This window comes from Brevibacillus porteri, from assembly GCF_003013475.1.
GTDB classification, from domain to species: Bacteria; Bacillota; Bacilli; order Brevibacillales; family Brevibacillaceae; genus Brevibacillus; species Brevibacillus porteri.
The window spans coordinates 288,357-398,338 of record NZ_PXZO01000002.1 but is presented as its reverse complement, the minus strand read 5'-3'; the positions used below and the strand labels follow the sequence as shown (position 1 = coordinate 398,338).

The following is a 109,982-nucleotide window of genomic DNA, read 5'->3' as shown; positions in this document are numbered from 1 at the left end:
TTTAGACGAGGCACAAAGGCGAATTGAGGAGTTCATTCCCTTTTACAACCATGCTCGTCCACAGAGAAAACTAAACAAGCTGACGCCGGTTTAGTACCGACGCCAACTTGCTGCCTAGGGCTTTTTTCAATGTCCGCTAAACGGGGTCTTGACCATTATTGAATACGGGATTTTTATTTCCTGAAGTTTAATAAGCTGGACCGATACTTTACCGAGACATTAAATGAAAAGCCTACATTCAAGCAGTAGAGATTGGCTCTTTGCTCGAAGATTAATCCTTTCGCAGCAGTTGAACTCTTTGTCGTAATTCCTGGTCTGTTAACGGCTCCAATTGCAACAAAGCCTCGTATGGATCATCACCCGGGATATGAAAGTATCGAGCAAATGCAGGCTCTGTCTTGATGTCGCTTTGCTTCAGAGTCCTGATATGTTTATACGCATCCAAGCCTCCTATGTCTAACAATCGTGCTTCGATGTCCATATGACGATAGGCGCTTTGCATTTCGACAACTACCGGTTGAGCAAACAATTCAAACCAAAAGCCAGCTGTGAAAAACGAGATAACGCACGTGGGAGTACTACTTACATCTAAGTGTGTCACTTCAAATCCGGGCAAGCAGCCAAATGCTGTACGAACAGCCTGCTCAAACTGCTCCAGATCATGACTCTCGCAAATAATATCCAGATCGCTTTGCACAACATCAATGTCCAATGGGATGGTTCCGGCAAGCACTGGGTGGTAATCGGATAGTACTTCCATGATGTTCGTCTGTTGAATCGCTTCCCACGCTGCTTTTTGGCGAATCGTCCCTCTGCCCAAGTAGGAGAGATCATGCCAATTTCTCATGAGACTACCTCCATGTCTGCTTTCTTTTAAAATAGTTTAGACAAAAGTGAATAAGTACGCAACGAAATCGATAATCACTCGTATACCTAAATGAAGGGAGTGTAGTAGATGGAAATATTTTTGTGGGTAGTGGTTGTGTTATTGTTCTTGCTAAGCATCGCAGGAATTTTCTTACCTGTTTTACCTGATACGATATTACTGTGGGCGGGCTTTTTGCTCTATCACTTTTTCATTGCAGATCCGGGAGCGGGATTGCCGGCATCCTTTTGGTGGGGAATGGTCGTTCTAAGCATTCTGCTTTACGGTGCTGACTTGCTGACAAATATGTACTTCGTAAAAAGGTACGGAGGGTCCAAATGGTCGTCCATCGCTGCTGCGATCGGTATTATCCTCGGGATTTTCGTTTTCCCACCGTTTGGTATGCTGATCTTGCCGTTCGTATTCGTCGTTCTCGTAGAGTTGATGGTACAGAAGCAGTCGATGGAGAGAGCAGTGAAAGCGGGCATAGGCTCACTGATCGGATTTTTGGGTAGTGCAGTCGTAAAAGTCATCTTGCAAGTTACGATGATCATCTGGTTTTTTATCGCCAGATAATAGACAGAAAACAAAAAGGACAGCCTCGGCTGTCCTTTTTTACGTGGGAACTAGTGAATGAGTCGATAAACACCGATGACTTTACCGAGAATAGTGACATGCTCCAGGATGATCGGTTCCATCGTGGCATTTTCCGGTTGGAGACGGAAGTGATTCTTTTCTTTGAAAAATCTTTTAACGGTCGCTTCGTCTTCTTCTGTCATGGCTACGACGATGTCACCATTGTTGGCTACGTGCTGTTGGCGAACAATGACGTAGTCTCCGTCGAGAATTCCGGCATCAATCATACTGTTCCCGGAGACGCGCAGCATATAGACCTTGTCAGAAGTCACGATATTGTCTGGAAGCGGGAAGTACTCTTCTACATCCTCAATGGCAGTAATCGGTTGTCCAGCGGTTACTTTTCCGATTACTGGCACACGGACGACAGAGTCTTCGAAATTGTCTTGAAAACGATCTTCATCTGATAGCAATTCGATGGCACGAGGTTTGGTAGGATCTCGACGAATGAGGCCTTTTTTCTCTAAGCGTGCCAAATGCCCATGTACAGTTGAACTGGAAGCTAGTCCAACTGCCTCCCCAATTTCACGTACAGATGGCGGATATCCTTTATCACGAACTTCCTTTCGTATGAACTCGATGATGGCTTGTTGTCTACTCGATAATTTTGACATAGAAAGACACCCCTGATTTCTCGAACATATTTTCCTATATTATACCATGGGAGCTTGCGTTCGACAAACATAAGTTCGATTATTTGTTGACATGAACATATGTTCTCATTTATTATGAGGCTACAAGTGATCAGAACGTATGTTTGTGAGGAGGCTATTATTATGAATTCATTGACAGTACGTAATCGTTTCGAGAAAAAAGAAGAACGTCGTGTTCGTTTTGGTATCACGAGAGGACAAGCTCTCTTGTTTCTTATTACATTTACTCTCTTTTTTTACCTGTTAACCGAACTAGTGTTTGCTTCTTCGCCAATGGAGGAGCCACAAGGCATAGAAGTAACCGTACAATCTGGAGATAGCCTGTGGTCGTTAGCTGTTCAATACAATACAGATCAGATGGATGTTCGGGACTATATAATAGAAATTAAGGATGCGAACGGTTTAGAGAGCAACAGGATTTACCCAGGTCAGACTCTCATCCTTCCTGATACTCCGTAAGTGTTCGGCTGTCTTGCGGGATCATTCGAATGTGGTATAATGAAGCGGCACTACTACAGAGTGGGAGGAACCAGCAGTGGTATCTGACGCAGAAATTAAACGCATCAACGAATTGGTCAAAAAATCGCGCGAAGAAGGTTTGACCGAAGAGGAAAAGCTCGAACAAAAAGCATTGCGTCAAAAGTACATTGACGCCGTTAAGCTTTCATTGAGAGCAAATTTGGATTCCATCCGTTATGTGGAAGACCTTGAAGAAAATAAGCCAAAACAGTAAGATAACAATTACTGATACGACAGACATCCTCGCTTGACGCTAGGGTGTCTTTTTCTGTGACATACATAAGCTGTGATAGCCAGGGAGGGAAAGCGATGGCGTGGATAGCTGTGGCGGTTGGAGGAGCAGTTGGCTCTCTTTTGCGCTACCTATTGTCTTTGCTCGCGAATCAGCCGGGATGGCCGTGGGGAACCTGGATCGCCAATGTTTGTGGATCTTTGATCATCGGCATCTTGTTCGTGCTGGGGAAAGAACGTGGCTTTTTATCTCCGACACTCTACCTCTTATTTGCAACGGGGGTCATGGGAGGATTTACGACTTTCTCAAGCTTCTCCTTGGAAGTAGTCTCTTTTTGGGGAGAAGGCCACCTGTTACGTGGCACTTTGTACGCTCTGCTTAGTTTGGGAGTCGGTCTACTTTCTTGTGCGGTTGGAATATGGTTGGCCAGGCAATGGTCCTGAGTCGTTCAATGACACGATACATGTGAGGGGGAATGAATGTGAGTACACAGCATCGTGATTATGAATGGGAACAAAAAAAGCTGGATGAAACAATTTCAGCGATCGACGAAGAAATGGAGCAGCTTCGCAATGATATTCGCGAGGCAACAGATGATTATGTCAAACAGGTTGTTAACTATAAAAAGGCTAAGGAATTGAGCTACCTGGAAGATCAGGGTCGAGAGAAGCCATATTTCGGCAGAGTGGATTTCTTGAAAGATGAAATCTACGAGCTGGATGAGGTCTACATAGGAAAACGGGGAATTGTACGCAGCGATACGTTTGATTCTGTCGTCGTGGATTGGCGCGCGCCTATCGCCAGTCTTTATTATTCCGGTGAGAGCAAAGAAGCGTTTTACCGGATGGGACGCGAGATCGTGCGTGGTGAAGTTCGACTAAAGCGTAATTTTGCGATCGAAGACGGAAAGATCGTCGGCATCTATGATGGAGCGGTAAAAGAAACAATTAACCGCGAGATGGGGCATCCCGACGAATTTTTGCAAGAGGGCTTCATTGATGAATTCTTGGCAGCCAATCTGAATCAGGCAAACGATAGTAGGCTAAAAGACATCGTCGCTACGATTCAATCCGAGCAAAATGATATTATCCGGGCGGAAAAAGAACGGCCCATTGTTGTGCAAGGAGTAGCGGGGAGCGGAAAAACAACGATTGCTCTGCACCGACTCTCCTATTTGATTTATAACTACCAGGATTCCATGATGTCCAAAAAGTTCATGGTTTTTGCACCTAACCGGATGTTTCTTACCTATATATCCGAGGTTTTGCCTGAGCTGGGAGTCGATGATGTTCAACAGTCTACTTTTGTAGATTGGGCAGCGCGTCTTCTGAAGCCTCTGCTGCCAAAAGGATGGAGAATCGTGAGTCCTGATAAGCCTCTTCAATTGTTCTTCGAAGAGGGGCAGGATGAGCGCCAGCAAGAAATGACACGAAACAGGCTTCGCTTCAAAGGATCGCTCGCTTGTCGGGAGGCCCTGGAGCAATACATTCGGCATATCGTCGAAACAAGAATTCCTTTCAAGAAGCTCAGCTTTTTATACAACAAAACGAAGCAAGTATTTTCAATTCCGGGTGATTTTATTCGCCAATGCTTCTTGGAGCAATTCGCCAATATGCCGTATCATCGACGGGTAGAAGCGCTTCGCAAGCATTTGAAACAAGAAATGAACAAGCAATTGTTTGCCCATTTGCGAGAGCGAAAAGTCGATTTGGACAAAGAAGGCTTGTACAAATTCGAGAAAATGCTGGAGCAGATACTAGATACGTACCTGACTTCGTTTCCGAGACTGGAAATCTTCGCAGCTTATCGCGAGTTGATTGCTGACGAGGAATTGCTGCGCAAGCTCGTACCTGCTGACATTTCAGACGAAGTTGTCCGTGATGTGACTCAGTCTAGCGCTGCATTGTTTGCAGAGGAGAGATTGGAGCCGGAAGATATCGCGCCATTGCTATACTTGCAGCATATTGTTGAAGGAATGAATAAGGCAGAGCATTTTGATCATACGGTCGTGGATGAAGCACAAGACTTGAGTGCGTTAGAAATAGCCGTCATTGCATTGGCAACTAAGCGAAACTCGCTAACGATCGTGGGAGATATTGCGCAAGGTATTCATAGCTACCGGGGGATTCATGCCTGGGAAGAGTTGACGAAGGGGATTTTTGCACAGCTATTTCCTTCCTATTATACGTTGTCACAAAGCTATCGTTCGACCATTGAGATCATGCGCTGTGCCAATGAAGTGTTGCGGCAAATTGATTTGCCCGAGACGGTATTGGCAAAACCGGTTTTGCGACATGGTGAAAAACCAATCATGGTCAAGGCTCGCTCACGAGCGCAACTGTGGGAGGACATCTCTTCGCGTGTGGTAGCCTACCAGGCGGAAGGCTTCAAAACGATTGCGATCGTAGCGAAAACCATTCAAGCGAGTAAAAAAGCACATAAAGGCCTGCAAGACAAAATAGCTGATTTAACCCTGTTAGGAACGAAAGATAACCAATTTCCGGGTGGCGTAACCATCATGCCTGCTTTCTTAACAAAAGGCTTGCAGTTTGATGTGGTCATTCTACTGGATGTAGACGCCTATCAAAATAATGAATGGGACGCAAAACTGTTGTATGTCGCGATGACACGTCCTGTCCATCGTCTTGTTATGACGCAGGTTGATGACGTATCTTCACCGTTGCTGAAAGATTTACCGACAGCGCTGTATAGTATGTCTACTGACGAATAAGATTCTCATCATCAAAGAAAACCCTCTGCCTGTAAAAAAGCAGAGGGTTTATCTGTATCATGCTTAGTGGTCGCCTGTGTTACCTTTGGAAGGGTTGGTAATAACAAAACCTTCTTGTGGCAAGAAAAGGTAATCAATGATGATGCCTTCCAGCAATGGCTCATCCTTTTTCACAATCACATCGATCTCTTTGTCGGTCGAGATCACAACATCTTCTTCTGTTGGCTTGTCCAGAGCGAGTCCGTAGTGTGCATGATCACCGTGAGAGTGAGTAATATAAACGCGCAGTTTCAATTCTTTGTCTTCTTCTGCCTCGATGATTGGAGCCAATTGCTTGGCAGCGTTACGAGTGATTTTTAGTTTCACAGGTCAAATCCCCTAACTGTATGTAAGTTACCCCTCCATCTTAGCAAGAGGAAAAACAGGATGCAATGTTGAAAGTGTTACGATATGTCTAGAGAATGACAATACGGTGGAAGGAGAGTCATCTATGAAAATCGATTTGCGCAGCGATACCGTTACGAAACCAACCGAGGAGATGCTTCGAGCAATGGTGGAAGCGGAGGTTGGTGATGATGTTTATAGAGAGGACCCATCGGTCAATCGTTTAGAAGCGATCGCGGCTGAAATACTCGGAAAGGAAGCTGCTCTGTTCGTAACAAGTGGCACGCAAGGCAATCAGGTCGCTGTTTTGACGCATTGTGTTAACGGAGACGAGGTCATTGCGGAAGCGGATTCGCACATTTTTTACTATGAGGGCGGCGCTATGTCGGCATTGGCTGGCGTACAAACAAGGACGCTGGTTGGAGAACGTGGTGCTCTACGTGCAGAAGATGTAGAGAGGGCGATTCGGGGCAACAATATCCATTTTCCTCGCACAAAATTGATCTGTCTCGAAAATACGCATAATCGCGCTGGCGGGGCGGTAATCTCTGTTGCGCAAATGAAGAGTGTCTATGATACAGCACAAAAACACGGTATTCCCGTTCATTTGGACGGTGCTCGTCTCTTCAATGCGGCTGTGGCTCAAGGTGTTGCAGTCAGTGAGCTAAGCGCTTTTGCCGATACCGTTCAGATTTGTTTGTCCAAAGGGCTGAGTGCTCCGGTGGGTTCCATTTTGGCTGGAGATCGTGCGTTTATCGAAGAAGCGAGATGGTGGAGAAAAAAAGTAGGAGGCGGGCTGCGTCAGGCAGGGTATTTGGCAGCACCAGGCATTATCGCTCTGACACAGATGGCCGAACGATTGGCAGAAGACCATGAACGGGCACAGCAATTGGCAAAAGGCTTGCGCCAGCTATCGCTTCAGGTCGAGCAAGTCGAGACGAATATCGTGCTGGTGAATACAGACTCGATTGGACAAACAGCTGTCGCCTTCTTGGAGCGTTTGGAGGAAAAAGGAGTGCTCGCTGTTGATTTTGACGAGTACGTCATTCGCTTTACGACGCATCGACACATTAGCGATCAACATATCGAGACCGTTGTGGAAGCAGTTGAGCAATTATTGGAAACGGTGTAATCGTTTCAACCGCTTGTAGCCAGTCGAAGGGAAGACTGGCTTTTTTATTTGTATCAACAGTTGATTCTAAATAGTTAGACAATTTGTACAAAATAAGAGTCTATATGCGCTCTGTTTTTCGCCATACCGTCTGATTTGTTTCGTCTACACTTGCGTTATCATGGTAGTGTGATAAAGCGATAGCGTTTACTGGTGTATGGAATCGAATGGAATCAAGGGGGATGGTCTCAATGAGAAAGAGGATGAGCTTCGTTTTGAGCTGCTTCTTGCTACTTCAAGTTTTAGCGGGCTGTAGTACAAGTGAAACGGCGGTAACGAACAAACCGAATGATCAGGCATCTCAACCAGCGCAGCCAACAGGAAAAGAGAGGGTACTGAATTGGAATGCAGACGGTGGAGAGCCTCCGACAGCAGATCCTGGACTTGCTTCCGATGGCACTTCCTTTGATGTCATTACTGCCTGTTTTGAAGGATTAACTCGCTATGGACCGGATGGAAAAATAGCCAACGCAATTGCCGACAGTTATACGGTATCCGAGGATTTGACGACGTACACGTTCAAATTGAAGGCGAATGCGTTATGGAGCAACGGAGATTCGGTAACCGCCCATGATTTTGAGTTCGCCTGGAAAAGAAATCTCGATCCGAAGACAGCATCCGAATATGCTTACATGCTTTATTTCATTAAAGGAGCAGAGGAATTCAACACAGGGAAAGGATCGCATGAAGACGTAGGGGTCAAAGCGTTAGACGATTTTACACTAGAGGTCAAGCTCAATTCGCCAGCTCCGTTTTTTTACGAGCTGACGGCTTTCCCGACATTGTTTCCTTTACATAAAAAGACCTTGGAGGCACATCCGAATTGGGCAGCGTCTCCAGACAACTACGTGGGCAACGGCCCATTCAAAATGGAGCTGTGGGAGCATAAAAACAAATTGGTTCTTGTGAAAAACGAGAAGTATCATGACAAAGATACCGTGAAGCTCGACAAAATCGTGTGGAGCATGATTACCGATACCAACACCGCTCAAGCGTTGTTTGATTCTGGTGATTTGGATTGGGGAGGGCATCCAACCTACGTGTTGCCCGTCGATGTGATCCCCGCTTTACAGGATGAAGGAAAAATCGTAATGGCGCCGTATCCGAATACAGTTGCCGTCACCTTTAATACAACCATGCCCCCTTTTACGAATAAAAAGATTCGACAAGCCTTCTCGTATTCCATCCAACGGCAGCCTCTCGTAGACGGAATCGTACAGACAGGGGTGCCTGCCGCTTTTGCATGGGTTCCGCCCTCTATGCAACTCAGCGGAAATGACTATTTTCAAGAGGATGTAGACAAAGCCAAACAGTTATTGGCGGAAGGGTTAAAGGAGCTGGGGCTTTCGACGATGCCAGAAGTGACTTACACATATGGATCAGGTGATGATCGTCAGAAAAAGCTGGCTGAAGCTCTTCAGGATCAATGGAAAAGAAGCCTAGGTGTTGATGTGAAAATCAGTGGCTTGGAGGAAAAAGTTTTTTTACAAAACAAGCGCTCCAAAAACTATCAGTTTGCCTACCGAAATTGGGGTGCTGATTTTAACGACCCCATCAATTTCCTGGAAATTTTCAAGGACAAAACAGTGGGGACGAACGATGCTGCTTGGGAAAATGCTAGATACCGAGAGCTAATCGTACAGAGTTACTTGGAAAAAGACCCGACGAAGCGTAATGCGATCATGCGTGAGGCAGAGACCATCTTAATGGAGGAAATGCCAATTGCCCCTGTGTACTATGGCGCAAGACCCTATATAAAAAATGACAAGGTCAAAGGATTTTTGATCAACCCGTTTGGTGGTAGAGATTTTAAATATACAACCATCGAACAATAAATAAAGACGTAGCAAAGTCTTGCCGTGTCCGGAAAATGGGAGAGCGGCAAGGCTTTTTTTGGTTCCATTCGGTTGACTCGCTTGTGTGTAATTCAGACCCGCCAATGAAATACTATAGCTATCCAACATAGGGGAAAAGAGGGATGGATATGATCTCGGCTAAAGAGCGAGAACGCATTCTCAATCAAATGAAACGGGACGAGAGCAAGATTGTCAACATCGTCCTCAACGACGCCAATCAGGTTGCGGGCGAAATTGAAAAAGCCAACCACCAAGGCATTTTCCTGGTGGATGGCCGCTACTACGGGTACGAGGATATTAAAGAAATCAATGGCTCGTAATGGTTACAGACGGGGAGGGGGGAAGAAGTAACGCAAGGCGTCAGGCAGCTCTTTTTGCCACAAACCCCAGACGTGATTCCCTGGTTTTTCTCGGTAGGACAAGGTAGCTTGTTTGTCCTCAAGAATCTGTTTTGCCTCGCGATTCCATTGCACGAAATCGAAGGTACCCGCACTTGTTTCCACAGCTGTCTCATCGAGGCCAACGACCATCCAGATTCGCAGCCAGGATAAGCTGGACTGATTCAAAAGCGGGTCGAGTGTCGTTTGGAAAAACGCCCCGGATAGCGCGAGTACCTGTGGAAAGAGGTCGGGGTTTTCCAATGCGAGATGCAAAGAAACGGTTCCACCTAAAGAGTCTCCTGCCAGCACACGTGAAGCAGGATCACGGCGTACAGGATAATGCTCCTCTATGTAAGGAATCAGCTCTTCAGTGAAAAAACGCTGATAAGCTGCGTTTCTCGACCCCGATGGAGAATACTCGCTCGTGCGCTTGTTGCGATCGACTGAGACACCGACGACGATGTAGGGTTCGATACCTTCTTCCAGAATCAATTGATTGGAGATGGTCGCGATTCGCCCCATCGTAAAAAAGTCGTTCCCATCCTGGCAATACACAACAGGGTAAGAAAGAAGCTCATTGTACCCCGGTGGTAGGTATACTTTGACCGAACGGGGAGTGTCCACGTGGATGCTGGGCACTTCTTCTTTCATTATGGTTCGCTTTACATAGTCAGACATCGATTCACACTCCCTGTTTGCTCAATTGAAAAACTAAGCCTTGAAAAAAACTGATACAGCTTATATAGTAAATGATAACAGAGAGGAAATAAACCCTGTAATATCAATACTATAACACGTTAAACAGGTATTTTGACTGCAATATAACAGGGTGTTGCAAACGGGCTGTAAGCCCTTTCTTGCACCAGGCAACTTTCTTCTGGTTTTTATCAGGGTCACTTCCGCCGCGAATTGTACTCGTCGCTCATCGAGCAGATGCTCAGATTAAGTCGACAAAGGGCAACTCGGGAAAAGGAAGTCCCTTATTCTAGTGACGAGGTGAATGTGATGAGCGTATCCACTGCTGTTGAACAAACAGAGAACAACGCCCCGCTGCAAATTCTTGCCCCGGATGGTACGGTTGTTCGTCCTGACTTGATGCCTAAGCTCTCCGATGATGAATTACGTGAACTGATGCGTAAAATGGTATTTACCCGTGTATGGGACCAACGCGCAATTAGCTTGAATCGCCAAGGCCGTCTTGGTTTCTATGCACCAGTAGCTGGTCAAGAAGCAAGCATGATCGGTTCCGAGGGTGCTCTTTCGAAAGAAGACTTTGTCCTGCCTAGCTACCGTGATATTCCACAAATGGTATGGCATGGTTACCCTATGCACAAGGCATTCCTGTACTCCCGCGGACACATCGAGGGCGGCAAAATTCCTGAAGGTGTAAACGTATTGATGCCACAAATCATCATCGCGGCTCAATGTACACAAGCAACAGGTGTTGCAATGGGTTACAAGCTGCGCGGTGAAAAGAAAGTTGCGATCAACTACTTTGGTGACGGTGCGACCTCCCAAGGTGACTTCTACGAAGGGATGAACTTTGCAGGTGTATACAAGCTGCCTGTTATCTTCTTCTCCCAAAACAACGGTTATGCGATCTCTCTGCCGTTCGAAAAACAAACGGCTTCTGAAAATATCGCAGTCAAAGCAGTTGCGGCTGGTATTGCTAGCGAACGCGTTGACGGTATGGATATTCTCGCAGTTTACTACGCGGTTCAACAAGCAAAAGAGCGCGGCGTGAATGGCGAAGGTGCGACTCTGATCGAAGCAATGACGTACCGTTATGGTCCTCATACCATGGCTGGTGACGACCCAACTCGTTACCGTACAGGTGAAGAGCAAAGCGAGTGGGAACTGCGCGATCCACTGATCCGCTTCCGCAAGTTCCTCGAAGCAAAAGGCCTCTGGAGCGAAAAAGACGAAGAAGCTGTAATCGAAGAAGCGAAAGCAGCTGTTGCGGACGCAATCAAAAAAGCGGACGAAACACCTAAGATGAAAGTTAGCGAACTGATCGATGTAATGTTTGAGACACTGCCGCCTGCACTCGAAGAGCAAAAGGCAGAATTCCTGGCGAAGGAGTCGAAATAAGCCATGGCACAAATGACAATGGTTCAAGCCATTACGGATGCAATGCGCGTAGAGTTGAAGCGCGATGAAACCGTTCTTGTCTTCGGTGAAGACGTAGGTAACAACGGCGGGGTGTTCCGTGCAACAGAAGGTCTGCAAGCTGAGTTCGGCGAGCAACGCGTTTTCGATACGCCACTCGCTGAGTCCGGAATCGGCGGTTTGGCTGTTGGTCTTTCCGTAAACGGCTTCCGTCCAGTAGCAGAAATTCAGTTCTTTGGTTTCGTATTTGAAACATTCGATGCTATTGCATCTCAAGCTACTCGTATGCGTTATCGTTCCGGCGGTCGCTTCACGAGCCCAGTTACATTCCGCTCCCCATTTGGTGGCGGTGTGAAAACGCCTGAGTTGCATGCTGACTCTTTGGAAGGCTTGATGATGCAAACTCCGGGACTGAAAGTAGTTATCCCTTCCAACCCGTATGATGCAAAAGGACTGTTGATCTCCGCGATTCGCGACAACGATCCAGTTGTATTCCTCGAGCACATGAAGCTGTACCGTTCCTTCCGTCAAGAAGTTCCAGAAGGCGAGTACACGATTCCACTCGGCAAAGCAAACGTAGTAAAAGAAGGTAGCGATGTTACCATCATCACCTATGGTGCGATGGTGCATACCAGCCTGAAAGCAGCAGAAGAAATCGAGAAAGCGCGTGGAGCAAAAGTAGAAGTAATCGACCTGCGCACCATCAGCCCACTCGATATCGATACCATCGTGGATTCTGTGAAGAAAACAAACCGTGCGATCGTCGTTCAAGAAGCACAAAAAACGTCTGGTGTTGCGGCAGAAATCATCACGCAAATCAACGAGCGTGCGATCCTGCACCTCGAAGCACCAGTACTGCGTATTACAGCACCAGATACCGTTTACCCGTTTGCACAAGCAGAAGATGTATGGCTGCCTGACGTAAAACGCGTAGTAGATGGTCTGACTCAAGTCCTCGATTTTTAATTGAGAAACGGACATAATGGCGGAAAAGTTGAAAGCTTTCCGCCTTCTTTCTAGCGATAGTAAGTAAAAATTTATGATAAATGCTTACAAGGAGGAGATACTGTGAGTCGTTTTACATTCAGACTCCCGGAGCTCGGCGAGGGTATCCATGAAGGCGAAATCGTCAAATGGCACGTACAGCCCGGAGATTCCGTAGAAGAAGACCAAGTCATCATGGAAGTACAAAATGACAAGGCGGTTGTAGAAGTACCGTCGCCTGTTAAAGGGAAAGTTATCGATCTGAAAGTAACTGAGGGTACGGTTTCTGTAGTCGGCGATCCACTGATCGAGTTTGACGTAGAAGGCGAAATTCCGAACCTGCCAGACCATGGTCATGGCGATTCCCACGCTGCTGAAGCGGCACCAGCGCCTCAAGCTGCAGACAAAATGGAGCCAGGTTGCGACATCGGTTCCCAAGTGAGTGCAAATGCGAACCAAGCTCTGGAAACGCCAATGGCACAAGCAACTGCAACAGCAGTAGCGGCACCAATTGACCGTAAGCATGTGTTGGCTACACCTTCCGTTCGCAAATACGCTCGCGAAAAAGGCATTCAATTGGCTAATGTACCTGGTACAGGCAAATTGGGTCGCATCACACGCGATGACGTAGATCGCTTCGTATCTGGCGGAGCAGCAGCACCAACTGCACAAGCAGTGGCAGCTCCAGTAGCAACTGAGGCTCCTGCAGCAGCAGCTACAGGTGTAGCACAAGCAGCAGCGGCTCCAACTGTTCACCACACACCTCAAGCAGGCGAACTGGAAGAGCGCGTTCCGCTGAAAGGTATGCGTAAAGCAATCGCAAAAGCAATGGTGAAATCTGCTTACACAGCACCACACGTAACGATCTTTGACGAAGTGGATGTTACAGCGCTTGTCGCTATGCGTAAAGATGCGAAGCCACTTGCTGAAGAGCGTGGTGTGAAGCTGACTTACCTGCCTATGATCGTGAAAGCAGTTGTAGCTGGTCTGAAGAAATTCCCAGAACTCAACGCTTCTATTGACGATGAAAAACAAGAAATCATCTTTAAAAAGTACTACAACATCGGTATCGCTACCTCGACAGAAGACGGCTTGCTCGTTCCAGTTGTGAAATCCGCTGACAGCAAATCCATCTTCCAAATCGCAGGTGAAATCGGCGATCTGGCGAAGAAAGCACGCGACCGCAAAGCGACTGCAGATGAGTTGAAAGGTTCCACTTTCAGCATCACAAACATCGGTTCTGCTGGTGGTATGTTCTTCACGCCTATCATTAACCATCCAGAAGTAGCTATTCTGGGTGTTGGCCGCATCAGCGAAAAACCAGTTGTGAAAAACGGAGAAATCGTGGTTGGTCAAATGTTGCACCTGTCCTTGAGCTTTGACCACCGCTTGGTTGATGGCGAACCTGCACAGCGTTTCGTCAACTACGTGAAGCAGCTCCTCGAAAACCCAACGCTGCTCGTCATGGAGGGATAAGAGACAATGGTAGTAGGTGAATTTACTACAGAAGTTGATGTACTCGTAATTGGTGCCGGTCCAGGTGGATATGTTGCAGCGATTCGTGCTGCTCAAATGGGCAAAACAGTAGCTGTCGTGGAAAAAGGTGAGCTGGGTGGCGTATGTCTGAACGTAGGTTGCATCCCTTCCAAAGCGATGATCCACGCTGCACACACATATGAGCACACACAACATACAGAATCCATGGGTATCACCATGGAAAATGTAAAAGTGGATTTTGCCAAAGTACAAGAGTGGAAAAGCGGCATCGTGAAGCAACTGACTGGTGGCGTAGGCTCCCTCTTCAAAGGCAACAAAATCCAGGTAATCCCTGGTGAAGCACTGTTCGTAAGTGAAAATGAAGTACGTGTATTCCACGGTTATGATGTCAACCGTTATCGCTTCCAGCATTGCATCATTGCAACTGGTTCGCGCCCAATCGAGTTGCCTGCATTCCCGTTTGGCAAACGCGTAATGTCTTCTACTGAAGCGCTGTCCTTGACTGAACTGCCGAAGAGCCTCGTGGTAATCGGTGGCGGATACATCGGTATCGAGCTTGGTACGGTGTTTGCGAAGTTTGGTACAAAAGTTACGATTTTGGAAGGTTCCGATCAAATCTTGCCAGGATTTGAGCCAGACATGCCACGTTTGGTGGAACGCAAGCTGAAAAAGCTCGACGTTACCATCCATACAAAAGCACTGGCACAAGGAATGGAAGAGACAGAAAACGGCGTGATCGTGACTGCAGAAGTAAAAGGCGAGCAACAAAAAATCGAGGCGGAATACGTACTCGTTACTGTTGGACGTCGTCCGAATACAGATGAACTCGGTATTCGCGATATCGGCATGAATGTGACTGACCGTGGTTTGATCGTTGTCGACAAGCAAGGTCGCACGAGCATTCCTAACGTTTACGCGATCGGGGATATCGTAGCAGGTCCTGCGTTGGCTCACAAAGCTTCCTACGAAGGCAAGGTTGCTGCTGAGGCAATTGCTGGCCATCCAGCTGAAGTAGACTACAAGGCGATTCCAGCGGTTGTATTCTGCGATCCAGAAATCGCAAGCGTAGGAATCAATGAGAAAGAAGCAAAAGAAAAAGGCATCGATTACGTTGTAGGTCGTTTCCCATTCGCAGCAAACGGTCGCGCTCTGTCTGTAAATGCAGGCGAAGGCTATGTGAAGCTGATTGCAGAAAAAGAAACGAATCTCGTATTGGGTGCGCAAATCGTTGGTCCAGAAGCATCCAACATCATCGCAGAGATCGGATTGGCGATCGAAATGGGCGCAACACTCGAAGATATCGAGCTGACCATCCACGCACATCCAACACTGGGTGAAGTAACAATGGAAGCTGCTGAATTGGCTCTGGGTCGTCCGATCCACGTCATGAAATAGGAAGTGGGAAAAGCCTTGTGCCGGAAATGGGTACAAGGCTTTTTCTTCCACATCTTACCCTTTCCACCTGTTCTTATATAATGTAAAATAGTGGGAGACAACGTTAGGTGGGGGTCTGCAGCATGGAAATTACGAGTCAGATGATTGATGACTTGCGACTAAAACTAGAGCGCGCAGCAAAAGATGCAGGTTACAATTTTCTTGACCCTGAAATCGTGAGAATCAGCCAACAATTAGATAAATTGATTGTCGCTCATATGCAACATGAAAAACGCCCTTCATGAGGGCGTTTTTGGTTGAGTGGGAACTTCCGAGATGGAATACAGCAAATGGGCATTCCAGCCTTTTTTCGTAAGCGTGGGTTCTTGGGCATAATAATAGCTCGGATAAAGAATGAGATGCTGCGCATCGTAGCTTGGACCATTACTCGGACAGGTTAGCTGATGAGTTTCTGTGTCATAGGTAATTGCGGGAGAAATGGATTGCAGATAGGTGGTAAGGGAATGGATTCCTTGTAAAGAGTAATAAATCCGTTCTGCTTCACGCACAAATTTTGGAGCAATCGCCTCCCAATTCGCCTCAAAAAATAACTGCCAATAAGATGAAACGAACAGGCTGAAACGGCCTTTCACATAGTCGGCATCCTCTTCTAAATCGAAGGCAACCACAGGAGTATCGTGATGCGATATCCACTCCTCCAAGATCGGTTTCATGCTACGCACAAAATGATCAGTGGGAAGTGTTACGAAGTACTCATACTGATCATCGACAGCCATCACACCTTTTGTATGTAGGGGGTCAAATGAGTCTGGGATCCCATATCGAAAGAGGGGGACAAAATAACCCCATTCTTTTAAAAGACGGGCTGACTCAAACTGCTCTACCTTTTCTTCGGTCCAATACGCAAATCGCTTGGGAGGTGTCTCTTGGGCGAGTGTATGCAAACTAGCAGCCATCTCGTATAGCGGGGAAACACTATAGCTGATCAAATTGGAAAGAGGGCTATGGTTGCCCGGAAGTGGAATGGTGATCATCTTCACTTAACCTCCATCAAGGATACTAAATTTATCATAGTGCATCCTTGTGGGACAATTCAATCTTTTTCGATGTAAAAAAAAGGAAGGGCAGTAGCACCCGACTGCAATGGAGCCGGGTGCCATTCTTTATCCTTCGCGTGTTTGAATGGAACGTGAATGATTTTGCTGCTTCACTTTTTTAGAGCCGGGCTGGGGTTCGCCAGTCTGTTCCAGCGGCCGAGCTACATTATTGTAAGTTTGATGCGGATTTTCATCTAGAATATGGTCCTTTTCCATAAAATCAACTCCTTCTTTACCTAGTTTGGCGTAAACACATGATGACGAATCATAGGAAATGCTGGTATTCTATAATGAGGTTGTTCCAAACTCGTATGGTGAGGAAGCATGTCCACATTTAGAAGGAATTGATATGTTGTCAAAACTGCAGAATGGCACGATACTGTTTATAGAACATAATATTTATTATGTAAACAATAAACGAGCTCTGCTGGTCTGGAAGGAGCGAGAACTATGCCGGTCTTAATCGCCCCCGTATTCAATTCAACAACAGCACAGCCCGTTCGGATCGATTTGCCTAATTCGTACACGCTCATATCAGGCGCAAAGAAGCCATATGAAATCGCGTCTCGTTTTTTGCGCAATGAAATGGACGAGAACAAGCGAACCTTTGATTTGCGTGTAGATCCCAACAGTTTATTTTTAGTTGGGGATCACGAAGAGATGAAAATAACGGATGATCGGGTATGGATTGAAGAAATCGAAAGTAAGCTGAATCTAGCGTCTACAACGGGGACTTGCTCGATTCCTTACATCATCACCGTCAATGGCAATATGTATGGCATTACGTATTTGAAGCGATCGCTTGATGGTGACAAGTACACATTTGATGATGAAACTGCGGGCATTTTTCATTCATTAGTCGAACAGAAGCTGCCATCCCTTGCTTTTCGTCGCTATTCGCTTTCACTGGAGAAGAAAAACTATGAGGATCAGCTGTTGGATCTGTGGATTGCATTGGAATCATTGTTTGTTCCCGATGGCAAAAAAGGCGAGATTACCTATAAATTGCGTGTCCGAATGGCGTACTATTTTGGAGAAACCGCCTTACAGCGTGAACGGATTGCACAGTTTGTAAAAAAATCGTACAATCATCGCTCAGAGATTGTGCATAGTGGCAAGTTGTTCGGTGACAAGTTGGCTACAGAAGTCAATATTCTGAGGGTGATGACACGAGCCGCGATTTTAAATATCGCCGGGGAACGTGTCAACCTCCAGGATATGCGTGTACGGCTGGACGAATTGGTATTTACGGGCGAATCTTATGTGGCACGGTACGCTCCTGCATTTTTTGAAAGAATTTTGTTGTAAGCCTCATAGAGGAAACAGATCAGGAGGAAGAATAGAGCATGAGTGTTTTGATTGTAGAGAATTTGTCCCATGGTTTTGGAGACCGAGTGTTGTTTCGCGATGTGTCTTTCCGTTTGCAACCGAATGACCGTGTCGGACTCGTAGGCGCAAATGGTACAGGAAAATCAACGATGATGGGGATTTTGACAGGCCAAAACTTGCCTGATAATGGTCGTATTGAATGGATGCCCAAAATCGAATACGGATATTTGGATCAGCATACCAAGCTGCAAGCTGGTAAAACGATTCGTGACGTACTGAAGGACGCCTTCCTGCCACTGTTGGAGCAAGAGGCTGAACTGATGACGATTGGTGAAAAAATGGCCGAGGCAACTCCTGAGGAACTGGAAGAATTGCTGGAGCGCATGGGCGAAATTCAAGACAAGCTGGAAACAAGCGGCTTTTATTTGATCGATGCGAAAGTAGATGAAATCGCCAACGCTTTGGGTTTGAGTGCAATCGGTTTGGAGCGCGATGTAGCATCGCTCTCTGGTGGTCAGCGTACCAAGGTTCTTTTGGCAAAATTGTTGCTGGAAAAACCAACTGTTCTTTTGCTGGATGAGCCGACGAACTACTTGGATGAAGAGCATATCGTGTGGCTGAAAAACTACTTGAAGGAATATCCTTATGCCTTCATGCTGATTTCCCATGACACGACCTTCATGAACGAAGTCGTGAATGTGATTTATCACTTGGAATTTACCAAGCTGAATCGTTACACAGGGAACTACGAATCCTTCCTGGCTCAGTCCGAGACGAAACGCAGCCAGCATTTTGATGCGTTCGAGAAGCAGCAGGAAGAAATCGCGAAAATGGAAGACTTTATTGCGCGCAATAAAGCTCGTGCTTCTACTACCGGTCGCGCGAAGAGCCGTCAAAAGCAACTTGATAAAATGGACAGAATCGACAAGCCGGAAACAGCTGCCAAACCTTCGTTTATCTTTAAGGAATCCAGAGCAAGTAGCCGTTTTGTCATCGAAGCTGAAAACTTGGAAATCGGGTATTCTCATCCTTTGCTGCCGAAGCTGAGTGTGAAGCTGGAGCGCGGTGAAAAAGTAGCAATTGTCGGCATGAACGGTGTCGGTAAGTCTACCCTGTTGAAAACGTTGCTGGGTGTGATTCCTCCGTTGGATGGAAAGCTGGAGAAAGGCGATTTCCTCCATCCTGCTTACTTCGAGCAAGAGGTAAAGGCGAAGCCAATTACCGCACTCGATGATGTATGGAATGATTTCCCTTCCATGAATAACCATGAGGTTCGCGGAGCGCTTGCACGTTGTGGCTTGAAAAACGAGCATATCAACCGGAATATGAATGCTTTGTCCGGGGGAGAGCAAGCAAAAGTTCGTCTCTGTAAATTACTGCAGCGCGAAAGCAACTGGCTGGTATTTGACGAGCCGACGAACCACTTGGATGTCGTCGCCAAGGAAGAACTCAAACGCTCCTTGAAGGAGTTCAAAGGGACCGTTCTTCTCGTATGTCACGAACCTGAATTTTATGAGGATTGGGTTACGCAGACGTGGGATGTTGAGAAATGGAGCTTGGAGCAGGCAAAAACACCGATTAAATTGTAAACGCAAAAACAGGCAGCCACCATTGGGTGAGACTGCCTGTTTTTTATGTGAGCGACGCATTTCGCATACGAATCATGGAAAAGTGCAGACTGCTTTGTAGCAATGAATCTCGAAGCGGCAACAGCGAAGGAGTGATTCTCAATTCAATATCCGCTTGGCTAAGGCAGTGCACGAGGTCTCCTAATGGTCTTACGTCTAGTGGCGTAACGGTTTCCTTTGACAAATAGTAGCCGGCGCCTTCGTCCCAGCAATCAAAAGATTCTGGTGAGAAGGTATATTCATATAGCTTTGTTTGTGTAAGCACGGAGTACCATTTACTTTCGATAGCCATAACCATGTTGGCGCTCGTCAAGCCAAGAAAGCGCTCAACGTCTACTGACTCGGAATCTGCTTTTTTGTAAAAGCAAATCCTCGGGCAATCTCGCGGTAAAAAATACATCGGCGCTCGTGCTTCATCAATCGCCCATACAGCGGGAGCAAGTGTGGGGTGGGAGGGATGGGCGCGAGGCTGAAATATCGTAATAGTCGGATCTTCACTATAATGAAAAAGTCTTTGCATAAATCAGTGACCTCCTCTATCCCCTCAACACTTCCTTAAAAAACAGCCCATGCATTTGGCAAATAGCGGCCTCGATGATAAGGAGAAGATGTCTTCGTGATGGCTTCACCGTTGTGCAGCATCATGGAGCTGGAACCGCCGTCCATGGCCATTGCCGTTACCACACCGCGCTCTGCCAATACTTCCGCCATGTCGTTCATGCTTGCGCCGATGGAATGGCCGGGCTGGCGTCCGTCAATGACAGCAAATACGATCGTTCCGTCTTCTTTTTGTCCAATCGCGGTACGCGGTTGAATGCCCCAGCTCTTGGCAGGCTTTCCTTCAAACATATTTTTTCCGTTTACGATCAACTGCGGACGGAAGCTCACAGCGTCACGTACGCCCATCTTTACGAGTTGTTCAGCCGAGTAGCTGCCTGTAATGAGTTTACCGTCATAGGTAAGCCCTAACGCGGTTTCTCCGCTTTTCGGATTGTAACCCTGCAAAATCTTCCCGTCGTGGATGACAACGCCGTAGGCACGCGCACCTTTGCCGTAGCCGTCTGGATCAGCGAATCCGCTCGCATTGACGATCCCGATGGCGCCTGTTTTCTTTACAAACTCATCGAGCAAATCTCCACGGTCCTTGCGATTCGTGACGACAAGCCGTACTCTGCTTGGGTCGCTAATGTACATGATTTTTCCTTTAAAGTAATAACTGCCTTTTGAGACGTCTATTTCCTCAATCTCGATTAGTTCCTTTGGTTTCTCCGGAAGTGTGACGGTTACCAGATTCGATTTCGGCGGAACAGGAGGTCCTGCCGTGCCTGTGCCTTCGGAATTGATAACGGTCGGATGTGTAATTTGCTGTTTTAGTTCTTTTAGTTTTTCATCAGGTAAAAACGTATAGGGGGCCCAGTAATCATGCTGTGTTGTCAGCAAAGTGCCTGCCGCCCACTCACGTAATTCTTCTCCGTTTTTCGTTCCAAATAAAAAAATAATTCCTAGTAGAGCTAAGGTTGTACAGGTTAAGGCCGTGCCGAGCATCCATTTCTTAACCCAACGCCATGGTCTCTTGCGCTTGGCTCGCTTGTGTGTGCGAGTGCGAGTGCGCGATAACGTCTCCATTCCATATTCACATCCATTTGACAAATTGTACGAGGGTTATCATTCCTATATGAAGAGACGTATGATCGGGAAAAAGGTTTCAGGAAAATAATATGTGATCACCCTGGTCAAAATAAAGGACAGGAGGTGATAGGTGTGCGTGACTATGATGAGGCGTTTCAAAAGGAAGTAGAGGAGTACATGGAAAGTCCAAAAGGGACACGTAACCAAACCACCAGCCGGGACCGTCAAGACCAGGGTGAGAAGCAGGAAACCCGTATCGATTCCAATAACGGGTAGATGGAAGGTCAGGCGAAGTCCATTTCGGATTTCGCCTGTTTTTCTCTATCTCTGACGGACCTTGCCTCACGAGGACTGGCTTACCTCTGTTTTCTACCTGCAAAGTGTGGTAAGCTTACCCAATGCACGAATTTATGCCAGGAGGGTTTTTGTGAGCACCACGTTTGCAGATTTACAAATTAGCGCACCGCTGTTGACTATATTGCGAGAGCGAAAAATGGAAACACCGACACCTGTTCAGAGTGAAGCCATCCCGTTGATTATGGCTGGTCGAGATGCTTTGATTGAATCACCGACTGGGACAGGCAAGACGTTTGCTTATCTATTGCCGATTTTATCGAAAATCAATATGGAGCAAAAAGATGTACAGGCCATTGTACTCGCACCGACGCATGAGCTCGTTGTTCAGATTGCGCGGGAAGCAGAAAGTCTACTGCCAGGGAAGGACACGGCCGTGATGTCCATTATTGGCGGAGTCGATGTGAAACGCCAAATCGAGAGACTGAAAAAGAAGCCTGTATTGATCGTAGCAACACCAGGTAGACTGCTGGAGCTGATTGATCAGCGTAAGCTAAAGGTCCATGAAGTGAAGACAGTTGTGGTCGACGAGGCTGACCGGATGCTGGATGCGGGCTTTGGCAAGCCAGTTCAAGAGGTCATGAAAAAAACACTGCGTGATACACAACGATTGTTATTCTCAGCGACAATTGCAGAGGAAGTCGTACATACGGCTGAAATTTTCACAAAAGATGCTGCTGTTATCCGCGCAGCAGCACCAGAAGGCGCAGCAGGAGTAGCACACATGTATTTGGTCACCGACCCACGCAAAAAGGTGGACACGCTCCGTCGTTTGTTGCGCCTCGTCAATGTTCGTTCTTCGATTGTTTTTGTCAATCAAATCGAAAAAGTGGACGAGATTGTATCGAAGCTCAACTACCACCATTTGCCGTGCAGATTCCTGCATCGTGATGCTTCAAAAGAAGAGCGTGCCCGCACCCTGCAACAATTCCGAGATGGAGCATTCCCCGTGTTGATTACGACAGATGTATCGGCACGTGGCATTGATATTCCAGGTGTGGAATGTATTGTTCATTACGATCCTGCATCGGACGCTGACACGTACATTCATCGTAGTGGCCGAACTGGGCGAATGGGGCGTGCCGGACTGGTATTTTCGATCATTACGACACAGGAACGTTTTATCATCGAAAAATTTTCCAAGCAAACAGGCTTGCCTATTGCTGAAAAATTCATGACGCACGGAGCGCTGGAAGATCCGCGTCCTGTACGAAAACCCGCGCCAGCACAAAAGTCAGGAGCTCCAGCCAAAAATACGAGCCCTGCAAAACGGAATCAAAATCGTGCACATAAGAAGGGCGGCTTTGGAACAAAGTAGGACAAGAAGTACACAACTTGTCTGCAGGAGGTTTCCATGCGCAAAGATCGCTTATATGAAGAGGATTTGCTGGTAAATGGCACGGTTGGTGGAGAAGTTTTGACGAAACACGAAAGACAAGTGCTGCGCCAGGAAGCAGGGGAACTGAAAGAAAAGATGGAACAGGCGAAACAAGAGCCGATTGCAGAATGAATGACGAAGAAGAGCAGGGAGAATCCGTGAAGTCTACGGATGCCCTGCTCTTTTTTCTTGGTAGTGGATCAAATAGAGGTCCAGGTCTGTTAGCCAATCATGTACGCTTTCATAAGGGGCGTCCATTTGTAACAAACGCCGTATCATCATGCGAATGGAAGGGGATATCGAGAGCTCCTCTTCCCAGCTTTTTTCAGGTGCGTCCGGTTCCGATTCATACCCGGAATAGAGCAAGAATAAAAAGAAATGCCCTAATGCATACAAATCACTGGAAGGAGCAACTTCTCGCTTCAATTGTTTTTCAGCCGGATAGGCGGAAAGGGTATCAGCTGAGTAAGTCGGGCGATCACCAACAAACCGTGCGAGGCCAAAATCAATCAGGTACGGCTTGTCCTCTTTCCAGATGACGTTGGGGATGCGTACGTCGCGGTGAATCACATTTTGCTCATGGAGGTAAGCCACGAGTTCCCCGATTTGGCGGATCCATTCGGCGCATTTTTGCTCATCAGCCACGATGTTTTGATCAAACAACATGTCTTCGAGTGTCGGGCCCGCAATATAAGTCATAACCATAAACGAGTCTTGCCGATACGTGAAGGAATCCAGACAGCGAGGGATTTGCGGATGCGAGAGGGACATCAGCACCTTTTTTTCATATTCTTGCAAGGCTTCTCCTTTTGGAGTGTGCCGCAGGCTTGGTTTCACTTGTTTCAGTACAACCTGATTACCTGTAGGGGTGTGCGTGGCGAGATAAGCGATCCCGTAGCTTCCCATCCCTAGCACTTTTGTTATTTCATACTGACCTGCTAGGTGGCCGGGCTGATACGGTTTATCGCGTATCGTTTCGTTCCACCATGACTTCATACGAATCCACATTGTGTGATTTTCCCCTCCTCCCTTCATCTTATCATGATTTGAAAAAGCTGACCTTTTTTTCAATAGGTTTGCTATAATCAGTTCGTTACATGCAGACAGGAGCGAAGGGTATGAATTTTACAATTGACTGGTTATCCTTTTATCTAATGGAACAGCCTGAAGAAGAGGATGGCATTAAACAAGTGCGGATGACGCGCTATTTGAGCCATGATGAATATCTGAGAAGCGAGCTGAAAGATTTTCTCGATGGGGAATTCGCCCGGATTGCGAAAAGAAAAGTCGAGATGAATCCGAAGACAGAAGGCACGCCGACAAAACTGGGTCAATTTGTGTTGGAGCCTGGACATCCATTGGACTCGAACCCCAACTATGCCCTCTTGAATCGATTGTTGGCAGCGGAAACGTCAGGGGAGAGCAAAGAGCCTTGTCAGGAGCTGATTCAGTCGTATTTGCGAACCTCTCAGGTGAGAGGCGGGGTCATGATTGTGGTCCGGACGAGGTTAGAGCTGATTGACGAGCGCTACGTCTTTATTTTAAAATGCGATTTCGAACAAAAAACAGCGGTCATCACAGATGAGAAGAGCCTCATATCGAATGTACGCATGGCGATTAATGCCAAAAACATGAAATCGCTCATGTATCCGTACATGATCGAATCGGGGATGAATGACCCGTATCACGTGAAAATTCATCAGTTCTCCCACGCGAGGTATTTCGAGGAATTTCTGCGCTTTATCGAGTATCCACAGACGATGACACAGATCGTCTCTGAAGAAGTCATTTCATTGGCGAGACAGCACATCGAATATACGTATCCCGAAGAGTCCGAAGAGCGGATACGGGAAGAGGAAGCAATCGAACTCATTGCCGCAAGTCCGAAGCGGGAGCTCGCAGAAAAATGGGAGCATGAGACCGTGATGGAAGCGATGCAAATCATTACAGATCGCCAACCAGAGGTCGAGCTGAAGTTCAAGCTGGATCATATGCAGATCCGCACGTTATTGGCCGATTACGGCACGAGCCTGCATATTGCCAAAGTGAATGGGCGTTATTTGGTGCTATTAGAAGGCGAGCAGCTACAGTTCGAGCGTGGCATGTCCCCTGTTGAGTTTTTAAAGCCAAAGGCATTGACGGACATCATGAAAGAAATCGAAGAGAGAAGCCAGAACGTTGCCTATACCCCGGTGAGCACGCCTACAGAGGACGATGATAATCCACCTTGGTAATAAACGAAGGGAAGGGAGTGATGGAGTTGGATCGACAACTAAGAGTAAGCGGCCAAGAGCATAACATCTATCCGGTTTTGCGTCATGCCTCTATGATCAACAAGTACCCGGAGCGGTGGGTGGTGAAGGAGCATACAGCTGATACGCACGTGCTGTACGCCCTAGATCAAGGAGAAGGCTACGCATTGATTGAGAAGCGGATGCTGCAGGAAGCAGGCTGGACGAGCGAGCAGCTTCATTCATACGCGATGGAAAACTTGCGAAAGCTCCCCTTTTCAGTGAAGTCACAAGAGGTAGGGGGTCAGCGCATCCATTTTATCAGTCCGACAGATGGATACGCGGCCAGCCGAATTTTGCTTGATTCATTTCTGGCGGAGATGGATCAGAAGAAGCAAGGAGACTCGCTCGGTGTCGCGATTCCGCATCAGGATGTGCTGATCGTGGCGGATATGACAGGAGAAGCCGGGGCACACCTGTTAGCGCGTATCACCTATGATTTTGCATCGAAAGGGCAAGTGCCGATTTCTGTCTTGCCTTTTTATTGGGAGGAAGGGGAATTGATCCCATTTCTCGTGGTGACGCACGACTCGGGTACGAAAATTGAAAGAAAGTAGAGCAAGCGCGGGGATAGTCTTCCCGCGTTTTCTATACCGCTGGTAAAGAGGAGGAAACCCTCGAATGAAAAATTTCATGATTGGTCAATATGGAGGTTTTGATCAGGCAAAATACGCACGAGATTTTAAAGAGGGCTTTTACGGAATAGAGGCATGTTTGTTTGAATCGGAGGAGGATATCCAATTCCTACAGCGTGAATCTCAAGCAAAAGGATTTGCGATTGGTGTTCATTTTTCGCTCCGTGCAGGTCAATCCGAACTGCGGGATGCCCTTTTTATGGATGCGAATGATCAGACGAGAGCAGAGGCTTTTGAATGGATTGACAGGGAATTGGCGTATATGGCGTCACTACAGCCAACCTATGTCTTATTCCATTATCCGAAGCCAGTCATCTTGGACGATCGCATCGACTGGAGTGTATGGCGCTTTCATGATTCACGAGACTATGTATGGGAGCATGCCTACAAGGAAGCAGAGTTTCAATATCGTAGTGAGCAGCTGTTTGCGTGGTTGGCTGAGAAAGGCAAGGATTTTCGTTTCACACCTGTCCTTGAATTCGATGCACTCAACCGATATGTGTATGAGACAGAATTTTTAGAGCACTTGCTACAGAAATATCCAACGATCAAGCTCTGTCTCGATACCGGCCGATTATTCCTACAAGAAAAAATCGACCCGTATTTCAATGCCCGTCAAGTCATCCAAAAGTATACGAAATATGCGTGGAGCATTCATTTGAAGAGTATGAAGGTGACTGCTGATACGGTCGAATTCGTTCACTATCCGGTTCTTCCCGAATGCAAACCGGATGAAGGCTGGGCTCCGATCGAGGACTACCTGACGATTATCCGCCAGGAAAACCCTCATGTTAAGATCGTGTTCGAGCATCGCTCCGAACAAGTAACGGACGAACAACTGGAGAGTTGCTATCGTTGGGTAAAGCAACTCCTAGAAAAACCTCACGATTGCCTTTCCAATAATAACTCAATATAGCGCCCGGCATCTTGAATCAGCCAGTACGGGTACCTAGGACCGTGTATGTACAAGTCTGTTGCGGTCACGAGCATTGTCTTCACTCGTGTCTTATCACCCATCAACTGCGCGCATACCCCCATCGTCATCCACGGATATAAATCACCAGTCTGAAACGTATCAAATTGCGGGAAAGCGGCTGTGATCCTCTGGTAGAGCAGCGAGGCGGTGTTGGCATCTGTCAAGCTGTAGACAATGGGAAAAGCCTGCGAGGTGACGTCCGGGTACCATTTTTGCCAGCCGGGGTACGTACGATCATACATTGCATACGACTTGCGAATCCGACTGTACATGCCACTGATGCCGAGCTCGCAGGATTTGGCGCGTGCAGCTGCTTCCTCGGCAGCCTCCACATTTCCGATCAACGAAAATAAATACGAAGCATCTGCCAGCCCCTTGGCCACTTCGCAATTGTCCATCAAATATTTGACACGATACGAATGCTTCGCCCAGGTCAGGCCGTCCTTTTGTTGAAGGCGGGCAACTGCTTGGAGAAGGGATAAGAGCTTCGCGTGGTTGGCATGTAACCAGTCCATACGCCCCGTTGCTCGTATCCATTCCGCAAGCAGGCTGAAATAGGTGGTGTGGTAGCTATCTTCGCTATCATTTGTGCCGGTATCGATTTCTCTGCCTTGTTCAAGTCGAAAATCATTGATATAGCCGTCCGCATTCAGGTTCCGCAAATACCAATCGAGATGACCGCGAACAGCATCTACCTCCTTCATGCGGATGAGGGAAATAATTCCGAGGTTGGTGAAGTACGGATTGATTTGATCACGTTTGGGACTAAGGCGAAAGGTACCGCTCGGCAATTGGCAGGATAGCAAAAAACTTGTTTGATTCAACGCCATTTCTTGCATCCATTTTTCCATGAGGCTGCCTCCTTCCAAGCTACGTAATTGCTGAAACGAGTTTGACACCGTATTCGATCCATTGCAAGGAACGCACATAGGAATCACTATCGATGGAAGGCAGTGAAGCTGGTTCTTTCACGACCTTGTGCCATTTTTCGTCTCGAAACCAATCTACCCCATCTGCCGGATCGTGTCCATAATCAGCCCATGCATCTTGAAGACGTGGGCTATATATTTTCGGATTTCCTTCTAGCAACTCATGTCCATCCAATCGCAGCTGATACTCAACTTCTGCGGTGAGCGGAGTATGATGAGGTGTGAACAAATGCGGCCAATAATCCGCTCGTGAACCTGTATGAGGGATGCGAGAACAATAGGAGAGCATTTTCTCAAAACGAAAACGATCCCCAAACAATAGCTGATACAAAGTCTTTCCGACTTGAATGCGGTACAGGACATCGGGAAAATGATGGACATTCAATCCGATCAAGCTAAGTCGACGGTCAGTAAGATGCGCTTTATAAGGAATGAGCACTTGATTCATCGAGAGAGCTGATTGGGCGACGAAGGCAAACGAAGCGAATATACGATTCAGTGTAAATGGCTTCTGTACGACGCGTTGTTCGATATACTGCTGTTCATTGACGATGAGTGCATGTGTAATGCGCGCACTGTCTTTAGATGCGAGGAACTCTTGCCAATACGATTGCATAAAGACTGAAACACCAAGTGGCGCCAAAAGCTTTGTTAAATCTGTCCCCGTTCGTTTCATCTCCGCATACAGGAGTAATTGCGGATAGGCATCGTGAAAAATCAGCCAGTTACATCTTTCCAAAAACCAAAAAAAGGGCTCGATTGCTTGTGCATCCATGATAAGCGGTAGCCACTCTCCTTTTAAATCCGTCATGTTCCACCCGCCATTTCGTGAGACCAGATGGGCCAATAACGCCCAGTGAACCTCTTGGTGTTCGAGATAAAAGGCGAGGTATGCTTGTGTGCGGGTGATATTGTTGCGATTGGCTTTGGTTGTTGCTTGTCTGATTTGAGCAACCAGGTGCTGCTCGTCGATTGTCGTAGTTGTTTTGTATGCCATGGATAGCTCCTTATGGTTTCGGGATTGAAAAAAGCAGGTCCAGTTGGCGACCCGCTTTTCATTCAACCAATCATTTCTAGTACCAGAAGCCGAACGAGTAGTTTTTCTTTGGCTTCCTCCCATGTATTCGCAAAAATGACAACGTGCTCCGATTGGAACTCCGTTTCAGCGACAAAAATCCCATCTTGTTCGTAGATGTTCATAGAAGATCGTCCTTTCTGCTGCCTTTCAAGCATTGTATGCTATCATGGAAGAGATGATGCATGCAGCATATTGGAAAATCATGAGAAAGGTGGCACCAAGAACATGATCGTGAAAGTAACAAAAGAGGCAGCAGAACGCATGGCCAGTACAGACAAGCCCATTCGGATCAACGGTGAGCTAGTCGGTGGCTGCGGGATGAATGTAGAGTTTGCGTTGTGGTGGGATACCGAAGGTCCAGAGGATGAAGCCTACCAGGTCGATTCTTTGACATTTGTGATTGATCGCGAAACCATTGCCTATATCGGGTCTGAATTGCTTACGATTGATTATCGTGCGCAGCAAGGCTTTCGTATGGTTACGCCACAGCAAATTTTGGCTTATGGTCTTCAGTTGAAAGAGCGCTGGAGCTAATCACTTCGGGAGAAATTGCAAAATAAAGGCGAGAATTCCTGCTGCAATTAATGGACCGACTGCAACACCGCGGAAAAAAGTGACACCAGCGATCGTACCCAGCAGCAAGCCTGTAACGATCAAAGGGTTTTGCGACATTAAAACCGTTCCTTTTCCAGCCAGATAAGCGACAAACATACCGACAGCAACCGCGAGTATCGAACGCCAATTCGTAAAAATTTCAAGGATAGAGGACGGATCGATTTTGCCGCTAGCAAGCGGAGTCATGATTCCAATCGTCAGTATTATGATCCCAAGCTGTAGGCCATGCTGCTCGAGCAGTGGGAAATATCGGTCCAACGACAGGAGCCTCATTAATAGAAGGATCGCAACTGCAATGGAGACGGTGGCGTTGTTGCCAATGACACCGAGTGCCAATAGTACCAAAAGGATGATAGAAATCCAGTCCATATGCGGGGTGGCTCACTTTCGTTTTTCTTAGTATATCCATGCTGCTGCGGCATGTGTACGGGCAAGAAAAAAGAGATCGGCATGCACAAGAGTGCGAGTGCCGATCTCTTTTTTCTAGTCGAACCACAGTTCCAGCATTCCGACTGGAAAACCTGTCTGCTCGTCCGAATCAGGGAAACGTCCCCAAGCAAATACGCCGTTGAAATAATCAATTGTAAACGGCTGATCGTAATCAGGCACGCTGTATATGCTGCCGATTCGGAACTCATCCGTTCCTAAATAGTACGATTTCGCCATAAAGTACTTTTGTGTAATGATCGCAAGCTGTGAGTGATCACCAAGCTTCTTTTTCTCTTTCGCTTCGACGTGCAGGCGCTCCATTTCCTCCTGCAGCTCGGCGAGTGTCATTTGACTGTACAAACGCAACGGACTGCCCCCTTTCCATACAGGTATATTGTAGCAAAAGACAAGGGAAAAGGCGATGGATGCAGAATCCTCTAAAGAAACGAAAGGGGAGTCGGTTCGAAAATGACACGTTTTGATTTGCATGGAAAGAAAGCAATCATAACAGGTGCAGGAAGAGGAATTGGGAAGGCACTAGCATTGGGAATCGCAGAAGCGGGTGCGGAAGTTGCGGTAGTCTCGCGAACAGCTTCCGATTTGCAAGAAGTGGTATCGGAGATTGAAGCAAAAGGTGGAGTGGCTTTCGAGGCTGACCTGACTGTGTCTGATGCAGCGGACCGTGTTGTGAAGCAAGCAGTCGAAGAGCTAGGGGGTGTTCATATCCTGATCAACAATGCAGGAATGAATATCCGCAAAAAAGCACATGAAGTAACGGAAGAAGAGTGGGACAGAGTAGTGGATTTGAATTTGAAAGCAGCATTTTTCATGAGTCAAGCTGCTGGCAAAATCATGTGCGAGCAGCGCTATGGCAGAATCGTCAATATTGCTTCGGTCGCAGGTGTAGTAGCACTTCGTACGGGTGTCGCGTATGGTGCCAGCAAAGCTGGACTCATCCAGATGACGCGAGTGCTGGCATCAGAATGGAGCAAGTTTGGTGTCAACGTAAATGCGATCGCGCCGTGGTATTTCCGTACACCACTAACGGAGAGCTTGCTTAGCGACGAAGCGTTCGTCCAAGAGGTGTTGCAGCGAACGCCGAGTGGACGAATCGGGGATGTGGAGGACTTGGTAGGACCAGCGATTTTCTTGTCCTCTGATGCAGCTTCATACATATCGGGGCAAACGATTTCGGTTGATGGCGGTATGTCTATATACGGGTTCTAATAAAAAAAGGGGCATTCCCAGTTGGGAATGCCTAATTATTGGGGGCGATTGAGAAAAAGAACGACTGATTGTTCTATGACTGGTTTGCTCTCACCCAAAACAGTCAATCAATCAAAGCTATTAGCGTAGGCATACTCAGATTGAATGATCGATCTAAACATGCTTACGTTAAAAAGTCATCCAAAGAAGATAATCGAACTTTTTCTCAATGCGTTGAAAAAGTGCTTACACCTACAACATAGCAAGCAAAAGTAAAACATCAATAAAATAAAAATAAAGTATTATTAAATCTTTTTCTGTAAGTATCGCGTTAACGAGCAAAACGATGGTTACCGATCTCAACCGTTACAGGACGTGACCAAATCCACTTGGATGTAGCCGTATCCGGATTGAAGAAGTACAGGGAACCATTGCTCGGGTCCTTTCCATTCACCGCGTCCTGGACCGCTTTTCTCGTACTTTCATTTGATTTATGTGTCAAATTGCCGTCATGGACAGGCGAAAACGCATTGGGAGCATAAATAACCTCCCGTACCGTATTTGGAAATTCATCTGAAGCAACCCGATTCAATACAACGGCAGCAATCGCTACCTGTCCTTCGTACGGTTCTCCCCGGCCTTCCGCATACACTAACCGGGCGAGCAGTTCCATATCCCTCTGTGAAACCTTCACTTTTCCATTGCGAACCACTTTTGGGCGACTATCACGACTAACCTGCACAGACTCGCGTTTTACTGCTGTAGCAGATAGGGTTGATTTCTTTTCCTTCTTTGAAACTTGTTCCGATGGCGCCTTTGCACTACCGAGAACAGGGAGGAATTGTACTGGTTGTGGTGCCATTGCACTTGTCGGTGTGACAAATAAGCATAACAACATCAAGCCAAAACTGTTCAAAAAGAAGAAAAAACGCGTTGGCGCTTCTCGTGTCAACATGGTGTGAACCACTCCTTTTCGCTTTTTGCGTTTTGATTGCGGAAGCGAATCAGGTCTTTTGCAAGTCTATCGGTCTTATTGGAATGGTTCAAGAGGGAATTGGTTCCATAGAACTATTTACAATATCACGCAATTTATGAAAGTGTTTTCATGAACGGATGTTTCTAAATAAAAAAAGCCACTTTCCCGTTGAGAAAGTGGCTTTCGTGTGCAGTTTGAGGCTGCTCTTATTTTTCCGTAATCGTAATGGATTTAATGGTAATCGTTTGCTCAGGAACACTTGGTTCACCCGTTTGTGGGTTTTTCTTTACTTTCGTTCCTGCAATTTTTTGAACGACATCCATGCCACCCGTAACTTTTCCGAAAATCGTGTAATTCGGAGAGTTGTCCAATCCTGTCACGTCAGGGCCAGAACCAATGAAGAATTGGCTACCATTCGTGTTTTTACCGGAATTCGCCATGGCAACTACGCCTGCTTCATATTTATGACCATTTTTCAATTCGTCTTCAAACGTGTAACCAGGGCCACCCATGCCAGATCCCAATGGATCGCCTGTTTGAATCATGAAGTCTTTGATGACGCGGTGGAACGTGATGCCGTCATAGAACTTGTCCTTTGCGAGGAAAACAAAGTTATTGACAGCAATTGGGGCATCTTTTTCAAACAGATCGATCGTAATGTCTCCCATAGAAGTAGAGATTTTTGCTTGATAATCCTTTGCTTTGTCAAGCTGCATAGCCGGAGCCTTCTCGTATTTCTTCTCTCCCGTTGGACCCGGTGGGTTAGCTGGCTCTTTGGATGCTGGTTTCTCTGCTGGCGTAGTCGGCTGATTAGGAGCAGCTTCATTGCTTCCTGTAGAACAACCCGTAACCAAGGCGATTGCCGTCAGACATGTAAACAGAGTAGTGATCAACTTTCTCATCTTATGCACCTTCCTTTGTTTCATACTGTTGGGTGGTTCGGTTTCGAATTATAACACAAATCGTCGAGCTTTTGCCAATCCGCTAGTTTCCTTTCCAATCTCGCGTGGTATGATTGGGAGAAAAGGGTGGATCAATGTGGCAGAGCGATTTGAGACCAAAACGGTACATATTGGACATGACCCTTTGCGGGGAGTAAAGAGCAAATCTACACCGATTTATCAAACCTCCGTTTTTGCTTTCGATGGTTTGGAGGAAGTAGAACAGTACTACGTCGGCGAGGGAGAATACTTGTACACCCGAAATGGCAATCCCAACCAAGCGGAGCTGGCTCGTGCAATCGCTGTTTTAGAAGGCGCAGAAGCAGGTGTTAGTGCTGCCTCCGGTATGGGAGCAATCATGGCGGGTTTACTTGCCGTTCTTTCTCCTGGAGATCACGAGCTGGCTTCCCATGAAATTTATGGTGGTACCTATGCTCTACTGCACAAGGAACTGTCGCGATTTGGAATCGAGCTCGAGTGCATCCAGCTTGGTCAAATGACAAAGCTTGCTGATCATGTTCGCCCAACTACGCGGCTATTTTTCTTGGAGACCATCACCAATCCGTTATTGACAGTTGCGGATTTGCCTTACTGGATCAAGAAAGCAAAAAGTCTTGGCTTAACCGTCATGGTGGATAATACGTTTGCGACCCCGTATTTGGTACAACCCATTTCATTCGGAGCAGATCTCGTGGTACATAGTGGAACCAAATACATAGGTGGACATAGCGATGTGACGTCAGGTGTTCTGGTTGGATCACAGGCGACAATCAAGCGTGCCACAGAGGTCGTAGCCAACTATGGTGTATCGCTCAGTCCTTTTGAGGCCTGGTTGACATCACGTGGTTTGAAAACGTTGGCAGTGAGAATGGAGCGTCAATGCGATAATGCCAGCCAGATCGCTGCGTTTCTTCGTGAGCATCCTGAAGTTGGACAAGTGTATTACCCAAGTCCTACGGATACCTTCTTTTTTTTACGGCAAAAACAGGGGGCAATGGTATCCTTTGTTCTGGCAGACGAGACGAAGATCTACGACTTTTACCGGGCACTTGACTGGATCAAGTTGGCTCCGTCCCTTGCAGGTGTGGAGACGAGTGTATCTCATCCTGTTACGACGTCTCACCGTGCTTTTTCTGAAGAGCAGCGCAAGGAAACGGGAATCACGATGGGATTGGTACGTTTATCGGTAGGAATCGAGGCTGTTCAAGACATTCAGTCAGCATTAGATGCCGCATTAGGGAAATAATTCAAAAAACTTTGCCGCATTATGAAACTTTCTACCTAAGAAATACGTAATACTTAGTTAGAGTAGTCTCAGGATGTAGTGGAGAAAGTCCATTCTGAGAGCATGCTTCAGTCTGGAAGAAACCGAGGAAAACGCAAATGGGAATGGCTATGAAGCAACCGTCGGGGCCATCATCCGGAGATTATTATGAATCTCGTCCATTTACGGAACTGTATGACGAATATTTTGATCGCGTCAACCGGTATTTACGATGCCGGGTTCAAAGTACGTGGGATGCCGATGATTTGACCACCGTGGTCTTTTTAAAAGCGCTAGAAAAATTCGAGCAATATAGCAGAACAAGTCCTTTCGCATCATGGATTTTTCGTATTGCTCACAATACATATGTGGATTTTATGCGGAAAAACAGGGAGTTACCGGTCGACCAGGAAGATTTTTTAGGAGCAGAACCGGACGACACATGGCAGCCGGAACGGCAGGCGCTGACGAATGAAGAGGTTCGTCTGCTTCGTGATCGTCTGGACTTGTTGTCGCAGGATCAAAGGGACGTGTTGATGCTCCGGTACTTTGCTGACCTCAAAATTAGTCAAGTAGCTGAGGTGCTCGGCAAAACAGAATCGAGTATCAAGATGATTTCTTATCGCGGATTACAAAAACTTCAGAAGATGTATGAGAGGGGGGACTCCGAATGAGAGAAGAGGAGAAGCACCCCCAGGATCATCAATCGGATGATCAGACCGTAACCCAACTCCTAGCCCATTTGAAGCAGATGCGCGGATCGGTTCCTGTCAACTATCAGTTAAAAACAGACCTCAAAAAACAATTGCTTCAGAAAATGAGAGAACACGAAGCCAAACAGGCAAAAGTTCCAAGTGCCGCACCCAAAAAATGGGGGAGATTGGTTTGGAGTGGAATCGCTGCTGCTGCTCTCACCCTTGCCATAGGCGGATTTGTGTGGTGGAACAATTCCTCTCTTGCCGTTCGAGAGAATGAAATATTTAAGTTGCCAGCACAAGCAACTGTGGAGCTTGTTGATATTGATCGGAAAGCCGCTCAGCTAGCATACATCAATAATAATGCAGAGCTGAAAACCGTTCCCATTGATGAGGAATTAAAGCCAGTCACGATCAAGCTGCCACAAACCGAAGGAAAATACACCGGGGTAGCATGGTCTAATTCTGGGAAGCAAATTGCAGTCGTCGAGCAAGGTAAAAAATTATCACGGATATGGATTGTGGAGATGCCAACGGCTTACAGTATGGGAAGCAGCCGATTGCTGAAGGAAGAAGACGGGGTATTATACTCTTCACCAAGCTGGTCTGAACATGATGATTCGCTTGCCTTTACCCGCTCTAAAAATGGCGTCGAAGAAATTTGGGTGAGCAGCACAGTATCGTTCCAAGAATGGAAGCTTGTAGAAGGCTCTCAGCCTGAATGGTCACCAGATGGTAGCTTGCTTGCTTTCAATAAAGTCGGTGAAGTACAGCTGATGGAAATGCGGACGGGGAAAGTCACCTCGCTAGCAGTGGGACAATGGGCATCGTGGAGCTCCGATACGAGATTAACCTATACACACCCAAATGGAATGCTGATGGAAGTAAACGTGAGTGAAGAGCCTTTTGTGACACGCGAGCTACCATTGCGAAACCAGTCATCTGAAGAGTTGATCAAAGGCACCTGGGCAAACAAAGGTAAGCACTTACTGCTTATCTCCCGCCATGATCAGTTGCAACAACTGGTTATCTCTTTGGCGTCACGAAAATGAGCGGAGGAACAAGCATGAGATGGAAATGGGTGTTAATCTTTGTCATCACATGGCTTAGCTTTTCGATACGCCCAGCTATGGCAGAGAGCAACGTCGACATACAATTCGAGATACCTTTAAGTGGTATCGTCAAATATGAATCATGGATGAGACTAAACGTAAAGGTAACCAGCCAAGAACAGGATTTCACAGGGGCTGTAGAGTTGTCGCAGCGACAAGTCAAAAAAAATAATGAATTTAAGCTTCGGCGTCCTATAAAGCTCGAGCAAGGAAAGAGTACAACCGTGTACTTTGATATGCCTTCCCAAATATTGCTCGATGATTGGTACGTCCAGGTGACGCAAAACGGTCAAGTTATCAAAAGCGAAAAGCTGCGTATCCCTTATCCAACGGACGGGCGCACTATTGGGGTGATCAGCGAAGAGGGCAATGCGTTTCATTTCCTTGCCATCAATCAATCACAATCCAAAATGAATCGACCCTTGTCCGTTCAAAATCTCACGGAACAAATGCTGCCTGACCAATCGTGGATTTACGAAAACATAGACATGTTAGCACTGGCAGGCAATAGTGGTTCCACGATTAATGATCAACAGATGGCAGCGATCAAGGAGTGGATCCAGTTAGGGGGTATCGTGGTTGTTTCCGCAGGTCCTAATCAAGATGGGATGATCCAGCGGTTCGCTGATATACTCCCTGTAGAAGCCGGAAAAGCTGGTAATAGAGAGCTACAGCAAGCATTAAGTGAGTATGACATTGCGAAAGTAGCACCGAATGGCAGTATCGGTGTATACAACCGAGATTTGCCCTTGTTTGTGTCAAAATCGTACGGTAGAGGGCTACTTCTATTTGTCAACTATGATGTGACAGCAGAGCCGTTGGCATCGTGGCAGTTTAATGCACAACTGTGGCAGAATGCAATGATCCAGCATGGTGCCAAGAAGATTTTTGAAGAGAAGCTTTATATGGATCAAATGACACGGCCTTTTCTTGACTTGAGCAAGAAGATTCCTGAAGTACAGACTCCTCCACCCATCTGGATGGTGGCGTTGTGGGGCGGATATGTAATTGTACTCGCACCATTGACTTACTTCGTTCTGAAAAGATTGAGAAAACCTGAATGGGCGTGGGGGGTCATCCCAGTTGGAGGAATTTTCTTGACCGTCGCTATTTTCGCGGTTGGAAAGCCTGCTGTTGTGAAAACGAGTACCAGCTACGCCGTAACCAAGATCGACATATTAGATGAGTCTCTGGCTCATGTTCGCTCAGCCGCAACGTTTTTGGGGGTGGATCAAAGCGAATACGATGTTCAACTTGAACCTTCGATCGTTGCTTTGCCTTTGACAGTCGGACGAAATGATTATCGACCAGAGGGACTCATGGAGGGCGATGAGGTTCTGTCTTTCCGTAATCTCCCCTATTTGACACCAAAACAGGCAATCGGTATCGGGGTAAAGCACGACATGGGGGCTTTTGATGCTTCCTTACGAATTAATGAGAATCGTCTGCAAGGGCACGTGAAAAACAATACGGAGTTCGCCTACGATCAGACCTATATTGAAATTGGTTTTCAGCGAATTCCGCTTGGGCCATTGAAAAAGGGAGAAGAAAAGCAGATTGACAGTGTGCTTGAGCCCTTGTTTATGCCAAGAAAACCACAAGCAACAAACGAATTGCAAACGATGGAAGAACGAATCAAAGAAATGCAGGAAAGAGTCGTTGAATATGAAGAGGGGAATCAAGTAAGTATCATCGGTACAACGACAGAGCCTCTTCCTCTGATGACGATGCAGGTGCCTCACCAAGCGCATTACTGGAATGTCATCCAGCAGCCTATTCAATTCCAGCCGAATGAACAAGGGCTGGTGACTTTTCCATATGGTCTGCTTGATGCCGAGATGTATGAAATGACAGGAGACTTCGACAGTACAGGTTACATTTGGCAGCTTGGGAAGGGCAGCATTACGTTTGAATTGCGTACGGATAAAGCGGCGATCAATATGAAGCGATTAACGGTACCGCTGAATCATAGCTCATTCAAACCTTTCCGGATCGAATACTTCCACCAAAAGAGCGGTAGGTGGATATCTGTTGAGCGCGGGACGAGACTTGTCCTCGATAAGGAACTCCAGCAAATATTGACGCCAAATCAAACATTATTGCTTCGCTTTTCCCACAATGGAACGTCGCGATTAGCTCTACCAGAGCCAATTTTCCAGGTAGAGGGGGTGCAGAAATGGTAATCGAAACCGTTCATTTAGGAAAAAGATACGGCAATCTACAAGCGTTGGCGGATTTGAACCTTTCCATCGAGCCAGGTAAGGTGTTCGGTTTCATTGGTCCAAATGGTGCCGGAAAATCTACCACGATGCTTATCTTGTCTACCCTTCTGGAACAGAGTGAAGGGGAAGCATTTGTATGTGGCTACAATGTTCGAAAAGATCCTGCGAGTGTACGCCAGTCTGTTGGCTACATGCCCGATTTTTTTGGCGTATATGACAATTTGACAGCCGTGGAGTATTTGGAGTTTTATGCCGGAGCGTACAAAATTCCAGCCTCCAAAAGACGGGCACTTGTCGGTGATCTTTTAGAACTGGTGAATTTGTCTCACAAAGCAGACGCTTTCGTCGATTCTTTGTCTCGAGGCATGCAACAGCGCCTGGGGCTAGCACGTTGTCTCGTACATGATCCGGCCGTGCTGATTTTGGATGAACCTGCGTCAGGACTGGACCCGCGAGCCCGTATCGAATTGCGCGAGATTATGAAGCAACTACGCGAAATGGGCAAGACGATTATTATCAGCTCCCATGTTTTGCCGGAGCTAGCCGAGCTGTGTGATGATATTGGTGTCATCGAAAAAGGTAGATTAATTGCGTATGGTTCTGTGCATGAGGTCAGCAATCGGGACACAGGACAGAGCCGGATGCAACTAAGAGCCCTGCGGAACTTGGACAAAGCGGGACTTCTGTTAGCGAGCTCTCCGTATGTACATCAATTGACAGAGTATATGGGAGGCTATCGCTTCTACTTTCAAGGGACGGAGCAACAAAAAGCTGAATTGCTTCAAGAACTGCTGGATGAGCAGGTCGCAGTCGTCTACTATGGCGATTCCAAGAAAGATTTAGAAGACGTCTTCTTAGCGATTACGGAAGGAGTCGGTATGGAGTGAGCGACTTCTTGTTCAATCCTCTTTTGGTAAAAGAAATGCGGGACAGATTCCGCTCGAGAAAGACCATGCTCATTTTAGCGGTTTACTTGTTTGTCATGGGGGGAATACCGATGGGCTTTTTGCTCATGGACCCCTTAAAGGCCGAATCGTTAGGGGATAACCGGGATCTGTTTCTGATATCCGCGGGGATACACTATGCGATGGTTTGTTTTGTGGCACCTGCTCTGACTGCTGGAGCGATTAGTGGAGAGAGAGAACGCCAGACCTTGCATATTTTGTTGACGACCCAGCTGTCAACGCGCACGATTATTTTGAGCAAGCTGATTACGTCTTTGGCGTTCTCCACACTGCTCTTGGTTGCCTCGATGCCTTTGTACAGTATCGTAATGCTGTACGGAAGCGTCTCCCCGGAACAAATGGCCCAGCTCGTCCTTTTTCTTGCGGTGAATATGTTTTTTCTTGGGTCGTTGGGGTTGTTTTGCTCCACTTGGATTAAACGAACGTCGATCTCGACGGTCACCACATACGGCATTGCCTTCTTTTTTGTGGTAGGTACTGGATTGCTGTTCTTTTTCATCGGTGAGTCTTTGCAACAGACGTATCCAGAGCAATACGTCAATTCAAATGTTTGGAGCATGTATGAGCTACAGATGCTTGCAGGGACGAACCCTATTATCGTTTTGTCCGATATTTTAGGCGAGTCATTCGATCAATCGGATGACATCACTTTTGCACCGTGGTTGTTTTTCTCATGTGTGTACGTGGTTCTTTCCTTTGTGCTCGTCATCTGGAGCGCTTATTTGTTAAAACCAATCCGCCGAAAATGGTGGAGTTGGAAGAAACGACCTGTTCGTGTACAATGAAAAAGGTGCATGGGAAAAGGGAGGTTTTTTTGTGAGCGATCAAGATGTACAGATCATTGATTTTGAAGAACTGCTTCGTGCGATTGAGAGCCGTCTGGCATCTGCGGGGATGTATGTCAAACGCGAAGCGATCGTGACTATTCTTCAGGCAGAAGAAGCATTTTTGCTTGAAAAAGGTGTTCTTCAAGAGTATAGTGAGTAATCAGCTAACAACCTGCCTAAAGTGGTAGGTTGTTTTTTATGGACAGGCAAGGCATAAAGTCATTCGCCTGTTTGCTTCTCCCGGAAAAAAACGGTATGATGGAACAGAGTACGAATATCAGCATAAGGACGTGAACACATTGACAGAAGAGAACAAAGACCTCGAATTGGGCGATATCATTACATTGGACGATGAAAATGGTGAACCGTTGGGGGATTTCGAAGTATTGGCTATGTTCGACCTGAACGGTAAAGAATATATTGCCTTGGCTGAAGCTGTGGAAGATGAAGAAAGCGAAGAAGATGAAGAAGTGGATATCTTCGTATTCCAAGTAGACGGCGGCGAAATGGTACCATTGGAAGAGGACGAGGAGAGCACAGTTTACGCGAAGCTGAACGAAGTGCTGGAAGGCATCGAACTCATTAAAGAAGACAAGTAATCCCCGGATGAATGAAACAAGCCACTGCTGGCGTTAGAACCCAAGCAGTGGCTTTTTCTTGCGGTCGATCAGTCATTCATTTTAATAATGTTATCCTTAAGGTCTCGTACAACGAGAAGGCATGTATAGTCCGTATCTTGCAGTTCCCGAACCAATGCCGAGCACTCATCTTTGGTAAGACCTAGCTTTTCAAGACGAGTACGGAGTTCTTTACCGCCATTGTCAAAGAAATGCGCCATGCTGTCAATGTGACCGACGGCACTTTCAAAGTGGGTACTGTATTTATAAAAATTGTTTCGTTGATTTGAGTGATTTTTATCAGGATTCCATTTCAAAACCCAGATGTCATCACTGTTGTATCCAGCAGAATTTAACGCATGAACGTCAGAAGCTAGCTCAGCATCATACTTATGGAATTTGACAAACGGCTTGGTAGCACTGATCAAAAGTATTCCCCCCTTTTTGGCCTCAGGAATCGATGCCTTACTAGGATACCCAAAGCCAAAGCGTGGATGAATGGAAATACCTGAGGCATATTTTCCTTGTTAGTAGCAGGATTTACGCTTGTGGGGGAAGAAATAGAGAAAAGGGAAACAGATGTTTTGGTTTTTCGTTTTGACCAATCTTCACCATTAGTGCTACACTAATTAATGGAATATGCATATCAAGTACAGTTCGAAATGAGAAACGAGGAATACTGAGAAGAATCGGCCATCTCGCTAGGGGCGAGGTGGCTTTTTTGCCCCATTTTGCTACTGGCGTTGAATACTATGGGAACCATACGGTACAATAGCGATTAAGTGTTCGCTTTTATTAGGAAAACGTTCCTCTCATGGGGATTGAATCATCTCGGCGTTTTTCAAAAAAGGTGAATACGACGCTAGCCATCAGTAAAAAGGCATGATCGTTTTTCTACGTGTCCGAAGAGTAGAGGGGAGAGCGCGATTGAAGGATACAGAAACACAGCAAACACTAACGTATACGGAAGAAGATATTCAGGTCTTAGAAGGCTTGATTGCCGTTCGAAAGCGGCCTGGGATGTACATAGGCTCCACGGGCTCACGTGGCCTGCATCATCTGCTGTGGGAAATTGTAGATAACGCCAAAGACGAGGCGCTTGCCGGCGTTAACGATAGCATCATCGTCACTTTGTATAAGGATGGCAGTGTCAGTGTGGAAGACCATGGACGCGGAATTCCAACGGGTATGCACAAGACTGGCCGACCTGTACCAGAAGTTATTTTTACGACGCTCCACGCTGGTGGTAAATTCGGCGGCGGCGGATATAAAAAAAGTGGTGGCTTGCACGGGGTAGGCTCCAGTGTCGTTGTCGCCTTGTCCAAATGGCTTGAGGTCGAAATCCACCGGGAAGGCAAAATTCATAAGCAACGCTTTGAATATGTGCTGGATGCAAATGGAATTGAGCATGTCGGTAAACCGGTTACCGGTCTTGATATCACAGGGAACACCAAACGTACAGGAACAACCGTACGTTTTCTGCCGGATGACGCGGTGTTTGGCAATGCTCGCTTTGATTATGAGACGATTCGTGATCGTTTTCGTGAGACGGCATTCCTTCTGAAAAAGCTGCGCATGGTTTTGATTGACGAACGTGGGCCTGAAAAGAAAAGGGAAGAGTTTTACTTCGAAGATGGCTTGAAATCCTATGTTTCTTACTTGAACGAGGGGAAAAATACGCTCCATCCGATCGTTTACTTCGAAGGGGAAAAGGACAATATCTACGTCGAGCTGGCTTTTCAGTACAATGACGGCTATGCAGAGACACTGGTGTCCTATGTCAACTCGATTGTAACAACGGATGGCGGAACTCATGTCACGGGCTTCCGCAACGGTACGACCCGGATCTTTAACGAATTTGCCCGGAAAAAAGGGTACTTGAAAGATAAAGACCCGAACTTGACTGGAAACGATTTGCGGGAAGGTTTCCTCGGTGTATTGTCATTGCAAATGGCTGACGTCCAGTTTGAGTCCCAAACAAAAGACAAGCTGGGGAACGAAGAAGCACGGGCAATCGTAGAACAGATTGTTTCCGAAAAGCTAGGCTTCTTCCTCGAGGAAAATCCGGAAATAGGCAAGCTGCTGATTGACAAGGCATTGCGTTCTGCTGAGATTCGCGAAGAGCTGCGCAAACAACGTGAAGCACTGCGCGGCGACAAGAAAGGCAAAACCGCCAAAAAGCGCAAATCGATTTCAGAAAAGTTTACTCCACCACAATACAGAGACTCCAAGCGTAATGAGCTCTTCCTCGTCGAGGGGGATTCCGCGGGTGGCTCTGCAAAACAGGCGCGTAATTCAGAGTTCCAAGCCTTATTCAGCCTGCGGGGGAAGCCGTTGAACACGGAAAAAGCAAAGCTTTCCGAGGTATTGGCGAATGAAGAGTTCCGCACGATTCTAGAGGTGCTTGAAACGGATATTGGCGAAGAGTTTTCCATCGAAAACTGTGCATTTGACAAAGTCATTATCATGTCTGACGCGGACGTGGACGGCTCGCACATTCAAACGCTGCTGCTGACCTTCTTCTTCCGCTACATGCGCCCGATGATTGCAGCTGGTCACTTGTATATTGCCCAACCGCCTTTGTATCAGGTGAAAAAGCAGAGCAAGGGTAAGCAGACAGAGGGGATCTACTGTTGGAACGATTACGAGCTGGAACAGGCATTGAAAAAGGCTGGACGCGGTGCTGAAGTGCAGCGCTACAAAGGTTTGGGTGAGATGAACGCCGATCAGCTCTGGGAAACAACTATGGACCCTGAGACGCGCAAGCTCATCAAGGTTGAACTGGAAGACCTCGCTCACTGTGAGAAGCTGGTAACCGTTTTGATGGGTGACAAAGTCCCACCACGGCGTGAGTGGATCGAGAACCACGTCACCTTTGAAGTGGGGGAGGATGAATAAGCATGCTGTCCAATCAAATTATTAATCAGAGCTTCGCGGAGATTATGGGAAAGCGCTTCGGGGACTATGCCAACCTGGTTATTCTCTCACGCGCGATCCCGGATGCTCGCGATGGACTAAAACCGGTACAGCGCCGTATTTTGTATGCCATGTACCAAGAAGGCAACACGAACGATAAACCATACCGGAAATCAGCGAAAACGGTCGGGTATGTGATGGGTACCTATCATCCGCACGGTGACTCGGCGATTTACGAAACGATGGTACGGATGGCGCAATGGTGGAAAATGCGGCAGGTGCTTATTCAAGGTCACGGAAACTTTGGTAGCTTGGACGCAGACCCACCAGCGGCTATGCGTTATACCGAATCCAGACTGTCGGCATTGGCCAATGAGCTTCTGCGTGATATTGAAAAGGATACGGTTACATTTATCCCGAACTACGACAACTCCGCTCAACAACCGGCAGTATTGCCTTCACGGTTTCCTAATCTTCTCGTGAATGGTGCGGCCGGGATTGCGGTTGGTTTTGCAACGGACATCCCTACTCACAATTTGGGCGAGGTCATCGATGCGGCTGTTGCACAAATGAAGAACCCGAATATCTCGCTGGATGAGCTGATGCAGCACGTCAAAGGTCCAGATTTTCCGACAGGCGGCATTGTTCAAGGGCTGTCCGGAATTCGAAAGGCGTTTGAGACAGGCCGTGGTCAATTCATCATTCGCGGGAAGACCCATGTAGAGGAGCCAAAAGGCGGCAAAGTCAAAAAAATCGTCATTTCCGAAATCCCTTACGAGGTGGTCAAGTCGAAGCTCGTCGGCCAAATCGATGAGCTTGTGATGGAGCGCAAAATCGAGGGGGCGCTGGCGGTTCGCGATGAAACTGGTCGCAAAGAGGCTGAGCAGAAAAAAGTCCGTATCGTAGTGGATATTCGCAAGGAAGCGGATGAGCAGGCGATTCTCAACTACCTGTACAAAAATACGGATCTGCAAATCTATTACAATTACAACATGAACGTGATTCATGAGGGGACCATCCGCCAGATGGGACTCAAGGCTCTGTTGGGAGCGTACATCGACCACCAAAAAGAAGTCGTCACGAATCGCTGTCAATATGATCTGAATCGCAAGCAAAGCCGCGAGCATATCGTGGAAGGCTTGATTCGTGCCAAGTCCATTTTGCGTCAGATCGTCGATACGATTATGGATTCGGAAGACCGTGCAGATGCCAAGAAAAACATCATGGAGAAATACGGCTTCACCGAAAACCAAGCAGATGCGATCTTGAACATTCAGCTCGCTTCCTTAACTCGCTTGGATATCGTCAAGCTGGAAAAAGAATTGGCTACACTGGCAAAAGAAATCGAGGAATTGAAATCGATTTTGGCAAGCGAGAAAAAGCTGATTCAAGTCATTACAGGCGAGCTGAACGAGATCAAGAAAAAATACGCAGAAGAGCGCCTGACAGAAATCCAGGGTGAGATCGAGGAAATCAAAATCGATATCGCGATGCAAATCAATGCTGAGGATTGCATCGTAACTCTCACAAACGAAGGATATATCAAGCGGACGAGCCCGCGCTCCTTCAAATCAGTGGGGGGAACGTTGGAGACATGTGGGGTAAAAGAAGGAGACCGTGTCCACTATTTCATGGAGGCGAATACGTCTCACACTGCTCTCTTCTTTACCCAGGACGGTAAATACTTCGCCACATTGGTCAACGCCTTCCCAGACGATAAGTGGAAGGATATTGGTTCCGCCCTCGTCAACATTATCCCGTTGGAGAAGAATCAGCGGATTGTTGGCTTTACGATCGTAGAAAACTTCAAACAACCGCTATATGTATACCATGTAAGCAAAAATGGTTTGATGAAAAAGACGGCGTTGTCCGAATACGAAACGAATCGTTCGAGTGCGTTGGTAGCTGCGAAGCTGAAAGCAGACGATGACGAGTTTGTGAATGTATTTGTGGCTGACGAAGCTGGGGCGATTCTCGGTGCGACAAAAGATGGCATGGGCATTCGATTCCAGCGCAGTGAAGTCAGCGCAACGGGTAGAGCATCGAGCGGGGTAAAAGCAATCGCACTTGCTCCTGGCGATGTTGTCATCACGATGCTTCCAATTGAGGAAGTCGATTCACGTGCCTTTAGCTTGTTGACGGCTGAAGGGGTTGTAAAACGCACAGCCATTGCTGCAATCCCACTCCAGGCTCGCGCAGGCAAAGGCGTACAGTTGATTCGTAAACGAAAAAATAATCCGCATGAGCTTGTTGCGATGTTCATCGAGGAAACGGTTTATGCCTGGACGTTGCAGAACGAATGGACCCCTGTCGAGACAGAGCAAGTGATCGTCAACGAGCAAGGTGGCATCGGCCGACAACTGGTGGAGGGTGGGGTAAAAGCAGTAGCTTTTGAAACCATTTTGCCGTCAGATGAACCGAAGGATGAAGCGACTGCAAAAGGCTCCGGAGACGGAGCTGGCACAGCAGGACAACAGAAAACGCCTAATGCCCAGGCTAGCCTGTTCGATGGAAATCATCGTGAATAAAAGGAATGATGAATAGATGGCGTTTGAAGCCTTTGTTTCACCGCTAAGCTGGCAGCAGGTTTCTCTGCTCCTCGATACTGTGCAATATTTCGAAGACGCTCCGAAACTGCTCTCTCTTCCACAAGACCAAGGAGTAAGTGTGCCTGTGCCGATTACGTCTGACACATTGACGACGATGCTTAGTTGTCTGGACGAAGAGGATGCATTTAGCCGGAAAGCTTTTTCATTGAGTTGGGAAGCAGCTGAGGACGAAGGGAGTGGCTATCTCGTTGTCGAGCTCCCGAATGGAGACACCGTGAGACAGCCAGCCGTTCTATCCGCTTTTTCTCCGGTTTAACAAATAAACGCTTTGGTGACGCGCTTGCATTTATGACAGGATGTGAGTCGTTTTGCCAAAGCGTTTTTTTGCATACAAAAAGATTGCCAGCGAATTGGAGTATGTGATACAGTTTGAACACGAGTTGTTGTGTAATAAAGTTAGTAACTTACTGGATTTGCATACTTATCACTGGAGGATGGAATCATGGAAAAAGTCATCGACCAAAAGGCTTTTATCGACGTCATTCGGGAGCGTCGTTCCGTACGTCATTACGATTCAACAGCAAAAATCTCGCGGGATGAACTAAAGGAAATGCTTAAGGAAGCGACCTTGGCACCTTCAAGCTCCAACCTCCAGCCATGGCGGTTTTTGATTATCGATGAACAGCCATTGAAAGAGAAGCTGCTCCCCATCGCATTTAACCAAAAGCAAGTGGTTGAGGCTGCTGCGATTATTGCAGTGCTGGCAGACTATGAGGGCTACAAGCAAGCCGGGAGCATTTACAAAAAAGCCGTCGAAGCAGGCTACATGACAGAGGAAGTAAAAGCTACACTCATCGACAACATCAACAAGCGTTATGAGAATCGGGATCGAGCCATCATCAAGGAAATTGCTTTGGTAGACGGAGGTCTCGTCTCGATGCAATTGATGCTCGTTGCCAAGGCAAGAGGGTATGACACGGTGCCAATGGGAGGCTATGACAGCGAGAAATTCAAAGAAGCTTTCCAAATCCCGGATCAATATGAAACGGTCATGTTGATTGCAGTTGGCAAAGCGGCTGAGCCTGGTCATCCGACTACTCGCCTGGATGTAGAAGAAATTACGTTCTGGAATGAAATGCCGAGTAAATAAGCATGGAGAAATGGAATAGCCTTGGCCTGATATATGATTTTGGGCCTGGGCTTTTTTCACGTTTACAAGCTTTCGAGGGACAGACATGCTGGCAATCAGGTGAAATGGGGCGTACAATAGGGTGATGGGACAGTAACGAAAGAGAAGCTGCAGACGAGCGAAAGAAGGGTGTAGGATGAAAAGATTGTTGGCAATCAGCGATATTCATGGGGAATTGGACAAACTGGAATCGTTGATGGAGCAAGTTCAGTACGATCCACAAGACGATCAATTGATCCTGCTAGGTGATTATGTAGACCGTGGACCAGCGTCGAAGGGGGTCGTCGACAAGGTAAAACAGCTCCATGCAGAAGGAGCAATCGTGTTGATGGGCAACCATGATCATATGATGGTTAAATCATTCGAGCAAGACCCTGTCTTTATCGAACGATGGTTCCGAAACGGCGCACAAAAGACGTTAGCGAGCTATGGTCATGCCGCAGCAGATACGGAGTCTGGTGCACCGGAGGCCTTGGAAATCACCTCTTCAGTCAAAGAGCATCTGGAATTTTTGGCTGGCTTGAACTGCTATTATGAAACCGATGATTATATTTTTGTTCACGGGGGTGTACATCCCGAGACTCCAGTTGCAGAGACTGACCCGTACCTGCTGATGTGGATACGTGATGAGTTCCATAAAGGTTACCAGGGTGAGAAGACTGTTATTTTTGGTCACACGCCAACCAGTTACTTGCACGGTAAACATGATGTGTTTTACGGAGAAAATAAAATCATCGGCATTGACGGCGGGGCCGTATACGGCGGCCGTCTGCATTGCTTGGAACTGCCTAGCCGAAAGGTTTACTCGGTAGAGTAATAAAACAAGAACGAAGGCTTCCACCTCTCTTTCCAAAGAGCGGGTGAAAGCCTTTTTGATATGCGTCAAGATAAGTTCAGAGTAAGATTGTAATGAATTTTTATTCAAATAAATTGCAAAAATTAATAATTTAAGGCTTGTATTCCAATATATGGGATAGTAAAATATTCCCAAATCACTCATATTCTTATTGTTCACCATCATATTAGCCCACGTGAATATTTGCAAATCAATGACCAATTTCCCCTGCTATACTCGCTGCAATGTGACCGTTACTCTAATCATCGCCCTTATTCCACTCCTAGAAAAGACAAAAGAACCAGCCATTTAAAAAAATGATTGATCGATACATCTATTCCTGGAAAAAGGTAAGAATCACCCATCTCATTATGACGATGGTTTCTTACTGGTTGACTCTTCAATAAAAATCAATAAATGGGATAAAAGTAAAGTGTGTATACCCGTTCGTTGCATTCCAAAGTACTGAAAGAAAAAAATGGGCTGCCCTTTTTTTCCGGGTAAGTGGCGATATGGTTCCGGGCAAAAGTTCCTAATATTCAGAATGAAATAACTGTTTGCTTATATCGGGTACGAGCCTAAGTGAAGCCCGGAATAGAAAGCGGGAGACAGGCGATTCGTACAGCGAGTCACATAGTGGGGAAATTCACTTCTCTTGTATGCACGTGGGGAGCAAGAGGGAGCATTTGGAGTGGTTATGCTCACCAGGCAAGTGTGAGAAACTATCAAACACGGGACAAGGGAGGAACAACGCTTTGCATATTGTTCAGACATTAGTAGAAGCGCTGGAATTGTGGAAGAACGAGGACCATAAAGGCGTTACCTTCATTTTGGGAGACCAGAATGAGGTGTTTGTTTCCTATAAAGAATTGTATGAAGAAGCCCTCGGTTATTTATTTGTCCTCCAAAAAAATGGAATCAAGCCTGGTGATGAGGTCGTTTTTCAAATTGAGGATAGTAATCTCCGAACTTTTGTCTGCCTTTTCTGGGGATGCTTACTCGGTGGAATTATCGCTGTGCCTATTTCTGTTGGGGATAACGAAGAGCATCGTCTGAAGCTTTTAAAGGTTTGGAAGACGTTAATCAACCCGTATCTGATTACGACGGACAGCGTCTGGCAACGACTGGAGGATTTCTTTAGTAAACACAACTACCTGACGGAAATGGAATCATTGAAGTCGAAGTCTTTCCTGCTTGAGGAGACCGGGAAAAATGAAGAGAAGGGCACCATCTATTACCCTTCTGCTGATCATGTGGCCTTTATTCAATTTTCATCGGGGTCTACAGGGGATCCAAAAGGGGTTACCCTGACGCATGAAAACCTTGTCCATAATGTGCTTGCGATTAATAACAGACTTGAAACGACTGAGTCTGACTCATTTCTAAGCTGGATGCCCTTAACTCATGACATGGGGATGATCGCGTTCCATTTATCCCCGTTGTACGCAGGAGTTCAGCATTATTTTATTCATACCTCACTGTTTATCAGGCGACCTACGCTATGGCTGAAGAAAGCAAGCGAGCACAAGGCGACAATTACTTCTTCTCCGAACTTTGGGTATAAATATGTGTTGTCTAGGTTTAAACCAGAAGTGGCAGAAGAGTGGGATTTGTCAACGCTCCGCGCGATTCTAAATGGTGCAGAACCCATCGCTTCAGAATTAATTTATCACTTTTTGGATCAGATGAGCCCTTATGGATTGAAGAAAACAAGCATGCTCCCATGCTATGGATTGGCTGAAGCCTCTGTGGGAGTATCGATACCTGATCAAAACTTGCATTTTACAACGATTTCTCTGGATCGTAGGTTTATCCAGATAGGAAAGCCAATCAAGATGACGGATCAAACAAATCCAGAAGCGCTCACCCTAGTAGAAGTGGGTTACCCCATCGATTTTTGCGAGGTAAGAATATGTGATGACGAGGATCACGAGCTGCCAAGCGATTCGGTTGGCCATATCCATATTAGAGGGAAGAATGTAACCGCTGGATACTACAACAACCCTGTTGCCACCGCAAATGTAATGACGGCTGATGGATGGCTCAGAACAGGGGATCTGGGTTTTATGCGAAACGAACGTCTTGTCATTACGGGGCGTGAAAAAGACATCATCTTCGTGAATGGTCAAAACGTTTATCCGCATGATATTGAGCGGATTGCGGAAGAAGTTGAAGGAGTCGAGCTTGGGAAGGTCGTTGCCTGCGGGGTATTCAACGAGAAAAGCAAAGAAGAAGACATTCTTGTGTTTGTCCTTCATCGGAAAAGTGTAGACGAGTTCATTGAGCTTTCTAAGAAAGTGAAAACGCATTTGAACGAGCGAACCGGATGGAGAATAAGCGAGGTCTTGCCGATTCAGCGCATCCCCAAAACCACGAGTGGAAAAGTCGAACGATATAGAGTGGCTAGGGAGTATCAGTCTGGAGCATTCCGCGATGTTACCGAGGAGATGCAACGCCTAATCACCGAAGAGGTAAAAGAGGAGAGAACCGATCAATCACCTCAGTTACGTGAAGAATTAGAAAAACAATTGCTTACGATTTGCCGCGAGGTGCTTCAATCAGACAAATTGGGACCAAACGACAGTTATTTTGACGTAGGCGTGTCCTCTATGCAGTTGACCCAGTTAGCAGGGCGGATAGAAGAAGAGATGGGGATCACATTGGCGGTTACCGATTTGTTTGCCTATCCGACGATCTCCAAGCTTTCTCGCAGTCTCTTCCACGACGATCAAGCGACTGATCGCATAAAAGAGACAGATACGAGCCAACAGAAACAAAAGGATATCGCGATTATCGGGATTTCTTGTAAGTTCCCGCAGGCTCAGGATGTGGATCAATTTTGGCAAAACATCCGGGGAGGAAAGGATTGTATTCATGAGCTTCATGGTCAGAGACGAAAGGACACAGAACAATATGTATCGCTAGTCAGAGGCGAGCAGGGCAATCCTAGCCTTGTGGAGGGTGGTTATTTAGAGGAGATTGATAAGTTTGACTATTCGTTCTTCTCGATCACCCCAAAAGAAGCGAAACTAATGGACCCCAACCAAAGACTGTTCCTTGAAAATGCTTGGAATACGCTAGAGGATGCAGGCTATGGCGGACACAAGCTTTCAGGGGAAAAAGTAGGGGTGTATGTCGGATTCTCCAAGTTGGGATACGATTACGAACGCCTTTTGTCAGTGGTAAGTCCCAAGGATTTGCCCTCTTATGCAGTAGGCAACCTTCCTTCCGTTATTGCAAGCCGCATCTCGCACTTGCTTGATTTGCGTGGCCCTGCTGTCACCGTGGATACAGCCTGCTCTTCTTCCTTGGTTGCAGTTCATATGGCGTGCAAGGCTATCCAAAACGGAGATTGTGAGATGGCATTGGCAGGTGGAGTCAAAACCATCCTGCTGGCGCTGAAGGCTGGAATTGGAATGGAATCCTCTGACAACCGTTCAAGGGCGTTTGACGATCAATCTGATGGAACGGGTTGGGGGGAAGGCGTAGCTACTGTTCTGTTAAAACCTTTGGAAAAAGCCATCGAGGACGGGGATCACATCTATGCTGTGATTAAGGGAAGTGCTGTGAATCAAGATGGCGTTACAGTCGGGATTACCGCACCGAACTCACAGGCCCAGGCAGAATTAATCGTAGACGCTTGGGAGGATGCGCAAATCGACCCTGAAACGATTAGCTATATAGAGGCGCATGGAACGGGTACAAAACTAGGGGACCCCGTTGAGCTGGATGGAATTCAGAGAGCATTCCGACAATATACACAGAAGAAACAGTTTTGTGGAATCGGCACTGTCAAAGCAAATATTGGACATTTATATGAAGCAGCGGGAATCGCTGGATTGATTAAGGCTGCTTTGCAGTTAAAGTACAAAGAACTGCCGGTCCTCGTCCATTTCCAGAAGCCGAATCGGAATTTTGCATTTGAAAAGTCGCCAGTCTATGTACAAAACAGACTGGAAAAATGGGAAACAGATGGACATCCGAGGAGATGCGGGGTTAGCTCGTTTGGGTTTAGCGGGACCAATAGCCACGTTATTTTGGAAGAGTATGTGCCAGTTAATGAAACGGAGATGACAGTCTCAGACGAGGTGCAAGTATTTACCTTGTCGACCAAATCCGAGTCAGCCCTTCAACGTCTGATTCAAAAGTACCGGGAGTTTCTTTCTTCCAGCGGACCGCTTTCTCTGTCTGATTTGTGCTATACGGCAAATACCGGGAGAGAAACGCTTCCCTATCGGATTGCACTCATTTTGCATAGTCGCAGCGATTTCGAACAAAAGCTCGACCGATTGGCGGTCCGGCTTGAAAATGATCGAGATGTTTTCGTCTACTCACCTGGTAAAAAGCGCGTTCCAGAAGAAACCGTTCATCTGTTGAGTCAATCCGCTCGGGATGTTCAAGAAAAGTACCACAAGGCGAGTACAGAGATGAAGTATTCGTATGCCACGACATTATGCGATTTGTATGTACAGGGAGCTACGGTTGACTGGGATGAGTTCTACAGAGATGGCAAAAAGAGAAGAAAAATGCCACTGCCGGTCTATCCTTTCGATCAGCATCGCTCTTGGATTACAGATGATGTGATCAGCATCATTCCAGAACAGACGAATACTATTAGCGGAAATAGAGGTGCTACTGTGTCAGAGATAGGAACTGCGCCAATCGCAAAAGTTCTGAAAGAGTTGGTTCATCATGCTTCAGGTTTTGCTGTAGATGAAATTGATCCATCCCTTCATTTTCTGGAGCTAGGCTTGGATTCTATTATGCTCGTACAAATCAATCGTGAAATTCAAGAAAAGTTTGGAGTGGTCATTCCGGCCCAAGAGTTGTTTGAAACCATTACCAGTGTGGACAAGCTAGCGGCCCACATCGCTCAGGAGCTATCCAGTAGCCCCGCTGTGGCTTCTGCCAAACAAATGGAATGGATGGCAATCGAGCAACCGAGAGCAAGCATGGTTGTGGAACAGAATGACGTTCACCATATTCAACAATCAGAGCCGATTGAACAAACCATGAAAATGCCAGTCTCGAGAAGCACAGGGGCGGTTGAAACCATTATCGAAAAGCAGATTTCGCTCTTGTCTGAACACCAAAACCAAATGGCTACGCTGTTACAAAAGCAATTGGAGCTGTTGAATCAAGAACAAAGCTTTGTACCAAAGCAACAAGTTGAATCTGTGCCTGTAGCTCCCGAGAGCAAGAAACCCGAAGGTAAACCACCCGTCAAGGTGAATGAAGAGGAACGCCAGAAGCCATTTATACCGTATCAGCCACTGATGATCGGTGAACGAGGCGATTTTACACCGACACAAAGAGCGTATCTGAACGCATTCATTCAAAGCTATACGGAAAAGACAAAGCACTCTAAGAAATATACGCAAGAGCACCGATTTGTTCATGCAAACAATCGCAATGTGTCTGGATTCCGTTCTTATTGGAAGGAAATGGTCTATCCAATCATTACACAAGCATCAGCTGGTTCAAAAATGTGGGATCTGGATGGGAATGAATATGTCGATTTGACGATGGGGTTTGGTGTAAACCTGCTCGGTCATAATCCCGCATTTATCATGAAAAAGCTGGAGGAACAGATTCAATCTGATCTGCCTCCGCTGGGTCCTATGTCGGATGTAGCTGGAAGGGTAGCAGAATTAATCAGCGAGCTATCCGGAGTAGAGCGTGTCGCCTTTTACAATTCGGGGACAGAGGCAGTAATGGTGGCACTGCGCTTGGCTAGAGCTGTTACCGGCCGTTCGAAAATCGCATTATTTTCCGGCTCCTATCACGGTACATTTGACGGCGTTCTGACTGTTGCTGATCCTGAGTCCCAGGACGGGAAGGCCATACCAATGGCACCAGGTATTACCCAGCATACGGTGGATGACGTCCTAGTCTTAAACTACAACCATCCAAAATCAATCGAGCTGATCAAAAAACATGCACATGAACTGGCCGCAGTATTAGTCGAGCCTGTTCAAAGCCGCCGTCCAGATCTGCAGCCAGTGGAATTCTTGAAGGAAGTCAGAGAGATTACAAGCCAATCAGGCACTGCCCTTATTTTTGACGAAATCATTACAGGATTCCGCATACATCTTGGTGGCGCACAGGCGTGGTACGGAATAGAAGCAGACCTCGTTACGTATGGAAAAGTTCCGGGTGGTGGCATGCCGATCGGTGTTGTAGCCGGTAAAGCTGCGTTCATGGATGCAGTAGACGGGGGAATCTGGAATTTTGGGGATCATTCTTACCCGGTAAATGCCGAGAAAAAGACGTTTGTGGGCGGAACGTTTTGTACGCATCCACTGACGATGCACGCTGCGATCGCTACTCTGGAATATTTGAAGGAACAGGGGCCGAAGCTTCAGGAAGCGTTGACTCAAAAGACCCTCTACTTGGTAGAAACACTTAACGCGTATTTTAAGAACGAACAGATTCCAATCCAGATGATTAATTGCGGTTCCTTGTTCCGCTTCGTATCGTTTACCGATATAGAATTGTTCTTCTATCATCTGATTAGCAAGGGCATTTATATATGGGAGGGCAGAAATTGCTTCCTTTCCACAGCCCATTCCGATGAGGATATTGAGAGACTGATCCATGCGGTGAAGGAAAGTATTGATGATCTGAGGCGAGGAGGTTTTTTGCCGGAGCCACCCCCAACTTCTCCGAATGGTGGACGGAAACAAAACCAAGTCGTCGAAATGACAAACTTTACGAGACCGGATGGACAAAAGCCAGAGGCAACGCCTGTGGAAATTGGGGGGGAACAACTGAAGCTTCCTCTTAGCCCTGAACAGAAACAAATGTGGTTTGCAGTCAAATATCGCGAGGAAGCATCCGCCGCTTTTAACGAGACTATCTCCCTTCAGGTGGATGGTGAGCTTGATATCCCTGTGTTTGAGCGGGCAGTCCAAACCATGGTGGATCGTCATGAAGCATTGCGGACCATCATTGATTCAAACGGGGAGTATCAGGTGGTACTTCCCAAGAGGGACATACGTGTTCGATTCGTGGATTTGAGCAATCTTTCATCCGAGGAACAGGAAGAAAAAAGGAATCAGCTATTGGATGAACAAACAGGCACGCCATTTGACCTGTCTTCTGAGGCCCCCCTGTATCGGGTAAGTGTCATCAAGCTGGCTACCGCCAAATTCCTGACTTCCTACACCTTCCATCACATGATTGCGGATGGGTGGTCCATGGCTATATTTATAAAAGAGCTGGATGATATTTACTCGGCCCTTACACAGAAACGACCAATATTGCTCGAGCCGTCTACACCGTTTTCTACGTACCGAAATTGGCAAGAAGATCAGATGCAGAATCCAGCGTTTCAGGACGCGCTCACGTACTGGAACGAAAAATTTGCAGATCCAATCCCCAAGCTCGTTTTTCCTTTAGAGCAAGGTGAAGTGGGAAAACCAACTTTTACAGGCGAGCGAATTACCTTCAAGATCGACAGTAACATCACAAGGAAGGCAAGAAAAAGAAGCATTCAAAACAAGAACAGTCTGTTTATTACCTTACTGGCTTCTTTTAACCTCTTCCTTCATCGCATTCTTGGGAATAGAAAAATGGTTGTTGCGATTCCTACTGCGGGTCAATCCCATATCGGCAAAATGTCCTTGATCGGAAACTGCGTCAATCTGTTGCCGGTTTGCACGGAGATTGACGGCAATGATACGGCAGCGGATTATTTGTCCCAGGTGAAACAGGCGGTTGCGGAGATGGAAAAGCATCAAGCTTACTCCTTTGCAGCATTAGCTGAGAATTTGCCGCATCAGAACTTGCCAGAGATTTCTGTGTTGTTCAATATGGATCGACCGCTTCACAACCTGACTTTCGCTCAAATGAAGGCTACGCTGTTGCCCAATCGGATCATTTACAGCAAGTACGATCTTTTTGTCAACGTGACAGAAGTGGGCGGAGAGCTTGTGGTGGATGTGGATGCACGAAGCGGGGTAGTAACCACGGAGATTCTTCGCAAGTGGGGCGTCTACTTTGCCAATCTTTTGCATCGTATTGCAGAAGACGATCAGGAAAAAATTCATGCACTGTCACTTTTACAGCCCAATGAGATGGAAAGAATGATACGCGAATCCAGTGGCAACCTGGGCAAATATGCAGCGGAATGGACAGAACTTTTGCAGGATGTGCCAGATGATCGAGTAGGACGAGCTTCCCTCTATGTCCTGGATCAGTATCAGCAATTTGCCCCTGTGGGTGCGGTCGGACAGGTGTATATGGCAGATGGGGGATTCGAGCATGCAGACCCGTCTCATTGGCAGCGAACAACGAAAACGGCTGTTCCACTAGGAAATGGAGAAATCCAAATCATCCATTCATCCGATCGACTTGCAGGGCAAAGAAGCACGGCAGGCAGAGAAGTAGAGCCGGCTGGTACGGTGACCGAAGAGACCATCAGAGTCATTTGGCAAGAAATCTTGGGAAGCTCCCCGATGTATCTGGATGATAATTTTTTTGAACAAGGCGGGAACTCCTTACAAGCGACTGTCATGCTCAGCAGAATCTACAAGGAATGCCACGTGCAAATTCCTTTGCATCAAATTTTTCAATCGCAGACGATACGTGAATTAGCCAAATATGTAGACTCGTCCAAGCATCAAGCTTTTACACCCATTCGCTCATGCGAGTTGCAGCCATACTATAAGTCTTCTTCCGCACAGAAAAGAATGTACATCCTCCAAGGTCTGGATGGAGGAACCGCCTATAACTTATCCGGCTACTTACAATTGGATGGGGAACTGGAACTCGATCGTCTGATTCACTCTTTGCAGCAGGTTGTACAAAGGCACGAGTCTTTCCGAACCAACTTTGTGATTAGAGATAATGAAGTCGTTCAAGTTTTACATGACGATCTGCCATTGGATATTGAGGTCAAACAATTGGCCGAAGAGGATGTAAATGAGGCGATTCGCACCTTTATCCAGCCATTTGATCTCAGCAAAGCACCGCTTATTCGGACGAAAATCTTCCAAGTGTCAGCCAAACGCTTCATTGTGGCTGTGGACATGCATCACATTATTTCGGACGGCTATTCGGTCTCTCTGTTTATCCGTGAGCTGCTCCATACGTATAGAGGAGAATCACTGCCTGAGCTCGGTGTGACGTATAAAGATTTCGTGGCATGGGAGCAAGAGAGGGAGCAGTCAGAACAGCTCTTGGCTCAAAAGGAGTACTGGCTTGAGCAATTTAGCCAAGGAGAACTTCCGGTATTGAAGCTACCGATTGATTACCAAAGACCGCCGGTTCAATCCTTTGAAGGTGACCGCTTGACGATGGGGATCGGTGAGGAAGTCAGGAAGCAGTTGCTCCAATTGGCTAGGGAAACTGACACGACCTTGTACATGGTATTGCTTGCTGCTTACAATGTACTGCTTTATCGATACACAGGGCAGGAGGAGCTGATTGTCGGTTCTGCTGTGGCGGGAAGACAACACCCTGATTTGGAACGAATGATGGGCATGTTTGTAAATACGTTGGCCATCCGAAACTATCCGACAGGAAGCAAGACCTTTATGGATTTCCTGAAAGAAGTGAAAAATCATGCCATACGTGCCTTTGAAAATCAGGAGTACCCGTTTGAAAAACTGGTTGATGCTCTTCAATTAAACAAAGATTTGAGCCGCAATCCTCTATTTGATACCATGTTTGATTACCATTATGAATCCTTTGACGACGTGGCCTCAGATGATTTCAACGTCACGACGTATGAATATCCAAAAGGTGTGTCCCTCTTTGATCTCAGTCTTGATGTCCATGACAATGGGACGACGCTCACTTGCCAATTTGATTACAGCACTCATCTGTTTAAACGCGATACGGTTGAGCGAATGGCCAATCACTTTGCCAAGATTCTTCACTCCATTCTGCAGTCTAATGAGAGTTGCCTAGCTGATTTGGAGTACTTGTCCAGCGAGGACGTCAAGCAGGTTGTTGCCGACTTTAATCAAGCGAGAAAGCAAATACCCGCTCCTCTCTATCCAACGTTTTATGAATGGTTTGAGGCAGAAGCAATACGCCATGCAGAGCAAGTCGCTGTCTCTTACGGGGAAGAGCAGATCAGCTATCAGGAACTCAATGCGAAAGCAAACCGCTTGGCACGGACTCTGCGTGATCAGGGTGTAAAGCCAAACAGCTCCGTTGCGATTTTGGCAGAACGCTCGATTAACATGGTCGTCGCTGTTCTGGCTGTCATGAAGGCGGGTGGAGCCTATGTTCCGATTGATCCTCAGTATCCAAAGGACCGCATTTCGTTCATGCTGGAAGACAGTCAGGCAAAGGTCATGCTGGTCAATCAAAATGGACAGAGCGGACTAGACTTCAGCGGCGCTATTATCGATCTGGACGCAGAGGCCAGTTACAGGGAGGATTCGTCCAATCTCGACGCCATCTCCGGACCGAGCGATCTCGCTTATATCATTTATACGTCCGGCACTACTGGCAAACCCAAAGGGGTCATGATCGAGCATCGCAATCTGGTGAGTGTAGCCAATACATGGCGCTATGAGTACGAACTAGAACAGATGAATGTGAATCTCTTACAGATGGCGAGTTTCTCTTTTGACGTGTTTGCAGGGGATTTGTGCAGGGCCCTGTTGCATGGTGGACATTTGGTGATTTGTCCAAGTGATGTAAGGATTGATCTTCCGGCACTATATCAGTGGTTGACCCGGTATGAAATTTCCTTGTTTGAATCAACACCTGCTCTTGTTCTTCCTTTTATGGAGTACATTTATCAAAATGGATTGTCGCTCACTCATCTGAAACTGCTGATTCTTGGTTCAGATACATGCCAAAGTGAAGCGTTTGTCTGCTTGGTCGAGCGTTTCGGGCAGATCAAAATCATCAATAGCTATGGAGTCACAGAGGCTGCTATTGATTCCAGCTACTTCGAAATGGCTGGCGATACCGAAATGACAACCGGAAATGTTCCGATCGGAAAACCGCTGCAAAACACAGAATTTTATGTGTTGGATTCCCAATGGCGGTCACAGCCGGTGGGCGTGTACGGAGAACTATATATCGGAGGAGCAGGTGTTGCGCGTGGTTATCTGAACCGAGAGGAATTAACCCGCGAGCGCTTCATCCAAAACCCTTTCCGTCCTGGCGAGACCATATATAAGACCGGCGATATTGTGCGCTGGCTGGCAGATGGAAATATGGAGTTTGTTGGTCGTTCGGACTACCAATTGAAGATTCGTGGATTCCGTGTGGAGCTGGGCGAAGTCGAAAATCAACTGTTACGGCATGAAAAGGTTCGCAATGCCATTGTGCTCCCGAAGACAAGGGGAGATGAATCCGTTGTATTGTGCGCTTATTACACGACGGATGAGGAAGTAAGTACATCCGAAATCAAGGGCTTTTTAGCCGATTCCCTGCCTGAGTTCATGGTGCCAACCTTTATCGTCCAATTGGAAGAGTTGCCTGTGACGCCAAACGGCAAAATCGATCGTAATGCTTTGCCTGAACCCGATCTTTCTAAGCTAATATCCGAGGAATACGTAGAACCAGCGACAGAAAATGAAAGAAAACTTGCAGGAATATGGCAAGAGGTCTTGGGGATCGAGCGAGTCGGCGCTCTGGATCGATTCTTTGAAATCGGTGGACATTCGCTGCATGCCGCCATTCTTCTTGCCAAAGTGAACAAGGAGTGGCAGGTAGAAATTCCGCTGCGAGCCGTTTTCCAAAATCCTACTGTCAGAAGTTTTGCCCACGTCATTTCTGAATCGACACTGACCGAAAAGCCTTTGATTCAGTTGGTTGGAAAACAAGAGAATTATGAGCTCTCTCCTTCGCAAAAAAGGATTTTCACGGTTCAATCACTCGATGAAACGAGTGTTGCCTATAACATGGCAGGCGCTCTGATTCTTTCCGGGCAGCTGGATTCTGCGGCATTGGAAAACGCATTCCAGTCCCTCATTCAAAGGCATGAGGCGTTCCGTACGTCCTTCGACTACGTAAATGGTGAGCCGAAACAATTTGTCCATGACTCTGTCCGTTTTGCCATCGATCATGCTCGCGCAGAGGACAGTCCTGAGAGTATAGAAAATCACATTCGGACGTTCATTCAACCATTCGAACTGAGCCAGGCACCATTATTGCGAGTCAAGCTGGTCAAACTGGTTGAGGACAAGCATTTGCTCCTGATCGACATGCACCACATCATAGCAGATGGAACATCGGTGAGCATTGTGATTGATGAGTTGAATCAACTGTATAACGGACGAAATCCAGAACCACTTACCATTCAGTACAAGGATTATTCGGCTTGGTTGAAACAGCTCAAGACGACGGGCCAGTCGCATAGGCAGGAGAAGTTCTGGATAGATGAATTCAGCGGGGAGCTACCTGTCATGAATCTACCTACGGACTATCAGCGACCGCAGTTTCAAAGCTTTGAAGGGGGTACGGTCGAAAGCGAGATAGAGGCAGATGTATCCCGTAGCTTGCATGACTTGGCGAAGGAAGCGAATGTCACAGTCTTTTCGATTCTATTGGCGGCGTACAACGTTTTGCTGTCCAAATATACCGGGCAAGAGGACATTGTCGTAGGGACTCCAGTGGCAGGACGTAACCACACCGATGTTCAAAATGTAGTGGGGATGTTTGTAAATACGCTTGCACTGCGAAATCATCCAGCAGGCAGCAAAACGTTCCGCGAGTTTGTCCAAGAGCTAAGTGAGAAGGCACTTCTGGCGTTTGAACATCAGGATTATCCATTGGAAGACCTAGTAGAGAAGCTTCAAGTTCGACGTGACCCAAGCAGGAATCCGTTGTTTGACACCATGTTCTCCTATGACAATGTGGCAGATACGGCCTTTGATTGGAACAGGGTAGAGGTCAGCCTTTATCCATTCCAAACGAAAATATCCAAGCTAGACATCGTCATGAATGTTGAGACGAGAAATGAAAGCTTTTTTGTAGAGTGCGAATATAGCACCAGCCTATTTAAGCCTGAGACGATGGAGCGTTTTATCAGCCATTTTACCAACGTACTGCGGCAGGTAGCTGCTAACATGGATATTCTTGTGGGCGAGATTGACCTCATGTCTCCGGAAGAAGTGCAGTTTATGGAGAAGCTCAGTAATGATACGAAGCGAGATTATCCTGTGGTACAACCGATCCATGTTGCCATCGAGGAATCAGCTAGCCTTTATCCGAATCGCATTGCCGTTTCCTATCAAGGCTCGACAATCACGTACCAACAATTGAACGAGAAAGCCAATGCAGTCGCTTCTGATCTGCTGAACCGCGGTATAGGAAAGGGCAAGTATGTACCTGTGCTGATGGAAAGAAGTCTGGAATTGGTCGTATCGTTATTAGGTGTAATGAAGACGGGAGCAGCGTTTTCACCATTGGACATTCAGTGGCCTGTCGATCGACTCCAGTCTGTTATTGCCGAGCTGGGTAGCGAGTTCGTATTCGTAGAATCTGACCATTCCTTTACGGAGACGGATTTGGGAGCGAATTTGGTTGCGATTGATCTGGGGCACCTGACAACAGAAACCGAAAATCCTAATTTATCCGTATCGCCGGAAGACCCCATCTATGTCATTTTTACTTCTGGCTCAACAGGCAAACCAAAAGGAGTCGTGGTACCGCATCGAGGGATTGTCAACCGCTTTAACTGGATGGATGATTACTTTGGACAAGACGCAGCGCAATCTGTCCTTCAGACTACCAACCATGTATATGACAGTGCCATTTGGCAATTCTTCTGGCCGCTGACGAATGGCGGAAAAACGGTCTTGCCTACTACGGGGATGACAGTCTCGGCTGATTACATGGCTGGAATCATTGAAGACGAACAAATTACCTTAACTGATTTCGTCCCATCTGTCTTTAATGTGATCGTCAATCAGTTAGCTGAAAATCTCGAGCTGCAGGGCAAATTACAATCGCTCAAAAAGATCATTATCGGCGGCGAGGAAATCGTTCCGTCCGCAGTTTCCAAATTTCTGAAAATATTCCAGTATGTATCACCGGCAAATTTGTATGGCCCGACAGAAGCAAGTATCGGATGCATTGCCTATCAAATTACGGGAGAGGAAGATCGCATCCCGATTGGAAAACCGATATTCAACACGAAAATCCTTCTACTCGATGCGTACGGAAAACGAGTGCCGATAGGTGTCCCTGGAGAAATTTACATTTCAGGCATGCCGCTTGGACTAGGTTATCTGCATAACGAGGAGCTAACGAGTCAGAGCTTTGTTGATAATCCATACGTGGAACCCGGCTATGAAAAAATGTATAAGACAGGGGATTTGGCTGTCTATTTACCGGATGGAAACATCCATTTCCTGGGCAGAAGGGATTTCCAGATTAAAATCAGGGGATATCGAATCGAGCCAGGGGAAATTGAAAGCAAGCTGCTTTCGCTAGAACAGGTAAAAGAAGCAATCGTGATCGCCAGAGAAGAAGAAAATGGAAGCAAGTACTTATGCGCGTATATTGTGACAGAGCATGAGCTTGCCGCTGACGAGTGGAGAGACCTGCTCGCGAAAGATTTGCCCGATTACATGATCCCGTCTTTCTTCGTTCGACTAGACGCTATGCCGATTACCGCTGTTGGAAAAGTGGATCGGAAAAAACTCCCTCTTCCTGATCGCTCCCTCTTGGTGGAGGAACACATCGTCGAGCCGTCCGATGAACAGGAGCAGATCATGGTCTCCATCTGGAAGGATGTGCTGGGGCTTGCGCAAGTAAGTGTGACCCACAACTTCTTTGAGCTTGGGGGAGACTCTATTAAAGCTCTTCAGATGATAGCGAGATTGAGGAATCATGGGTATGAGCTCCGATTGAAAGACTTGTTCCAAAACCCACGTATTCGCAGTGCAGCAAGATATCTCCAGACGCTGACCAGACAAATTGATCAAGGGCCTGTAATGGGAGCAGTAGCGTTGACACCGATCCAGATGAACTTCTTTGAACAAAACCATCAGAACCCGCATCATTACAATCAATCTGTCATGTTGTTCAGTGAAGCTGGCTTTGATCCAGAGCTGGTTCAACAAGCATTTATGAAGCTGATTGAGCATCATGATGCTTTGCGAATGAAATTCCAATTGAACGAGTCAGACATTGTGCAGGAACATCGGGAACTAGACGAGTGCCAAGTCCCCATTATGATCAGAGAGTTTCCGGCTCACAGCGTAGTGGAAATGGAGCAAGCAGCGCAACTCATACAGGAAGGGATCGATTTGACGGATACTGCGTTGGCAAATCTCGGCCTTTTCCGAACAGAAGCAGGAGATCACTTGTTAATCGTGATTCATCATCTCGTAGTCGATGGTGTCTCATGGCGGATTCTTCTAGAAGATTTCCATACGGTGTATGACTCCTTGCAGCAGCAAGAAGAGCCTACTTTGCCTATGAAAACCGATTCCTATCAAACATGGTCAGAAGAATTGCAAAAATATGCGCAGGGAAGCGAGATTCAACAGGAAATCGGATATTGGAAGCAGGTAGAGGAAACGCCGTTCTCTCCTCTGGCAAAGGCGGAAACGATTGAAGCACCGCTGATGCAAGATACAACCGAGGTCACCATCGAGGTTGATGAAGCCTACACAGAAAAGCTGCTGAAGCAAAGCCACCAAGCTTATAACACGGAAGTGAACGATTTGTTGCTTACGGCGTTGGGCTTGACAGTAAAAGAGTGGGCGGGGTTAGATCATGTGCTCGTCAATCTGGAGGGACATGGCAGAGAAGAGATCGTGAAGGGCATGGATATTTCACGCACGGTCGGATGGTTTACAGCCCAGTATCCATTCGTACTTGATATGAGCCGATCAGAATCTGTTGGCTACCAGATCAAAATGGTGAAAGACAGCCTGCGACGTGTGCCGAACAAAGGTATTGGATACAGTATTTTACAGTATCTGTCTGCGAGACAAACCGAAGTTCCGTTAACGTTCCAGGTAAAGCCCGAGATCAGTTTTAACTATTTGGGACAGTTCGATACAGACTTGGAATCTGGCAGCATAACGACTTCCTCTCTTTCACCGGGCCGAGAAATCAGTCCGTCCGCCATTCGATCCTTTGCGCTTGATGTGAATGGAATGGTGGTGAATCGCAAGCTGACACTTACTTTTACGTATCATCGTGAAGAGTTTGAAGAAGGAACCATTCAGCGCCTCGTGGATGCCTACCGAGAAAAGATCGTAGAAATCATTACGCACTGCTTATCGAAAGAGTCAGTCGAGCAAAGCCCAACAGATTTCACATACGATGAGCTGTCCATTGAGGAACTAGATCATCTTTCCCAACTGCTGGGTGAAAAAATTCAATGATAGATGGTGATGAGGTTTGAATGGTGTTCAGATTAAAAATATATACCGCTTGACACCTATGCAGGAAGGCATGCTGTATCACTTTATCCTTCATCCTGAATCAGAGGTTCACTTCGAACAAACGGTGATTACGATGGAGGAGTCGTTGCGGCTTGATCTCCTTGATCAGAGCTTTCGCGACCTCGTTGAAAGATTCGATATCCTGCGAACAGTCTTTCACTATAAAGAAAGTAAAAAGCCTCTGCAGATCGTGTTGAAGCAAAGAGAAGCAGCTATTCAGATCGAGGACATCTCTGACCTGACTCAGGATGAACAAGAAGCATTTGTGGAGCAATTTCTTGTAAGGGATCGGGGCAAGAGATTTGATCTGGAAAAAGATCTGTTGTTTCGGATTACCGTTATGAAATTGAGCGAATCAAAATACAAGATGGTGTGGAGCTTCCACCATATTATTATGGATGGCTGGTGCCTGGGGATTGTCGCAAAAGACTTTTTCCATATCTATCGCTCTTATCTTCAAAATAAGAAGGCTGAGCTGGCTCCACCGTATTCTTTCAGTACCTATGTCACTTGGCTTGGCAAGCAAAACAAACAAGAGGGACTCTCGTTCTGGCGAGATAGCTTGGATGGATTTGATCAGCAATCTCCTTTACCGGTTGAAACGATTTCAACCGGTAAGGGGTACCAACGAGAATCGATCGTATTTCGCATGGATCGGGAAACGACTGCCCGTTTGGAGCAGTTAGCGAGATCAAATGATGTAACACTGAGCATCATCTTTCATTCCCTCTGGGGATTGTTGTTGCAACGATACAATTATGCCAATGATGTTGTCTTCGGATCAGTCGTTTCGGGACGTCCTTCTGAGCTCGTTGGCGTAGAAGAAATGGTTGGATTGTTTGTCAACACGATCCCAATGCGAATTCGCAGTGAAGGCAAACAGACATTTTCAGAGTTGCTTCGGCAGGTGCAACAGTTTTTCACAGCCACAAGCAGCTACCAATACTTGTCTCTGGCGGATATTCAGTCCGAAACCGCATTAAAACAAAACCTGATTCAGCATCTCATGGTCTTTGAAAACTATCCATTGACGGAAGAGGCATTCGACGAAGATGGAAAAGGTGGTTTATTCGGAATCACGGATGTCCAAGGATATGAGCAAACCAGCTACGACTTCAACTTGTGCATTATTCCCGGAAAGGAATTAGAAATTCACTTTATCTATAATGCACTTGCTTACAGCGATACCTATATGCAAAAAGTACGGGCGCACATGAATCAGTTGATTCAAAGTATCGTCCGTAATCCTGATCAGCCGATTGCAAAAATGCAAATGGTCACAGACGAGGAGCAGGCTCTCATTCTGCAACAATGGAATGACACAGAGATGCTGGTTGATCAAACGCTAACCATTGACCAGCTATTTAAGGAACAGGTCAAAAAGGGACCGGATCATTTTGCCGTGGTAGATCAGGAAGGAACATACACGTATCAGGAATTAGATGACAAATCCGATGCGCTGGCCCACGTGCTGCGTGAGAAAGGGGTAAAACCAGGCAGCATTGTTGCTGTGATGGTAGAGCGCTCTACTGCATACAGCCTCGCCATCTTGGCCGTTTTAAAAGCGGGCGGTGCCTTTCTTCCAATTAGTACCGACCATCCGAGCGAACGGATCAGCTATATGATCGAAGATAGCGGGGCCAGTATTGTTTTGGTCCATGATCCGACGGTATCGTATGCAGAGCGTATTCTCCCAGCAGCAACATTGATCAATCTTGATGATAGGAGCGTATACAACGATGTTTCACCTGTTCTACAGATCCTTCATCGTTCCATTGACCTGGCCTACGTCATTTATACATCCGGGTCAACGGGGAAGCCAAAGGGGGTAAGGCTGCACCACGTCGGAATCGCCAACCTCCAGCAGTTTTTCATCAACGATCTCGGGATCACCCAAAAGGACAAGGTGTTGCAGTTTGCCAGCATCTCTTTTGATGCCTCTGTCTGGGAGTTTACGATGGGGGTATTGACTGGGGCGAGATTGGTCATTGTTTCAAAGGATGTCGTACTCGATCCGCAGGCTTTCAGTGAGTATCTGCTACGGCATGAAGTAACAGTCGCGACGCTTCCACCTACCTTTGTTACGTATTTGGAGCCGGAAAATTTCCCGAAATTGAAAACGTTAATCACCGCAGGCTCCGCGGCAAACTGGGAGCTTGTCCATAAATGGAGCGGGCATTGCCGATACATCAATGCATACGGTCCAACCGAAACAACGATTTGTGCGACGACTTGGACGTATGAAGGGCAAGAGAGGCTGCCGCAGCAAGTGCCAATCGGAAAGCCCATTGCCAACACAAAAGTATACGTGTTAGATGCGCACGGTCATTTGCAGCCCCAGGGAATTCCTGGTGAGCTGGCAATCGCGGGTATTAGTGTCGCTGATGGCTACATCAATCGCGAGGAATTGACGAACGAGAAATTTGTGGCAGATCCGTTTATGGCCGGTTCGAGGCTCTACAAGACGGGAGATATGGTGAAATGGCTTGCGGATGGAAGTCTGGAATATTTGGGGCGAATGGACAACCAGGTCAAGATACGTGGTTTTCGTATCGAGCTTGATGAGGTTGAAAACGTGATCCTATCCCAGGCAGGAGTGAAGGAAGCGGTCGTGTTGGCCAAAAAAGAGCAGGGAGGAGATGCCTGCTTGATCGCTTATCTGGTCTGGGAACAGCCTGATTGGAACAGAGATTTGCGTCAGGAGCTTTTGGCCACCCTTCCGGCCTATATGGTACCAACGTATATCCACGTCCTTGAGAGAATGCCTATAACACCAAACGGAAAAATAGATCGGAAAGCATTACCTGAGCCTGCCATGATCAGGGAGGCAAGTAAGCAGATGAATCCACCTGTTACAGAGCAGGAGATTAGGCTGGCGGAAATTTGGAAAGAAGTGCTCGACCTACAGGAAATCAGTGTGGATGACCATTTTTATGATCTGGGCGGGCATTCTATCAAAGCGATCCAACTGGTAGCGCGACTTCATAAGGAAGGAATAGAAGTAAAGATTCAAACGATCTTCCAATATGACACAGTCAGAGCGCTAGCAGGATATGTAGATACAGTAAACCGAGTTCGCACCACAAAAGCGCAAGATAAAAAAGAGCTGGAAACCTTGATTTACGCTCATTTTCAAGTGCGAAGCAACTATGTAGAGTTGCCCTTCGGCAACAAGCATCGAGCTGTTCTGTACGTGGAGGAAAATGCGCGGGACAAACACCAAGAAATACTGTCCGTATTGCGTAAGTCTTGTGATCCTGCAATTCAGCCGCACGCAATCCAATATCTGGATCTCTCGCAAAAAGCATGGGAAAAAGAGAGGAATGATATCCAAGAGGCTGCACTAGATGAGAATGAATCGTTGCCATGGCAGGAGCGACTCGTCAACGAACTCGATCAGAAGCTCCTCCGTTATTCGGAGGCGATCGTCACTCAGCAGACTTTTATCAGACAGCCGCTGTCACCTTCACAGCGCTATCATGTACAGGAAAAGGACATTTCTGGAACAGTGATTCGCTTTGAGCGGATGATCGATCCTAAGACACTGGAAAAGGCATTTCGTAAAGTCCTGGAGCGGCATCATTTACTGCGATGCACGTTGGCTTTTGAAGAAGAAGAGCCATATTGGAAAGAATATCCTTGCCCTAGTGAGATTGCGCTCCCTGTTGTTGATGTATCGAGCGACTCGGATGACAGAAAAGAAGCGGTGCGCCAACTTTTACTGAGCGAATATTTTTACAAGCAGCATGATTCGATCGGTTCTTTGTCTTACAAAGTGATCTTGCTGAAAGAGAGCGAGAAAGAGTACTCGTTCCTATTCCCGGCATCGCATCTCATTTTTGATTTTATTAGCAGTGAGGTTCTGCAAAACGACATGAACCTGTATTACGAAGCGTTGGAGAATGGTACAGAGCTCTCGGAAAATGATCGGAATACGTATTGGGATTTCGTCCAGCAAATTACCAAAGGTCCAATCGGAATCGAAGATCAACAGCTCATGGAGGAATTTGAACTTCACGCATTTGAGAATAGTCTTTTGTCCATAGAAAGACAGCTCGCATCTTCATCCGCTTTGGACGGCTACACGATTGTTACCTGCGAACTGGATATGGACAACCCGCAGGAGACAGAAAATGCACGGATTCCGATTGCTCTTTTAGCCAGATTTTGCGAAAGAAGTTATGGAGTCCAAAAGGCACCCATCTTCCTCATGAACTTTGGCAGATCCTTTATGGGGAACCATTTCTTCGATGTGCTTGGCGAGTGCATCGATCATATTCCGCTTCATATTGATCCAGCGTCGAGTCTGGATGAGTTGGAAACGTATGTGAAAGCTCGGTTGGATCTCGCAAAGGAGAGGAACATTCATTTCACCAATCTCGTACAAAATCATGGTGTAACGGAAAACTATCCTCTTTCTAATCACTCACTCATCCAATCCATGCAGATGACGCCTATTATTTGTAACTTTCTGGGTGAGCAGAACAAGAGTCAACCAAGTGAATACGATCACCTGTTTATAAAAGGAAAGAAACGTATTCTCTTTGAGGCTTCCTATGCATCCATGGGCAAAATGACTATTTTTATGGCTTTGCCATATAGCGAGGATGAAAGGAAGCTGCGAGTGATCTTGGAGGAGGAAGCGAAAAAATTGATAGGATCGCCTCTAGTCATACGCTAAGAATCGCCTAGGAATCGTATTGGAAATCGGCAGATGGATTCCGCTCTATTCCGGATTTATTGTCCGTGGGGTGTAGCGGGTTCATCTTGCCGAAATATAGATCTTCACCTAGAGGGATTACTATTCAGGGAGGTTAAGATGGGCAACCAATCATACGGATACGGATTAAATATTTTTCTCTTTTCTTTTACTCGTTTTATCACAGAATTAGGTAGCGGTGTCTACAAATTTGCTCTTGCTCTGTACATTGCGGATGTGACGGGTTCTTCCGCTGCATTTGCAACTGTTTTGGGCTTTTCGTACTTGCCAGGGGTGCTGATTAATATTTTTGCAGGCGCCTATATTGATAGACACAACAAGAAAAAAATCATGGTTGTCACCGAGCTGCTAAGCGGTGCGCTCGTTCTCTTGTTTTTACTGTTTTTCCTTCAGTTTCCCACGAATCTATGGCTGTTTGTCGGATACGCCTTCGTGATCAGTACCATTCAGGCCTTTACGTATCTCGCTTTGCAAGCATCCATTCCTGAGCTGGTAGACGAAGAAAGAGTAGGAAGTATGAACTCTATTTATCAAGCGATCAGTGCCATTCTCAATGTAGCGGGTCCTTTGGTAGGGGCGGTTGCCTACGGGTTAGTCGGGATGGAAATGATTTTGCTGATTGATGGCCTTTCTTTTATCGGAGCAGGGATCATGCAGATGTTCCTCCGTTTCCGCAAGACCGAGGTTGTACAGGAGACAACGCAAAGCTATATAGAAACAATCAAGGAAGTCTTCCAATATATCCGTGAACAGGTCGTCATCAAGTACTTGTTCCTGATTTTCCTTGTGCTCAACTTTATTTTCCCTCCGCTCATGTATGTAGGGCTGCTGCATATTGCCTATCGAGTGGAAAAAGTATCGATGGAGCAATTCTCCTTTATTCAGTCCTCCTGGTTTATCGGGATCATTATCGGAGCGGCTATTGTCTCTATGAAAAAGGTGAGCAAATACGTTGAGAATAAAATCTTCCTTTTGATTCAAGTGCAAGGGATTCTCTTGATGACGTGGATCTTTCCGATTTTTGTTCCGGAAATGAGTAACGCCTCGTGGATCATTACGGGCGTGTTTGTCGGGATTTTATTGGTCTCCGCCATCTTCAACTCCATGGGGAACATCCCGATCTTTACCTTTGTTCAATTGAACACGCCTGAGCATTTGCGTGCCAGCATGTTTGGCGTGGTCGGGACTTTTACCGGAGTGGCCGTACCGTTTGGGATCTGGTTGTACGGTATTTTACTGGAGGCCGTTTACTGGCCGTATCTCTTGTTGGCCTCAGGTGCCGTCATTTTCGTGATCGCCTTGATCGCTCATCTGAACAAACAAGTGAGTCAATACTTTAAGAAAAAAGAAGAACAGGTGGTTGCGACAGACAAGTCTGCTTGAGCAAGGTCACGATAACGAGAGAGAGAATATGATGTCAGCTTCATTCAAAAAGACAATGACAAAACTACTTGGAGGACTCTACGTGAAGAGTATGCACTATGTCGTTTTGACCGTTGTACTGATGTTCATCACGGGGTGTGGAGTGGAAACGAAACAGGAAACGGAGCAAACCAAACAAAAGAACGTGCAAGTGCACACCGTAAAACAGACGGATTCCTTGCCGATACCACTTACTGCTTTCGTTGAATACAAACAGGAGAGCCATTTAGCCTTTGGGGCTTCTGGTACGATTGAACGAATGAACGTAACAAAAGGGGCAAAGGTGACACAGGGCCAGGTATTAAGTTCATTAAATACGAACTATTATCAAAAAGGGCTGGAAGCGGCACAAAGCCAGGTTCAAAGCGCATCTGCGTTGCGTTCAAAAACGTTGCAAGGAGCAAGCGCCGATCTCATCAGCAAACAACGCTTGGCAGTGGACAGCCAGGAAAAGCGCATGAAGGATGCGCAACGGAAATGGGAGACAGCCCAAGAGCTGTTTAAGGGCGGCGCTATTTCGCAGAGTGAGCTGGACAGTGTACAGTCGGAAAAAGAGCAAAACGAGATTTCGCTACAAGAGGCGCGAATTACGTTGGAGAAGTTGCTAAAGGGTGCGGAAGTCAACGAGATTGCCAGTGCAGATGCCGATTTGAAACAAGCGGCCAGTGAAGTAGAGCTCGCAAAGAAAACCCTTCAAGAAACGCAACTCGTCGCGCCATTTAGCGGAACGGTCATCGATGTGACCCAAAAGGCAGGTAGTCTTGCCCAGCCAGGTGAAAGTATCATTCACCTGGTTGATAGCTCGGAAGTGAAGCTGAAGGTCGATGTCCCATTAGATGTGATGGAAAACTACAAGCAAGGGGACACGGTGCCTGTGGCAGTGGAGGGAAAGGGCAAAAGTAAAGGGACCATTACATTTATCTCACCTGTACTTAACCAGGAAACGGGAAAGTATCTTGTAGAGATAGCTGTTTCCAATAAAGACAACGTGTTGATCGAGGGGATGGTCGCGACTGTAGAGATGTCACGCAAAGTGAATGGAATGCTCGTTCCTGTCCAAAGCGTTGGGATTAAGGAAACACAGCGCTTCGTCATGGTTGTCGAGAATGGTGTAATCAAGAGACGCGACGTGGAAGTTGGGCAAATTTTTGGAAATAACGTCGAGATTCTATCAGGTCTTCAGTCAGGCAATCAAATCCTAATCTCCGGCATAACGTACTACGCCGAAGGAGAAGACGTTACGGTGAAAGGGGAGTAACCGATGGACAAGGTCATTCTCTTTTTGCTGAAACGAAAAGTGATCCTCTATTTGTGCACATTCCTCATCGTGCTTACCGGAATCGGTGCTCTCTTTTCCTTCCACGTGGAGCTCGTGCCGAAAACGAATTTGCCTTGGATCGAAGTGAATATTTCAGGAGGAGCGCTGCCACCTGAAGAGATGGTGGAAAAGGTCACGAAAAAAATAGAGCAGGAATTGAAATCTGTGGCTGGCATTAAAAATTTCTCATCGAAAACAGGGACGGGGTTTTCTGGCATCTCGATCCTTGCAGAGGATGGGGAAGGTGAAAAGGTCAAACAAGAGACACAAAATATTGTGAATCGGCTGCGCAACGAGTTTCCCAAAGTAGTGGATACCGTTACGGTCACGCAAACCAATTTAGGTGATGAGGACTTAATCGACTACGCAATGGTGGGTACCGATACACAGACCATGCTCACCTTGCTGAAAACGACCATTAAGGATCGAATAGAATCCGTCCCGGGTGTGAAGGAAGTGGTCATATCCGAGGACGGTTTTGAAAATAAGGTTGCGATAACATTTCTTCCTGAACGGCTTACTGCCTATCGAACGACAGCAGCGGATGTTGTTAGTCAGCTTCAGGGTGCCAATTGGAAAAAAGCAGTGGGGATATTGGAGAATCCGGGGTTCGACACCGTTGTGATGATTGACAACAGCTTAAAAAATGTAGAAGAGTTCAAAAACATTTTGATCAAGACACCCAAGGGCAAGGTTGCACTCGAACAATTGGCAACGGTGAGTGACTTACGCGGAAGCGTGAAGGACGCTATTTCCATGACAGAAGGAAACCTCTTTGTACAAATCAGTGTAAAGCGTGCTGCAGGGAGTGACCTGATCACTACACAGAAAAAAGTCGAGGAAGTTGTGAGGCAAATCAATAATGAGGCGGGCGGAAACTACGAGATGAGAGTCATGTTTGAATCCGTCTCCTTTATTAAAAAAGCGATCACCAATTTGAGTCGAGATGTTGTCATTGGGGGAATATTGGCAATCCTCGTGCTCTGGGTATTCCTGCGAAATTGGCGTGTGACAATGGTCATTGCAACGACGCTGCCTCTCTCCATCCTGATGACTTTCATCGCTTTGAAAGCTGCCGGATATAACATTGACATGGTGGTATTGATATCACTGAGTTTGTCAATCGGATTGATTGTTGACGCCGCGATCGTTGTTCTGGAGAGTATTTATCATTTGAGAGAAAAGGGAATGCAGCTGAAACAGGCCATCGTTCAGGGCTCAAAAGAAGTCATAGCACCTGTTTTTGCTTCCCAATTAACTTTGATTATTGTGTTTTTACCGCTTGTGGTCGCGGATTTTGAACAGTGGCTGAAGCCTATTCTTCATACCATTGCGTTTACCGTTACCTCTACCATTCTTGCGTCAACGATTGCAGCTTTTCTATTTGTTCCAATTTTTTCCGAGCGTTTTCTTCAACATGATAAACAGTTGCAGTCCCCTAGCGAAAAAGGGAAAAATCGGATTGTTTCTCTCTTTCAGCGATTACTGCTGGTAACCCTTCGTCATCGAATTCTCACATTGCTGGTGGCTCTTGCGGTGTTTGTAGGGGCATTGGGTCTCTTCCCATTGATAAAAATAGGAAATGGCTTGAATGCCAATGAGAATCAAATTTTTGCCACGCTCACGATGCCCGATGGCACTAGCTTGGAACAGGCGCGAACAGCGGCAGTTGAAGCGGAAAAAGCGTTGAGAGAGTTGTCCGACGTCAATCAAGTCTTTTTTACGGCAAAGAAAGAGACCGTCGAGTTAAATATTACATTAGTGACCAAATCGCAACGAACACAAGAGAAAGAAGAATTTATGCAAGAAGTAAACGGGCGCTTGAATGCCATTGACGGAGTGGAACGGACGAGTTTGACATTTGGCTTCTCAGGTGAATCGGCACCTATTGAGTTGCAGGTCGCGGGCGAAGATTTAGAGGTTTCCCGGTCGGTTTCCACAAAAGTAGAAGAAATGCTGGGGAGCATCCCCGGTGTAGTCAACATTCGGAATGACTTTGAAAAAGGGAAGGAAAAAGTAACGCTGACACCAAATCAGGAGGCAATGTCGCAATTACAGGTTGACTCAGATTCATTGGACAGCCAAATCAGTATGCTGCTTGGGGAGCAATCCCTATCCACAATCAGTCAAAATGGTATCGAAACCTCTATTGTTGCCAGATTTCCAGAGACATGGGTGACACATCCTGATCAACTCCAACACACGATGATTCGAACCGAAACAGGCGCACAGGTGCCGTTACACGAGTTGGTCGATTTCCATTTCAGCAAATCTCCGATCACAATCAAGCATGAAAAAGGAGAACAAATCATCACCGTGTCAGCAGAACTGTTGGGCACGGACATTGGTACGGCGGGCAGACAAATCAATGAGAAGCTGGGCACTGTGGAATTGCCCGCTGGATACAAGATCGAGATCGCTGGAGATTTGAAGGAACAGAATAACACCTTTACCCAGGGAATCATCGTCTTGGTAGCAGTCGTCTCCCTCATCTATGTGATTATGGTGGCGCAGTTTGGGAGATTATCTCAGCCGTTTATTATCATGCTGTCACTGCCTATGGCCTTGGTGGGAGTCATTCTCGGATTCGTGATCACGCAGCGAACCTTTGGTGAGATGGCGATGATTGGGCTCGTCATGCTGGTGGGAATTGTTGTTTCCAATGCGATTTTGTTAATTGACAGAATCAATCTGCTCCGCTCACGGGGGATGGGGTTGGAAGAAGCGATTGTACAGGGCACGCGCGATCGTGTTCGTCCGGTGATTATGACCAAGCTGACAGCGATACTCGGTATGCTGCCGATGGGACTCGCAGTTGCGGAAGGAGCGGAACTAGAGGCACCGCTTGCTACCGGGGTAATTGCAGGGTTGATTTTCCATACACTCGTAACGCTAGTTTTGGTTCCCGTTCTTTATTCGATCTTTGAGGGAATTCGTGAAAAGAGAGTAGCTCGAAAAAAAGCGCATCGCATTGCTGATTTGTAAAAAGGGAAACGGGGCACAGTGCTGTTGAACCAGCGTTGTGCCCTCTAACAACTTCCTAGAGCGAATAACTTTTACGACAGGTGAGTCTGTCAAGGGTTCAACACAAAGGAGGAGCAATCATGAGCATAAAAGTAGGGATTATTGGCTGCGGTTTCATTGCAAACGAAGGGCTAATCCGGATCGTGCACAGAAGCTGGTTGCAAAGTACGGGGGTACGGTAGCGGCTAGCTGGCAGGAGGTCGTTCATCATCCTGAGGTTCAAGCGATCAGCGACTGCTCGACGAACGAAATGCATCATATCATCACGACAGAGGAAAAGATGGGCTTATCGCTCTTTTGATTATCGAAGCGGCCATGGAGTCAGCTGCAACGGGAAAAACGATTTCCTTGCAACAAAATATTGGATGATTGCCATGTTGCTTGGTCACACTAAGGTGGGAGGTGTAACCATGGAACGAACCATTCAGGTCAATGGTGAAGATTATCATTTCGAGTCAACGTATGATGGAGATTCACAGTATAATGTTCAAGTACGATGCGGCAAGAAAGTAGTATCGAGCTTTAAAATCTCGGCCGGATCGGAAAGTGAAGTGTTTGAGGCTGCTCGTGCTCATTTCAGTGCGGACAAGGAATTGGGCAATCTAAATGGATAGAGACTGGTCTCGGAACGCAGCTTGCGAATGCAGGGCTGCGGTTTTTTCTTGCGCAAAAGGAAATCTCATGATAAGGTTACTTTGTTTCCTTGGAAACAAAGTTCGAAATAGATGAGGAGCTGATGCTGCATTGGACCCGAAAAAGAAGCTTTGGAATCGCTGGATCACCTTTCTACATAAACAGGAGGAGCGCAGCAAGCTGCGTGAAGAAATGCTATTGCGCGATATCAAAAGCAGCGTACCTGATTACGATAAAGTTGGTAGGTTATCCGTAACAGAGCTCCACGTCCTTCAAGAGGTAGGGGGAAAAGATCGAGTCAATGTTACGACAATTGCACAGCATATTGGGGTAACAAAGAGTGCGATATCCAAAATAACAGTCAAGCTTTTGAAGAAAGGATTACTTGAGCGCTATCAGCTCGAAGACAATCAGAAGGAAGTTTTTTTTCGGCTGACATCAGTAGGAGAAATGGTAAACGAGATTCACGAACACTACCATCAACGACTGGAGATGGACATGTACCGATTTTTGGATAGATATTCTCCAGCTGAATTGGCATTTTTGGATGAGGTCATAAGAGAAGCAACAGAAGATTAGGGGAATTATACAACTGGTGTTCATTATTTTTTTACGAAAATTGTTTCCGAGGACACAATATTTAAGAGATAAGAGGAGAGCAACCATGAATCCAAAAAAAGTACTGTACCTACTTGGGATAACGCTAATGCTAGGTATGTTCGCGCAAAATTTGTTCATGCCTATTTTACCAGCCATGCAAAAAGAGTTTCAGACGAGTGCAACCATGATAAATTGGACCATTTCAATCTTTACCGTCATGCTCGCGATTATGCAAATCATCTACGGACCATTTATCGATCGGTTCGGCCGAAAACGTGTCATGATACCTGCCCTGATCCTATTCACGATCGCGTCAATCGGATGCTATCTGGTCGATTCTATTTATGGACTACTATTTTTCCGGGCTTTACAAGGGGCGGGGTTTGCTGCCATTCCGATCGTAGCCGCAACGATCATTGGTGACATATTTACAGGAATCCAACGTGCATCTGCGATGGGTACTTATCAGATGCTGCTTGCGCTCAGTCCGGCACTTGGTCCACTGTTAGGAGGCTGGATTGGCGGCATCGGCGGACATTCTGCGGTCTTTTTGTTTTTGGCGATCTGTGCAGTCTTTCTCGTCGTCATCAATGCTGTATTGTTACCCGAAACGAAAAAGGCTCAAACTACATCATCAGGCGGTTTTACACTAGGGTCTTTCCGTAATATTTTGCTCCACCCAGTTGGTGCATCTGTCATTTTGATCGGTTTTAGCCAAATGTATGCCTATTATTGCTTCCTGCTGTTTCTCCCTGTGCAATTGACGAACCATTACGCAGTCTCCGTTGAAATAATCGGATTGGTTTTCTTGCTCGTGTCAGTCGTCTTTATTATCAGTAGCAAGCTGTCTGCTGTATTGCAAAAGCGATGGGGAGCACGTAAAACATTACTGGTGACGACCAGTTTAAATGCTTTGGCGATGTTTCTTTTTATGACTGCTGCTGATGTTTCTTTTCTCCTGCTTGTGGTAACAAGTACGCTGTTTGCCTTAACCTTAGGTGTAGGTATGCCTGCACACACGATTTTGCTATCCGAAGTATTTGAAGCAGAGCGTGCAACGTCCATTGGTGTGTACAATTTCATCCGCTATACGGGGATGGCTGCAGGTCCGGTTGTAGGTGCGATGCTGTTAGAATGGGGCGGGGTCTGGCTTGAATTTGGTATAGCCGGTATCCTCATCACTTTGGCGATCTTGTTCGCGCGTCAAAAGGTGAAAAAAACCGCATCGAGCATGCAAGGGGAGTTCTAATGTTCGGACAGACTTTTCATGTTCGGCTAAATATGCTACAACAGGGATGAAACAATGGAGCGGGAGGAGCAATCAAAAGATGCAGCATCAAGAAGAACGGGACCCGAGGGTACTGATTGCAGGTTTTAGCGAAAATCCGTCCAGCATCCAGTCACTATCCGAAGGCGAATGCCTGACATTCCTGCAAATGCTCGAACAGCATCGCCAAGAACATCCAGGCGAAGAGCTTGATTTGATGGAAGCGATGGTGTTGACGCGAATGTCTGCTTTGCGGATGCACAAAACAGGAGGCCATACGCTGGCAGCTGAATGGGTAGATCGTGCGCTTCAACTAGCCCCTGATTTTCGCTACGCTGGAGAAGTTAAGCTCGAGCTGTACTTTTCACAGTTGCGATCCCATGCCTTTCTCACTGAATTCAAGTCCGTGCGTGAAACGGATAACGTCGTCATGCGCAGGAGAACAGTTGAGGTGCTGGAAGAGCAGGCAACCAATGAGCTGGCAGACATCACGAAGTGGCGCTCTCTTGCTGAAGAGACGCTACAGGCAGCGCAAAAATGGAACGATGCGGAGACGGAAGCTACGGCTGCTGGCCTCGTGCTGTTATACACGGAACGACAAAATTTATTAATTCAATTGCAAGAACGTGTTCAAGCGTATGGAGCGTCTTTATCCGGGGTCTTTTACTCCAGTGAAATGCTCGTCCAATTGCAAGAGACGATTCGGGCTTTAACTAACCAGCAAGAACAGAAGGAAAATCTCCTGCCGCAAAGGAACGAAAGGGTAGAAGATCGCGAAAAAGCGCCTCAACAAGATTTGAGTGCATTAGAGCAATTGGAGCGGTTGATCGGCCTGGACGAGATCAAACATCGGGTTCGGCAGCTAGCGCAATTTCTACAGTATCGCCAGCTTCGCGAAGAAAAGGGCTGGCATATGAAAGACCAGCTCCCTCTTCATCTCGTGCTGATGGGGAACCCAGGAACGGGGAAGACGACCTTGGCTCGCTTGATCGCCAAGCTGTATCAGGAGCTCGGATTGTTGGCAAAGGGACAGCTCATCGAAGTGGATCGTTCTCAGTTGGTCGGCGCTTACGTGGGACAGACAGAACAGCGCGTCATGGAAGCAATCAAGCAGGCAGACGGCGGCGTCTTGTTTATCGATGAGGCATACAGCTTGAAGCGCCCAGATAGCTCCGGAAGTGATTACGGACAAGTGGCGATTGACACGCTTGTATCCGCTATGACGAGTGGCGAGTATGCAGGACGCTTTGTCGTGATGCTGGCGGGCTATCCCGAAGAAATGCGTCATTTTTTGTACGCCAATCCTGGGCTGAATAGCCGTTTTCCAGAGACGGGCCACTTTTTACTGCCGGACTATCAGGCGGACGAACTGGTGCAAATCGCAGAAGAAGTAGCCGTACGGAACGATTTTACTCTTACAGAGGCGGCAAAAATTACGCTGCGCCAGCGCATTGAAAAAGCGCAAGTAGACGAGACGTTTGGCAATGCACGGGCAGTTACAAATATCGTGCTCGATGCAATCTTTGCCAAAGGACGCGAGACAGATGGTAAGGAACTGAAATGGGATGACTTTACGATTCTGAAACCCGAGGATGTCCGTGGCTTCGATCCGCCGCAAAAAGAAAGGAATGCAGAAGCTAGACTGCAAGCGTTGATTGGTCTTGCTCAAGTGAAAACGGAGCTGAAAAAAATCGCTGCGTATGTGTCCGTCCAGCAAGAACGTGCAGCAAGAGGCCTGCCGAAAAGTCCGATTGAGCTGCATGCCGTCTTTACTGGGAATCCAGGCACAGGGAAGACGACGGTTGCCCAACTGTATGCGCAGATTTTGCAAGAAATCGGCTATTTGAAACGTGGTCATCTTGTTACGGCGAGTAGAGCCGACTTGGTAGCGGGGTATGTCGGTCAGACCGCAGCGCTTACTCGCAGAAAAATTCGAGAAGCTTTGGGCGGCGTTTTGTTTATCGATGAAGCGTATTCGCTGCTCGGTGGAGGAGAGCGGGATTTTGGGCAGGAAGCGGTTGACACGCTCGTAGAAGAGATGACCAAACACGAAGAGAATCTGGTCGTGGTCCTCGCAGGCTACCCACTCGAAATGAATTCATTATTGATGAGCAACCCTGGCCTTTTGTCGCGGTTTAAAAAATATATTGCGTTCCCCGACTACACCGTGAAGGAACTCGTGCACATTCTTGAACAGGCTGCATGCGATGTAGGGTATGCGATTGAGAAGAACGTGCTGGAAATGATCTCGCAGTCGTTGGATAAAGCAGTCAGTGATCATCGATTGAATGGCAACGGTCGTTTTAGCCATAATCTATTGCAAGAGGCGATCCAGAACCAGGCTGTGCGACTGATGGATATTCCGAAGCAAGAATGGAATCAAGAAATGCTGATGCAGTTGGCATGGGCCGATTTTCAACCGCTATTACAGTGGACGGTAGAAGAGGATGGGGCAAAAAATTAGTTTTTGTCCCATCTCTATGCCTTCTTACTCTTTTGACAATTCACCCTTTCTCTTATAATGGATAGAAATGGTTACATTACGCCATGGGGGAAGGGTGTTTGGTTTGCGAAAAAAATGGCAGGCAGCTTTATGCACGACACTTGTTCTGACACTTTCGCTGGAAGGCATTCCAGCGGATGCCAAGCAAGAGGGAGAGCGTCGGGGCAATATCCAGATCGAAGTCGATAAGGGTCTTGCACTGGACAAGCTTACGTCGAAAAAGAGAGAGTCCGAGCTCGTCGTTATTCAGTTATCTGGTCCTGTTCGTGAGGAGTGGAAAGAAGAACTGGAAGATATCGGCGTCACGCTTGGTGATTACATACCGGATTATGCCTTCATCGCGAAAATTGAGGATGAACAGGTAAGAAGGGAAGTCGAGGAGCTGTCCTTTGTCGAAGACGTCATGGCGTTTACACCGAAGTCCAAAGTATCGTCAGAGCTTCGCTTTTCAGGAGGCAATAGAGAGCGGGTCGAGGTTGCCGTCATCGGTTTCAATCAACGGGTGGACATGTTTCGAGCGATGACGGAAATGACGGAGGATCAAGATATACGCGACATTCAAACGCCGGAAGATGCTCCGCATATATCTATCGCAAAGATGGATCAGCAAACGATTGAACAAGTGGTCGAATCAGATGATGTTATTGCTGTCGTCCCTGTGCCAGAAAACAAGCTACACAATGATGTGGCAGCTACCATCATTCGTTCGGACAAGCTGACCTCGACAGGGTACACAGGCAAGGGACAAATTGTCGGAGTCGCCGATACCGGACTGGATACAGGTAAGCTTCAAACGATGCATCCAGATTTTAAAGGCCAGATTGAGAAGCTCATTTCAATTGGCCGACCGAATGATGCGAGTGACGTCCACGGTCATGGTACGCATGTTGCTGGCTCCATTGTGGGCACAGGAGAAGCATCAGATGGACAGTATAAAGGAACGGCACCGGGTGCGAAGCTCGTTTTTCATTCGATAGAGAATGCGAAAGGGAAGCTCAACACGGATGTCGAGACGATTTTGCAGGAAGCATACGAAGAGGGAGCCCGTATTCACTCCAATTCGTGGGGAACGAATGATAGGGGAGCGTACAGCCTGTCATCGCTTCTGTTTGATCGCTTTTTATGGGAGCATCCAGATATGACGGTGCTAATTGCGGCTGGAAACGATGGCGAGAAAGGCTATAAAACGATTGGGAGCCCAGCCACTGCTAAAAACGTCATCGCCGTTGGCGCCACGGAAAATATTCGGCCCAACTTGGGGAAGAGCTCCGATAAAGCGGACGACGTGTGGGTATCGAGCAGTCGCGGCTTAACGGACGACGGACGTTTGAAGCCTGATATTGTCGCGCCTGGTTCAGCGATCTTGTCCACGCGCTCTTCACTGGCACCGAGCAAAAATTTCTACAAGCGTTTTAATGAGCATTACGCGTATATGAACGGCACGAGCATGGCTACGCCGATTTTAGCGGGCGGTGTGGCACAAATCCGGGAATTTTTACAGGACGAAGGGGAAAAAAATCCGAGTGGTGCATTAGTAAAAGCCATGCTGTTGACGAGTGCAGACAACTTGGATGAAGACATGCGAGAGCAAGGCTTCGGCCGAGCCAATCTGGAGCAGGCGATTGAAACGAATTACAAGGACGAGAAGGACGGCATTCGCACCCGTGAAAAAGTTACATATAAGGTCAAGGTCTCGGATGATTCTAAGCCTTTGGCAATTACACTTGCGTGGACGGATTATCCTGCTGCCATTGTCGCAAAGCGTGCGCTCGTCAACGATTTGAATCTGAAGGTGACGACACCGAGTGGAGAAAAACTGAACGGCAACGACTTTTTTGAGGCCCCGTACAACGACGAAGTGGACAACCTCAACAACGTCGAGCAAGTATGGATTACCGAGCCGGAAGAGGGAACCTACACCGTGACGGTCGAAGGCTATAACATACCGAAAGGACCTCAGCCGTATGCGCTAGCAACAACGGGAAAATGGCAAAAGGCCGATGACGAGGAAGAGGAAAAGCCGCCAGTTGTAGACAAAGAACCTGCTCGAACAGGGAAACTGACGAAGAAGCAGAAAAGCATGGAGTATTTGATTCGCGTTAATGAGCCTGGTGATTTGGAATTATCCGTAGAGTGGGAAGAGGATGCAAATATTGATTTGTACGTGTATAACAGTCGTTCACAAGAGCTTGCTGCTGCAACAAGCACCGACAAACCAGAACAACTATCGGTGAATCTTGAAAAATCCGGTCTGTACAATATTCGCGTTGTGTTGACGGATGGAAAAGAAGCAAAGTATCGCCTATATATGAAAAAGCCAGGAAAATAAATAACAGACACAACCTTCGTCTTTTGATCGGATGAAAGGTTGTGTCTTTTTTTACTGATGTTGCTCTTCTTTCCTTAACCATTCCCGCGCTCGCAGAGCGATTTCCAGGCAAATCCTGTTTTGCGTTGCCATGTAATCCTCACCGAGAATTTCTTCGATTTTTTCCAAGCGATGATAGAGCGTTTGTCGATGAATGAACAGTTTTTCCGCAGCCTCCTGCTTGGACAGGTTGACATCTAAATAGACACGCAGCGTATGAACGAGCGAGGAGCCGTGTGCTTGGTCATGGGCTAACAGCGGGCCTAGGTAATCGCTTATGAAGGTTTTTAACACAGGCTCACTAGGTACGTGGAACAGGAGTCGGAACAATCCGAGATCAGCGAAAAACGGACTGGATGATTCCTGGAAAAAAGCCAGTGCCTGTTCCGCCTCTGCGAGGTGTCGTCCAGCGTCAGACAACCGTTTTCCGGTTCGACTGACCCCCATCCATATTTGAACATCCGTTCCTAGCATTTGTGTCATGATTCTTTTGACGTCGCGAAAGGCTTTTTCCAGGGTACGACGGGAATCTGCAAGCGGCTGCTGCTCGATTAGCAAAAAGTAAAAGCGATGGCCCATGCAACGTATGAAAGGACGAAAGCGATGACGAGCCAATAGGGAACGGAAGATAGCTGTCAGATCGTGCGGCGGAAGGGAGTCCTCGGCCAGGTTCTTCGGCTTCTCAAACGATAAAAGAATCATGTGATAGGCCGATGCTTTACCGCTGCCTGTGATACCGAGTAAGGAACGCATTTGTTCCTCAGGTATGGAGCGGTTGGCAATCAAATCATCAAACAGCCGGTTTTCGGTAGCAAGCGCCTGTTCCTCCACAAACATTTTCCTCATTAAAATTTGGGCCATCGCGCTGACTGTATTGTCTAAGGTCAGGAGCAAATACTCATCCGGACTGCGTTCATACAAAACAATGCCGACATAAGCGAGCACGTGACCCATTGCCATCACTGGTTGATAGGCAAGCTGCCTGGTCGCAGAGAGAGAAAGGAAGCGGACGCCAGCTTCACTACTATCCAGTTCGGAAAAATGAGACCGCATCAAATCGCTCATCTCCACTGCAACATCATGCGGTACCACCGGGGCAAATTGTGTGGAGCCATCTGGTGCGTAATAGAAGACCTGCGTCTGAACTGCCACCTGAAAATGCTGCAATAGCTTGGGTATGCCCGCAGCCTGCAGGCTGAGCTGTTGCAAACTGCGAGAGTATGCTTCGAGATTGCGAAGTGCTTGCATCTGCGCATGGATCAAATACTCGTGCAAATCTTGCGTGATGTCCACAAAGCGGACGGGCTGATGAAAGACGAGCAACGGAAGCTGGTGGTGGTTCGCCAACTCTAGCATATCTTCAGGGATGGAGGGAATGTAACGTCCCAGCTCGATGCACAGCCCGACTGCTTTTCGCCGAATGAGCTCTGTTAAATACGCAAGTCGCTTTTCCTTTTCTTCGCCAAATCCTAGCCCGGTAGATAGGATCAGCTCTCCGCCATTTAAAAACTGTCCCGTATCGGCAGTCTCCAGGACGTGAACCCAGCGAACAGGTCGGGACAGGCCGCGATGCCCCGCCACCACTTGAGCATGTTGAAACAATGGACGCTTGATGATTTCTGCAATGGTCAGGCGCAAATCGTTGCTCATCAGGATCACCTCTTCCGTTTACACTCTGTATGATTAACCCTACGTAATGCGTTACGCTTTGTCTAGTGCTGACAGGCATTGTTTTTGGATAAAATGGAATTGTCAATGAATTGAACGTGAGGAGTTGAAGAGATGAACACAGCTATCGTTGGAAATCCGTTGAAAAACTACATTGGGGGGCAGTGGATAGATTCACTGACGACACGCTTTGAGGATGTACCCAATCCAGCAACAGGAGAATTGTTGTCACGCGTGCCACTATCGACGAGAGAAGACGTGGACAAGGCTGTTGCTGCTGCAAAGGAAGCGTTTGTGAGCTGGAGTGCTACGCCTGTCGTGGATCGTGCGCGCATTATGTTTCGTTTTCATAGTCTTCTCGTAAAACACGAGGATGAACTCGCCCGGATGATCACCATGGAGAACGGCAAAAATCTGCCTGAGGCACAGGCAGAGCTATTGCGTGGGCTGGAAATGGTAGAGTTCGCTTGTGGGATGCCGACACTGATGATGGGAGAAACATTGCCCAATATCGCAAACAGCATCGACAGTCAGGTGATCCGTTTTCCTTTGGGGGTAGTCGGCGGGATTACACCATTTAACTTCCCTGTGATGGTCCCGATGTGGATGTACCCGATTGCGATTACCGCAGGAAATACTTTTGTCTTGAAGCCCTCAGAGCGTACGCCGCTGTCTTCGATTCGAATTGCTGAACTGCTAAAGGAAGCAGGGCTGCCAGACGGTGTATTCAATGTCGTAAACGGAGCGCATGATGTCGTCAATGGTTTGTTGGAGCATCCGGACGTAAAAGCGATCTCATTCGTCGGTTCGCAGCCGGTTGCGGAATACGTGTACAAGACAGCAGCGGCGAACGGGAAGCGTGTGCAAGCACTGGCTGGGGCGAAAAATCACCATTTGGTCATGCCTGACACGGATTTGAAGCGCGCGGCAAAAACAATTACGAGCTCAGCATTCGGCTGCGCAGGAGAGCGGTGTATGGCAGCCAGTGCTGTAGTAGCTGTTGAAGAGATTGCCGATGAGCTGATCACGCATCTGATCGAGGAAGCCAATGCTCTCGCAATGGGGAATGGTTTGGAGGTGGGCATCGATCTCGGGCCAGTCATCCGTGATTCGCACTTGTCCAAAGTACATGACTACATTGAAAAAGGTGTTGCGTCTGGCGCCGCGCTGGTACGGGATGGTCGCGAGGATGCGAAAAGGCTGCCAGATGGTTACTTCCTCGGGCCAACGATTTTTGACAAGGCAGATGCCGAGATGGTCATTGTCCGAGACGAGATTTTCGCGCCTGTCTTGAGTGTCATGCGTGTGAAAGACTTTGAAGAGGGCTTGGAGACGATTAGTCGATCGCGTTTTGGCAATGGGGCGACCATCTATACGAACAATGGAAAATGGGGCAGAGAATTCGTTCAGCAGGTGGAAGCGGGGATGGTCGGTGTCAATGTAGGAGTGCCTGCTCCGATGGGCTTCTTTGCTTTCTCAGGCTGGAAGCAGTCCTTTTACGGTGATTTACATGCAAATGGAAAGGATGGCGTCCTCTTTTTCACGAAGAAAAAAACGGTCACATCCAGATGGTTCGAAGATGGAGATACCAGCATCGGCTCGCAAAAAGTTTTTGTAAAATAACCGCTTACGAAAAAATAAGGAGGATTGCGCGATGGAGCAAGGACAAGTGACGAAAGATTTTGATAAAGAGAGCTTGCTGAATGCCGACCGTTCGCATATGTGGCACCATATGTCCCCCTACAATCCCAATCCGATGATCGTAACGGAAGCGAGCGGGTCGTGGATCACGGATATCGATGGGAACCGGTACCTGGATGGAATGTCTGGCTTGTGGTGTGTCAACGTTGGCTATGGCCGACATGAGCTCGCAGACGCCGCTTACGAGCAGTTGAAGCAATTGGCTTATTTTCCACTCACACAAAGCCACGTCCCTGCTATTCGTCTATCCGAGAAGATCAGCGAATGGCTTGGCGAGGAGTATCGCGTTTTCTTTTCCAATAGCGGCTCTGAAGCGAACGAGGTCGCATTCAAGATTGCTCGTCAATACCATCACCAGAACGGGGAGTCGGGTCGTTACAAATTCATTTCGCGACATCGGGCTTACCACGGAAATACGATGGGGGCTCTTGCTGCAACGGGTCAATCCATACGCAAGGAAAAATACGAGCCATTAGCACCAGGCTTCCTTCATGTACCGCCGCCTTACTGCTATCGCTGTCCGGCTGGAAAATCGTACGGCAAATGTAATCTGGAGTGCGCCGAATATTACGATCAAGTGATCAATTGGGAAGGCGAAAAGACAGTGGCAGCGGTCATCATGGAGCCGACCATTACCGGGGGAGGCGTCCTCGTTCCTTCGCCCGAATACATGCCAAAAGTGCGGGAAATCTGCGATAAGTACGGCGTGTTGATGATCGTAGACGAGGTCATCTGCGGATTTGGTCGCTCAGGTCAAAAGTTCGGCCACCAAAACTTCGGAATCAAGCCTGACATCGTGACCATGGCCAAAGGTATTACGAGTGCCTACCTGCCACTTTCCGCAACGGCTGTGCGGGCAGAAATCGCAGACAAATTCAATGAGCAGGGGAATAATCTGCATTTCCGTCATGTCAATACGTTCGGCGGCAATCCGGCGGCATGCGCGCTTGCCCTGAAAAATCTCGAAATTTTAGAAGAGGAAAAACTGGTGGAGAGAGCGGAGGAGCTCGGTGCAGAATTGCGTGCCAAGCTGGCGTTTCTCGCAGATCATCCATACGTTGGAGACATTCGTAGCTTTGGCTTCCTGATGGGGATTGAGATGGTAGAGGATCGCAAAACGAAGGAACCCGCGGCGCCAGCGAAATTAACACAGGTGATTGCCGAGTGCAAGAAGCGTGGGCTAATCATCGGTCGCAATGGCGACACTATTCCGAGCTTCAATAATGTGCTGACACTCTCGCCCCCGTTTACCACGACGAGTGATGATATCGATTTTATTGCACAGGTTATGAAAGAAGCCTTTGATACATTGGAGTAGGAGTAGCTTGGACGAAAAGACGAAAGCAGCGGCAGACTAGGAGATGCGAAAAACCTAGGCTGCCGCTGTATTCATTCAACGATGAAGCTGGAAATGAAAACAAGATGCTCCATAGCTATCAAGTAGCTGATTCCATCTCGGTCATAATCCTCCTGCATGTTCTTACTCAGTCTCCGATTTTTGATAGCGCTTTTGCAGCTTTGCTCGATGTGCTTCCAATATCTCTTCAAAAGGAACCTCGTATTGGTTTGCCAGCAAGATTAAATTCCCGAGTACATCGCCCAGCTCTTCCACCAGCTCCTGCCGAGCTTCGTCTGCGGGTTTTTCCCCTTCATCAGGACGATCTCGGCCAATTTCAATGGCGCGTACAGCTCTTGCCAACTCGCCAGCTTCTTCCATCAAAAATCCCACACGAATAAACGGACCATACCCAGTCCAACCACGTTCTTGATAAAAATCTCCGACCCATTTTTGAAACTCAGTTATATTCATATGTATCTGTCCCTTCCTGATTTTAGTATAATTATATTACACGCAAAGAAATTCTGGAAAAGCCATTCTACTTCAACAAGTTTTGGGAGGATGACATGAAACGTATTTGTGTTTATGCAGGTTCCAATCCGGGTGTAAATCCACTTTTTGAACGGTACGCACAGGAGTTGGGAAAAGAACTGGTCGCTCGTGATCTTGAATTGGTCTATGGTGGTTCTAGCATGGGATTGATGGGACGCGTTGCAAATGCAGTTCTGGAAGGTGAAGGCAGAGCAATCGGCGTCATGCCTACCGGATTATTCCGTGGAGAAATCGTACATAAAGGGCTGACAGAATTGCATGAGGTCCTGACGATGCACGAGCGCAAAGCGAAAATGATCGATTTGTCTGATGGCTTCATTGCTTTGCCGGGCGGATTGGGTACCTTTGAAGAAATTTTTGAAGTGGTGAGCTGGGGTCAAATTGGCATTCACCAAAAACCAATCGGACTGTTGAACGTGGATGGCTACTATACACCGTTGATGCAAATGGTGGAGCATGCGACTGAAGCCGGATTTATTCCCGCTATGCAGGGCGAATTGATCCTGTGTGAGAGTGATCCCGCTATTTTGCTAGATCGTATGCGAGATTACACACCGCCAGTGAAAGTAAACAAATGGTCGGAACTGGAAAAATAAGAACGAGTAAAAAATAACCCGAAGCCTCCAATTGTGGGAGGATTTCGGGTTATTCTAGTTATTGACAGGATGAATGTAGGAGTGTTAATGTAGTTGATTATATACCTAGTAAACACATAGGAATAATATTAATATGATTCGTCTTCATACGTCAGGAGGATTCTTCATGAACAGATCAGCGAAATGGCTACAACTCTCCACTTCAGCTGCTGTACTCTCAGCGGCGCTCGTTTTTCCAACTGCAGTTGGTGCAACAACGAAAACAACGGTAGAAGCACACGTAGAGTGGAACAGCTTTTTGCAGCAGCAATACGGTGTGACTTTTGACAAGACGGTAACTCGCGAGCAATTTGAGAAAGCGTTGCTCAAGATCGTATCTACTACTACAAGTATATCGGAAAAAGACTTGTCAGCCAAAACTTTCTTGCCTGAATCCAAAGATGCCTCCAAGCTGGTTGTATGGGAAGCGGTAAGTGCTGCTGCAAAAGCTGCTGAGTTAAAAGAACTCGGGTATACATATAGTGAGGAAAAAGTAGCGGCTGCCTTGAAAAAAGCAGGGATTTCGTATAAAAAAGGCGGCACGCTTACCTTGCAGGCGGCACAAGAGCTGGCTGTAGCTATTGACACGGGGCTTGTGTCCGCCAATGCTTTGAAGTCAGCTTCTGTAGAAGGGGCAGTATCCGCAGAGCTTGCGAGTCAATTGCTAGCAAAAGTAACAGAGTTCCATGGCTCTGCCAAAAACTATCTGGGCACAATCGCCGATGAAGAGATTTTTGGCAAGCTCGCACAGGCGTGGAACGAATCGCAAATCATTAAAGCCGGTGAATTGCAAGAGCTTGTAGACAAAGGCTTGAAGCAAAACCTGATTACTGGCTACAATCTGAAGGATGCCGCATTCAATCCTCACTTCGATCCACAGCGCACGATTACGTATGGACATAGTGATATCGCTCACGCTATTCAATTAATCGGCTTGTTAAAAAGTGAAGGCGTCAATGCCAAGGTTCAATTTGAGCCGAAAACATCTGCCTTCATTTACTTGAAGGAATGGGGAGAGCCCGTTCAAACAGCCGATTATCAAGTGGTTCAGATTGAAAACGGCAACTACATTGCGTACGCCAAGGAGTACGATCTCAGCCTGGAATTCGACAGTGTAAAAGAAAAAGAGAAGTTCCAGCCACTTGTCTTGAAATATGCCAAACGGGATCAAGAGGACATGACCGGATTGCTTAAGGCTTCTTGGTGGCAGCCGCTTTATCATTCCCGCACGGAGCTGGCAGATTATGCTGTCATTACGAACAACGTGTTAAAAGATGGTCGTTATGTCGTGCAGTCTTTCTCCCTGAATGAAGAATCACCAAAAGTCGTGGAAGGCTTCCAAAAGCTGAATGACAAAGTAAAGGTAGAGACATACAAATTTTGGGTAGATCAACCGTTCTTTCATTATCTCAACGGCGAATCGAAGTAAATATCGTGCATCGAAAAGCGTCCTTCCCTTCACAAAGTCGGGGAAAGGACGCTTTATTCTATTACATGGATAATGGATTGAAAAATCCATTTAGCGGATCTTGTCTATTTCTGGTATAATTTAGGGATAACCGTTGTTTTATGGCGATGGTTGTATAGTCATGCTGATAGTTTGGGAGGGAATGAAGTGAAAAAGAAAGCGATAATGCTACTGTTGTCCAGCTGTTTGTTTGCTTCGACAGCATTCGCAGCAAGCGCATCAACGACATTGCCAAGCACGCCGCAAAGCGGTACGGGAAAATCCGTGCAGGCACCAGCAGATTTGTCAAAAGGGCTGCTCGTGAATACCTTCACTTCCCATCAGTGGAAACAAGATTCGCTTACGAAGCTACTGGGGAAATCCGTGAAAGAATTTGATGATTATGTGTATTATTCACAAGGAATCAGCATGAAGTGGGACGAAAACAAGCAAGCGTTTGCCGTTCTCGTTGAACCTTCCTATAAAGGCGAAGTTGTAAAAGGTATTACGACCGCTACTAGAAAAGACGAGATCGTCCGAGTCTTGGGTAAGCCGCATTTTTCCGATGAAAAGCTTGAGTTGATTGGTTATGCGGAACAGGGCTATCACTTGTTTTTCACGTTTGCTCAGGATAAAGTAAAAGCCATTTCGATTTATCGTCGTGATCAAATCGCTGATACAAAAGTACTTGTTGATATGGCTAAAAATTTGCAAGACTATGGTGAAAAATTAGGGGCACCCGCTCAATATGCTGATTTTTCTATCTTTGGTGCATGGGGTAAGCCGGATTTTTCGTACCACCTCAGAGGAATCGGTACATACGCGTGGGAGTATCCATCCAGAGGGATTGCCTACGATGGCATGCCAGATGATGCCACGCTAACCATCTACAGTAATTTTCCGAGCAAAGACAAGCTCGCTGATTTGAAAGACGTAAAAAACATTGTCTTTTCCAAAGAAGATTCCCTGTTCTTGATCGAAAAACTGAGAATCGAAACGGAAAAAGAAAAAACCGAATTGGCGAAAAAAGCTGGAATCCCATCACCAGACAAGAAAAAAATCGCGGTGATTGATTCAGACAATTTGTACAATACCGCGAATATTCGCTTCTATCAGCCAGACTACACACCGCAAGCCCAACTATTTCCAGGTTATTTTATCGATGAAGTAACATGGCTGGACAACAACTGGATCTTGTATCAGACAATGATGGGTGTGGGAGTTTATCATGTTACTACCCATGAAAAGATAGAAATTGTAGGAATGGAGAAAAAGGCAAACGAGCCGTTTGAAATGTTGGATGTCAATACAGTCAAGCCTGATCTGACAAAAAAAGCAATTGTGTTTGAAGTCAGCCTCAAAGAGAAGAATCAGACTTACACGGTTCGCTATCAAATCAAGGGCGACAAAATCACGTTTACCTGGTAGAGAGCAGGGACTATCGTTCTTTTTTAGCGATGATGGGCGTGCTGGCTGCTTCCTTTTCGGCCAGATACGACCGCATGCCTCGAACGAACAACTCACGAAGGACTTCCTGCTGCGTTTTGCTGCTGACGAGAGAGCGAATGAGCTCCAGCTCAGCGACCAATTCTGAATCAAGGTGAACGTTGACAGTCTTCCCTTTGGTTCGCGGGTGCAGCTCGTAGTACTCCGCTGATTTTTTTACGATTCCTTCGATGACAACAGCTTCGTTCAACCATTCCTGGTCGGGGAAATACAAGCATGGTGCTTCTAAAATAATATGGGTCAGTTCTTCGCTAAATCGTATGGCGAGGGTCTGGCCCTTTTTTTTATGCAAGTCGCGGATTTGTCGTGATCTCTCTTGATTGGCAACTGTATTTTCCAGCGTGATTACGGCCAGTTCCATAGTGCCTCCTTACGGGATGAGCAGTTCTTCTTCTGATACCGACAACAATACTTCTCCCGTTATTTCCAATTGGACTTGGTAGGTGAAGTGCTGATCGCTTCGCTCGACGGAGGTGATGATTCCCCAGCAGCAAGTGCTATCTCTTGTGAGCTGGACTCGATCCAAAACCTCGTAGCTCGGGCGAAGATACCCTTTTTTATATAGATAAGTGAGCACGGATTCTCGAGGAAAAAGAAATCGTTTGTTTCCTTGTTTACTGACCAAAAGGGGGAAGGTCTCCCGTTCGTCTATCCAATCCCCTAAATAGCCTTGATCTGCCCAGCGTTTGACGGTAGCCATACTGCCAGCACGACCAGCTTTGGTCTCCAGGATGTCTAGTATTTCACGTGAAGAGAGAAACGCTTTGCGCCTTTCGAGTTGTGTCAGGTAGTTTTTGCGCTCGGTTTCCAATTGGTTGAGAAGCGCATGTGCATCCGCGATTTTTTGTTTCAATACCCTGATCTCCAGGTCGTAATCCTTCATACGGGACGGCCCTTTCTTCCTTGTTTGTTTTTATCCTATTCGAACATGAAATCATTCATGTCAATCCAAGCAGATTGATTTCGTTTCCTTGCTAGGCAAATACGAAATGTAACAATCATAAAAAAACGATTTCGCACATTGATTAATAGCAAGCATGTTTAGATCTGGTGAGGAGGTTGTGGACAGATGAGCATTCCCAATGAGCTCGCGAAAAATTTCGCAGAAGTCGTGCCTGCCCTAAAACCGATGGAAGCCATCCATGAGGCAAATCGCTGCTTGTATTGCTACGACGCACCCTGTATTAAGGCTTGTCCCACGTCGATTAACATCCCTTCCTTCATCAAAAAAATTGCGACCGGGAATTTGTACGGATCAGCCCGGACTATCATGGAATCCAATCCTGTCGGGGCGAGCTGTGCGCGCGTATGTCCAACCGAGGAGCTGTGTGAAGGTGCCTGTGTACTAAATTCAGCTTCCAAGCCCATCATGATCGGTCTTCTCCAGCGTCACGCGACAGACTGGGCAATCCAAAATCAAGCAACGCTTTTTTCAAAAGGCGAAGCAAATGGAAAACGGGTAGCCATCGTCGGAGGGGGCCCAGCGGGATTATCAGCAGCACGTGAGCTTGCGCGTCTTGGCTACGCGGTTACGGTATTTGAAGCAAAGGAAAAGGCGGGAGGATTGAACACGTACGGCATCGTTTCTTTCCGTCTGCCACAGGAAATATCGCTATGGGAAGTAGAGCAAGTAGAGGCATTGGGGGTAGAGATACGTACCAATACGCGAATCGGTGTGGATGTAGCGCCAGAAGAGTTATTGGAACAGTATGATTCCGTCCTGTTGGCAACTGGTATGGGCAATGTCCCTCAGTTGCATATTCCGGGAGAAGAACTGGAAGGTGTCCTCGATGCGATCGCACTGGTGGAGGACACCAAGACCAAGGCACTATCAGACGAAATGCTCGGCAAAAAAGTCGTCATCATCGGTGCGGGGAATACGGCGATTGACGCTGCCACCTGTTCGAAACGGCTGGGTGCAGACAATGTTCAGATTTTGTACCGACGGACAGTTCAGGAGATGTCCTGTTATCAGTTTGAGTACGAATTCGCCAAGCAGGATGGCGTAGAGTTCCGCTGGCTCGTTGTCCCAACGCGTGTATTGGAGGAAAACGGCCGAGTGAAGGGATTAGAACTAGTGCGAATGGAGCTAGGTGAGCGGGATGAGAAAGGAAGAAAGCGTCCAGTAGAAATTCCAGGCAGTCATTTTGTCATTGAAGTCGATTATGTCGTCAAAGCGATCGGACAAAACAGACACCTGTCATTGATTGAATCATTTGGGCTCCAACACCGAAATGGGATTGTCGAGGTCGAGGAAGGCACCTATCGAACCTCCCATGTCAAAGTTTATGCGGCGGGCGATGTCATTTTTGGTGGAGGCAAGACAGATGCGATGGTAGTCGACGCAGCCAATCATGGGAAACGAGCGGCTCATGCCATCCATCAATCGCTCAGTGATCAAAAACAGCCGGTATAAAGGAGGAGCTCTATCATGGCAGATCTCAGCATTAATCTGGCGGGAATCCAATCCCCGAATCCATTCTGGTTGGCCTCTGCGCCGCCGACCAATTCAGGCTACCAAGTACAACGTGCCTTTGAAGCGGGCTGGGGTGGCGCGGTCTGGAAGACACTCGGAGAGCCGATCATCAACGTCACCTCCCGCTTTGCAGGACTGAACTTCGGTGGACAGCGCGTCTTTGGTTTCAACAACATTGAACTGATTACGGACAAACCGCTTGAGGTCAATTTGAAGGAAATGGATGAAACGAAGCGCCGTTTTCCGAAGCACACGTTGATTGCGTCGCTCATGGTTGAACATAAACAGGAAGCATGGCACGAGATTGTCAAAAAGGTGGAAGCAATCGGCGTAGACGGTCTGGAACTAAATTTTGGCTGTCCGCACGGAATGGCAGAACGCGGGATGGGCTCTGCGGTCGGTCAGCATCCAGATTTAATCCGGCAACAGGTCGAATGGGTAAAAGAAGTCGCCCAAACCCCTGTCATCGTCAAGCTTACCCCAAACATTACGGACATTCGCTTTACAGCGCGGGCCGCCAGCCAGGGGGGGGCCGATGCCATTAGTATGATCAACACCATAAACAGCTTGATGGGGGTTGATCTCGACAAATGGCTGCCGATCCCACATGTAGATGGAAAAGGGGCGCACGGCGGCTATTGTGGACCAGCAGTCAAACCAATCGCCCTGAACATGGTCGCAGAATGTGCACGCGATCCCAAGGTTGGTATCCCGATCTCAGGTATTGGCGGAATATCTGATTGGCGGGATACCGTTGAATTTTTGCTGATGGGAGCAACGGGTGTTCAAGTATGTACGGCTGCCATGCATCATGGATTCCGGATCGTCGAAGATATGATTGATGGGCTTAACAATTACCTGGATCAGCGTGGAATTGCGTCCGTGATGGATATTGTCGGCAAAGCGGTACAGACGTACTCGGATTGGGGCCATCTGAATCTGAATTACAAGGTCGTGGCGCGCATCCATGAAGAGACCTGTATTCATTGCAACAAGTGTCATATCGCTTGTGAGGACACTTCCCATCAATGCATTGACATTGTTGCTGATGCAGCGACGGGCAAAGAGCGCTTAGTCGTACGAGAAGAAGATTGTGTAGGCTGTAATTTGTGCTCCATCGTTTGTCCAGTGGAAGGAACGATCGAGATGGTCGAGATTCCGAGCGCCAAAGCCCCTCTCAGCTGGAATCAGCGGCAGGCTGCTTTGGCTGCAGGTGGCAGCTGCGAGCTGTAAAGCAAGTCATGATTTCGGCGTGGGGGGCATAGCGTGTACAAGGGAAGGCATGTCTACTCGGTGACGGGTTGAAGGGGAGATGATCATCGGATGAAAAAATGGATTCGAAATGGCACAGTCGTGACAGCGTCAGACACGTATCAGGCGGACATTTTGATCGAAGGGGAAAAGGTAGTCGCAATCGGCTCCAATCTAGATGGGAAAGATGCCGAGGTCATCGATGCTACCGGATACTATGTTTTCCCAGGTGGGATTGACCCACATACCCATCTCGATATGCCTTTTGGCGGAACGGTTACTTCCGATAACTTTTATACAGGCACGAAGGCAGCAGCATTTGGCGGGACGACGAGCATCATCGATTTTTGCCTGACGAATAAAGGGGAGCCATTGCATTCATCCATTTCGACCTGGCACGAAAAAGCAAGGGGCAAAGCGGTCATTGACTACGGCTTCCACCTGATGGTTTCCGATGCGAACGATCAAGTACTCGAGGAATTAGGAGCAGTCGTACGAAATGAAGGGATTACTTCGCTCAAAGTATTCATGGCCTACAAAAATGTGCTGATGGCCGATGATGAGACGCTATTTAAAACGTTGGTTCGGGCGAAGGAACTAGGTGCCCTTGTACAGGTCCATGCGGAGAATGGAGACGTTCTGGATTATTTGATCAAGCAGGCGCTTGCAAAAGGGCAGACAGACCCCGTGTACCACGCTTATACCCGCCCACCTGAAGCAGAAGGAGAAGCGACGGGACGTGCGATTGCACTGACTGCACTGGCAGATGCCCAGCTGTATGTCGTGCATGTATCGTGTGCTGAAGCTGTGCGCCGAATCGCAGAGGCTCGCGAAAAAGGATGGAATGTGTACGGGGAGACGTGCCCGCAATATTTGGTACTCGATATTACGGATCTACAGAAGCCGGGCTTTGAAGGAGCGAAGTACGTCTGGTCCCCTCCGCTTCGGGAAAAGTGGAATCAGGACGTCCTGTGGAGCGCGTTGAAAAATGGCATTTTGCAAACGATTGGCTCCGATCATTGTTCCTTTAATTTCTCTGGCCAAAAAGAGCTGGGGCTAGAGGATTTCACGAAAATCCCGAATGGTGGACCAATCATTGAGGACCGGATGCGTCTCCTCTTCTCGGAAGGGGTAGCAAAGGACAAGATCAGCCTTAATCAGTTCGTCAATATGACCTCTACAAAAGTAGCCAAACTGTTCGGGATGTTCCCGCAAAAAGGAACGATCGCAGTAGGCTCGGACGCGGATATCGTATTGTTTGATCCAATGGTGAAGCGCACGATCTCCGTTGAAACTCACCATATGAATGTCGACTACAATCCATTTGAAGGAATAGTGGTGAATGGCGATATCATCTCGGTGCTTTCGCGCGGGTCATTTGTCATTCGCGATCAGCAATTCGTCGGTCAAGCCGGGGCTGGACGCTTTGTAAAACGATCGACCTTTACAAGACCGTAATCAATGCGAGCGCAAAAAAGGCGAGGAGGGCGACTATGGCAGATATCATTCGCATCGGCTTGATTCAGGCGAAAAACGATATCCATGGAGACGAACCGGTTCATTTGCACAAAGAAAAAGCCATTGAGAAGCATGAGAGGATGGTGCGGGAGGCGGCAGCCAAGGGGGCACAAATCATCTGTCTGCAAGAGATCTTTTATGGCCCGTATTTTTGTGCCGAACAGAAACCGAAATGGTATGAATCAGCGGAAGAAGTCCCAAATGGACCAACCGTGCAACTTTTCTCTTCCCTTGCCCACGAGTTAGGAACCGTACTCATTTTACCTGTGTACGAGCGCGTGGGGATCGGTACGTATTACAACACTGCCGCTGTGATTGACGCGGATGGCACGTATTTGGGCAAATATCGCAAGCAGCATATTCCGCATGTCGGAGTGGGCAGTAGCGGGTGCGGATTCTGGGAGAAATATTACTTTAAGCCCGGCAATCTTGGGTATCCCGTTTTTGAAACCGCTTTTGCCAAGGTCGGGGTGTATATATGCTATGACCGCCATTTTCCGGAAGGCGCACGACTGCTGGGCCTGAATGGGGCGGAAATTGTATTCAATCCGTCCGCGACTGTCGCCGGCTTATCTGAATACTTGTGGAAGCTCGAGCAGCCTGCTCATGCCGTTGCCAACGGTTATTATGTGGCAGCGATCAATCGGGTAGGGACAGAAGCACCTTGGAACATGGGAGAGTTTTACGGACAATCCTACTTGGTCGATCCGCGAGGGCAATTTGTTGCCTTGGGGAGTCGGGATCAGGATGAGGTCATTCTCGCTGTAATGGACCGTAACAAAATTTATGAGGTGCGGGATACGTGGCAATTTTACCGGGACCGCAGACCGGAGACTTACGAAGATATGGTAAAGCTATTACCTTAATACAAGAGTGAGGGAGGTGCCGGATACGCGCCTTCCTCCTTTTCACATCATTGGAAGGATTCCATCAGAGTCAAAAGGAGCGTTCAGGGATGAGGCAGATTGTATATCGAGGGGTCGAATACGGTGAGGGACTACGCGTCGTCAAAGCGCAAAAGTATGAGAGGGCAGAACGTCGCCATTTTACAAACGGTGCGAGTGCAAAGGCAGTGTTTGGCGCTGGTGTTTACTTGGTGAGCAATCCGGAAATCGCCGCACAGTATGCGATTTGTCATGCAGAGACCAATGGGGAGAAGGCAGTTGTGTTGAGCCAGCAGCTACATTTGCAGGGTCTCGTTTGTTTGGACGAGCGCTATGGGGAAAATGAACTACGCATTGATGCATTGCGCGCTGCTTATTCAGAAGAGGAACTCGAACAGAGACAGAATGATATGGGCTATGAAGAGTGGCTGGAATGGACAGGCGATAAGGTGCGTGCGTATTTGATTGACTGTGGATACCGGGGGATTCGGTATCGGATCAGCCCGGAGCTAACGTATTATATTTGCTATGAGCCTGACGTTCAAATTGAAGAGATTGTGATTCTATCTGTGCTCGATGTGTGAGTAAGCGACTACGACTATCGACTTATTCGACAAACTTTGGTAAGATTAGACAATATTCACGCTTTTTCTAGCTTACCTATTTGACAGAGGAAGGATTGCCGCAACGATGAGTCTATTACGTAACCTCAGCACCCGAGCCAAACTATTTAGCTTGATTGTGATGATGGCCGTCTTTTTGTGTGCTGTCGGATTCACCGGATTTTTTCATGTGCAAGTCTCAGGTGAACGCATGCAGGCCATGTATGAAGAGCAGCTTCTTCCCGTTAAGTGGATTAACGATTGGAGACAAGAAATCCGCGCGATTGACGGATTGGTCTATAAAATGATTCTCGATCCATCTCCTGCGGTCTTTGCTGAATACAAAACGGAACTGGACTTACGGATGGAAACAGCAGACAAATCGTTCCAATATCTCCAAAACGCGAAGCTGGATGCCCAAGAACAAGAAAGAGTGACGATGCTAAAGGAGCTTATCGAGCAGTATCGCAAAGACCAGGGCGAGGTCTTGAAAATGATCCAGGCGGGGAAAGCGGATCAAGCCTATTCGTTTTATCGTGCAACGGATAAGACGCTGAATTGGATTAATCAGGAACAGCTCGAATGGGCGAATTACAAATCTGAGCAGGCAGTCGACATGCAAAAGGAAAACCAAGATGAGACTCAAGAAGCGATTACATTCCTGATCGTCGTAGGCGTACTGTCGATCTTGATCGGTAGTGTACTGGGGTGGATCATCTCCCGCATGATCGCTGATCCCCTTCGGGTTGTTTCAAGCCGCATGCAGCAATTGGCAAGTGGGAATATGGCGGTTGCTCCCGTCACCTACGTGACTCGTGACGAGGTAGGTACACTTGGTACTGCGTTCAATGAATTGGTAACGAATTTCCGTTCATTGATTGAACAAGTAAAAGTGGCGGGTGAGCAAGTGGCTGCTTCCTCTGAGGAATTGTCTGCGAGTGCGGAGCAGTCCGCTTATGCAACAGAACAATCGATCAGCAGTGTGCAGCAAATTGCCTCTGCCTCCGAAGTACAGACGCAACGTACGCAAGAAAGTGTTCGTGTCATGGAAGAAATGTCGATTGCCATCCAGCGGATTGCCGATACGTCCGGAGCCGTTTCTGAATCATCGGCGCAGGCAGCAGAGGATGCGGAGCAAGGAAGCATTCATATTCAGCAAGCCGTTGATCAGATGAATACGATCTCCGACTCGGTGAATCACGCAGCGGATCTCGTGCAACTGCTCGGCGTACGGTCAGAAGCCATCGGCCAAATTGTTGATGTGATTACTGGAATTGCTTCCCAAACGAATCTGCTGGCGCTCAACGCAGCGATTGAGGCGGCGCGTGCAGGAGAACACGGCAGGGGATTTGCTGTCGTAGCGGATGAGGTTCGTAAACTCGCAGAACAGTCAGAGGAATCTGCGCGCGAGATTGCGAGACTGATTGGGGAAATTCAGCAAGAAACCACGCAAGTCGTGCATGTCATGATGGATGGAACCCAAGAGGCGAAAAAAGGTGCAGAAGCTGTTCAAGAAGCGGGTGTCACCTTCCAACGTATCGTAGCGTCTTCTCAGGAGGTTGCGGGTCAAATTCAGGACGTGTCCGCTGCTACCGAGCAAATGTCGGCAAGCATACAGCAAGTCGCATCTGCTATGGATGAAATGAATCGCCTCGCACAAGAAGCAGCCGTACATAGCCAAGGAGTATCGGCAGGGGCAGGAGAACAGCTTGCCAGCATGCAAGAAATCGCCCGTTCCAGCGCGAACCTGAATGAGCTTTCTCAAGAGCTGCAAGAGTCCATCAGTCAATTCAAATGGTAGAGTAAGTAATGAAACGAAAGACTGGCAAACCCAATGGGGCAGCCAGTCTTTTTTTGTAGCTTGCTATTAGGAAGCAATCGTTTGTTTATTGTTTGCTGTAATTTTTTCATAATCCTTGGCACTCAAAATCGAAGCGTCGTTTTTCATCATCCACGTGTAAAGTACGAGTGAAATCAGTAGCCCGATAGTCCAAGCGTTGTCCCAAATAATGGATAATCCTGGAATGTATTTACTTATAAAAGGAATCGCAATCCCGATTAGCATCGCCCAGATTGCTCTGCCATTAAAGCCCGTTTTGTAGGCGTAGATTCCGTTTGTTTTATACAATTCTGTTAAATGAATGCGCCGCTTGCGCACGAGCCAATAGTCGGCAATAGCTATTCCGTCGATCGGGCCTAACAAGGCACCGTACGTTCCGAGCCATAAAAAGATGTAGTTGCCGAAGTTCTCTAGAATGTACCAAGGCTGCATCAAGAGAGACACGACCCCGGCGATGATAGCGCCGGTTTCATACGAGAAACGGCGAGGGGCCAGATTTTCCACTGCTCGGGCGGGAGCAACGATATTGGCCGCTACGTTGGTCGTCAATGTGGCAAGAATAATTCCAATCGTTCCAAGGAAAATGGCGAAAGGCGAGAATTTAGCCAACACGGCAGCAGGGTCCCACAACGCTTCTCCGTAAATCACGACGGTAGCAGAAGCGACAGCAACTCCGATGAACGAGAAGAAACCCATCGTGGTTGGTAACGAAGAGGATTGTCCGATGATTTGTGCTTTTTGACTTTTGGCATACCGACAGAAATCCGGAATGTTGAGGGCCATTGTTGCCCAAAAAGCAATGGCTCCCGTCAATGCTGGGAAGAAGACCTTCAAGAATTCTGCGTTGGTAGTGAATTTCGAAGGTGCTGAGAGCATCGGTCCCCATCCGCCGGCTTTCGTAAGCGCCCAGACGAGGAGAGCCAAACTCATGATGATCAGGATGGGAGCAGCCCAAGCCTCCATTTTTTTGATGGCTTCGGGACCGCGATAAGCGACCCATACGTTTAACAGCCAAAAGCCAAAGAAGGATATCCAGAGATGTCCGGGAACATTCGCCCAGCCTGTCATCGACATCAAGAGTGTATCGATGGCAGCACCTCCGAACCAACAGTTGATGCCAAACCAGCCAGCACCAATCAAACCGCGTGCGACAGCAGGGATGTGCGCTCCTTTGGAGCCGAACCATAGGCGCGCAAAAACTGGATACGGAATGCCAAATTTCGTCCCGGCATGAGAGTTGAGAAGAATGGGAATAAGGACAATACAGTTACCGAGAATGATCGTCAAAATGGCCTGCCACCAGTTCATACCCAAGGAAATTAACCCTGCCGCCATAGCATACGTCGGCAAACAGATCGACATTCCGATCCACAAGCTGGCGAAGTTGTAAGATGTCCAGTTGTGCTCTGCCGTCCTCGTTGGCCGAAGACCTTCATTATAAAGAGGACTGTTCTTGATTGCCTCTTCGCCTTCTTTCGTCAGGGTAACAATTCCATTTGATACCGTCTGCGTCTTCATTTCTTTCCCTCCTTTGCTTTTCAAGATGTCTCGTATTCGGACAAGCGCCCTAGTTTGTCTTGAATACAAGTTGTAACATTATATTGGGGGAAAGAAGGCCTAATACCTGATTTTTCGTCGTAAAAAGACAACCTGCAACGACAAGCTTCGCCATTGACAATGGGAATGATTCTACCTTTTTTCCTAATTGGGATGGTAAGATGAAACAAGGGGTGAGCGAGCTGTGACGACAAGCAAAATCCAAATGTCTTTGCAAACGAGAATGATCTTGTTGATTACTATTGTAATTATTCTGATTGTTTCGTTAGTTAGCGCGGTATTTTCTTCCATTGTTGCGTCTTCGATCGAAGAGCAGGTGGGCAAAAAAGCATTGAGTGTGGCGAAAATTGTTGCCAGCGATCCTGAACTGCGTAGTGCTTTTTCAAGCGATTACCCTCCTGCGCTCATTCAACCCATTGCTGAAAACGTCCGGATGCAAACCGGAGCAGAGTTTGTGGTCGTGGGGAATCATGAGGGAATTCGGTATGCGCATCCGATTCTGGAGCGGATTGGAAAGGAAATGGTGGGAGGAGATAACGAGCCAGGACTCTCGCATGGTCAATCTTACATATCGAAGGCGGTCGGCAGCATGGGACCATCATTGAGAGGGAAGGTGCCGATCAAAAATGAAAAAGGGGACATCATCGGAATCGTATCCGTTGGGTTCCTGCTGGAAGATATCGAGGAGGCCATTGACCTCTACCAAGACCGCATCCTGATCCTGACTCTTCTCGCCTTGTTGTGTGGTGTGGCTGGTGCGATTGCACTCAGTCGCTATTTAAAGCGCTTAATTTTGGGATTGGAGCCAGAGGAGATCGCATCCTTGTACGTAGAGAGAAATGCTGTACTGGAGTCAGTCCGCGAAGGCATCGTGGCGATTGACCGCAATAAGCGCGTCACGATGATGAACAAGGCTGCCATTCGTATTCTGAACCTACCGGAAGAAGAGTTTCATCGCAAAGATATCGTGGAAGTGCTACCAGACAGTCGTATGCCAGAAGTTCTGGAATCAGGTGAGCATCAATTAGATCGCGAGTCCATTATGAGCGGAAAAGAAATCATTGTGAATCGACTTCCGATCAAGTTCGGAGGGAAGGTCGTAGGAGTAGTCAGCAGTTTTCGTCCCAAATCGGAAATTGACCAGCTAGCTTCTGAGTTGTCCCAAGCGAGGCGTTATGCGGATGTTCTTCGCGCCCAAACACATGAATTTCACAATTTGTTGTATACCATTTCTGGTTTATTACAGCTTGGCTCGATTCAAGAAGCGGTCGAGCTGATTACGAGTGAAACGTCCGCACAGCAAGAGATGATTTTGTTTTTGGCGAAGCAAATTCCAGATCCGTTAATAGGGGCATTGCTGTTAGGCATGCACAACCGGGCCAAGGAGTTGAAAATTCAATTCGTCATCCATCACGACAGTCACTTGAAGGAGCTCCCACCGACGATCAACCGACAGCAGATCGTGGTTTTATTAGGGACACTGATCCAAAATGCGTTGGAAGCGGTCAATGAGCCAAGCGTCGAGTACAAACGAGTGGAGTGTTACTTATCTGACACGGGCGATGAGATCATGTTCGAAATCGAGGACTCGGGACCGGGAGTTGTGGAAGAATTGCGAGAAAAAATATTCGAGCACGGTTTCTCAACGAAAAAAGGCGAAGATCGTGGAATTGGTCTGGCCAAGGCGCATGGAATTATTAACGAATTGGACGGCTATATTCTCATTGGCAAAAGCGAGCTAGGAGGTGCACTTTTCACAGTATCCCTACGCAAAAGAATGGAGGTGGCGTCTTGAGAAAGCTGGAGGTTCTCATCGTAGAAGACGATATGCGGATTATCGATATCAACAAACGATTTGTCAGCAAGATTGAAGGTTTTGAAGTTATTGCTACAGCAACGAATGGGACGGATGCTAAAGAATTGCTTTCTTATACCCGCCCTCAACTCGTTTTGTTGGATGTGTACTTGCCTGACATGCTGGGAACAGAGCTGGTCTGGTTTATTCGGCAACATTACCGCGAAGTAGACGTGATCATGATCACCGCAGCCAAGGAAATGGAAATGGTACAGGAAGCGCTGCGCGGCGGAGTATTCGATTACATCGTCAAGCCGCTGGTTTTCGAACGGTTTCGTGAACGGTTAGAAAGCTATCGGGAGCACGTCATTCGGACGAGAGAAGCTGTCGAGGTGGACCAGGAAGTCATTGACCAAATGCTGACCAGAAGGCTGGTCGCCCCGAAAAATCGAGATGCGTTTGCACCAAAAGGAATTGACCTTTTAACTTTGGAAAAAGTGATCGAGGCGATCAGACAGACGGGAGACAAGGGGGTCTCGGCGGAGGAAATTGGCCGCGAGATTGGAACCAGCCGAACAACGGCACGACGGTATTTAGAATACTTGGTCCTGGAAAAAAAGGCGCGTGCTGAATTGATTTATGGCACAGTTGGCAGACCGGAAAGAAAATATCGCTATCTTCCATAATGTTCCATGAACAATATGAACAAAAAGTGATTAATTTTCAAAATAGACCTTATGCACGAAAACTATTCCCCTAGAGACCGCGGTGGTACATTATGTTCAAGCGTGATAGCGCTTACAAATAAGCGGGTTGAGGGGGATATTTGTTTGATGAAAAGAAAAAAAGTGCTAATCACAGTGTCCACTTTTCTTACACTAGCATTGGCTGCTTGTGGTGGAGGTACTGGAAATACGGGAACAGCAAGTCCAGGAGCACAACCAGCGCAAGCGCCGCAGCCTGCCGCAGAGGCATCCAAATACCCAGAAAAGCCGATCGTGTATGTAGCTCCATCCGGTGCAGGTGGGGGCTGGGATAAGACAGCTCGCTCGGTCGCAAAGGTGTTGGCGGAAAGCAAGCTGGTTACGGAAACCATCACGGTAGAAAACAAGCCGGGTGGTGGGGGGACCGTGTTCTTGGCTGAGTATGTAAGCAAAGACAAAGGCAATCCTTATAAATTATTCGTTAGCTCTCCTCCTATCTTGATTAACAATAACAAAAAAGAGGGGAACAGCCCATTTGGTTACAAAAATGTCACACCATTGGCGCAAATGACGAAAGATTTCGGCACCCTCGTTGTGAAAGCGGATTCACCTCACAAGGACATCAAGAGCGTGCTGGACGCGATCAAGGCTGACCCCAGCAAAATTACACTGGCAGGGGGCTCTGCTCCAGGATCGATGGATCATCTGATCGGGGTATTGCCAGCAGCCAAATATGGAATTGATCCGAAAAGCGTCAAATACGTCTCGTATGATGGCGGCGGAGAAGCAATGGCAGCTTTGTTAGGAGGTAATGCAGATATCATTGCAACAGATGCTTCCAGCGTGGGTGAATATCTGAAAGCAGGTAAAATCCGCGTACTGGGCGTTACTTCTGATGAACGTCTCGGCGGCCAATTGAAAGATATCCCGACGTTAAAAGAGCAAGGCATTGATGCGACGTTCACGATTTGGCGCGGTGTCTTCGGTCCGGCTGATATGCCAGCAGACGCAAAAGCTTACTGGGATGCAAAGCTGAAAGAACTTTCCACGCATGAGACATGGACAAAAGAATTGGCTGCAAACGGTTGGGAAAGTGAGTACAAGGACGCTGCTGCTTTCTCAGCATTCCTGGACGAACAAGATAAGCAGGTCAAAGAACTGTTGACATCACTTGGTATGTCGAAGTAGGGAGAGGAGGGGTATCCCCTCCTTTTTCCACACCGTAGGAGGTATACATGAACCTGATGTTTGATCGTATCGGCAGCCTGTTTTTTGCGCTAGTAGGTGCACTCTTTATTGCTGAAAGTCGCAATATTTCGTCTAGCGCTTACGGAAGTCAGGTCGGACCGAATATATTTCCATTTGGGCTTGGCGTCATCCTGATCTTGTTGAGCTTGCGACTGTTGTGGGAGACCTACAAGAAGGGCGTGGCAGCTTCCTCATCCGAGTCACAGAGTCCACTGCGATACAAGCGGTTTTTATTCATTTTGGCAGCGACAGTCTTGTATGTATTGGTGTTGGAGCAACTCGGTTATGTCATCTCGAGCTTCGCTTTCCTTCTGTACGCCTTCACTATGATGGGAAGTAAAAACATTCTTAAATCAGGAATCGTTTCCTTACTGTTTTCAGTAGGCGTTTATGTCATCTATGTGCATTTGCTAAAAGGTACGCTTCCAGGACTACCTGCCTGGCTAGGCGTCTAGGGAGGGGGATAGATTAGCATGAGTGCATTGCAATTTTTGGCGGATGGTTTTCTCGTTGCCTTACAGTGGCATAATCTTGTCTTTGCCTTTATTGGCGTCCTGATCGGTACTGCGGTAGGGGTCCTTCCTGGCATCGGTCCAATGAGCGGAGTGGCGTTATTGATGCCCGTTACGGCTTCTTTGACTTCTGGCTTACCTCCTGAAAGTGCAGCGGCTAGCGCACTGATTTTGTTGGCAGGCGTTTACTATGGCGCGATGTACGGTGGTTCCACAACATCCATTTTGTTAAATACGCCGGGTGAATCCTCTTCAGTCGTTACGACATTGGACGGCTATCAGATGGCAAAACAGGGACGTGCTGGCGCAGCGTTGTCGATTGCAGCGATTGGTTCTTTTGTCGCAGGGCTCGTGGCGTTGATTGCTCTTGTGTTTTTGGCTGATCCATTATCCGATCTCGCTTTGAAATTCGGACCTGCTGAATATTTCTCCCTCATGCTTCTCGGCTTGTGTGCGGTCAGCGGACTGGGGGGGAAATCGATGACCAAAGCCCTTATTATGACAGTCACGGGACTCTTGCTTGCGACAATTGGGATGGATACCGTTTCGGGTGTGGCGCGGTTTACCTACGATATTCCCGATTTGTACCAAGGCTTGGAGTTCCTCACGATAGCAGTTGGGTTGTTTGCCCTTGGAGAAGTGTTCAAGACGATTATCGAAGACGATCAATCCACAAAGGAAATTATTAAAGTGGGGCGGGTACTGCCTTCCAAACAAGACCTAAAAGAAAGTGCCGGACCGATTACACGCGGCTCATTGCTTGGGTTTTTCATTGGTGTTTTGCCTGGTGCTGGTGCTACCCTCGCATCCTTCTTCTCGTATATTTTTGAGAAAAAGCTGAGCAAAGATCCTAGCCGCTTTGGAAAAGGAGCGATTGCAGGTGTAGCAGCACCAGAGTCTGCAAACAATGCTGCTTCTGGCGGTGCGATGATTCCACTATTGACGTTGGGTATTCCAGGGTCCGGTACCACTGCTATTTTAATGGGTGCATTATTGATGTATAACGTACAACCGGGTCCGCTATTATTCAGTGATCATCCGCAGATTGCCTGGGGCTTGATTGCCAGTATGTTTATCGGAAATGTCATGCTGTTGATTTTGAACATGCCATTAGTGAAAGTGTTTGCCAAAATCATTGAAACACCGTCCCATTTCCTGATTCCGCTCATTATCGCGATTTCCGTTTTCGGTGTGTACGCTGTGCAAATCAGTACGTTTGATTTGATTTTGCTCGTGATTTGTGGGGTAGCTGGCTATTTCCTGACGAAAAACGATTTTCCACTGGCGCCGCTCGTCCTCGGCCTTGTGTTGGGACCGATGATTGAAAATAACATGAGAAGAGCGTTGACCACCTCGAATGGCGACTTCTCGATCTTCTTCACGAAGCCGCTTTCCGCTGCTTTTCTGGTTTGTGCGCTTCTGTGGTTGCTGATCCCTCTCTTCTTAAAGCGCAGAGGGAAGCAAGTCATTATCAGTGAAGAAGCGTAACACCCTACTATTTGTCTTGACAGTGTCCTCGCGACCCCGTATCATTGGAAAAATTTCGGGAAACTGTTCTGCTTGATGGATGAAGCAGAACAGTAGAGGAGAGACAGACATGTTATACATTGAACCAGTTATCTTAGAAGGCAAGCTGGTCCGATTGGAGCCGCTCAGAATGACACATGTGGATGGAATCTGGGAAGCAGGCGCATACAAAGAGATTTGGCCGCATATGTCCGTTACCATTCGAACGAGAGAAGATGCTCAGGCTTTTATTCTGCAAGCTTTAGAAAATGAACAAGCCCAAACAGAATTACCATTCGTCATCATTCGCCAAGCAGATGAGCAGATCATCGGGAGCACGAGATTTTTAGGGATAGCGAAAAAGGATCGCGGATTGGAAATCGGGTTTACATGGCTGACCCCATCCGTCTGGAAAACGGGCGTCAATACAGAATGTAAATGGCTTCTCCTGCGCCATTGCTTCGAACAACTGGGGTGTATACGCGTACAGCTCAAAACAGATTCGCGCAATTTGAATTCGCAACGTGCCATTGCCCGAATCGGTGGCATTCGAGAAGGAGTCCTGCGCAATCATATGGTGTTGCCAGATGGATACATTCGCGACTCGGTATACTTCAGCATACTTGACTGTGAATGGCCAGAAGCCAAGCAAAAGCTGCAATTGTTGCTGTTTGGTGAATAAAGGCTTGGATTGATTGAAGGGCGTTCAGCGCATGTGTACAATAGGGGTGAACCAAGAGGGTTTACTCTGACAAGACCCGGAAAAGAGGGTATACATGAGACTGCGTTTGTCGCCACCGGGCTATTTATTGTTGCTCGGGGATCTGATCGCCTTTGTGCTGTTTGTTTATTACGGAAAAATCATTCATAACTACCCTGTTACGGTCATGGGGATTATTGAAACATTAGCCCCTTTCCTGGTGGGATGGATCATCGCGATTCTGCTTTTCAAGAGCTACGGACAGCGAACGTATGAATCTGCGGGCCGACAATTGTTATCTGCACTGATTACGTGGACAGTAGCTGCACCAATTGGCTTACTGATCCGCTCCTGGTGGACAGGTGTACCGACTACGCTTATTTTTGCAGGTGTGACTTATTTCATTACGTTGGCCTTTTTACTCGGGTGGCGTGTACCGTTCGCCATCGGGTACGCGATCTACAAACGCAAGAGACTACTCGCAACCAGCTAATAAAGTGACCCGAATTGGTTACGCTATCCTATGAACGACTTAGGAGGTGAATCAATTGGGAAAGAACAACAACAGCAAGGACCTCGGAAAAAACCGTGGCAAAACGCTGGATGAAAAAGATCGCAACACAAATTTACGACAATCGAACCATAATGATCGAAATGAAGGAACGGCAAAAGACCGCTGAGCAATCAGCGGTTTTCTACATTGATACAGGTCATGATGTGATATAATAGGTTTTGTTTTTTTCTAGTGAGTGGAGGGAAACGTATGACGGAACCGATGCAGAATGTACAGCCGGTGACCTTGTCGTCACAGGCATTTTTACTTTTGTGCAGACTATATGATGGCTGCTATGACGATTTGAAGCAAAATGAGCAGGTTCACGAACTCGTGGAGTCCATCGGTGATATTTTGCTGGCGGGTGTGGAGACATTGGAGAAACAGGAAGCCAAACCGAAAAATATTACCTTTCCACTTACCGTGCAGCAGGCATTTTTCTTGCGTCGGCTCGTGGTTGAGCTGTTGGCTCAGTCGCCGACGGACAAAGAAGACCGAACGACGCAATGGCTACAGGAGTGTGTGACAGCACTCGCTGGAGGCGGTGTCCAACCTGATGTCGAGCACTCGTGAGCTGCATGTGATTACGAGCGGTCGGCATTCGCTCGATGAGGCATTGCGAATGGCAGAAGCTGCTTATGCAGGTGGTATAAACTTTTTACACATACGGGAAAAGCAGCGTACTGCAAAGGAATGCATGGACTGGGTAAAGGCATTGGCGAATGTCATCCCCCTTTCGGCCTTGATCGTGAATGATCGGGTGGACGTGGCTGCTGCGTCAGGTTGTGCTGGTGCTCACCTGGCATACCATAGTCTGTCTCCTGCGGAAGCGAGAATGGTGCTGAAGAATGGTCAAAAAATAGGGCGTTCCGCCCATTCCGTGGAGGAAGCACAGCAAGCCATTGCCGCACAAGTCGATTATTTGCTCTACGGGCATATTTTTGCGAGTGGCTCGAAGCCAGGTCTAGCGCCAAGAGGAACAACAGAACTTGCGCAGATAACAGCACGATGGGATACACCGATCATCGGACTCGGTGGCGTCACACCGGACCGGACGGCGCAAGTTTTGAAAGCAGGGTGTGCGGGCATTGCTGTCTTATCGGGGATCACCGATGCAACTGATGCCAAGTCAGCAGCCAGCGCTTATCGAGAGGCATTGGATCGTTGGGAGGGAAAATAAAGCATGCGAGATATACAAAGACTTCGGGAAAAGATGGGTGTCTACTTTGTCGTTGGTACGCAGGACTGTGGGTATTCCAGCGAGAAGACCGTGCAAATTGTGGAAGCAGCATTGCGCGGAGGAGTAGGCACGCTTCAGTTGCGTGATAAAGGAAGCAAGCTGACCGCTGAGGAACAATATGAGCTGGGCAGACAACTGCAACAGCTATGCCGTGACCATGATTCCGTATTTTTTGTGAATGACGATGTAGATCTAGCGATTCGCTTGCAGGCAGACGGCGTTCATGTCGGGCAAGATGACATGGCGTTGTCGGAGGTACGGGCTAAAGTCGGCTCCGAGATGTACATCGGTGTTTCGGCAGGCACGGTCGAAGAGGCACTCACTGCCCAGAACGGTGGCGTTGATTGTATTGGTGTAGGAGCGATGTTCGCTACCCGTTCCAAGGCAGATGCTGGCGAGCCTATCGGACCAGATGGGCTAGAG

General features: G+C 47.3%; 90 protein-coding genes (1 of these 90 only partly in view). 68 read left to right on the top strand and 22 right to left on the bottom strand.

The window, feature by feature from the left end:
- Window positions 1–271: 271 nt before the first annotated feature.
- Window positions 272–847 carry a DUF4269 domain-containing protein gene (locus tag C7R92_RS03865; RefSeq protein WP_106833310.1) on the bottom strand — a complete coding sequence of 192 codons (576 nt, stop codon included), beginning with the start codon at window positions 845–847 and terminating at the stop codon, window positions 272–274.
- A gap of 108 nt (window positions 848–955) precedes the next feature.
- On the opposite strand from C7R92_RS03865, the gene C7R92_RS03860 reads away from it, so the two are divergent.
- Entirely contained in the window at window positions 956–1,441 is a 486-nt protein-coding gene (locus C7R92_RS03860) for a DUF456 domain-containing protein (protein WP_106833309.1), read from the top strand.
- A 50-nt stretch (window positions 1,442–1,491) separates the two neighbouring features.
- On the opposite strand, the gene lexA is transcribed toward C7R92_RS03860, so the two are convergent.
- On the bottom strand, window positions 1,492–2,115 hold the full coding sequence (gene lexA, locus C7R92_RS03855; RefSeq protein WP_007718939.1) for a transcriptional repressor LexA: 624 nt from the start codon (window positions 2,113–2,115) through the stop codon (window positions 1,492–1,494).
- Window positions 2,116–2,277: 162 nt separating this feature from the next.
- Between lexA and yneA the strand changes: the two genes are divergently transcribed.
- The 4 genes from yneA (at window position 2,278) to C7R92_RS03835 (ending at window position 5,636) form a co-directional block, all read left to right on the top strand.
- Window positions 2,278–2,613 carry a cell division suppressor protein YneA gene (gene yneA, locus C7R92_RS03850; RefSeq protein ID WP_017249167.1) on the top strand — a complete coding sequence of 112 codons (336 nt, stop codon included), beginning with the start codon at window positions 2,278–2,280 and terminating at the stop codon, window positions 2,611–2,613.
- 76 nt (window positions 2,614–2,689) lie between these two features.
- Entirely contained in the window at window positions 2,690–2,887 is a 198-nt protein-coding gene (locus C7R92_RS03845; protein WP_007718933.1) for a DUF896 domain-containing protein, read from the top strand.
- A gap of 95 nt (window positions 2,888–2,982) precedes the next feature.
- Entirely contained in the window at window positions 2,983–3,348 is a 366-nt protein-coding gene (gene crcB, locus C7R92_RS03840) for a fluoride efflux transporter CrcB (RefSeq protein WP_017249166.1), read from the top strand.
- Between the two features lie 38 nt (window positions 3,349–3,386).
- Window positions 3,387–5,636, top strand: coding sequence for a HelD family protein (locus C7R92_RS03835; protein WP_106833308.1), 2,250 nt, complete (start codon window positions 3,387–3,389; stop codon window positions 5,634–5,636).
- 63 nt (window positions 5,637–5,699) lie between these two features.
- On the opposite strand, the gene C7R92_RS03830 is transcribed toward C7R92_RS03835, so the two are convergent.
- Window positions 5,700–6,002, bottom strand: a complete 303-nt coding sequence (locus tag C7R92_RS03830; RefSeq protein ID WP_106833307.1) for a HesB/IscA family protein — start codon at window positions 6,000–6,002, stop codon at window positions 5,700–5,702.
- A gap of 124 nt (window positions 6,003–6,126) precedes the next feature.
- Here C7R92_RS03830 and ltaE point away from each other — a divergent pair, with 124 nt between their 5' ends.
- From ltaE to C7R92_RS03815, 3 genes are all read left to right on the top strand, one after another.
- Complete coding sequence (gene ltaE / locus C7R92_RS03825; RefSeq protein ID WP_106833306.1) at window positions 6,127–7,152, top strand: low-specificity L-threonine aldolase; 1,026 nt, start codon at window positions 6,127–6,129, stop codon at window positions 7,150–7,152.
- A 230-nt stretch (window positions 7,153–7,382) separates the two neighbouring features.
- Complete coding sequence (locus C7R92_RS03820) at window positions 7,383–9,026, top strand: peptide ABC transporter substrate-binding protein (protein WP_106833305.1); 1,644 nt, start codon at window positions 7,383–7,385, stop codon at window positions 9,024–9,026.
- A gap of 143 nt (window positions 9,027–9,169) precedes the next feature.
- Entirely contained in the window at window positions 9,170–9,367 is a 198-nt protein-coding gene (locus tag C7R92_RS03815) for a hypothetical protein (protein WP_015891590.1), read from the top strand.
- Window positions 9,368–9,370: 3 nt separating this feature from the next.
- Here the strand turns inward: C7R92_RS03815 and C7R92_RS03810 are convergent, their stop codons facing one another.
- On the bottom strand, window positions 9,371–10,105 hold the full coding sequence (locus tag C7R92_RS03810) for an alpha/beta hydrolase (protein ID WP_017249161.1): 735 nt from the start codon (window positions 10,103–10,105) through the stop codon (window positions 9,371–9,373).
- 327 nt (window positions 10,106–10,432) lie between these two features.
- Between C7R92_RS03810 and pdhA the strand changes: the two genes are divergently transcribed.
- The 5 genes from pdhA to C7R92_RS03785 all read left to right on the top strand — a co-directional run bounded on the left by pdhA (window position 10,433) and on the right by C7R92_RS03785 (window position 15,696).
- Window positions 10,433–11,518, top strand: coding sequence for a pyruvate dehydrogenase (acetyl-transferring) E1 component subunit alpha (pdhA, locus tag C7R92_RS03805; RefSeq protein ID WP_069844732.1), 1,086 nt, complete (start codon window positions 10,433–10,435; stop codon window positions 11,516–11,518).
- Window positions 11,519–11,521: 3 nt separating this feature from the next.
- A complete protein-coding gene (locus C7R92_RS03800; RefSeq protein WP_047067643.1) occupies window positions 11,522–12,502 on the top strand; it encodes an alpha-ketoacid dehydrogenase subunit beta in 981 nt (326 codons plus the stop codon).
- Window positions 12,503–12,604: 102 nt separating this feature from the next.
- Complete coding sequence (locus C7R92_RS03795; RefSeq protein WP_106833304.1) at window positions 12,605–13,996, top strand: dihydrolipoamide acetyltransferase family protein; 1,392 nt, start codon at window positions 12,605–12,607, stop codon at window positions 13,994–13,996.
- A gap of 6 nt (window positions 13,997–14,002) precedes the next feature.
- Complete coding sequence (gene lpdA / locus C7R92_RS03790) at window positions 14,003–15,412, top strand: dihydrolipoyl dehydrogenase (RefSeq protein ID WP_017249160.1); 1,410 nt, start codon at window positions 14,003–14,005, stop codon at window positions 15,410–15,412.
- 122 nt (window positions 15,413–15,534) lie between these two features.
- Window positions 15,535–15,696, top strand: a complete 162-nt coding sequence (locus tag C7R92_RS03785) for an aspartyl-phosphate phosphatase Spo0E family protein (RefSeq protein WP_017249159.1) — start codon at window positions 15,535–15,537, stop codon at window positions 15,694–15,696.
- On the opposite strand, the gene C7R92_RS03780 is transcribed toward C7R92_RS03785, so the two are convergent.
- Window positions 15,691–16,446 carry a hypothetical protein gene (locus tag C7R92_RS03780; RefSeq protein ID WP_106833303.1) on the bottom strand — a complete coding sequence of 252 codons (756 nt, stop codon included), beginning with the start codon at window positions 16,444–16,446 and terminating at the stop codon, window positions 15,691–15,693. The genes C7R92_RS03785 and C7R92_RS03780 overlap by 6 nt on opposite strands.
- Before the next feature lie 129 nt (window positions 16,447–16,575).
- The gene (locus C7R92_RS03775; protein WP_015891582.1) at window positions 16,576–16,725 is read right to left on the bottom strand and encodes a hypothetical protein; all 150 of its coding nucleotides are present in this window, start codon (window positions 16,723–16,725) and stop codon (window positions 16,576–16,578) included.
- 234 nt (window positions 16,726–16,959) lie between these two features.
- Here C7R92_RS03775 and C7R92_RS03770 point away from each other — a divergent pair, with 234 nt between their 5' ends.
- The gene (locus C7R92_RS03770; protein ID WP_017249157.1) at window positions 16,960–17,817 is read left to right on the top strand and encodes a HEPN domain-containing protein; all 858 of its coding nucleotides are present in this window, start codon (window positions 16,960–16,962) and stop codon (window positions 17,815–17,817) included.
- A gap of 38 nt (window positions 17,818–17,855) precedes the next feature.
- Window positions 17,856–19,427 carry an ABC-F family ATP-binding cassette domain-containing protein gene (locus tag C7R92_RS03765; protein WP_017249156.1) on the top strand — a complete coding sequence of 524 codons (1,572 nt, stop codon included), beginning with the start codon at window positions 17,856–17,858 and terminating at the stop codon, window positions 19,425–19,427.
- A gap of 43 nt (window positions 19,428–19,470) precedes the next feature.
- Here C7R92_RS03765 and C7R92_RS03760 read toward each other — a convergent pair whose 3' ends face one another.
- Together C7R92_RS03760 and C7R92_RS03755 are read right to left on the bottom strand one after the other, a co-directional pair.
- Complete coding sequence (locus C7R92_RS03760; RefSeq protein WP_106833302.1) at window positions 19,471–19,986, bottom strand: DUF6886 family protein; 516 nt, start codon at window positions 19,984–19,986, stop codon at window positions 19,471–19,473.
- Window positions 19,987–20,021: 35 nt separating this feature from the next.
- On the bottom strand, window positions 20,022–21,092 hold the full coding sequence (locus tag C7R92_RS03755) for a phosphodiester glycosidase family protein (RefSeq protein WP_069844737.1): 1,071 nt from the start codon (window positions 21,090–21,092) through the stop codon (window positions 20,022–20,024).
- Window positions 21,093–21,227: 135 nt separating this feature from the next.
- On the opposite strand from C7R92_RS03755, the gene C7R92_RS32215 reads away from it, so the two are divergent.
- The 3 genes from C7R92_RS32215 (at window position 21,228) to C7R92_RS32210 (ending at window position 22,959) form a co-directional block, all read left to right on the top strand.
- A complete protein-coding gene (locus C7R92_RS32215; protein WP_007718864.1) occupies window positions 21,228–21,371 on the top strand; it encodes a hypothetical protein in 144 nt (47 codons plus the stop codon).
- Window positions 21,372–21,522: 151 nt separating this feature from the next.
- The gene (locus C7R92_RS03750) at window positions 21,523–22,767 is read left to right on the top strand and encodes a DEAD/DEAH box helicase (RefSeq protein ID WP_069844738.1); all 1,245 of its coding nucleotides are present in this window, start codon (window positions 21,523–21,525) and stop codon (window positions 22,765–22,767) included.
- A gap of 36 nt (window positions 22,768–22,803) precedes the next feature.
- A complete protein-coding gene (locus C7R92_RS32210; protein ID WP_007718860.1) occupies window positions 22,804–22,959 on the top strand; it encodes a hypothetical protein in 156 nt (51 codons plus the stop codon).
- A 33-nt stretch (window positions 22,960–22,992) separates the two neighbouring features.
- On the opposite strand, the gene C7R92_RS03745 is transcribed toward C7R92_RS32210, so the two are convergent.
- On the bottom strand, window positions 22,993–23,835 hold the full coding sequence (locus C7R92_RS03745) for a serine/threonine protein kinase (protein ID WP_106833301.1): 843 nt from the start codon (window positions 23,833–23,835) through the stop codon (window positions 22,993–22,995).
- A gap of 110 nt (window positions 23,836–23,945) precedes the next feature.
- On the opposite strand from C7R92_RS03745, the gene C7R92_RS03740 reads away from it, so the two are divergent.
- The 3 genes from C7R92_RS03740 (at window position 23,946) to C7R92_RS03730 (ending at window position 26,669) form a co-directional block, all read left to right on the top strand.
- Window positions 23,946–25,061: a DUF3900 domain-containing protein gene (locus tag C7R92_RS03740; protein ID WP_106833300.1), complete on the top strand. Its 1,116-nt coding sequence runs from the start codon at window positions 23,946–23,948 to the stop codon at window positions 25,059–25,061.
- Window positions 25,062–25,081: 20 nt separating this feature from the next.
- A complete protein-coding gene (locus tag C7R92_RS03735; RefSeq protein WP_106833299.1) occupies window positions 25,082–25,675 on the top strand; it encodes a DUF1444 family protein in 594 nt (197 codons plus the stop codon).
- A gap of 64 nt (window positions 25,676–25,739) precedes the next feature.
- Window positions 25,740–26,669: an apurinic/apyrimidinic endonuclease family protein gene (locus C7R92_RS03730; protein WP_106833298.1), complete on the top strand. Its 930-nt coding sequence runs from the start codon at window positions 25,740–25,742 to the stop codon at window positions 26,667–26,669.
- Here C7R92_RS03730 and C7R92_RS03725 read toward each other — a convergent pair.
- The 3 genes from C7R92_RS03725 to C7R92_RS32205 all read right to left on the bottom strand — a co-directional run bounded on the left by C7R92_RS03725 (window position 26,636) and on the right by C7R92_RS32205 (window position 28,858).
- On the bottom strand, window positions 26,636–27,580 hold the full coding sequence (locus tag C7R92_RS03725; protein ID WP_106833297.1) for a prenyltransferase/squalene oxidase repeat-containing protein: 945 nt from the start codon (window positions 27,578–27,580) through the stop codon (window positions 26,636–26,638). The genes C7R92_RS03730 and C7R92_RS03725 overlap by 34 nt on opposite strands.
- A 19-nt stretch (window positions 27,581–27,599) precedes the next feature.
- Window positions 27,600–28,655: a DUF2515 family protein gene (locus C7R92_RS03720; RefSeq protein ID WP_106833296.1), complete on the bottom strand. Its 1,056-nt coding sequence runs from the start codon at window positions 28,653–28,655 to the stop codon at window positions 27,600–27,602.
- Between the two features lie 62 nt (window positions 28,656–28,717).
- Window positions 28,718–28,858 (bottom strand): hypothetical protein, encoded by a 141-nt coding sequence (locus C7R92_RS32205; protein WP_007718846.1) that lies wholly within the window; start codon window positions 28,856–28,858, stop codon window positions 28,718–28,720.
- 103 nt (window positions 28,859–28,961) lie between these two features.
- On the opposite strand from C7R92_RS32205, the gene C7R92_RS03715 reads away from it, so the two are divergent.
- Window positions 28,962–29,270 (top strand): iron-sulfur cluster biosynthesis family protein, encoded by a 309-nt coding sequence (locus C7R92_RS03715; RefSeq protein WP_106833295.1) that lies wholly within the window; start codon window positions 28,962–28,964, stop codon window positions 29,268–29,270.
- Here C7R92_RS03715 and C7R92_RS03710 read toward each other — a convergent pair whose 3' ends face one another.
- Both C7R92_RS03710 and C7R92_RS03705 read right to left on the bottom strand, forming a co-directional pair.
- Window positions 29,271–29,720 carry a DUF441 domain-containing protein gene (locus tag C7R92_RS03710; protein ID WP_069844745.1) on the bottom strand — a complete coding sequence of 150 codons (450 nt, stop codon included), beginning with the start codon at window positions 29,718–29,720 and terminating at the stop codon, window positions 29,271–29,273.
- Between the two features lie 114 nt (window positions 29,721–29,834).
- Window positions 29,835–30,146, bottom strand: coding sequence for a YfhH family protein (locus C7R92_RS03705; protein ID WP_106833294.1), 312 nt, complete (start codon window positions 30,144–30,146; stop codon window positions 29,835–29,837).
- Window positions 30,147–30,248: 102 nt separating this feature from the next.
- Between C7R92_RS03705 and C7R92_RS03700 the strand changes: the two genes are divergently transcribed.
- Complete coding sequence (locus C7R92_RS03700) at window positions 30,249–31,007, top strand: SDR family NAD(P)-dependent oxidoreductase (RefSeq protein WP_106833293.1); 759 nt, start codon at window positions 30,249–30,251, stop codon at window positions 31,005–31,007.
- Window positions 31,008–31,317: 310 nt separating this feature from the next.
- Here the strand turns inward: C7R92_RS03700 and C7R92_RS03695 are convergent, their stop codons facing one another.
- On the bottom strand, window positions 31,318–31,941 hold the full coding sequence (locus C7R92_RS03695; protein WP_106833292.1) for a cell wall hydrolase: 624 nt from the start codon (window positions 31,939–31,941) through the stop codon (window positions 31,318–31,320).
- A 227-nt stretch (window positions 31,942–32,168) separates the two neighbouring features.
- Window positions 32,169–32,864, bottom strand: coding sequence for a peptidylprolyl isomerase (locus C7R92_RS03690; protein ID WP_106833291.1), 696 nt, complete (start codon window positions 32,862–32,864; stop codon window positions 32,169–32,171).
- Window positions 32,865–32,973: 109 nt separating this feature from the next.
- Here C7R92_RS03690 and C7R92_RS03685 point away from each other — a divergent pair, with 109 nt between their 5' ends.
- The 8 genes from C7R92_RS03685 to C7R92_RS03650 all read left to right on the top strand — a co-directional run bounded on the left by C7R92_RS03685 (window position 32,974) and on the right by C7R92_RS03650 (window position 40,587).
- Window positions 32,974–34,149 carry a trans-sulfuration enzyme family protein gene (locus tag C7R92_RS03685; protein WP_106833290.1) on the top strand — a complete coding sequence of 392 codons (1,176 nt, stop codon included), beginning with the start codon at window positions 32,974–32,976 and terminating at the stop codon, window positions 34,147–34,149.
- A gap of 137 nt (window positions 34,150–34,286) precedes the next feature.
- Window positions 34,287–34,841 carry an RNA polymerase sigma factor gene (locus C7R92_RS03680; RefSeq protein ID WP_017249140.1) on the top strand — a complete coding sequence of 185 codons (555 nt, stop codon included), beginning with the start codon at window positions 34,287–34,289 and terminating at the stop codon, window positions 34,839–34,841.
- Window positions 34,838–35,914, top strand: coding sequence for a TolB family protein (locus tag C7R92_RS03675; RefSeq protein ID WP_106833289.1), 1,077 nt, complete (start codon window positions 34,838–34,840; stop codon window positions 35,912–35,914). Before C7R92_RS03680 ends, C7R92_RS03675 begins: the two co-directional genes overlap by 4 nt.
- Before the next feature lie 14 nt (window positions 35,915–35,928).
- Entirely contained in the window at window positions 35,929–38,157 is a 2,229-nt protein-coding gene (locus C7R92_RS03670) for a hypothetical protein (protein ID WP_106833288.1), read from the top strand.
- Window positions 38,151–39,083: an ABC transporter ATP-binding protein gene (locus tag C7R92_RS03665; protein WP_017249138.1), complete on the top strand. Its 933-nt coding sequence runs from the start codon at window positions 38,151–38,153 to the stop codon at window positions 39,081–39,083. Before C7R92_RS03670 ends, C7R92_RS03665 begins: the two co-directional genes overlap by 7 nt.
- The gene (locus C7R92_RS03660) at window positions 39,080–39,946 is read left to right on the top strand and encodes an ABC transporter permease (protein WP_017249137.1); all 867 of its coding nucleotides are present in this window, start codon (window positions 39,080–39,082) and stop codon (window positions 39,944–39,946) included. The genes C7R92_RS03665 and C7R92_RS03660 overlap by 4 nt, the downstream gene beginning before the upstream one ends.
- Window positions 39,936–40,148 (top strand): hypothetical protein, encoded by a 213-nt coding sequence (locus C7R92_RS03655; protein ID WP_017249136.1) that lies wholly within the window; start codon window positions 39,936–39,938, stop codon window positions 40,146–40,148. Before C7R92_RS03660 ends, C7R92_RS03655 begins: the two co-directional genes overlap by 11 nt.
- Window positions 40,149–40,287: 139 nt before the next feature.
- Entirely contained in the window at window positions 40,288–40,587 is a 300-nt protein-coding gene (locus tag C7R92_RS03650) for a DUF1292 domain-containing protein (protein WP_007718819.1), read from the top strand.
- Between the two features lie 68 nt (window positions 40,588–40,655).
- Here C7R92_RS03650 and C7R92_RS03645 read toward each other — a convergent pair whose 3' ends face one another.
- Window positions 40,656–41,033 carry a YflT domain-containing protein gene (locus C7R92_RS03645; protein WP_016743484.1) on the bottom strand — a complete coding sequence of 126 codons (378 nt, stop codon included), beginning with the start codon at window positions 41,031–41,033 and terminating at the stop codon, window positions 40,656–40,658.
- A 499-nt stretch (window positions 41,034–41,532) separates the two neighbouring features.
- Here C7R92_RS03645 and C7R92_RS03640 point away from each other — a divergent pair, with 499 nt between their 5' ends.
- From C7R92_RS03640 to C7R92_RS03565, 15 genes are all read left to right on the top strand, one after another.
- Window positions 41,533–43,503 (top strand): DNA gyrase/topoisomerase IV subunit B, encoded by a 1,971-nt coding sequence (locus C7R92_RS03640; RefSeq protein ID WP_106833287.1) that lies wholly within the window; start codon window positions 41,533–41,535, stop codon window positions 43,501–43,503.
- 2 nt (window positions 43,504–43,505) lie between these two features.
- Entirely contained in the window at window positions 43,506–46,049 is a 2,544-nt protein-coding gene (parC, locus tag C7R92_RS03635) for a DNA topoisomerase IV subunit A (protein ID WP_106833286.1), read from the top strand.
- Window positions 46,050–46,065: 16 nt separating this feature from the next.
- A complete protein-coding gene (locus C7R92_RS03630) occupies window positions 46,066–46,386 on the top strand; it encodes a hypothetical protein (RefSeq protein WP_106833285.1) in 321 nt (106 codons plus the stop codon).
- Between the two features lie 186 nt (window positions 46,387–46,572).
- Complete coding sequence (locus C7R92_RS03625) at window positions 46,573–47,220, top strand: nitroreductase family protein (RefSeq protein WP_106833284.1); 648 nt, start codon at window positions 46,573–46,575, stop codon at window positions 47,218–47,220.
- Window positions 47,221–47,395: 175 nt separating this feature from the next.
- Entirely contained in the window at window positions 47,396–48,076 is a 681-nt protein-coding gene (locus C7R92_RS03620; protein WP_106833283.1) for a metallophosphoesterase family protein, read from the top strand.
- A 773-nt stretch (window positions 48,077–48,849) separates the two neighbouring features.
- The gene (locus tag C7R92_RS03615; protein WP_106833282.1) at window positions 48,850–64,410 is read left to right on the top strand and encodes a non-ribosomal peptide synthetase; all 15,561 of its coding nucleotides are present in this window, start codon (window positions 48,850–48,852) and stop codon (window positions 64,408–64,410) included.
- Between the two features lie 16 nt (window positions 64,411–64,426).
- Window positions 64,427–69,151, top strand: coding sequence for a non-ribosomal peptide synthetase (locus tag C7R92_RS03610; RefSeq protein WP_106833281.1), 4,725 nt, complete (start codon window positions 64,427–64,429; stop codon window positions 69,149–69,151).
- 138 nt (window positions 69,152–69,289) lie between these two features.
- Window positions 69,290–70,573 carry an MFS transporter gene (locus tag C7R92_RS03605; protein ID WP_106833280.1) on the top strand — a complete coding sequence of 428 codons (1,284 nt, stop codon included), beginning with the start codon at window positions 69,290–69,292 and terminating at the stop codon, window positions 70,571–70,573.
- A 91-nt stretch (window positions 70,574–70,664) separates the two neighbouring features.
- Window positions 70,665–71,870 (top strand): efflux RND transporter periplasmic adaptor subunit, encoded by a 1,206-nt coding sequence (locus tag C7R92_RS03600; protein WP_244195641.1) that lies wholly within the window; start codon window positions 70,665–70,667, stop codon window positions 71,868–71,870.
- A gap of 3 nt (window positions 71,871–71,873) precedes the next feature.
- Window positions 71,874–74,915, top strand: coding sequence for an efflux RND transporter permease subunit (locus C7R92_RS03595; RefSeq protein ID WP_106833278.1), 3,042 nt, complete (start codon window positions 71,874–71,876; stop codon window positions 74,913–74,915).
- Between the two features lie 449 nt (window positions 74,916–75,364).
- Window positions 75,365–75,568, top strand: coding sequence for a hypothetical protein (locus C7R92_RS03585; protein ID WP_026043127.1), 204 nt, complete (start codon window positions 75,365–75,367; stop codon window positions 75,566–75,568).
- 130 nt (window positions 75,569–75,698) lie between these two features.
- Entirely contained in the window at window positions 75,699–76,166 is a 468-nt protein-coding gene (locus C7R92_RS03580; RefSeq protein ID WP_069844762.1) for a MarR family transcriptional regulator, read from the top strand.
- Between the two features lie 85 nt (window positions 76,167–76,251).
- On the top strand, window positions 76,252–77,436 hold the full coding sequence (locus C7R92_RS03575) for an MFS transporter (RefSeq protein WP_106833277.1): 1,185 nt from the start codon (window positions 76,252–76,254) through the stop codon (window positions 77,434–77,436).
- A gap of 79 nt (window positions 77,437–77,515) precedes the next feature.
- Window positions 77,516–79,918 (top strand): AAA family ATPase, encoded by a 2,403-nt coding sequence (locus tag C7R92_RS03570; RefSeq protein WP_106833276.1) that lies wholly within the window; start codon window positions 77,516–77,518, stop codon window positions 79,916–79,918.
- A gap of 94 nt (window positions 79,919–80,012) precedes the next feature.
- Window positions 80,013–82,286, top strand: coding sequence for a S8 family serine peptidase (locus C7R92_RS03565; RefSeq protein WP_106833275.1), 2,274 nt, complete (start codon window positions 80,013–80,015; stop codon window positions 82,284–82,286).
- A gap of 51 nt (window positions 82,287–82,337) precedes the next feature.
- On the opposite strand, the gene C7R92_RS03560 is transcribed toward C7R92_RS03565, so the two are convergent.
- The gene (locus tag C7R92_RS03560) at window positions 82,338–83,975 is read right to left on the bottom strand and encodes a PucR family transcriptional regulator (protein ID WP_106833274.1); all 1,638 of its coding nucleotides are present in this window, start codon (window positions 83,973–83,975) and stop codon (window positions 82,338–82,340) included.
- 132 nt (window positions 83,976–84,107) lie between these two features.
- Here C7R92_RS03560 and C7R92_RS03555 point away from each other — a divergent pair, with 132 nt between their 5' ends.
- Window positions 84,108–85,616 carry a CoA-acylating methylmalonate-semialdehyde dehydrogenase gene (locus C7R92_RS03555; protein WP_106833273.1) on the top strand — a complete coding sequence of 503 codons (1,509 nt, stop codon included), beginning with the start codon at window positions 84,108–84,110 and terminating at the stop codon, window positions 85,614–85,616.
- A 31-nt stretch (window positions 85,617–85,647) separates the two neighbouring features.
- Window positions 85,648–87,012, top strand: coding sequence for an aspartate aminotransferase family protein (locus C7R92_RS03550; RefSeq protein WP_106833272.1), 1,365 nt, complete (start codon window positions 85,648–85,650; stop codon window positions 87,010–87,012).
- 162 nt (window positions 87,013–87,174) lie between these two features.
- Here C7R92_RS03550 and C7R92_RS03545 read toward each other — a convergent pair whose 3' ends face one another.
- Window positions 87,175–87,504, bottom strand: a complete 330-nt coding sequence (locus C7R92_RS03545; protein ID WP_106833271.1) for a MazG nucleotide pyrophosphohydrolase domain-containing protein — start codon at window positions 87,502–87,504, stop codon at window positions 87,175–87,177.
- A gap of 95 nt (window positions 87,505–87,599) precedes the next feature.
- Here C7R92_RS03545 and C7R92_RS03540 point away from each other — a divergent pair, with 95 nt between their 5' ends.
- The 3 genes from C7R92_RS03540 to C7R92_RS03530 all read left to right on the top strand — a co-directional run bounded on the left by C7R92_RS03540 (window position 87,600) and on the right by C7R92_RS03530 (window position 91,095).
- The gene (locus tag C7R92_RS03540) at window positions 87,600–88,181 is read left to right on the top strand and encodes an LOG family protein (RefSeq protein ID WP_017249115.1); all 582 of its coding nucleotides are present in this window, start codon (window positions 87,600–87,602) and stop codon (window positions 88,179–88,181) included.
- Between the two features lie 166 nt (window positions 88,182–88,347).
- Complete coding sequence (locus tag C7R92_RS03535) at window positions 88,348–89,649, top strand: hypothetical protein (RefSeq protein ID WP_106833270.1); 1,302 nt, start codon at window positions 88,348–88,350, stop codon at window positions 89,647–89,649.
- Window positions 89,650–89,835: 186 nt separating this feature from the next.
- Window positions 89,836–91,095 carry a hypothetical protein gene (locus C7R92_RS03530; protein WP_106833269.1) on the top strand — a complete coding sequence of 420 codons (1,260 nt, stop codon included), beginning with the start codon at window positions 89,836–89,838 and terminating at the stop codon, window positions 91,093–91,095.
- Between the two features lie 10 nt (window positions 91,096–91,105).
- Here C7R92_RS03530 and C7R92_RS03525 read toward each other — a convergent pair whose 3' ends face one another.
- Both C7R92_RS03525 and C7R92_RS03520 read right to left on the bottom strand, forming a co-directional pair.
- A complete protein-coding gene (locus C7R92_RS03525) occupies window positions 91,106–91,534 on the bottom strand; it encodes a hypothetical protein (protein WP_017249112.1) in 429 nt (142 codons plus the stop codon).
- Window positions 91,535–91,543: 9 nt separating this feature from the next.
- A complete protein-coding gene (locus C7R92_RS03520) occupies window positions 91,544–92,026 on the bottom strand; it encodes a hypothetical protein (protein WP_244195633.1) in 483 nt (160 codons plus the stop codon).
- 216 nt (window positions 92,027–92,242) lie between these two features.
- Here C7R92_RS03520 and C7R92_RS03515 point away from each other — a divergent pair, with 216 nt between their 5' ends.
- The 6 genes from C7R92_RS03515 (at window position 92,243) to C7R92_RS03490 (ending at window position 99,705) form a co-directional block, all read left to right on the top strand.
- On the top strand, window positions 92,243–93,589 hold the full coding sequence (locus tag C7R92_RS03515; RefSeq protein ID WP_106833267.1) for an NAD(P)-dependent oxidoreductase: 1,347 nt from the start codon (window positions 92,243–92,245) through the stop codon (window positions 93,587–93,589).
- Window positions 93,590–93,604: 15 nt separating this feature from the next.
- Entirely contained in the window at window positions 93,605–94,882 is a 1,278-nt protein-coding gene (gene preA / locus C7R92_RS03510; protein WP_106833266.1) for an NAD-dependent dihydropyrimidine dehydrogenase subunit PreA, read from the top strand.
- Between the two features lie 90 nt (window positions 94,883–94,972).
- The gene (gene hydA, locus C7R92_RS03505) at window positions 94,973–96,358 is read left to right on the top strand and encodes a dihydropyrimidinase (RefSeq protein ID WP_106833265.1); all 1,386 of its coding nucleotides are present in this window, start codon (window positions 94,973–94,975) and stop codon (window positions 96,356–96,358) included.
- Window positions 96,359–96,393: 35 nt separating this feature from the next.
- Window positions 96,394–97,284 (top strand): nitrilase-related carbon-nitrogen hydrolase, encoded by an 891-nt coding sequence (locus tag C7R92_RS03500; RefSeq protein ID WP_106833264.1) that lies wholly within the window; start codon window positions 96,394–96,396, stop codon window positions 97,282–97,284.
- An 89-nt stretch (window positions 97,285–97,373) separates the two neighbouring features.
- A complete protein-coding gene (locus tag C7R92_RS03495; RefSeq protein ID WP_017249106.1) occupies window positions 97,374–97,886 on the top strand; it encodes a hypothetical protein in 513 nt (170 codons plus the stop codon).
- A 106-nt stretch (window positions 97,887–97,992) separates the two neighbouring features.
- Window positions 97,993–99,705 (top strand): methyl-accepting chemotaxis protein, encoded by a 1,713-nt coding sequence (locus tag C7R92_RS03490; RefSeq protein ID WP_106833263.1) that lies wholly within the window; start codon window positions 97,993–97,995, stop codon window positions 99,703–99,705.
- A gap of 66 nt (window positions 99,706–99,771) precedes the next feature.
- Here the strand turns inward: C7R92_RS03490 and C7R92_RS03485 are convergent, their stop codons facing one another.
- A complete protein-coding gene (locus tag C7R92_RS03485) occupies window positions 99,772–101,262 on the bottom strand; it encodes an NCS1 family nucleobase:cation symporter-1 (RefSeq protein ID WP_106833262.1) in 1,491 nt (496 codons plus the stop codon).
- 223 nt (window positions 101,263–101,485) lie between these two features.
- On the opposite strand from C7R92_RS03485, the gene C7R92_RS03480 reads away from it, so the two are divergent.
- The 11 genes from C7R92_RS03480 to thiE all read left to right on the top strand — a co-directional run.
- Complete coding sequence (locus tag C7R92_RS03480; RefSeq protein ID WP_106833261.1) at window positions 101,486–103,096, top strand: ATP-binding protein; 1,611 nt, start codon at window positions 101,486–101,488, stop codon at window positions 103,094–103,096.
- A gap of 32 nt (window positions 103,097–103,128) precedes the next feature.
- The gene (locus tag C7R92_RS03475; protein ID WP_069845461.1) at window positions 103,129–103,782 is read left to right on the top strand and encodes a response regulator; all 654 of its coding nucleotides are present in this window, start codon (window positions 103,129–103,131) and stop codon (window positions 103,780–103,782) included.
- A 147-nt stretch (window positions 103,783–103,929) separates the two neighbouring features.
- Window positions 103,930–104,988 (top strand): tripartite tricarboxylate transporter substrate binding protein, encoded by a 1,059-nt coding sequence (locus C7R92_RS03470; RefSeq protein ID WP_017249101.1) that lies wholly within the window; start codon window positions 103,930–103,932, stop codon window positions 104,986–104,988.
- Between the two features lie 47 nt (window positions 104,989–105,035).
- The gene (locus C7R92_RS03465) at window positions 105,036–105,503 is read left to right on the top strand and encodes a tripartite tricarboxylate transporter TctB family protein (RefSeq protein WP_106833260.1); all 468 of its coding nucleotides are present in this window, start codon (window positions 105,036–105,038) and stop codon (window positions 105,501–105,503) included.
- Window positions 105,504–105,521: 18 nt separating this feature from the next.
- Entirely contained in the window at window positions 105,522–107,048 is a 1,527-nt protein-coding gene (locus C7R92_RS03460; protein ID WP_106833259.1) for a tripartite tricarboxylate transporter permease, read from the top strand.
- A 109-nt stretch (window positions 107,049–107,157) separates the two neighbouring features.
- On the top strand, window positions 107,158–107,748 hold the full coding sequence (locus C7R92_RS03455) for a GNAT family N-acetyltransferase (RefSeq protein ID WP_106833258.1): 591 nt from the start codon (window positions 107,158–107,160) through the stop codon (window positions 107,746–107,748).
- A 94-nt stretch (window positions 107,749–107,842) separates the two neighbouring features.
- On the top strand, window positions 107,843–108,259 hold the full coding sequence (locus C7R92_RS03450) for a DUF3054 domain-containing protein (RefSeq protein ID WP_106833257.1): 417 nt from the start codon (window positions 107,843–107,845) through the stop codon (window positions 108,257–108,259).
- A gap of 55 nt (window positions 108,260–108,314) precedes the next feature.
- Window positions 108,315–108,446: a hypothetical protein gene (locus tag C7R92_RS33085; RefSeq protein ID WP_255344520.1), complete on the top strand. Its 132-nt coding sequence runs from the start codon at window positions 108,315–108,317 to the stop codon at window positions 108,444–108,446.
- An 83-nt stretch (window positions 108,447–108,529) separates the two neighbouring features.
- Complete coding sequence (locus tag C7R92_RS03445) at window positions 108,530–108,892, top strand: hypothetical protein (protein ID WP_106833256.1); 363 nt, start codon at window positions 108,530–108,532, stop codon at window positions 108,890–108,892.
- Window positions 108,876–109,499 (top strand): thiamine phosphate synthase, encoded by a 624-nt coding sequence (locus tag C7R92_RS03440; RefSeq protein WP_106833255.1) that lies wholly within the window; start codon window positions 108,876–108,878, stop codon window positions 109,497–109,499. The genes C7R92_RS03445 and C7R92_RS03440 overlap by 17 nt, the downstream gene beginning before the upstream one ends.
- 3 nt (window positions 109,500–109,502) lie before the next feature.
- Window positions 109,503–109,982, top strand: the 5' portion of a protein-coding gene (gene thiE, locus C7R92_RS03435) for a thiamine phosphate synthase (RefSeq protein ID WP_106833254.1). It continues 183 nt past the right edge of the window; only the first 480 of its 663 coding nucleotides appear in the window; the start codon lies at window positions 109,503–109,505; its stop codon lies beyond the right edge, outside the window.

What these genes read in the sequence shown, in the direction of transcription:
- C7R92_RS03515 (WP_106833267.1), top strand. Translation starts at nt 92,243, where the DNA reads ATGAGCATTCCCAATGAGCTCGCGAAAAATTTCGCAGAAGTCGTGCCT.
- C7R92_RS03800 (WP_047067643.1), top strand. Translation starts at nt 11,522, where the DNA reads ATGGCACAAATGACAATGGTTCAAGCCATTACGGATGCAATGCGCGTA.
- C7R92_RS03500 (WP_106833264.1), top strand. Translation starts at nt 96,394, where the DNA reads ATGGCAGATATCATTCGCATCGGCTTGATTCAGGCGAAAAACGATATC.
- C7R92_RS03745 (WP_106833301.1), bottom strand. Translation starts at nt 23,835, where the DNA reads ATGTGGATTCGTATGAAGTCATGGTGGAACGAAACGATACGCGATAAA.
- C7R92_RS03465 (WP_106833260.1), top strand. Translation starts at nt 105,036, where the DNA reads ATGAACCTGATGTTTGATCGTATCGGCAGCCTGTTTTTTGCGCTAGTA.
- C7R92_RS03600 (WP_244195641.1), top strand. Translation starts at nt 70,665, where the DNA reads ATGCACTATGTCGTTTTGACCGTTGTACTGATGTTCATCACGGGGTGT.
- C7R92_RS03775 (WP_015891582.1), bottom strand. Translation starts at nt 16,725, where the DNA reads ATGGAAAAGGACCATATTCTAGATGAAAATCCGCATCAAACTTACAAT.
- C7R92_RS03605 (WP_106833280.1), top strand. Translation starts at nt 69,290, where the DNA reads ATGGGCAACCAATCATACGGATACGGATTAAATATTTTTCTCTTTTCT.
- parC (WP_106833286.1), top strand. Translation starts at nt 43,506, where the DNA reads ATGCTGTCCAATCAAATTATTAATCAGAGCTTCGCGGAGATTATGGGA.
- C7R92_RS03585 (WP_026043127.1), top strand. Translation starts at nt 75,365, where the DNA reads ATGGAACGAACCATTCAGGTCAATGGTGAAGATTATCATTTCGAGTCA.
- C7R92_RS03595 (WP_106833278.1), top strand. Translation starts at nt 71,874, where the DNA reads ATGGACAAGGTCATTCTCTTTTTGCTGAAACGAAAAGTGATCCTCTAT.
- C7R92_RS03715 (WP_106833295.1), top strand. Translation starts at nt 28,962, where the DNA reads ATGATCGTGAAAGTAACAAAAGAGGCAGCAGAACGCATGGCCAGTACA.
- C7R92_RS03440 (WP_106833255.1), top strand. Translation starts at nt 108,876, where the DNA reads ATGTCGAGCACTCGTGAGCTGCATGTGATTACGAGCGGTCGGCATTCG.
- C7R92_RS03550 (WP_106833272.1), top strand. Translation starts at nt 85,648, where the DNA reads ATGGAGCAAGGACAAGTGACGAAAGATTTTGATAAAGAGAGCTTGCTG.
- C7R92_RS03700 (WP_106833293.1), top strand. Translation starts at nt 30,249, where the DNA reads ATGACACGTTTTGATTTGCATGGAAAGAAAGCAATCATAACAGGTGCA.
- C7R92_RS03455 (WP_106833258.1), top strand. Translation starts at nt 107,158, where the DNA reads ATGTTATACATTGAACCAGTTATCTTAGAAGGCAAGCTGGTCCGATTG.
- C7R92_RS03865 (WP_106833310.1), bottom strand. Translation starts at nt 847, where the DNA reads ATGAGAAATTGGCATGATCTCTCCTACTTGGGCAGAGGGACGATTCGC.
- C7R92_RS03475 (WP_069845461.1), top strand. Translation starts at nt 103,129, where the DNA reads ATGCGGATTATCGATATCAACAAACGATTTGTCAGCAAGATTGAAGGT.
- C7R92_RS03710 (WP_069844745.1), bottom strand. Translation starts at nt 29,720, where the DNA reads ATGGACTGGATTTCTATCATCCTTTTGGTACTATTGGCACTCGGTGTC.
- C7R92_RS03690 (WP_106833291.1), bottom strand. Translation starts at nt 32,864, where the DNA reads ATGAGAAAGTTGATCACTACTCTGTTTACATGTCTGACGGCAATCGCC.
- C7R92_RS03860 (WP_106833309.1), top strand. Translation starts at nt 956, where the DNA reads ATGGAAATATTTTTGTGGGTAGTGGTTGTGTTATTGTTCTTGCTAAGC.
- C7R92_RS03450 (WP_106833257.1), top strand. Translation starts at nt 107,843, where the DNA reads ATGAGACTGCGTTTGTCGCCACCGGGCTATTTATTGTTGCTCGGGGAT.
- C7R92_RS03675 (WP_106833289.1), top strand. Translation starts at nt 34,838, where the DNA reads ATGAGAGAAGAGGAGAAGCACCCCCAGGATCATCAATCGGATGATCAG.
- C7R92_RS03545 (WP_106833271.1), bottom strand. Translation starts at nt 87,504, where the DNA reads ATGAATATAACTGAGTTTCAAAAATGGGTCGGAGATTTTTATCAAGAA.
- C7R92_RS03815 (WP_015891590.1), top strand. Translation starts at nt 9,170, where the DNA reads ATGGATATGATCTCGGCTAAAGAGCGAGAACGCATTCTCAATCAAATG.
- C7R92_RS03680 (WP_017249140.1), top strand. Translation starts at nt 34,287, where the DNA reads ATGGGAATGGCTATGAAGCAACCGTCGGGGCCATCATCCGGAGATTAT.
- preA (WP_106833266.1), top strand. Translation starts at nt 93,605, where the DNA reads ATGGCAGATCTCAGCATTAATCTGGCGGGAATCCAATCCCCGAATCCA.
- C7R92_RS03755 (WP_069844737.1), bottom strand. Translation starts at nt 21,092, where the DNA reads ATGGAGACGTTATCGCGCACTCGCACTCGCACACACAAGCGAGCCAAG.
- C7R92_RS32210 (WP_007718860.1), top strand. Translation starts at nt 22,804, where the DNA reads ATGCGCAAAGATCGCTTATATGAAGAGGATTTGCTGGTAAATGGCACG.
- C7R92_RS03535 (WP_106833270.1), top strand. Translation starts at nt 88,348, where the DNA reads ATGAACAGATCAGCGAAATGGCTACAACTCTCCACTTCAGCTGCTGTA.
- ltaE (WP_106833306.1), top strand. Translation starts at nt 6,127, where the DNA reads ATGAAAATCGATTTGCGCAGCGATACCGTTACGAAACCAACCGAGGAG.
- pdhA (WP_069844732.1), top strand. Translation starts at nt 10,433, where the DNA reads ATGAGCGTATCCACTGCTGTTGAACAAACAGAGAACAACGCCCCGCTG.
- C7R92_RS03470 (WP_017249101.1), top strand. Translation starts at nt 103,930, where the DNA reads ATGAAAAGAAAAAAAGTGCTAATCACAGTGTCCACTTTTCTTACACTA.
- C7R92_RS03725 (WP_106833297.1), bottom strand. Translation starts at nt 27,580, where the DNA reads ATGGAAAAATGGATGCAAGAAATGGCGTTGAATCAAACAAGTTTTTTG.
- C7R92_RS03490 (WP_106833263.1), top strand. Translation starts at nt 97,993, where the DNA reads ATGAGTCTATTACGTAACCTCAGCACCCGAGCCAAACTATTTAGCTTG.
- C7R92_RS03820 (WP_106833305.1), top strand. Translation starts at nt 7,383, where the DNA reads ATGAGAAAGAGGATGAGCTTCGTTTTGAGCTGCTTCTTGCTACTTCAA.
- C7R92_RS03575 (WP_106833277.1), top strand. Translation starts at nt 76,252, where the DNA reads ATGAATCCAAAAAAAGTACTGTACCTACTTGGGATAACGCTAATGCTA.
- C7R92_RS03525 (WP_017249112.1), bottom strand. Translation starts at nt 91,534, where the DNA reads ATGGAACTGGCCGTAATCACGCTGGAAAATACAGTTGCCAATCAAGAG.
- lexA (WP_007718939.1), bottom strand. Translation starts at nt 2,115, where the DNA reads ATGTCAAAATTATCGAGTAGACAACAAGCCATCATCGAGTTCATACGA.
- C7R92_RS03785 (WP_017249159.1), top strand. Translation starts at nt 15,535, where the DNA reads ATGGAAATTACGAGTCAGATGATTGATGACTTGCGACTAAAACTAGAG.
- C7R92_RS03570 (WP_106833276.1), top strand. Translation starts at nt 77,516, where the DNA reads ATGCAGCATCAAGAAGAACGGGACCCGAGGGTACTGATTGCAGGTTTT.
- C7R92_RS03760 (WP_106833302.1), bottom strand. Translation starts at nt 19,986, where the DNA reads ATGCAAAGACTTTTTCATTATAGTGAAGATCCGACTATTACGATATTT.
- C7R92_RS03685 (WP_106833290.1), top strand. Translation starts at nt 32,974, where the DNA reads ATGATTGGGAGAAAAGGGTGGATCAATGTGGCAGAGCGATTTGAGACC.
- C7R92_RS03695 (WP_106833292.1), bottom strand. Translation starts at nt 31,941, where the DNA reads ATGTTGACACGAGAAGCGCCAACGCGTTTTTTCTTCTTTTTGAACAGT.
- C7R92_RS03555 (WP_106833273.1), top strand. Translation starts at nt 84,108, where the DNA reads ATGAACACAGCTATCGTTGGAAATCCGTTGAAAAACTACATTGGGGGG.
- yneA (WP_017249167.1), top strand. Translation starts at nt 2,278, where the DNA reads ATGAATTCATTGACAGTACGTAATCGTTTCGAGAAAAAAGAAGAACGT.
- C7R92_RS03460 (WP_106833259.1), top strand. Translation starts at nt 105,522, where the DNA reads ATGAGTGCATTGCAATTTTTGGCGGATGGTTTTCTCGTTGCCTTACAG.
- C7R92_RS03485 (WP_106833262.1), bottom strand. Translation starts at nt 101,262, where the DNA reads ATGAAGACGCAGACGGTATCAAATGGAATTGTTACCCTGACGAAAGAA.
- C7R92_RS03810 (WP_017249161.1), bottom strand. Translation starts at nt 10,105, where the DNA reads ATGTCTGACTATGTAAAGCGAACCATAATGAAAGAAGAAGTGCCCAGC.
- C7R92_RS03740 (WP_106833300.1), top strand. Translation starts at nt 23,946, where the DNA reads ATGAATTTTACAATTGACTGGTTATCCTTTTATCTAATGGAACAGCCT.
- C7R92_RS03735 (WP_106833299.1), top strand. Translation starts at nt 25,082, where the DNA reads ATGGAGTTGGATCGACAACTAAGAGTAAGCGGCCAAGAGCATAACATC.
- C7R92_RS03625 (WP_106833284.1), top strand. Translation starts at nt 46,573, where the DNA reads ATGGAAAAAGTCATCGACCAAAAGGCTTTTATCGACGTCATTCGGGAG.
- hydA (WP_106833265.1), top strand. Translation starts at nt 94,973, where the DNA reads ATGAAAAAATGGATTCGAAATGGCACAGTCGTGACAGCGTCAGACACG.
- C7R92_RS03780 (WP_106833303.1), bottom strand. Translation starts at nt 16,446, where the DNA reads ATGATCACCATTCCACTTCCGGGCAACCATAGCCCTCTTTCCAATTTG.
- C7R92_RS03770 (WP_017249157.1), top strand. Translation starts at nt 16,960, where the DNA reads ATGCCGGTCTTAATCGCCCCCGTATTCAATTCAACAACAGCACAGCCC.
- lpdA (WP_017249160.1), top strand. Translation starts at nt 14,003, where the DNA reads ATGGTAGTAGGTGAATTTACTACAGAAGTTGATGTACTCGTAATTGGT.
- C7R92_RS03620 (WP_106833283.1), top strand. Translation starts at nt 47,396, where the DNA reads ATGAAAAGATTGTTGGCAATCAGCGATATTCATGGGGAATTGGACAAA.
- C7R92_RS03445 (WP_106833256.1), top strand. Translation starts at nt 108,530, where the DNA reads ATGACGGAACCGATGCAGAATGTACAGCCGGTGACCTTGTCGTCACAG.
- C7R92_RS03540 (WP_017249115.1), top strand. Translation starts at nt 87,600, where the DNA reads ATGAAACGTATTTGTGTTTATGCAGGTTCCAATCCGGGTGTAAATCCA.
- C7R92_RS03560 (WP_106833274.1), bottom strand. Translation starts at nt 83,975, where the DNA reads ATGAGCAACGATTTGCGCCTGACCATTGCAGAAATCATCAAGCGTCCA.
- C7R92_RS03495 (WP_017249106.1), top strand. Translation starts at nt 97,374, where the DNA reads ATGAGGCAGATTGTATATCGAGGGGTCGAATACGGTGAGGGACTACGC.
- C7R92_RS03665 (WP_017249138.1), top strand. Translation starts at nt 38,151, where the DNA reads ATGGTAATCGAAACCGTTCATTTAGGAAAAAGATACGGCAATCTACAA.
- C7R92_RS03670 (WP_106833288.1), top strand. Translation starts at nt 35,929, where the DNA reads ATGAGATGGAAATGGGTGTTAATCTTTGTCATCACATGGCTTAGCTTT.
- crcB (WP_017249166.1), top strand. Translation starts at nt 2,983, where the DNA reads ATGGCGTGGATAGCTGTGGCGGTTGGAGGAGCAGTTGGCTCTCTTTTG.
- C7R92_RS32205 (WP_007718846.1), bottom strand. Translation starts at nt 28,858, where the DNA reads ATGAACATCTACGAACAAGATGGGATTTTTGTCGCTGAAACGGAGTTC.
- C7R92_RS03630 (WP_106833285.1), top strand. Translation starts at nt 46,066, where the DNA reads ATGGCGTTTGAAGCCTTTGTTTCACCGCTAAGCTGGCAGCAGGTTTCT.
- C7R92_RS03730 (WP_106833298.1), top strand. Translation starts at nt 25,740, where the DNA reads ATGAAAAATTTCATGATTGGTCAATATGGAGGTTTTGATCAGGCAAAA.
- C7R92_RS03720 (WP_106833296.1), bottom strand. Translation starts at nt 28,655, where the DNA reads ATGGCATACAAAACAACTACGACAATCGACGAGCAGCACCTGGTTGCT.
- C7R92_RS03765 (WP_017249156.1), top strand. Translation starts at nt 17,856, where the DNA reads ATGAGTGTTTTGATTGTAGAGAATTTGTCCCATGGTTTTGGAGACCGA.